This is a genomic window from Paraburkholderia acidipaludis NBRC 101816, from assembly GCF_000684975.1.
Lineage (GTDB): Bacteria > Pseudomonadota > Gammaproteobacteria > Burkholderiales > Burkholderiaceae > Paraburkholderia > Paraburkholderia acidipaludis.
In genome coordinates this window covers 228,360-336,983 of the sequence record NZ_BAXZ01000002.1, presented here as the reverse complement: position 1 = coordinate 336,983, position 108,624 = coordinate 228,360, and the positions used below count along the sequence as shown (strand labels likewise).

Here is a 108,624-nt window from a genome sequence, read left to right as displayed (position 1 = left end):
AGTCACCAAGGTGGCCTTTGCCGTGCGCCGTCGCGCTGGTGGCAGTGACAGATTTATTGCGGTCTACGTCTCTGACTCTCGTCTGTGTGTATGCGCGCTCTCTCCACATCGCTACGTACTGGGCAAGCAGAGCCCGTGAGCGGCATTCATTGCCGGCAACTCGCTGGCTCCTGAGGTCCACGGGGATCACCGGGACTTCGGTGGACTGAATTGTATCAATTCACTGCCGCAGAGCGTGATCGAGATAGGCTCGAACCATTAAAAGGCCAGCGAACCCGTATTCTTTGATTATGTCGACAGGCGTCATGCCGCCGAAGGCACCGTTGCGCATTTTCATCCAGCCATACACTGCGTCGCGGTTGTGCGGAAACAGCAGGCGGAGGCTTTTGTGGATGCCGAGAAAATGCCCAACACGCTCGTACTGCTCTCGTGTGGTCCAGTGGACCAAGGCCACCTGATTTCCAACTGCCAGGCCAAGCAGGAGCGCTTTATCTTCGCTGGACAAATCCCAGCGATCGAACAGAGTCATGACCAACTTGGCCAGACTGCTCAGGTCAGCCCCCGATGTATGCTTGGGAATGTTGACGGCGTCGATCTCTATCCTCCCATCAAGCGGTACGTGCATCATAGCCATTGGCCGAGTTAGGTCGCAAGTACAGGATCAGAGTGTGCCCAAGAGGCCTCCCTCATTCACGTGCGTCACGAGTTCGGCGTACCGCGCGGCCGACTTCACGTATGCCGCAGTGAACGCTTCCGCGAGAAACGTGTGCCGGCCGCGCTCGTAGAACGCCAGCAGGCCGAACGTGTAATCGTGGCGGCATACGTCAGCGAAGGAGAACGGCGCCAGCGCATGTCGGAACAGCGGCATGTTCATCGCGATACGCGACATACGCTTGTTGCCATCCTGAAACGGCTGGATGTACGACAAGAACACCATCGCGAAAAACGCCTGTTCGAAGGGATTTTCGATCGCCGACACCTTTTCGCAGAACAACTCCAACGCCTCACGGAGCACATGCGGATTGTCCGGCGGCAGATACCGGCTGTCGTCGAATTTCACGATGGTCGTGCGCATTGCGCCCGCCGCAATCCCGTGCACTCCCTGCATCAGCAACGTATGGAGATCGAAGAGGTCACGCTGGGTGAACGAGAGCTGGGCGGCATGCTCCTTCAGGAACGAGATAGCTTCCTTGTGATTCATCACGAGCCGGAGCTGCTGCTGCGTGAGTCCCTCTGGCCGCTCACCGAATTCGATCAGTGTCTTCGTGTCGAGCCACGAAATGTCGACGTTTTCGAGATTCGACGACGCGTGCGTCAGGTCGATCATCAGCGACTGAAGCACGCGGTCGTATGATTTTCCTTTGTCGCGCGCCTGCTCAACCCGCTCGACGTGTCCGGCCCGCTCAAGCACCGACCGTTGCTCATCCGAGAGGAGGAAGGTCGTGCCAGGCTGGTATTGCCTGAGCAGATACGGATCATAGCGGACAGCCGGTCGATGGTGCGGCGCGCGTGAGAGATCCCATTGCAGGAACGCGTCCGATGTCTGGTTCAGCCGGTAAGCCTTCCCCGTCGCTTCTAGCAGGCCAGCGTCGACGAGCTTGCGTAGTTCCCGGGACACTGTGGTCCGGCCGACGCCGAGATCGGCGAAGCCGCCCGCAGAACGCTCAAGTCGCGGGTCTTCAACAAAACGCGTGAAAATTTCCTGCTGGCGTAGCGTCAATGGCATGGTGGCCGCTAATGTTGCACAAGATGTTGCAGACCTGCAACCGAAAATGCAACATCCCTTGCGAGGTCAAGGCCGAACTGCTTCCATAGTTCGAACTGGATTTGATTTCTCTGACAATGTCGCCGCCGAGGCGGGGGCGCCGTGAAACTGCGACGCGCTGGGTGATTGCTCCACCAGTGTTAGACAGTGCGCCGCTAATGAAGGTCAAGACGCCCGGGAGCTCCGGGCGTTGTTATTGGCGGTTAATCGGAGCCTTCGATGGCTCATCGGCCAAAGTCGGCCCTCAGAAGATGGTCTGCATGACAGGCCATAAATGGCTCTTCTCTAGGTGAAACCAGTCGTTCCGGTGAAGGCTGCCAGACAGTTCCGGCTCAATAGGCCGCACAATTTGTCTGCCGCAACTGCGGAAGTCCTTGGCGGCCCGAATATTGATGCAACGCTACATGGACTAGATCAATCGTTTATTTTCATCGAAAATGTTCGGCTATTAGCAATCACCTTGGCATAGCATTTAATCTTCCCTAGCCCCGTCCGCAAGGAAAAATAAACTGATTGCAGCGATAATATCAAATCAAAATATACACATCAATGCCAAAAACCATTAATAGCGAAAATCGAAAGGCCGTTATGAGTCTAGTCGAATCCGTGTTGGACGAATACGACGGAAATAATAAAATAATATTTATAAATGAGTCGGAAAAAGCGAAAGTTCGATTTGGAAATATAAACCGCCGGCTGCAAAAATGGAGGAAATCGAAACGTTGCGTGGTACCTGAATGCCAGAATCGTAGTATCGCGCACTCGCACACCGTCCCAAAAGGCATGTCGTTGTCGGTTATAAGCGAGGACGGTCACGCCCGAATTCCGGTTGATGTAGTATGACTTCGGCGCCCTAGATGGGATCATTTTTGGTGTCCGCACGCCCGCAAGAGAAAAGATGACGATCATCAAAATGATCGAGGAGAAATGTAAGGCTACTCGCCGGAAGGATTTCAACTTCTACCAAGCAGTGCTGGCGCATGAATCGGGTAAGGTCGAGTACGTCAAGTTGATTCAAGTCAACAGCGTGATCGCAGAAGCCGTCGAATCAATGCGATCAACAGCATAAGAACGCATGAATATCACTTCACGTAAGGCTCAGAGCGTTCGCAGAATAGCTGTTAAACCACGTATTTCAACAATGTATGCGCGACTTGTTACTCGTACATCGACAGTGCTGTGTTCATGCCCGCCGCGGGGCGGCATGCAAACCCGTTCGTCTGCGTGCCCCGAAAACGAACTGATGCCCTTACGCGCCTTTTTTACTACCGCTTCATTGTCCGGGCGCGGGCTCTCGGCATTGGAGACGCAAGTTGACCCTCCAGTTCGCGTCGTAGGGCGACGAGTTCTGCCTGCTGCTCAAGACAGATGTATAGCACCGCATGGTATTTTGCTTCCGACTCACGCAGGCTATGCTCAAGCTCGCTCACCCGCTGATCTGTGCCTTTAACGCGTCGAGAGCTTCCTGTCTTCGATGCACTTGCCGCCAGGGCAGGCCTTGTGGACTGCGAAATCTCGTCGACAATGTCGCGATGGTGTTGATATAGACTGGCTCGACTCACATTCGCAGCACGGCAAACCGCTGAGACCGTTATGGCTTTGGGCCCATTGTTCTCACGCAGAAACAAAATAGCCGCCTGCACTCGCTCACGTACGTTAAGGGTATCACTTGAGTTTTGAGAGCGCCGCGTATTCATGACGTTATCTAAATCTTCTCGGTACTGGCAGATGCAACGCCCGCACTTGCCTTAACCAAACCAGCAAGCACAGAAACAGATTTTTTCAATTTCTCCTCAACAACTAAACGTGTCTGCGTAGGAAGACGAGGGCGCGCCAAGAACAGCTCCTGATCACGAGCGCGATCGTTCCACCACGAAATATGTTTCTCGGTCACAGCCAAGTTGACGCATCCGGCACAGATATCTGGTGCCCGGTTTACTAGATTCGGGCCGGTGTCACTTCCATCACACGCGGAGTGACTACGCGAGTAAACGCAAAAACCCCAATGACAAGGACCCAGTAAAACGCCTTCGTCAATCAGCTTTTCGATAAATGCACGGAGCGTCTTTTTACCGCGAAATTTCGCAGCCTGCCCTCGAACCGCGCTCAAAGCCGCAGCTCCTTTTCCCCCAACCGCCGTAGACGTCAGTAATACTTCTAGTCCGCTAGCTAATTCTTTTCTATCCTCTTCTGCAAGAAGGGTCGCCAAATCATGATTTATTCCGATGTATCTATTATCGGTAAACGATTGGTAGACGTGTCCCAACTGTGCAGCAACAGGTTCCAGTCTACTTTTGTCTCGTAAAACGGCGAGCTGCGCAAACGTCTTTCGCAACATATGTGGGTGCAAATGACTAACCTTTGCACCTCCCTTTCTCATACCACTACATGCGAATAATTTCACTCGATTGCTCAATGTCAGGGAACCCCACCGAGCAGGCGCTGATCCGATCCAGAATAGCGGTGAGCCTTTCGATCGACTCAGCAACAGCGCTTGACTTTTAATGTGTGGCGACCGGGTATGTTTCGTAAGACGTAGCAGAAAATTAATTACTTCCTGAACTGGCACCCCGGCTACCCAGCGCCTCGCGCGCCCCTGCTTCTTGGCTGCGATCCCTTTGATATATCCAAGGCCTGATTTACCTTCCACCTCTTCGACTATCAAACAATCCTTATTCAAGGATAGCAACTCACTCACTCGAAAACCGACAAGCACCAGCAATAAAAAAGCACAGGCACCCTCCGTGACCGATAGTCCTACGGAGATTGTTTTATAAATAGGTCCAGAAAAATTGAGCGACTCTGCCAATTTTTTATACTCTGGCTTTTCGGATATTTCCTTATAGAATTTATTTGACACAACACTGCGCTTAGTTTTACTGAGACCAATCGTGCGCCTGCTACGGAGCCATGACTCCTCTGCGACGCTCTCAAAAAACGGCGCGAAGTCTTGAATCCACTGAAGCGCATCCCTGATAAGTGCAATCGTTATATTGGCGTCAAGAGATTTCCATGGCCGAGCGGGGCGCCCCCGAACCTTTTCGTATATTTGATCATCTATCGTCCGAATATCCACCGTGAGCGAAAAATCGTACTTCCCTGCCAAATCAAACATTAGCTGAAGTTTCGATATCCAGCTTGCAACTGTGTGCTCTGACAATGCGTCCTTTCTCGGACGGCGACTCGCAATAAACTTAACAATATCCTTCTGAGAGATATCGGAGAAGCGCCATATCGAGTTTCTCACCATCCATCTCACCAGCGCGCGCAACTTACCGAACTTCTGCAGCTTCGTTGTTTCGCCGTAGTTCTTCCCTCTAATGTTTGACGCCCCATACATTAGTTCGAATAGCTGCTTGGTTGATTTCACCAGGACATGTCGCTGATGTCGTGTGCCCTTTCCAGATGGGATCAAGGCATCCCACCGAATAGCAAGGTCCTTGTCTTCCAGTAACGGAACACGTTCGAGGTGCGTTACATTTCGTCCACTTGATCCCATATATCCCTCCAATCTATTCGAGGACAGGGATACTGCTGACATTCATAAGTTTCCTTGCCTTTTCCATGACCGTGGGAGACACGGAAGGCAAGATGGTTGTATTGATAATTGAAAGTGTATCACCATAGACGGCCTCAAATCGACTTGACCATCCATGTACAAGCGCATCTTGCTGTGCCGCTTCCAATGCTACCTTTGCAGCAAGGATTCTCGATATAACACGCGGATCATCAAGAGGAATTACGCTCCCAATACACGTGCTGCACCCGGTAAAATTAATGCAACGCGTTCCTTTTGGTGTAACACCATCAGCTCCAGCAAAGGGATCACGGCAACCGAAACCGAATACAGTTTCAGTAGGCTTTTTGGCAATCCCTTCATAACCATCATTCCGCTTGGACGCGCCTTCAACGCGCCCCTGACTTACCAAAATCCCCTGAAACTCAGTAATTTTTTCATGCCATTGCAACGGAAACTCTTCAATTGACGTATACCTGGACGTCGTTTTCACATTTTTGTGATTTAAACGTTTTTTAGCGATCTCGATGTCATGAGAATTCTTATGAAGAACCCTGGCCACAGTAGTTCTCATGTCTTCAAAATCGAACTCCTGAATCTTATATCTATCAATGAAGACTGCCAGATAGTTATGAAATGATTGCACAGAGGGTACCTCCGGCTCATCCCGCCTTAAACCCCGAGCCAAAAATACCTTGTTTTTCATGCTCGATCGCGCGTCCAGTCGAACGCTTTCATTTAACTTCAGCAGCCGGCGAACAATATTTGGGGCCGACCATTTCTTACCGACCGGATAGTCTTGACGTTGCTCAGATTTCGCGCGCTCTTTATCCCAGCATAAAAATTCGAGATCACTTCTTAGCGGATGCGGCTTTATACAGTTCAACTCTAACAATCGAATTGCCATAGGATTGCCACCCGTTTGCGTAACGACCGCCATATAGAACGGAAAAACATCTCCGGTCGTCAAATACACCAGAGACCGAACATATTGCAATCCTCCGCACGCAGCCACTCTTCGGGAAAGAGAAAGCTTTGAGTTCACAATAATATGCTGATTTGGAATCCGCCCCTTACCAATTCTGAGCAAATCGATCAATGTGCGACACAGCAAATTGTTTTCCTCGCTCTCCGCATAACTCCCCTCAACTAAGCGCCTACCAAACTCGAACCTCGCCTCTATTTTTTCAATCTCGTCGTAGCAGCGAGCAAGTATAAGCTTGACCGTATCTTCATCAACACCATTCCTTTTTTCCGGATCATTCCTCGCAAATCCATGCCCTCCGATATGCGAATGTTCTGAGATAATTTCAGGGGTATTGCGCCGGCACCAGCGTAGAATCGTGAAGATAATATTCTGATGACTCTGAGCGGTGCTACTGACTAAATGAGACGCTTCGAGCCAATCGTGAAACATACTGGCGATCGATGAAGGAAGAGGTAACTGAAAAGCAATTTTTGATTGCTGCAAGCATAGAATAAACTTTCGAATGCAGCGAAATACCTGCTTCTGAGTTTCGATTGCCGTGTGTCCGTATTCTGCGTCGTGGGCTCGCAACAACGCTGCGGCGATCACGGGCGAAACTTCGAGCTTAGATAAATCCAATGTTGCGACGAGATGACCACTTTCATCCACCAGTCGATGGACTAAAGCCGATCGTTCACGCGTCAGTTTCATGGGAAGTCCTGTAAAGGCTCTCTAATGCGGCCATTGCATCGCGCCCTGTGACTTCCGCCGCGCGTAGGTAGATCTCGGTCGTTTCGACGTGTGCGTGCCCGAGAAGGACCTGAAGTACCTTCAGCGAATTCTTTGCAACTCCGATTTCCCCTTTTCTTGCACTATCGAGGTACCTCAATACGTGCACCGCGAACGTATGACGCAGATGATGCAGTGTCGCGGTACTTCCTATCAAATCAGCGCAACGACGGAATTCCTTCGTCAGTGCCTGGCGTGACACAGGAAATCGAAATTGATTTATAAAGACGTAATCGTCGAACTCTTCGAAAGGCGAAATCCGATCAGTCATGATGTACCAATTGGTCTCTTCGACCAAGGATTTTGGCGGATAGATCGCGAGTTCTCTGCCGCCTTTTCGCCTAATTACGACCGACGCGAACTCACCGTCCAACTGCTCCAATTGTTCTGGTGTGGGAAGCAGCGAGCGCGGCAGCATAGCTACCTCAAACCGGCGCATCCCCGTCGTCAGGCCCCACCGAAAGGCCAGCTTATAGGGCATCCGCGCGAACTGAAATAACCCCTTGATTTCATCCGTGTTGAGCAAACGCGGATGTCGGTGAAGGACGCGAGGCATAAGTGGTCTTTGACGCTCATCCTTCTCTCGCTCCAAAAGAAATGCACCCAATGGAGACGGGAAGCCGTGGCTTTGGCACCATAGGTGGAATTTGGAGGCCACAGTAACGCGGAGGTTTGCGGTGGCCGACGACGTCTTATATCGGGGACCAACACGCTCATGGCGAAGCTCTGTGCGGTATCGCTGAAGGAGTTCCTCATTGACGCGCTCCAGCGTACTTCCGGCTGTGGTGATGAACCGAATCCAGTCGATCAGACATTCGGCATAGGTCCGGCAAGTGTCGCCGGTGACTCCACGGCTTCGTGTCGCACTTCGGGCCAGAAACAAGGTTGGAGCCCACAGAGGTAAGCCATCGTCTGAGTTCACAATGACGGCCACCCTGGGTAGCGTTTGATAACGAGGACCCATACCCGCAGCAGGAGTCAGCCCAACGAACTGCGAAATGGAGTCCCATGTCCCGAGTGCTGATGGACTTATGTGTATCGCACGCACATTGTTTGTTTTCATTTAGATACCTTGCGTTGGTAACGAATAAAAGCAAACTTGCCAGAGCCTTCCACACATTAAAACATACAGACAGAAATGGGAACCTAATGCCCGAATTCGACCGTCACGTGCTGGAAACCCTGCGCGAACCGCTCGAAGCCGGCGCCATCACGATCTCGCGCGCCGCGTGGCAAACCGACTTTCCCGCCGCCTGCCAGCTCGTTGCGGCCATGAACCCCTGCCCGTGCGGCTGGCGCGGGGACCCGTCGGGCCGCTGCCGCTGCACGCCCGAGGGCGCCGCGCGTTATTTGCGCAAACTTTCCGGTCCGCTCCTCGATCGCATCGATATCCAGATCGAGATTCCCGCGCTGCCGCCCGCCGAGCTCGCGGCGCGCGCGCACTCGCCCGCCGAGCCCAGCGCCGCCATCGCCGCGCGCGTGCATGCCGCACGCGAGCGCCAGCTGTCACGTCAAGGCAAAACGAACCGGGAATTGAGCGGCCGCGACACCGACGAGGTGTGCCGCCCGGACGCGGCGGGCGAAACGCTGCTGCGCGAAGCCGGCGAGCGCTTCGGCTGGTCGGCGCGCGCGTATTACCGCGTGCTCAAGGTCGCCCGCACCATCGCCGACCTTGCCGACGCCGACATGCCCGCCGCCGCTCATGTCGCGGAAGCCATCCAGTACCGGCGGGTTTTCACTGATCATTAGGCGGGCCCGGAGTCATCACCGCGTCAAAAACAAGTCGTCAAGACTTGACTTATGCACACTGCCTCGGGTTATCCCCAAAATTGTGGACAACACACCCACACCCCCACACATCCTCACAAGCCATTGATTCAATTGAGTTAATGAGATTGCAAGGAAGTCGGGCAAACTAACAAAAAGCCCACAGGGCGGCGCTTTGCGGGCGCTCCTCCCGCTTTTTCCACAAAGTTATCCACAGCATCTGTGGGTAACCCGTAAACCCCTAATCAAATCCGGGTCTTAGCGCGAAAACCTGCAGCGGAACCTTCAGTCCTGCATGCGGTCACGCGCATGCTCAATGGATTTCAGTAGAGCTGGAACGACTGAAAGAACTGGTCGACCTGCTCGACGGGCGGCTCGGCGCGCCCCACGATCGCCACCTGGTAAGCGCGCGCGCCCTTCGCAACGAGGCGCGCGTGGATCGTGCGCGGCTCGGCCTTCTCGCCGGCATGCCCGGAGAGCCGCAGTTCGATGCCGTCGATCGCGCCGCCGCCGGCCACGGGCACCGCCACATCGTGCGCGTCGGGCGTGGCGCTCACGTTGCGGGCGAGGCCGTCGCGCAGGAAGGCAATCGCCGCCTGCTGGGTCGTCGGCTTCGCGTCGGGCAGATCGAGCGTGCCGACGACGAACAACTCGCCGTCCACTTCGGCGGTCTGCATGCGCATGCGCATCGGCGTGCCGTCCACCTCGATTTCGCGCTGGTCGGCCCCCGGCTTCGCGGGCAGATCGACGCTGTAGCCGCTCGTGTTGTTCGCGACGGTGCGCCAGTCGTACTGCGGCGAGCAGCCCGTCAGCACGACTATCCCTACCCCCATCAGTCCGGCCGCGGCGCGCAAGCCTCGAAAACGAGCCACGCGGGCTAACCGGGGGAAAATCTGGCGAAGAGTCGTCGAGGGCATGTGGCGCGAGGCAAACCGGAGAGAGTAACGAGATTGAAAGGAACGCGACATTATCCGTTGCCGGTCCCGGGCATAGCGAACAGCAAACGCTATACCGGCAAATTCGGCGCTAGAATACCTCGACCAGTTTCCTGGTGTCCGAGGTTCCGCCCATGACTACTGCATCCCCCACTCCCCCGAAAGCGTCCGGCATGCGCGCGATTCATCGCGTCGCGGCGGCGCTGATCGTCGCCGCGCTCGCCGTGGCCGGCTACTTCGCGTTCTTCGGCAGCCAGCAGCGCGTGCCCGACGCCACCTTCACGCTGCTCTCCGGCCAGAAAGTGTCGACCGCCGACCTCAAGGGCAAGGTCTACCTGATCAATTTCTGGGCGACGAGCTGCTCCACCTGCATGCAGGAAATGCCGCAGATGGTTCAGACCTATAACCGCTTCAAGGGCGAAGGGCTCGAGTTCGTGGCCGTCGCCATGAACTACGACGCGCCCATGTACGTTGCGAACTACGCGCAAACGCGCAAGCTGCCGTTCAAGGTCGCGATGGACGACGGTTCGGCGGCAAAGCAGTTCGGCAACGTCCAGCTCACGCCGACCACCTTCGTCGTCGACCGCAACGGCAAGATCCTCAAGCGCTATGTTGGCGAGCCGCAGTTCGGCGAGCTCGACCAGTTGCTGCAGAAAGCGCTTTCGACCTGAGCGCGAGGCGCCGGCGCCTCGTCTCCCGCAAACGGCAACGGCCCGCCCGTTGCCGTTTGCGTTTTCAGCCCCGCTTTCAGCCCCGCTTCAGCGCCCTTCAGCGCGTCTCCTGGTCGCCGCGCACCACGAGCCCATAGCGGCGAATCTTCTCGTAGAGCGTCGCCTTCGCCATCTGCAACTGCTCGGCGGCCTGCGCGACCGCGCCGCCCGCCTGGGCCAGCGCATCGGCGATCAGCGCCCGCTCGTACTGCTCCACGCGCTCCTTCAGCGGCTGCGGCGGCGCTGCGCCGCTGTCCGCCGGCGCGGCGGCATCGTCGGGAATCCCCAGCACGTAGCGATCGGCGGCATTGCGCAGCTCGCGCACGTTGCCCGGCCAGTCGCGCTGCGTGAGACGCATGCGGTCGCGTTCGGTGAGAAGCGGCGCGGGACGCTGGTAGCGCACGGCCGCGTCGAGCAGGAAATGCTCGAACAGCGGCACGATGTCCTCGCGGCGCTCGGCAAGCGGCGGCAGCGCGATGGTCACGACGTTCAGGCGGTACAGCAGGTCACGCCGGAAGGTGCCCGCCGCCACGTGCTCGCTCATGTCGCCCTTGGCCGCCGCCACCACGCGCAGATCGACGCGCACCGGCTGGTTCGAGCCCAACCGCTCGAGCACGCCGTCCTGCAGCACGCGCAGGAGCTTCACCTGCAGCGAAAGCGGCATGCTCTCGATCTCGTCGAGAAAGAGCGTGCCGCCCGAGGCGTGCTCGAGCCGGCCGATCCTGCGTTTCGTCGCGCCCGTGAAGGCGCCGGGCTCGAAGCCGAACATCTCCGATTCGAACATCGGCTCCGGCAGCGCCCCGCAGTTCACGGCGACGAACGGTTTGCCGTGGCGCGGCGAGAGCTCGTGCAGGCTGCGCGCGATCAGCTCCTTGCCCGCGCCCGTGTCGCCGTTGATGAGCACGGCGGCGTCCGTGGGCGCGATGTTCGCGATCAGCCGGCGCACCTGCTCGATCACCGGGCTCCTGCCGATGATGCGCGGCGCGAGCGGGTTCTGGCCCGCCAGCTCGCGGCGCAGCGCGAGATTCTCCAGCACCAGCGTGCGGCGCTCCAGAGCGCGGCGCACGGTTTCGGTCAGGCGCTCGGCGGCGAAGGGCTTTTCGATGAAGTCGTAAGCGCCGTCGCGCATCGCCTGCACGGCCATCGAAATATCGCCGTGGCCCGTGACAAGAATCACCGGCACGTCCGGCGCGCGCTCGTGGCACTGTGCGAGCAGGTCGAGGCCACTCGCGCCCGGCAGGCGGATGTCACTCACCACGACGCCCGCGAAGTCGGCGTCGATGATCGGCAGCGCGGCTTCGGCCGAAGCGAAACCGGTGGTGTCGAAGCCGGCCAGCTGCAGGCTCTGCACGCCCGCGCGCCGCACCAGTTCGTCGTCCTCGATATAGAGCACCCGGCCGGCGTGCCGGGTCACGTGCTGCGTCACCATATTCGTTCGCTATCCTGATTCAACGGAGTCAGACATCGGCGGCCGGCACACGTGCCGCGCTCACCTGCGCGCGGCGCAGCGTGAGCACGAAGCATGCGCCGCCGCCCGGTTCGTTTCGCGCGGCAAGCGAGCCGCCGCAGTCGCGCGCGATCGACGAAGAGATCGCGAGGCCCAGCCCCAAGCCCTGCCCCATCTCCTTCGTCGTGAAGAACGGCTCGAAAAGGCGCGGCATCACGTCCTCGGGAATACCGGGGCCGTTGTCGCACACGTCGATCGCAAGCGTCGCGGCATCGGCCTCGATCCCGATCGCAATGCGTGGCGCCGCCATGCCGGCCACCGCGTCGAGCGCGTTGCCGATCAGGTTGATCAGCACCTGCTCGAGCCGCAGGTCGTCGCACTGCGCGACCAGTTCGGGGTAGTCGCCATGCGGATCGAAGATCACCTCGGCCGCATCGGCGCGCTCCGTGCGGTCGGTCAGCGTAAGCGCGACGCTCACGCCGGCGAGGCGCTTGGCCAGCAGCGCCAGCGCATTGCGCAGCGCGGGCGCCACCGGCGAGCGCAGGCTGCGCGGCCGCGCGCGCCCCACGAAGAGCTTCAGCTGGTTGACGATCTTGCCCATGCGCTCGGTCAGCGCTCCGATCGACTCCAGGTTTTCGTGCGCCGCCGCGTACTGGCCGCGCTCCAGAAACACGCGCGTGTTGTCCGAGAAGCTGCGCAGCGCCGCCAGCGGCTGGTTCAGCTCGTGCGTGATGCCGGCCGCCATCTGGCCGAGCGCCGCGAGCTTGCTCGCCTGGATCAGCTCGTCCTGCGCAGCGCGCAACTCGGCTTCGGCGCGCGCGCGCTCGTGCACCTCGCGCTGCAACTGCTCGTTGGCCTGCGAGAGATCGGCGGTACGCTCGGCCACGCGTTCGTTGAGCATCGCGTACGCCTTCTGCAGCATCGCGCGGCTCTTGATCATCTCCTTCACGCGCGCGCGGCGCTGGCGCCAGTAGAAGCCGAGCAGGCACAGCGAGACGTAGCCGAACCCCGTCATCACCGTCACGCTGCGCACGGCGCCGATCACCGGGCTCACCGGCGACATGGTCACGAGGTGCCAGTCCGGCGCGCCCAGCGCGCGGCGCGTCTCCAGATAGCGGGGCGCCCGGAGGCCGCGGCCGATGCGCACGATGTCGGCATCGTCTTCCAGTACGCGTTCGACGTGAGTGGGCAGCGGCGTGAGGGGCTGGCGCGCGTACTGCTGCGTTTCGTCGATCGAAGCCACCACATCGGCCGGCAGCGGACGCACCGTGCGGTACTTCCAGGCCGGCACCGACGAAAGAAAGATTACCCCGTGATCGTCGGTGACGAGGAGCGGTTCGGTCGCGTCGGTGCCCGGAAACCATTCGAGGTTCAGCTTGACCACCACCACGCCGACGATCCTGCCGTCGCGGCGCACGGGCTGCGAGAGGTAATAGCCCGGGTCGTGCGAGATCGTGCCGATGGCGAAAAAGCGGCCCACGCCGCCCTTCGCCGCATCGATGAAATACGGCCGGAAGCGGTACTGCACGCCGACGAAGCTGTCCGCGTCGCGCCAGTTGCTGGCCGCGATGCAGTAGCCGTCGGCACGGATGATATAGGTCGTGGTCGCGCGCGCGTGGCGGTTGACGTCTTCGAGGTAGCGGTTGGCCGCGTCCACCCACTCGGGCCTCGGATCAACAAGCACGTCCTGCACGAGCGGATGCTCGCCGACGATATAGGGCAGCGATTCGTAGCGCTCCAGCGTGCTCTTGAGCGCGGCTGTCGTGCGATCGCCGCGCACCGCGGCGTCGCGGCGCAGCGAGTCGATACCGCTCTTCCAGGCGAGCGTCCACGTGAGCGCGCAGACCGCGACGAGCCCGGCGGCGAGCACGAGGAGGATGAGCAGGCGGCGCGTCACGGCAGCGGCTTCCAATGGATCGAAGGGGATGGGGGGATTGTGGCACACGGCCGGCATCGAGCGGTCGGCGCGGCTGGCCGATGCGGCGCGGCTTCTGGCTTCAGGGAAAAAAGCAGCGCGCCACAGGGGAATGGCGCGCTGCGCGGCGGCGAGAGGGAGCCGCAGCAAAACGTTTCAAGACGTAGTGGTTCGGCATGGAGCGCTTCAGGCGCCCGCGCCCTCCTTCACTTCCACTTCGCCCGCAAGCACGGCGCGCAGCTTCGTGCGGTCGAGCTCCTTCTCCCATGCCGACACGACGACGGTCGCCACGCCATTGCCGACGATGTTGGTGAGCGCACGGCACTCGCTCATGAAGCGGTCGATGCCGAGAATCAGCACCATGCCCGAGAGCGGAATCGTGGGCACCACGGCAAGCGTTGCCGCGAGCGTGATGAAGCCTGCGCCCGTCACGCCGCTCGCGCCCTTCGAGGTGAGCATCGTCACCGCGAGCAGCGTGAGCTGCTGGGTCAGCGTGAGGTCGGTGTTGGTGGCCTGGGCGATGAAGAGCACCGCCATCGTCATGTAGATGTTGGTGCCGTCGAGATTGAACGAATAGCCGGTCGGCACCACGAGGCCCACCACGGAACGCGAGCAGCCAAGGCGCTCGAGCTTCTGCATGAGCTGCGGCAGCGCCGACTCCGACGAGCTCGTGCCCAGCACGATCAGCAGCTCCTCCTTGATGTAGGCCACGAAGCGCACGATCGAGAAGCCCACGTAGCGCGCAATCGCGCCGAGCACGATCAGCACGAAGAGGGCCGAGGTGAGATAGAACGTGCCGATCAGCTTGAGCATGGGGATCAGCGAGCCCACGCCGTACTTGCCGATGGTGAAGGCCATCGCGCCGAACGCCCCGATGGGGGCGAGCTTCGTGACGATCTTGACGATGCCGAACAGCACGCCCGAGACGCTTTCGATGAATTCCGTCACCACGCGGCCGCGCTCGCCGATCTGCGCGAGCACCGAGCCGAACAGCAGCGCGATGAGCAGGATCTGCAGGATCTCGCCTTGCGCGAAAGCCGAGAACAGCGTGTCCGGAATGATGTGCATCAGGAAGTCGGCCGAGCTCTGGCCGTGCGCTTTTTCGGCGAACGAAGCCACCGCCTTCGCGTCGAGCGTATGGACGTCGACGTTGAAGCCCGAGCCCGGCTTGAGCACGTGCGTGGCGATCAGGCCGAAGAGCAGCGCGAAGGACGAGACGATCTCGAAGTAGAGCAGCGCCTTGCCGCCCACGCGGCCCACCTTCTTCATGTCCTCCATGCCGGCAATGCCGGTCACGACGGTGCAGAAGATGATCGGGCCGATCACCATCTTGATGAGCTTGATGAAGCCGTCGCCCAGCGGCTTCATGTCGATGGCGAGCGCCGGCGCGTAGTGGCCGAGGATGACGCCCACGACGATCGCGGTGATCACCTGGACATAGAGCACTTTGTGGAGGGGTTTCTTCACGGTCTCTCCTGAATCTGAAAGTAAGACGATGGCCGCACGCGAGCGAAAGCCTTCGCGCGACGCGGGCCGCAACAGAACGGGGAATCAGCGAAACCGGGAGGGGGTAACGGACATCGGCTGTCTCCTTGTCGGCCAGGGTAAGGGCTGAAGCCCTGACTCCGGACCATATAGTTGTCGGCCTGGGTGGCCGCGGCCTCTGTTTCGCAAGGTTGATGCCAACAGGCTCGAACGCCGAAAGCCTTGATCTACAAGGATTTTTTGTCCTGAAAACACGAAGCGGATATGGATTTCCGGAAAGCCGGACGCGAGGCGTCTGGCTTTCCGGAAAAGCGGAGCGTCACGCGCGAGGCGTGACGTCACAAGCAAGGAAGGGGAACCAGAAAAACCCTGGGCCTCAGCCGCGCCCCTTCCACGGCACAAGGCGCCGTTCGAGCGCGCGCATGCCGAGATCGAAGCTCCACGCAATGAGCCCGATCAGCACGATCCCCATTACGACGACGTCGGTGCGCAGGAAGCTGGACGCGTTGAGCACCATCTGGCCGAGGCCCGCGGTGGCTGCCACCATTTCCGCCGCCACGAGCGTGGTCCAGCCGAAGCCGATGGCAATCCGCAACCCGGTGAGGATCTCCGGCAGCGCGGCGGGCAGCACGACGAAACGCACGATCTGCCAGAAGCTGCCGCCCAGCGAGCTCGCCGCGCGAATCTGTTCGACGGTCGCGCTGCGCGCGCCGGCACGCGCGGCCATCGCGATCGGCGCGAAGCAGGCGAGCCAGATCACGACGATCTTGGCGGTCTCGTCGATGCCGAACCAGATCACGACAAGCGGCAGATAGGCGAGCGGCGGCAGCGGGCGGTAGAACTCCAGCGGCGGATCGAGCAGCCCGCGCGCGACGCGCGAGACCCCCATGAGGATGCCGACCGGAATCGCCGTCACGGCCGCCAGCGCGAACGCGCCGAACACGCGCAACGCGCTCCACGCGAGATGCTCGGAGAGCGGCAGGCCGCCCTGGATGCGGCCGTGCCAGGCGTCGACGAAGGCCCGCCAGACCGCCTCGGGCGTCGGCAGGAAAAGCGGCGGCAGCCAGTGCAGATGGGTGGCAAGCCACCAGAGCAGCGCGAGCCCCGCAACGGAGGCCGCGGAAAGCGCCGCGGTCGGGCCTTCGCCGGGCATGCGCCAGACTTTGGCGGCGGAAGTCCCGGGGGATCCGGGGGATCCACGCGACACGCCGGGTGCTTCGGGCGCGCGCTGCGCCCGGGAAGGACGCGCCTTCAACGCGACGTCACGCAACGACTCCTGCGGCACGCTCATGACATCCTCCTCACGACAACGCCGGTTCGGACGCACGCGCATGCAGCAGCTGAATCAGCCGCTCGCGCCACTCGATGAATTCCGGCGACGACTTCACCGCGCGCGCGTCGCGTGTCTGCAGATAGCGCCGTGCGAACGGCAACGCGTACTCGTGCTCGATGCGGCCCGGCCCCGGCGTCATCACGACAACGCGCGTCGCGAGAAAAAGCGCCTCCTCGACATCGTGCGTGATGAAGAACACCGTCTTCTTCGTGCGCCCCCAGACGTCCAGCACGAGCTCCTGGATCGATTCGCGCGTCATCGCGTCGAGCGCGCCCATCGGCTCGTCCATCAGCAGCATCTGCGGATCGCTCGCGAGCGCGCGGGCCAAACCCACGCGCTGCTGCATGCCGCCCGAAAGCGCGTAGACGCGCGAGCGCGCATGCGGCTCCAGTCCCACCAGCGCGAGTTGCTCGCGCGCGATGCGCTCGCGCTCCGCCTTCGGCGTGCCTTGAAAGCGCAGCCCGAGCGCGACATTGCCGAGCACGTCGAGCCACGGCATCAGCGCGTGTTTCTGGAACACCACGCCGCGGTCGGCGCCCGGTCCCGTCACGCGCGCACCGTTCACACGGACCTCGCCCTGGGCGGGCTGGATAAAGCCCGCGATGCAGTTGAGCAGCGTGGTCTTGCCGCAGCCCGAGGCACCGAGCGCGACGACGAACTCGCCGCTCTCCACGGTCAGATCGACGTTCGCGAGCGCGGCGCTGGCCGGCGCGCCGCGCGTGGCGCCGTCGTAGACGACGCCCAGATTGCGGATTTCAAGCGTGCTCATGATGCGGTCCCTGTGCCTCGTCAATGCGCCTGTCAGTGCACCGAAGCGCGCTGCACGAACTGCGGATCGACCCCCACCGAATAGTCGGGCAGCACGTTCTGGATCGTCCCTTGCGCCTTCAGGAAGGTCGCCGTGGCAAGCAGCGACTGCGCCGCGCCAGACTGCGCGCCGCCGCCCAGCCACGTCTTCGAGGCCTGTTCGGCGGGGGTCGGGAAGGCGTAGAGCGCGAGGCTGGCGGGCACGTCCTGCGGGTTCGCGCCGGACTCCTTCGCCACCGCCTGCACCTGCGGCGACGCGGCGGTCCATGCGCTGCGATGCGCGCTGTAGTCGGCGTCGGCGGCCGCGAGCACCTTCACGAACTTCGCGAGGAAATCGGCGTTGTCCTTCGCGAAGCGGCGGTCGACGACGAAGCCGTCGAAGGTCGCCTTGCCCGTGGCCTTCGCCACCTGTCCCGACGTGATCAGCACGTGCCCGTTCTTCTTCACCTCGGCGAGCACGGGGTCCCAGATGTAGGCAGCGTCGATGTCGCCGCGCTGCCAGGCCGCCGCCACCTCGGGCGGACGCAGGTTGACGATCTTCACGTCGGCGGGATTGACGCCCGCGTTCTCGAGCGCGACGAGCGTATGGAAGTGCGACGTCGACACATACGGCACGCCGATCGTCTTGCCCTTGAGGCCCGCCACGCTCGTCACGCCGGAGCCGTCGCGCGCGACGAGGGCTTCGGCGTCGTTGATGTTGTCGAGAATCCAGAAGAGCGAAATGTCGAGGCCCTGCGAGAGCCCCGCCGCGATCGGGCTGGAGCCGGCCTCGCCGAGCTGCACGGAGCCCGAGGCGAGCGCGCGGATCACGTCGGCGCCGCCCGCGAGCTTGCGGTAGGTGACCTTGTAGCCGGTGGCCTTCTCCACCTCGCCCGTCGCCTGCGCGTAGCGCCACGGCACCACCATGTCCTGGCAGGCGATCACCACCTCGCGGGAGCCGCTGTCGGCGGCCTGCGCGCCGCTCGCGCCGAAAGCGCACGCCAGCGCGGCGACAACAGCCAGCGAGGCCGCGAGAGGTCGGGCAAAGCGCGATGAGGCATGGGCGCGTTTCATCGGGTCAAACTCCGTAACGTAAGCAAGAAAGCTGAAGCGGGATAGAACGAAGAACCTGACTATAGGGAGTCTGACGGCAGCCGGTTCTAATTTATCCGCGATAGCTAATGACGCCGTTCGGGCATTGCTTTTCGCGCCAAACGGGAAAGACGGCGGCAAAAGGCGGGCGCGGAATGCGGATGTTCGTATCGTGCACCGCAAACGCGCCGCGCATAGGCGCAAAAAAGCCCGCGTTTAGCGGGCTTTTCGCGGGATGGGCCGCTTTTCTGGCGCGCGGCTGACCGGGCGCTTCAAGACGGCTTTCGGCCAGCCTTTCGATCAGACAACGCCCGCGCCATGCGCCTGCAGGTCGGCGTGATAGCTCGAACGCACCATCGCGCCCACGGCCGCGTGCGTGAAGCCCATCTTGTACGCCTCTTCCTCGTACATCTTGAAGGTGTCGGGATGCACGTAGGCGCGCACCGGCAGATGGTGCTCCGAAGGCTGGAGATACTGGCCGATGGTCAGCATGTCGACGTCGTGCGCGCGCAGATCGCGCATCACCTGAAGAATCTCTTCCTCGGTTTCGCCGAGACCCACCATCAGGCCCGATTTCGTCGCGACCTCGGGATGCAGGGCCTTGAAGTCCTTGAGCAGCTTGAGCGAGTGCGCGTAGTCCGAACCCGGGCGCGCTTCCTTGTAGAGGCGCGGCACGGTTTCGAGATTGTGGTTCATCACGTCGGGCGGCGCAGCGTTCAGGATGCCGATGGCGCGGTCCAGACGGCCGCGGAAGTCCGGCGTAAGAATCTCGATGCGCGTTTCGGGCGACTGCTCGCGCACCTGGCGGATGCACTCCACGAAGTGGCCGGCGCCGCCGTCGCGCAGGTCGTCGCGGTCCACGCTCGTGATCACGACGTACTTGAGCTTGAGCGCGCCGATCGTGCGCGCGAGGTTTGCGGGCTCGTCCGGGTCGAGCGGATCGGGACGGCCGTGGCCGACGTCGCAGAACGGGCAGCGGCGCGTGCACTTGTCGCCCATGATCATGAACGTCGCGGTGCCCTTGCCGAAGCACTCGCCGATGTTCGGGCAGCTCGCTTCCTCGCACACCGTATGCAGGTTGTGCTCGCGCAGGATGTTCTTGATTTCGTAGAAGCGCGAATTGCCGGTGGCCGCCTTCACGCGGATCCATTCCGGCTTCTTCAGCTTCTCGATGGGGATGACCTTGATGGGAATGCGCGAGGTCTTGGCCTGCGCCTTCTGCTTCGCGGTTGCGTCGTAGGGAACGGCCTCGGTGGCGGGGTTCGTGCCGGCGTTGGTGCTTACGTCACTCATTCTGTCGATCCAGTCAGGCCGCCGGTGTTACGCCGGCCTGCGGTTGCGGCGGTTGCCCGCCTTCAGGCCGTGCTGCGGCCGGGTCCGGCGGAGCCGCTTCGGCTGCCGGGTCTGCGGCGGCCGCTTCGGCCACCGAAAGCGTTGGCGCGGGAAACGCGCCTGTGTCCTTTGCCTGCGCCGCATGATGCGCGGCGAGATTCGCCTCGAGCCGCGCCGCCAGCGTCGCGGCGACGTCGCGCCAGCCTGCGCTCGCGCCCAACGCGGCCATGTCGACCGTTTCGAGACCCGCATAACCGCACGGATTGATCGCGAGAAACGGGTTCAGGTCCATCGAGACGTTCAGGCTCACGCCGTGATAGCTGCAGCCATTGCGGATCTTGAGGCCCAGCGCGGCGACTTTCGCGCCCACGTGCGCGGCGCTCGCGCCGCCGGCCTGTTCCGGCACGTAAATGCCGGGCGCGCCGGCCTTGCGCGCACCCGCGAGATTATACGCCGCCAGCGTTTCGATCACGGCCTCCTCGATGAGCTCGACGAGCTCGCGCACCATGAGCTTGCGGCGCCGGAGGTCGAGCAGCAGATACGCCACCACCTGGCCGGGGCCGTGATAGGTGATCTGGCCGCCGCGGTCGATCTGCACGAGCGGGATGCCGCTGTCGGCAACGAGCAGGTGTTCCGGCTTGCCGGCCTGGCCCAGCGTGAAAACCGGAGGATGCTCGACAAGCCAGATTTCGTCGGTCGTGCCGGCCGTGCGGGCGGCGGTGAACTCGCGCATGGCGTCGAAGCTTGCCTGGTACGGCTCGAGGCCGCGCCAGCGCAGCACGATGGGGACTGCCGATGCAGGATGTCCTAGGAGGGCCGCTTCCGGCTCAACAGGGTCGGAAGGTATTTGAGGGGGCGATACCGGGGTGGCGCACATGATTCCGGGAGTTTACCGAAATCGGGACAACCCCGCCGGACACGAAAAGGGGCGCATCAATGTCCGCCCCTTCGAACTCCAGCCCCATGCAGGCTCGTCAAACGGAGTACCACCCGTTGCCCTTGTGTACCCCGAAGCGCGCCGCATACCGCGCCAGCATGTCGAACACGCGCTCGCCGAGGCGCGCAGGCGCTTCGAACGCCACCCACGCAGCCTTGCCGCCTTCCGCACCGATCCACAGCCGCTCCCCGCGCCGCAACCGCAGGGTGTGGCCCGGTTCGAGCCAGTAATCGGCCGTGTCGTCGCTGCGCGTAATCCAGACCGCGCCGCAGCGCACCGTGATCCGCGTGCTGCACGCGACACGCACCGACGACACCTGATCCGCCAGCACTTCAAACGTGACATCCGAAGAAATTTCTCTCATTTCCGCCTCCGCCGAACCGGCTCCGATGGCTACAATCGTAGGCGTATCAAGGGCTTGAGCAAAACGATCAATTTTCACGGCTATGTGAGAAAAACTACGACATGGATCTCCGCCAGCTCCCCGCGCTGAACGCGCTCAAGGCTTTCGAGGCCGCCGCCCGTCACGAGAGTTTCTCGCGCGCCGCCGACGAGCTCTTCGTCACGCACGGCGCCGTCAGCCACCAGATCCGCGCGCTCGAAGCCGAACTGGGCGTTTCGCTGTTCGTGCGCGACGGCAAGCGCGTGCGCATCACCGACACCGGCCGCCGCTACGCGGGCCAGGTGCGCGAAGCGCTCGGCCAGCTCGCGCACGCCACCCAGGAAATCCGCGCCGGCGACCGCGACCGGCGGCTCGTGGTGTCGATGCTGTCGTCGTTCGCGGCGCGCTGGGTGACGCCGCGCATCGGCCGCTTCATCGAGGCGCACCCGCAGTGGGACGTGGAACTGCAGTCGACGAATCAGCTCACCGACTTCACCCGCGACGACGTGGACGTGGCGATCCGCTTCGGCTACGGGCACTACCCGGGCCTGCACGCCGAGCTGCTGCTCGACGAGATCTTCTTTCCCGCCTGCTCGCCGAACTTCCGCGGCGGCAAGCTGCCGGCCGAACCGCAGGAGATCGCCAAGCTGCCGCTATTGCGCTCGGACGACGAATTGTGGCGCCCGTGGTTCGACGCGGCGGGCCTGACCGATCTGCCCGAGCCGAAGCGCGGCGTGCTGTATCAGGACTCGTCGAACCTGCTGCAGGCGGCCATGGACGGCCAGGGCATCGCGCTCGTGCGGCGCTCGCTCGCCATGCACGAGATCACGCAAGGACGGCTCGTGCGGCTCTTCAAGGACATCGACGGCCCGAGCCCCTGGCGCTACTACTTCATCTGCACGCCGCAGCGGCTCGAGACCGAACGCGTGCAGGCATTTCGCGCGTGGGTATTCGACGAAGTCGCGCGCTTCCGGCGGCTTTATGAGGACGCGTGCGAGGCGGGACCGCTCATGACGGCAGCGGCGGCCGCGCTGCGCGAGCGGGTGGGAGAGGGGCGCTGAGCGGGTTGCAGCATAGGTAGTCACGTACCTACAAATTTGCAGCCGGGAGTGCCATCATGACAATCACGACCCTGTCGAGCCGGGAGCTCAATCAAGACGTCAACAAGGCAAAGAAAGCCACAAAGGACGGCCCCGTGTTTATCACGGACCGCGGCAAGCCAGCCCACGTGCTGTTGAGTTTCGAGGAGTACCAAAGGCTTACGCAGCAGCGCCGCAACATTGCAGACGCTCTCGCGATGCCTGGGATCGAGGACATTGAGTTTGATCTGCCGCGCGCCCATATCGTCACCCGGCCGGCCGAATTCTGATGATGTTCGTTCTGGATACCAACATCGTTTCCGAACTGCGCAAGGTACGAACGGGTAAAGCCGATGCCAACGTTGCGGCGTGGACCACAACCGTTGATGCCGCCGCCCTGTTTGTTTCCGCCATCACGATCATGGAGCTGGAAACCGGTGTTTTGCGAATCGAGCAGCGGGACGCGGTGCAGGGCGCGCTGCTAAGGGCATGGTTCGATCAGCATGTACTGCCTGAGTTCGCGGGGCGCGTGTTACCGGTCGACACGGCAGTGGCTCAACGCTGCGCCCGGCTACACGTACCGGATCCACGCTCGGAACGGAACGCGCTTATTGCGGCAACCGCGCTGGTGCATGGCATGACCGTCGTTACACGCAATGTCGCGGATTTCGCCGCAACCGGCGTCGCGATCCTGAACCCGTGGAACGCTTTGACATGAGCGACAAGCCCCCTGTCGCTGCGACGCGCCCGCGTTCACAGCACGATCTTCACCATCGGATGCCCGGTGAGCGCGCGATAGATATCGTCGAGATGCACCTGGCTCGTCGCGCGCACGGTCACGGTGAGGCCCGTGTAGTTGCCGCCGCTCGACGGACGCGTTTCGATGGCGCGCTCGTCGAAGCCCGCATCGAACGTGCGGATCACGCCGGTAATGGTCGATGCGAATTCCGGGTGCGTCTTGCCCATCACCTTGATCGGAAAGTCGCACGGAAATTCGATCAGCGTTTCTTTCGAGGTGGCGTCAGGTTGAGTATTCGGGGCCTTGTTCATTTTCCTGCTCCTTGCAGCGATGCGGCCGCGATAGTCTGAAAGCGTTGCGCGTGCGCCCCGGCGGCCGAGCGCGCCTTCGCGCGCTGATACGCCGCGTAGAGCGCCGCATAGACCGGTCCCGGCTGGCCGCTGCCAACCGTCTTGCCGTCGAGCGACGTCACCGGCAGCACTTCCTTCGTCGCCGACGTGACGAGGATCTCGTCGGCCGAGCGCAGCGCGGCCTCGTCGATCTGGCGCGCCTCGAAGCGAATGCCGCATTCGCGCGCCAGTTCCTCGACGAACCCGTAACGGATGCCTTCGAGCAACAGGTGGCTCTTCGGCGGCGCCAGGAGCGCGCCGTCCTTCACCACCCACACGTTCGACGACGCCCCTTCGGTGAGCCACCCGTCGCGCAACAGGATGGTCTCGCACACGCCGTGCTCGGCCGCGTGCTGCGCCATCAGCACGTTGCCGAGCAGGGAGGTCGATTTGATGTCGCAGTTCAGCCAGCGGCGGTCTTGGGCTGTCACGCAGGCCACGCCGCCGGCGCGCTGGGCGTCGGTGGGCAGGCTCATCGGGTTCGCCATCAAGAACACCGTGGGCCGCACGTCCGACGGAAACGCGTGCGCGCGCTTCGCGACGCCGCGCGTCACCTGCACATAGATGCTCGCGTGCTCGTCGCGCGCGATCGCACCCGCGGCTTCGTTTGCCTCGATCACACGCGCGATCAGCGCGCACCAGCCCGCCTCGTCGAACGGATTCGCGATCGAAACCTTCGCGAGCGAGCGTGCGAGGCGCGCGAGATGCTGCGCGACGCGAAACGGCACGCGCACTTTGCGGGGCTCGCCCTCGACGGCCAGCGCATACACCGGCACCACTTCGTAGATGCCGTCGCCGAAAATGAAGCCGCGGTCCAGCACCGGCACGCGCGCCTCGGAAAGCGGCGTGAGCCCGCCGTTGAGCCAGACGAGCGGCTCGGGCGCCGGATCACGGTGCGCGCCGGGCGCGGGCGTCGGACCGTTCATTACTTCTTCTTGTTGAACATGAGCATCAGCGAATCCCACACGCGGCCCACGATGCCGGCCTGCGGCACCGCCTGGAGAGCGACGATCGGGAACTGCGCGAGCACCTTGCCGTCGGCGCCGACGAACTTCGCCGTGCCCACCTGCTGCCCGTCCGCGAGCGGCGCGATCAGCGGGTTCGTCAGGTCGACCTGCGGCCTGGCCTTGTCGGCGGCGCCCTTGGGCAGCGTCACGTACTGATCCTTCTTCACGCCGACCTTCACCGCATCCTCGGCGCCCTTGTAGACGCGCGGCGTCGCGATCACCTGGTTCGCCTGATAGATGCGCGTGGTGTCGTAGGCGCTATAGCCGTAGTTGAGCATCTTCAGGCTGTCCTGCACCCGGTCGTGCTCCTTCTGCTCGCCCATGATCACCGAGACGAGACGACGCTCGCCGCCCCCGGCGATCGGGCGCCGCGCCGACGCGATCAGGCAGTAGCCCGCCGCCTGGGTATGGCCGGTCTTCAGGCCGTCGACGGTCGGGTCGATCCACAGCAGGCGGTTGCGGTTCGGCTGCTTGATGTTGTTGTACTTGAATTCCTTCACCGAGAAGATGCTGTAGTACTCGGGGAAGTCGCGGATCAGGTGCGTCGAGAGCGTCGCGAGGTCGCCGGCCGTCGTGTAGTGATTCGGGTCGGGCATGCCGTTGACGTCGGCGAAGTGCGTGTGCGTCATGCCGAGCTTCTGCGCCTCGGCGTTCATCATGTTGACGAAGTTCGCCTCGCTGCCGCCCACGAGTTCGGCCAGCGCGATAGCCGCGTCGTTGCCCGACTGGATGATCATGCCGTAGACGAGGTCGTGCACGGACACCGGCTTGTTCGCCTCGATGAACATGCGCGACTCGTCGTTCTTCACGCGGCGCACGGCGTCGCTCGGCGTGACGATCTGCTCCATCGAGATCTTCTTCGTCTGCAGCGCCTCGAACACGAGGTAGGCCGTCATCAGCTTCGTGAGCGAAGCCGGTTCGACACGCTCGTCGGCGTTACCCGCAGCGAGCACCTGGTTGGCCGTCGCGTCGACGAGCACCCACGAACGCGCGGTCACCGCGGGCGGCGGCACCTGCGCGAAGGCGCTGGCCGACGCGAAGAGCGCGGCGGGCAGCACGGCGCCGAGCGTGACGGTGCGAACGATGGAAGAGGGAACGAAAGCGGAAGACAGTTGGCCGGAGGAAAGAAAACGCATAGGTTCAGGGTCGGGCTGAATATGGGCTGAATGAACTTGCGCGCCATGCGGCGCACGGTCGAGGAGATCCGGTGAGTGGACGGCGCGGCCGCTCGGGCCGGCGCAAACAGCGCCCGTTGGACCGGCTGCGCGGCGAGTGGTTCGCGCGCGGCACGATGGGCACGGCAGGCATGCAACGCATGCGCCGGCAGGTCGAACGGAGCCTTCGCGCCGCGAACCGCGGGCTGCGGCATCCACAAAAAAGAACGGCCATTATACGCGCCACGTTGTGGCGTTTTTTCTCCAAAGCCGCTTTTATGCGTACCTGTCGTGCATTTTCCGCACGAACACGACGCGCTGCCCGCCCGCTGTCCGTCCCGCCGCCTGTCCCTTACACGCCGATAAAAACGGGGACGATTGAGCGGCTCAACGCCACGCTTCGACGATGATGCGCTTGAGGATATGCAGCTTGCGATGCAGGAAGTGTTCCGCCCCCGGAATCACGACGATCGGGAGTTCCTGCGGCCGCGCCCATTCGTAGACAGAAAGGATGGGCACCGTGTCGTCAAGCTCGCCGTGCACGACGAGCGTGTTTTCGGGCACCGTCGTGACCTCCCAGCGGCTCGCGGCCGTGCCGACGAACACCATGCGCTCGATCACGCCGCCCGCCTCGGCGTAGCGCTTCGCCACATGCGAGAGCACGAACGTGCCGAACGAGAAACCCGCGAGCACGAGCGGCACGTCGGCCTGGCCCGGCTGCGCGCGCATGTGGGCGATCAGCGCAAGCAGATCGTCCTGTTCGCCGATGCCGTTGTCGTGCGTGCCTTCGGTCGCGCCCACGCCGCGGAAATTCGAGCGGTACGTGGTGTAGCCCAGTTGCACGAGCGTGCGCGCAAGGGTCTGCGCGACCTTGTTGTCCATGGTTCCGCCGAAGAGCGGATGCGGGTGCGCGACGAGCGCCATGCCCCGCGCGGGCGTGCCGGCATCCGGCAGGTCGAGCGCGCATTCGATCTTGCCGACGAGACCATCGATCTGGAATTTCTGCGTCTGGGCGTTCATCGTGCGGCAGTCCTCAGCGGTCGATCTTGAGGCGCTCGACCACCTGGCCGTTCTGCAGATGCGAAACCACGATCTCGTCGATGTCGGTTTCGTCGACATACGTGTACCAGGTGCCCTCCGGATACACGACGACGGTCGGCCCTTCCTCGCAGCGGTCGAGGCAGCCCGCCTTGTTGATGCGCACCTGGCCCGGCCCCGCGAGGCCCAGCTGCTTGACGCGCTTTTTCGCGTATTCCTGCATGGCCTGGGCGTTGCAGTTGGCGCAGCTCGGGCGCTCGGCGCCGGGTTCCCGCTGGTTCAGGCAGAAGAAGACGTGGTACTTGTAGAACGAATCGGTCATGGCATGAAGCACCGGTGAAAGTCGCGGTGAAGGCCGCGCGGCAAACCGCGCGACGCGGTGTCGGGATCGGCTGATTAATGCGTCGATTCATGCGTCGATTAATGCGCGTCGATGAACGGGTCGATTATAGCGAGCGCGGCGCGAACGCTCCGGCGCCGCCCGGACCGCGGCGCAGTCTTGCGCTTCGTTCAGGGCGCAGCGGCAAGCTGCTGCGTGGCAAGCCACGCGCTGACCTGATTCACGAAGTCGTCGCTGGCCGCCGCGAGCGCGCGGACACCGCCCGCCGCATCGGGGGAGCCGGCCGGCGCATGCGCAACGAACACATGCTGCGCGATGACTTTCGCGCCCTGCATCAGGGTCGCGCGCCCGGACACCACGCCCGAACTTGCGGTCTGACTGTCGAACACCTGCTCGAACTGGTCGAGCTCGATCTTGAGCATCGGCGCCTGCACGGCGTCGATGCCCGAGAGCACCGTCGCGTGTGCGCCAAGCGCCGCGCGCAGGCGCAGCGTGAGCATGCGCGCCGGCGACATCGTCCAGCGGCTGTTCGCATACTGCCCCGTGCGCTGCTCGTTGCCGCTCAGGCGGTAGAGGATGCTGTCGTTATCGAGCGGCGGCGGCGCATTCACTTCGAGCACCTTGAGCGGCGGCAACGGCCCCGCCATACTCGCCGCGCTTGCCGGGGCCGGCGGTCCGAGGTCGTAGCGGACGTCGCCAAGCGCAGCGCCCTGGCCCGCGCACGCCGCGAGCAGCGTGGCGGCAAAAAGCGCCGCGCACACCATCGGTGCCTTGCCTGGCCTGCGGCCGGGATAAGAGGTCGAGCGTGACATTGCAGTTCCTTCTGGGTCGTGCGGCGCCAGCGCGCCGCGCTTCATGCATCGAACGTAGTGCGCGTGTGGCTGCACAGGGCCTTACTTGCCGCCGGCGGCCGCGGGCCAGACGAAGCCGGGCTCGCCCGGCCCCGGCGCGGGCCGCGGCGCGCCGCCGAACAGCAGGCTGTTCGGGCTCGTACTGAAGGTGCCCGCCGCGCGGTCCACCGAACGCATGGCCGAGCGCACATCCTCGGTCAGCGAGTCGACGCGAGGCAGCGTGTCGTAGCCGATGCGCGTGGAAAGGACCTGGATCGACGCATCCATCGAGGCGAGCGCCGCGCCCGCCTGCGCCGCCGCCGTGCCGGCCTTGTTCAGGTTGACCTGGAACGGGCCGTCCGGACGGTTCACGTTCTCGATCAACTGGTTCGTGGACTTGAGCGTGCGCTGCAGGTCGCTTACCGCGCCAGGCAGCGCCTTCGTGGTCGGCTCGAGCTGCTTCGCGAGCGTGTTCGCACTGTCCGCGGCCTGTTGCAGGCTCGAGACGGCGCCCATCAGCTGCTTGCGGTTGTCCGGGGAGAGCAGATCGTCCACGTCGCCGGCAATGCGGTCGAGCTTGCGCAGCAGCGCGTCGCCGCGCCGCTGCAGCTGATCGAGCAGACCCGGCCGCAGCGGCAGCTCCGCGACGTGCGCGTCGGACGAAGGCAGCGCGGAGAGGTCCTGGCCGTTGTCGTCGAGCTGCACGAACGCGATGCCCGTCACGCCCTGCAGGGCGAGCGTGCCGTAGGTGGAGCGCGTCATGGGCGCCTTCTGGTCGACGAGGATGCGAATGCGGATCTGCCCCGGCCGATTCGGGTCGAACCTGATCGACTCCACCTTGCCGACGTCGAGGCCTCGATAGCGCACGGCCGCGTCCGGATAGAGGCCCGTCACGTTCGAGCGCGAAATCAGGTCGTATGGCACGCGCACGGTGTGGTCGGCGCTGAAGAAGAGCACGACCAGCGCGATCACGACGAGGAGGCCGATCGTAAAAAGACCGGCCCAGAACGCATGCGGTTTGTTTTCCATCGTCAGATTCCCTCGTTGGCGACCGCGGCGCAGGGCAAATGCAGAAGCGAACACCCAAACCAGCACGAAAGCGCGCACATGTCCGGCCCCCTATATGCCGAAGGCCGGCGCGAGCGCCGCCGGCGGCAGCTTCGCGCGCCGCTCGGGCGGCAGCGCCTGCAGCGCGCGCCGGCCGCGCATACCCAGAAAATATTCGCTGATGAAGGGATCGTCCACGCCCGCCACCTCTTCCACGGGCGCCGCCACCAGCACGCGGCGCTGGGCCAGCACGGCCACGCGCGTGGAAAGGGCGACCATCGCGTCGAGATCGTGCGTCACCAGCACGACGGTAAGGCCGAGCGCCCGGTGCAGCGTGCTGATCAGATCCACCACTTCGTCCGACGAATGCGGGTCGAGCCCCGCCGTCGGTTCGTCGAGAAACAGCAGCTCGGGCTCGAGCACGATGGCGCGCGCAAGGCCCGCGCGCTTGACCATCCCGCCCGAGAGCGCCGCCGGCATCTTCGAGGCGTGCTTGCACGGCAGCCCGACCATCTCCAGCTTGAGCATCACGATGTCGCGCAGAAGGTCGGCGGGCACCTTGCCCAGTTCGCGCACGGGCTGCGCGATGTTGTCGAACACCGACAGCGAGGAAAAGAGCGCGCCGTGCTGGAACAGCATGCCGGTGCGCGTGCGCATGAGGCGCGCGGCTTCGTCGTCGATCTGCGTAAGATCCTCGCCGAACAGCTTGATGCTGCCGGAAGTCGGCCTTTCGAGCCCGAGAATCTGCCGCACGAGCGTCGTCTTGCCCGAGCCGGAACCGCCCACGATCGTCACGATCTCGCCGCGCCGGATATCGAGGTTCAGATGCTGATGCACGACATTGCGGCCGTAGCGCTTGCTGAGATTGCGCACCTCGACCACCGGCTCGCCGATGTCGGGCAGCGGCAGGTCGCGCACCACCTCCTTCAGCGGCGTGCTCCTCGTGCCGACGGTGCCGGCAATGCCGAGCGTACTCATGACAGCCCCACGTTCTGGAACAGGATCGCGAACACGGCGTCGGCGAGGATGACGATCGTGATCGAGCTGACGACCGAGGTGGTCGTGCCCTCGCCGAGACTCTGCGAATTGGCCTTGATGCGAAAGCCGAAATGGCAGCCGACGATGGCGACGAGCATGCCGAACGCCACGCCCTTGCCAAGGCCGATCCACACGTTCGCAATGGGCACGACACTCGGCAGCGAGCGGATGAAGTACGAAGCGTCGATGCCGAGCACGAGCTTCGCCGCAAGCGCACCGCCGGCGAGCGCGATCATGTCGGTCCAGGTCACGAGCAGCGGCATGGCGATGCCGAGCGCGACCACGCGCGGCATGACGAGGCGCAGGCCGTGCGGGATGCCCATGACGCGCATGGCGTCGAGTTCCTCGGTCACGCGCATCACGCCGATCTGCGCGGTGATGGCCGAGCCCGAGCGGCCGGCCACGAGAATCGCCGAGAGCACGGGGCCGAGCTCGCGGATCACCGCGAGGCCGAGGATGTTCACGATGTACTGGTTCGCGCCGAAGAGCCGCAGCTGCTGCGCGGAGAGATACGACAGCACGATGCCGATCAGGAAGGCGACGAGCGCCGTGATCGGCAACGCGCGCGCGCCCGCGTTGTAGATATTCGCCGAGATCTCGATCCAGGGCGTGAGCTTCGGCTTGCGCAGCACCAGCAGCAGGTCGAGGATCACGCGGCCGAGCATCGCGATGCCGCCGTACAGGTGTTCGAAAAACGAGAAGATCGCGAGCCCGAACTGAGTCACCGGATCGATGCGGACCACCTTCTCCACCGGCTCGCGCACGGAATCGAGCAGGGCGATGCGGTTGAAGATGTCGCGCTGGGTATCGGTGAGCGCCACGAGGTCGGGGGGCAGCTTGTGGCCCCAGACGCGCCAGAGCGCCTGGCCGCCCACGTGGTCCATGTGCTGAACGCCCGAGAGATCCCACTGGCCGACCGGCTCGCGCGCCAGCGCGAGCGCGCGCAGGCGCAGCGCCGCCCCGCCGCGCTCGCGGTCTCGTGCGAGGGCCAGCGCGGTCCACTGACCGGAAAGGCGGACGATCTTTCCGTGGGGGCCGGCCGCGATGTCGAGGCCGGGCGGCATCTCTTGGATCAAGGCGGAACGCTCGGGCGGGAGAGTGAGCAGTCATTGTAGCGAACGCGCCCCGTTTAGGCGGTACGGGCGCGCACGGATGCGCATGTCCGGCGCGCCAGCCGGCCAGGGCCCCGCAAACCCCGCGCGGCTGCCGCGTCGCCAGCCACTACAATACGCCTCATGAACGCGACCTCTTCTTCCGCAACGCGGCCCGCCGGCGACTGGCGCATCGACCGCGATCGCGCAATCACCCTGTTCGGCCCGGCCGCCCACGACTGGCCCATCGAGATCGTCGAGGAAACCGGCTCGACCAACGCCGACCTGATGGCGCGCATGAAGACCCTGCCCCAGCGCGCCGACGCCCTCGCGCGGCCGATCGTGCGCGTGGCCTATCTGCAAACGGCGGGCCGCGGAAGGCGCGGCCGCAGCTGGGTCGCGCAGCCCGGCGACGCGCTGCTGTTCTCGCTCGCCTGCGTGCTGCCGCGCCCGCTCGACGGCCTCGCGGGCCTCTCCCTCGCGCTCGGGTCGGCGCTCGTGGACGGCCTGCGCACGCTGCCCGTGGCCGCGCCCGGCCAGATCGCGCTCAAGTGGCCGAACGACGTGCTGCTCGAAGGCGACAAGCTGGTGGGCATTCTCGTGGAAACGGCCTGGAGCACGCCCGACGCGACGGCCGTCGTGATCGGCATCGGCACGAACGTGCGCGGCGCCGACGCGCTGGCCGCGAAGCTCGATGCGCTGAACGCGGGCGCCGACGCCGCCGCGGTGCCGGGCACGACGCCCACGGCGCTCTCGCGCGCCTGGCCCGAAGCGAATCTCACCGACACGCTCGCCGCCGAACTCAACGCGCTCGAAAACGCGCTGCAACGTTTCGCGCAAGGCGGTTTCGCGCCGTTCCAGGCGCGCTGGAACGCCTGCCACGCCTACGCGGGCCGCGAGGTGACGCTCTACGAACAGGGCAAGGCATTGATGCGCGGGGTGGCGGTGGGAGTGGACGAGCGCGGCCAGTTGCTCGTCGACACGGCGCACGGCCGGGAGACCGTCGCGACGGGCGACATTTCGCTGCGCATCGCGGGCAGCGGCGCATGAACGCGGCAACCGATCTATCCCGAGCGTCGCCCTTCCTGCTGATCGACGCGGGCAACAGCCGGATCAAATGGGCCATTGCCGACGCGGCGGGCCCACGCACGCACGCGGGCGCGGCGAATCACGACAGCCTGTTCGACGGCAAGCCGGAACTGCCGGGCTGGTCGGCCCTGCCGGCGCCCGCGAGCGCATGGATCTCGAATGTCGCGGGAGACCGGGTCGGGCAGCGTATCGACGCGCTGATCGAGGCACGCTGGCCGGGACTTCCGCGCACGGTAATCCGCTCGAGCGCGCAGCAATGCGGCGTGACCAACGGCTATGCCACGCCCGGGTCGCTCGGCAGCGACCGCTGGGCGGGCCTGATCGGCGCGCGCGCGGCGTTTCCCGGCGAGCCGCTCCTGATCGCAACCTTCGGCACCGCCACGACGCTCGAGGCGCTACGCGCAGACGGCCGCTTCGTCGGCGGCCTGATCGCGCCGGGCTGGACGTTGATGATGCGCTCGCTCGGGGAGCACACCGCGCAATTGCCGGTGCTCGATGCGTCCTCGGCGCGCGGCCTGATCGGCGGCGTTGCGGACGATGCAAAGAGCGGCGCGGACGCCGCGCCAGCCGGCCCGTTCTTCGCCGCCGACACCCGGCGCTCCATCTCGGCAGGCTGCGCGCTCGCCCAGGCGGCGCTGATCGAGCGCGCGTGGGCGGATCTGCAACGCGAATGGAAAGAGCCGGTGCGGCTCGTGGTGAGCGGCGGCGCGGCCGCCGAAGTGACAGCGGCCCTCAAGGTGCCGCATACTCGCCACGACGCGCTGGTGCTCGCGGGCCTCGCGCTGATCGCGGCGCAGTCCTGACCGCGCGGTCCTGGCGGGCCGTACCGCATAGGCCGCCCCTAACGATATCGACGGAGCTTCACACGATGCTGCGCTGGCTGCTCGCCATTCTGATCATCGCCAACCTTCTCGCCTTCGGGGCGCTGCGCGGCGTCTTTGGCCCGACGCCCGCCTCGGGCTTGCGCGATACCCAGCCGCTGACCCGGCAGATCCACCCGGAGCGGCTCGGCGTGCGGCCGATTACGGCGTCCGAATCCGTCGACGTGCCGGTGGTGGGCGGCCCGGTGGCCGACCCCGCGGTGCAGGCCTCGACGCTCGCGCAATAACGGCGCGGCCGGCCGGCGCTCAGCCCGCCTGGGTGCGCACCTTCTTGAGCAGCTTCGTGGTCGAGCGGTCGTGCTCGAACGGAATCGCGAGCGCGCGCCCGCCCCAGCCGCGCACGAGCGCCGACTCGGGCAGCGCGTCCATGTCGTAGTCGCCTCCCTTCACGAGCACGTCCGGGCGCAGCGCCTCGATCAGTTCGATCGGCGTGCGCTCGCCGAAACACACCACCCAGTCCACGCTTTCCAGCGCCGCGAGCAGGGCCATGCGGTCGGCTTCCGTGTTGATCGGGCGGTCGTCGCCCTTGCCGAGCATGCGCACCGAAGCGTCGCTGTTCACGCCCACGATCAGCGTCGCGCCGAGCGCTTTCGCGTCGGCGAGATAGGTCACGTGCCCGCGGTGCAGGATGTCGAAGACCCCGTTGGTGAACACCACCGGACCGGCCAGCGCGGGCCGCAGTTGCGCGAGCGCCTCGCGCGTCGTGATCTTGCGTTCGAAGGAAGCGGGCATCGAATGGGACTCGGTTGAAGCAAACAGGGCCTCGGACAGGAGGCCAAAACAAACGGCCCGGCACGCGCGAGCGCCCGGGCCGTCCCGATCATGCCGATCGCACTGTGCGCCCGCCGGCTTGCTTCATGCCGGCCCGGCGCACGCGGCGCTCAGGCGGGCTGCTGCTGCGCGCCCTGGTCGGACTGCAGGCGCGAGACCACTTCCTTGCGGTAGCGGTTCAACTCCTGCGCCGTGTTGAACGTGCGTTCGAACAGGATCGACAGGTTGTGCAGGATGCGCTCGACGACCTTCTTCTCCCAGCCGTCGTCGAAGCGGATCTGCTCGTCGAGCCAGCGCTCGAGCCATTCCGGATCGGGCAGGCGCGACTGCACCGTGTCGCGCGGGAACAGCGCCTGGTTCACGTGCAGGTTCGTGGGGTGCAGCGGCTTTTCGGTGCGGCGCGCCGAGGCCATCAGCACGCCGATCTTCGCGAACGCCGCGCGCGCGCCGTCGCCGAAGTTCGTGAGCGCCTTCTTCATGTAGCGCAGGTAGGCGCCGCCATGGCGCGCCTCGTCGCGCGAGATGGTTTCGTAGATCGCCTTGATGACGGGTTCCGTATGCCATTCGGCCGCGCGGCGATACCAGTGGTTCAGGCGGATCTCGCCGCAGAAGTGCAGCATCAGCGTTTCGAGCGGCGGCGCCGGGTCGAAGGTGAAGCGCACCGCGTGCAGTTCTTCCTCGGTCGGCACGAGTTCCGGCTTGAAGCGGCGCAGGTACTCCATCAGCACCAGCGAATGCTTCTGCTCCTCGAAGAACCACACGCTCATGAACGCGGAGAAGTCGCTGTCGTGGTGGTTGTCGCGCAGGAACATCTCGGTGGCCGGCAGCGCGGACCATTCCGTGATGGCGTTCATCTTGATGGTCTTCGCCTGCTCGTCGGTGAGGAGCGATGCGTCGAACTTGTCCCAGGGAATGTCCTTCTCCATATCCCAACGGACCGATTCGAGCGATTTGTAAAGTTCCGGATAAAGCATCGTGTTCATAGTCCCGCCCCTGATCTGCGCATCACGCGCGCATGACGATTTCGTAGCGTGCCGCGTGCCCGCGGAAATCCGCGGCGCGCAGGCGAAAACATTTAATTTTACGCGGTAATCGGCCACCCAGACGCATCCGGCAGCCGTGTTGCGCCCGTCGGACAGTAATCCGTGTACTCGAATGAGAAGCGGCCTGGCGAGTCCTGGGTAGCTGCTCCGTGCCTGGAACCCGAATGCCGGTGTGTCCGCGCAGGCGTCACCCGCGCCGCCAGGCCCGCCTCCCAACCAGCGAGCCGTGGCCAGCAACGGCATGCGGCGTATTGCCGCGGCCCTGCCGTCCTGCGCCATCCGCCCTCGCTCGCTGCCGCCGGGCCCTCGCCGCAGAAGCCGGCAAGCGCGTGAAACCAGGTCGAACAACGCCGAAACGGCCGGGAAAACCACCTTACACGATGATAGCACGCCGATCTGTCAGATCCGCCGCCCCTCCGGATGGTCGCTCGCGCCGCCCGTCGGCGATTTGAGCCAGGTCAAAAGCACGTCGCGTCGGGCCAGCGTATCGCGGTAACCCAGCTCGATCAGCTCGCGCGTGAACGCCTGCTCGAACAGCAGATAGCTGGCAAACGCCGCTCCCGACGCGCGATTGCCGCCTACCGCCCCCAGCAGCATGCGCACCGAACGCGGCAGCGCCAGCAGATGGCGCGCGGCGATGAGCTCGATGCGCTCGCTGGGGGCGATGGCGAGCACGTCCACGTGCCGCCAGCCGCTTTCGGGCTCCACGGTCTCGGGCAAGTGCCGAAGCACGCGATTGATGTGCTCCACGCGTTCGATGTCGGCGCCGAGCGCGTCGAGGAACACGCTCGCCAGCACCTGCTGGCCGACCTGCGCGAGCGTGGGGTAGGCGTCGGGGCTCGCGAGGGGCACCTCGGGCGCCGGCGCGGCGGCGCCGATCACGACGATGCGCCCCGCGCCGAAGTGGATCGCCGGGCTGAGCGGCGCCATCTGGCGAATCGAGCCGTCGCCGAAATACTCGTGGCGGCCGTCGATCTGGAGACGCACCGCGGGAAACACGTAAGGGATGGCGGACGAAGCGAGCAGATGCGCGGGCGTGAGCTCGACCATGCGCGCCGTGCGCTGCGCGCGGCGCCAGGCGCTGATGGGCTCGCTCGCCTGGTAGAAGGTGAGATGCCGCCCCGACGAATAGCTGAGCGCCGTGACGGCGACGGCATGCAGGCGGCGCTCGTCGAGCATCTGCTCGATGCGGTGAAAGCTCAAGGTGCGCGCGAGGAAATGCGCGAGCGGCGCATTGTCGAACAGCGTCTTGGGCGTGCGCTGCGTCGCGAGTCCGAAGGTGGCCCAGCCGAACGCCAGCGCGCCGAGCCAGCGGGCGCCCGCGGCGGCGATGCCGGGCCAGTCCGTGCGATAGACGTGGTCGGCGCTCAGGTTCGCCCAGAAGTCGGCGAGACGCGTCGCGCCTTGCACGAAGTGGTCCGCGTGGCTCGCGATCGAGGTGGCGTTGATCGCCCCCGCCGAGGTGCCGCAGATCACCGTGAACGGCATCTCGCGGCGTCCGGGTTCGGCGGCTTCCGCGATTTCCGCCAATGCGCGCAGCGCGCCGGCCTGGTAGGCCGCGCGCGCCCCGCCACCCATCATCACGAGCGCAAGCCGCATGATGCCGACGCTCCCCGTAAGCGCCCCCTGCGGGCGCGATTCTTCAAACGTGCGCCGCGCGCCTCACTCGGGCTGCGCCGGCGCCTTCTTCGTCGTGCGCGACGCGGACGGCTTGCCCGCGGCGCGCTTGCCGGCAGATCTCGCCGCCTCGTCCGGCGCCGGTGCCGGCTCCGGCGCGGAAGCCTCCGGGGCGGCGCCCATCGGCTGCGTCATCGCGAACTGCGCGAGCTGGTTGAACTGGGCCTGCAGCAAGTTCCACCAGGCCGAGGCGTCGAAGCCGGGCGGCGGCGGAGGCGCGTTGTCGCTTGCCTCGGCAGACCCGGCCGAGGCGGAAGGTTCCGCCGTCGCGGCCGTCGCGGCCGTCGCGGCCTTCGCGGCCTTCGCAGCCGGGCGCGTGGACTCGGCGGCAGGCGGCGGCGACATCTGCGACTGCGCGAACGCGCCGAACGCGCGCAGCGTCGAAAGCGTCGCGCGCTGCACTTCCATCGCCTGGATGGCCGACTGCAGCATGCTCAGATTGAGCTTGAGCCATTGCTCGACGGCGCGCAGGTCGGTGATGCGCTTGTCGAGCTCCTCGATGCTGGTAAGCGGCGTCATGATGTCGGACATCATCGAGAGCGACGGTCCGAGGCCTTGCGCAATGCCCGGCTCGCTGCCCGGGAAAGCGCTGCCGAACGGCGTGAGACGCATCATCCCCCACATGCGGTCGAGCATCTCGGCGGGCGGGAAGCCGGGAAACCCGGGAAACGGCGGCACGGTGCCAGCTGTGTCAGTCATGCGGATCTCCTCGCAGAGACGGTGTTGGAGGGAGGTGGCCTTGCGATATCTGTCCGATCATACCGCGCAAGGCGGCCTGCGCGCGATGCCGGGGCGGACGAGGCATCGCGGCACGGGGGCATCAGAACTTGAACGGATCGCCGCCCGGGAAATCCGGCATGCGCCGCTCGCGCAGCGACTGCACGCCCTCGCGCACGTCGGGCCCCGCGAAGCCCATGAATTCGAGCGCGAGCGAGGTGTCGAAGTTCGGGCCGGCCATGCGCAGCCAGTTGTTGAGCGCGTACTTGGTCCAGCGCACCGCGGTCTGCGAGCCGTTCGCGAGGCGCCTCGCCACCTCGAATGCTTTGGGCAGCAGATCGTTCTCGTCGACGGCGAGCGAAACGAGGCCGATGCGCTCCGCTTCCTCGCCGCTCACGGGCTCGCACAGCAGCAGGTAGTACTTCGCCTTGGCCATGCCGCACAAGAGCGGCCACACGATCGCCGCATGGTCGCCGGCGGCCACGCCGAGGCGCGTGTGGCCGTCGATGATGCGCGCCGTCTTCGTCGCGATCGAGATGTCGGCGAGCAGACCCGCGACGAGCCCCGCCCCTACCGCCGGCCCGTGCATCGCCGAAACGATGGGCTTGCCGCAGTTGATCACGTTGTAGACGAGGTCGCGCGCCTCGCGCCAGACGCGCGCGCGCACGTCGAAATGCGTGGCCATGTCCTCGACGAGCGCGAGGTCCCCGCCCGCCGAAAAGCCCTTGCCTTCGCCGCGAATCACCGCGACGCGCGCGTCGGGATCGCGGTCCACGTCGCGCCAGATTTCGGCAAGCTCGCGGTGCATGTTGGCGTCGGCCGTGGCAAGGCCGCTCTTGTTCGCGCCTTCGCCGCTCATCACGATCTCGACGATGCCGTGCTCGTGACGCCGCACGTGCAGCGCGTGATAGCGGGCGTAAAAAGGATCGTTCATGGGCGCTTCCTCCCTGCTTCCGATAGATGATGAATGGCGGGCGACATCAGTCAGTGCGGCTGGTAGATCCGCTGGCGGGCTCGCGGCTAGACCCGCTTTAGACCCATTTGCCGCCGCGGTCTCGACCATCACGCCGGCACGCGCGTCGAGACCGCATGCAGCTTCTAGCCTTACCCTTTCCGGGCGGCGTCTCACGATGCGTTCGTTGCAGGCGCCACCGCCTGGTCGATCGCGCCGAAGATCGACTTGCCCGTTTCGTCGAGCATCTCGATCTTGACGCTGTCGCCGAACTTCATGAACTCCGTGCGCGCCTCACCGTGCTCGATCGTTTCGAGGCAGCGCTTCTCGGCAATGCAGCAGTAGCCGCGCTTCGCATCCTTGTTCGACACCGTGCCCGAGCCGACGATCGCGCCCGCGCGCAGGTTGCGCGTCTTCGCCGCGTGCGCGATCAGTTGACCGAAGTGAAACACCATGTCCGTGCCCGCGTCGGGCTGGCCCACTTTCCTGCCGTTCCAGTGCACGACGAGCGGCAGGTGCACGCGGCCCTCGCGCCAGTGGGCGCCGAGTTCGTCGGGCGTCACGGCGACCGGCGCGAACGACGTGGCCGGCTTGCTCTGGAAGAAGCCGAAGCCCTTCGCGAGCTCGGCGGGAATCAGGTTGCGCAACGAAACGTCGTTCGCGAGCGCGACGAGGCGGATGGACCGAAGCGCCTCGTCGGGCGTCGTGCCCATCGGCACGTCGCCGGTGATCACGGCCACCTCGGCCTCGAAGTCGATGCCCCACGCCTCGGAAGCGCAGACGATGTCGTCGGCCGGGCCGATGAAGTCGTCGCTGCCGCCCTGGTACATCAGCGGGTCGGTCCAGAACTCGGGCGGCATCTCGGCGCCGCGCGCGCGGCGCACGAGCTCCACGTGGTTCACGTAGGACGAGCCGTCCGCCCACTGGTACGCGCGCGGCAACGGCGCCATGCACTCGCGGGCGTCGAAATTGAACGCGTTGCGCGCGCGGCCCTGGTTGAGCGCGTCGTAGAGATCGAGCAGTTGCGGCGCGTAGAAGCGCCAGTCGTCGAGCACGCGCTGCAGCGTTGGCGCGATCGTGTCGGCAATGGCCGCCGTGCGCAGGTCGCGGGAAACGACGATCAGCTGACCGTCGCGGGTGCCGTCCTTCAGCGTGGCAAGTTTCATGGGACTGGTGCGTTGTGCGGATGACGATAGAGGAAATGTATTCTACGATGGTGAATCGGCACGACCCAAGGGGCACGCACGGGACGGCACGCACGCGCCCGATCCGCCCTCCGCTTGCCGCGGTTCGTTGTCGCCCGTTGCTGCCCGTTGCCGCCCGTTGCCCCGTTGCCCACGCCTCGACCAGAACGCTATCCATGTCGCCGCCTTCCCGATCCTCCTCGCTGCCCGCCCGCCGCTCATCCCCCGCCGATCCCGCCGAAGCCGAAGTCGACGATCTCGGCGACGCCCACGAGCCCGCCGAAGCTGAAAGCGAGGAGAAGCTGCGCTCGGGGATCCAGTCGATCGAAGTCGGTTTTCGGCTGCTGGAAGTGCTGACCGGAGAGCCGCGCGCCATGATGCTGCGCGATCTCGCACAGCGCGCGGGCATGAGCCCGGCGAAGGCGCACCGCTATCTCGTGAGCTTCCTGCGGCTCGGCGTAGTCGCCCAGGATCCGCTCTCGGGACGCTACGAACTGGGCGGCTTCGCATTGCAGCTGGGACTCGCGCGGCTCGCACGCGTGGACGGCGTCAAGCTCGCGCGCATCGCGCTCGCCGAGCTGCGCGACGCGCTCGACATCACGGTGGGCATCGCCGTATGGGGCAACCAGGGACCGACAGTCGTGCACTGGATGGAGTCGAGCCATCCGGCCAAGGCGTCGCTCAAGCTCGGCGACGTCATGCCGATGCTGAGTTCCGCCACGGGCCTGCTGTTCGCCGCCTACCTGCCGCGCAGCAAGACCGGCCCGATGATCGAGCGCGAACTCGCGGGCGCGCAGCACTACACGTCGGGATCGACGCCGCGCACCGCCGAAGAACTCGAGCACGCGCTGGCCGAAGTGCGCGAACACGGCGCGGCGCGCGTGGAAGGCATGCTGCTGCCGACGATCCACGCGTTCTGCACGCCGGTCTTCGACGCCACGGGCGATCTCGCGCTCGGCCTGATCGCGCTCGGGCACGAAGGGGCGTTCGATATCCACTGGAACGGCGCTGTCGACACGGCGCTGCGCGAGTGCGCGCAGAAGCTCTCATGGGAATTGGGGTACAGTCCGGTTCCGCGCTGATTTCACGCTGGCCGGAACGCTGCCGACGCCAGCCGGGTCGAACCGAGTTCGCGGCGCGTCGCGCCCTTCTGCAGGCACCGCGCGCGACGTGTCACATTAACGTTCACATTCACCGCAAATCGAGCCCGATGCCAGGCGCCCTCGCCCGTTCAGACACGCCAGCCCCCCCTTCGCCGCCGCGCTCGCGCGCCTGGCGCTGGCTGGCCGTGTTCGTCGCGGTGACGCTGCTGCATTGGCTCGCGGCCGAGTGGATCGAGCGGCATCGCGGCGTGCCGCCCCCCGTGCGCGATGTGCACGTGCCCGTGCAGGTCGCACTGCTCAAGCCCGAACGCATCGAACGCGAAGCGCAACCCGCCGCGGCAGGCGCCGCGCACAAGGCCGCACCGCAGCCGGCCCGCCGTCCGGCGAACAAACCGCGCGAGCCGCATGAACTACGCGCCGTGACGCCGCCGAAACCCCGGCCCAAGGTCGAGGCGGCGCAGCCCGCCTCCAGCCCGGCCGAAACGGAGAACACGGCGGCCGCGAACCCGGCAGCCTCCGACGCGGCTGCCAGCAGCGCGGCGGCTAACGCAGGCAACGGCGGCACGGCGCACGCCGGCGCGGGCAACGGCATCACGCCTTCGGCGCAGGCAAGCCAGGCCTCGCACGGCGTGAAGTTCTCGATCCCGCCTTCGGGCGAACTGCAGTACGACACGTTCTATAACGGCGTGCGCAACCAGCCCGGCACGATCCACTGGGCAAGCGACGGACAGCACTACGAAATGGTGGTATCGGTGCCGCTGCCGTTCATCGGCAGTTTCAGCTGGACGAGCCGCGGCCACGTGGACGCGTTCGGACTCGCCCCCGATCAGTACATCGAAAAACGCGGCCACCGCCCCGAAGACGTGACGGTCTTCAACCGCAACGAGAAGCAGATCGTGTTCACGCGCACGCCGAACTCGCTCGCGCTGCAGGACGGCGCGCAGGATCGCTTCAGCATGGTGATGCAGCTCGCGAGCCTCGTGCGCGGCGACCCCGAAGCGTACAAACCCGGCGTCACGCGCGAGTTCTATGTGGCCGACAACGATAGCGGCGAAGTCTGGCCCGTGACGACCATCGGCGACGAGAGCGTGAGCACCGATCACGGCTTCGTCACAGCGCGCCACTTCATGCGGCTGCCGCGCCGCGAAGGCGACAAGCGGCGCATCGACGTGTGGCTTGCGCCCTCGCTCGGCTGGCTGCCCGTGCGGCTCGTGCAGACCGAGCCGAACGGCACGCAGTTCGAGCTGGTCTGGCGCGGCCCCATTGCCTTGCCCGCGGCAAACGGAGCGAGCACAACAGACGCAAACCCGGACGCAAACCCATCGAACGCCGCAGCACCGAGCGCTGCGCCGCAATCTTCCGCATCGGCCCCGACGTTGCAGCAGCCTCCGTCGACGGTTCCCGATGCAACGCCCGCCGGCAGTGCACCCGCAAGCGACACGCCCGCACAGCCCTGAGTGCCTCGCGCGCGCCATGCCGCATTGGCTCGCTTCATCCCTTACAGACGCTCACAAATTGCGCGCAACACCTCGGCCCACTTCACAGCAGAACGCCACGAAATAGCGCATACTGGAATCGCTGGCTGTACACGGCACCACACGGCACAGCAGGCGGCGCGCCATACGAATCAACGAAAAAAACTGACGAAAGCATCACGGCGGCATCACGGCGCGTCACACATACCAACCCGGCAGCGCGCACAGTTCGCGCCACCATCGCGCATCAACCGAGGACCGCAGCACACATCGTCCCGCGCACCGGCAGGCATCAACGGGCGCGCGGGTTGCTTCACCGGCATCGCGTCCACGCAGCACCTCGCAGACGGCCTGACTCCCGACCCGCAACGTGAAGGAGGAAACCATGCAAGTGACTGTCAACGGCATCGATACGCACTACGTCCTCGACGACCGCAGTGGCGGTCCCATGCTCACGTTCGTGCATCAACTGGGCGGCGACCTCACCGTATGGGATCCGCTTGCGGGCCATTTCCGGCATCGCTACGGCGTGCTGCGCTACGACGTGCGCGGTCATGGTGCGAGTGCCATTTCACGCGAACCGTACGGCTTCGCACACCTCGCCGCCGATCTGCGCGCCATGCTCGACGCCATGGGCGTGACGACCACGCATCTCGTCGGCATGTCGATGGGCGGCATGATCGCGCAGCAGTTCGCGATCGACTATCCGGCGCGCGTGCTCTCGCTCACGCTTTGCGACACGTCGAGCCGCACGCCGCCCGAAGCGCGCGACATGTGGAACCAACGCGCCGCGCTCGTGCGCCGCGAAGGCACAGCCGCACTCGCAACCGCAACGATGGAGCGCTGGTTCACGGCCGACTTTCGTCGTATGCATCGCGACACGGTCGAGAAAATTTGTGACGTTTTATTACGGACAGCTTCGGAAGGTTATGCCATGGCCTGTGAGGCGCTGCGCGATTTCGACGTCCATGTGAAGCTCGCAGCATTGCGCATGCCGACGCTCGCCATTGCCGGCCGTTATGACGGCGGCACGCCCGTCGCCGTCACCGAAGCGCTTGCGCAGGCCATCGAGGGCGCCCGTTTCGAGATACTTGATGCGGCCCATCTGGCCCCGGTAGAGGAGTCCCACAGGTTTGCGGCTTTGCTTGAAACGTTTCTGCGTCGGGCAGTCTAACGAGTGCAACCGGAACGATGACAGCGAGGCTGGCAAGAAGCGGAAGTCAAAGGGCGGGCACGCCGGATGAGCTGCAACGCAAGCCCCTTGAATTCCAGCACGAACGCTCCATGTATGGTCACAAGCAAAGAGGCTGCAAAGCCAGGGAGCACAGGAAAAGGAGTGTCGCCATGCAGATGATCTACAACAGTCCCAATTATTGCGTTGTCGAATTCCCCCCGCAGGACGGCCACGTCGCGATGAACGCCGGGGGCTATGAAATCGTCGACAAGAATGCGCGCCGCGAGATATTTATCGACGGCGTGATGGCGGCAAGCTTTCGCGAGCATGTGCAAAAGCTGATGCAGGAGGAACAGACGCCCGACGAAGTCGACGAATTCCTCGGTCAATTCGACAGTCTCATGCAGCAGCCCGTAGTGCTTCACTGAGGTGCTTCACTGAGGTACTTCCTTGAGGCGCTTCTGAAGTGCCTCGCCGAAACCGCACCGGGCCTGCGTAGACCGCGGCACACGTGCTCAGGGAAACCCCGTCCGCTTCGGCGGCCGGGGTTTTCTTTTGAACGTTCTCCTCGGGTTGTCTTCGAGCGGCCCGGCCCCACGGCAGCGCCGGGCGGGGCGCCCCGGCTGCGGCTACAATAGTGGGTTTCCTCGTTCAACCGGCGCCAAGCCCGTCCGCCCTCCATGAACCAGCCTGCAGATACCGTCTCCAGCGCCGCCTCCGGCCATCCGGCCGCAAGCGGGCGCTACACGCGCGGCGCCGCCCTGCCCGCGCTGCTCGCTTCGCGCATCGTGATCCTCGACGGCGCGATGGGCACGATGATCCAGCGCTACAAGCTCGACGAAGCCGCATACCGTGGCGAACGCTTCAAGGACTACCCGCGCGACATCAAGGGCAACAACGAGCTGCTCTCGCTCACGCAGCCGCAGATCATCAGCGAGATTCACGAGCAGTACCTCGCCGCGGGCGCGGACATCATCGAGACCAACACGTTCGGCGCCACCACGGTCGCTCAGGACGACTACGGTATGGGCGAGCTCGCCGTCGAGATGAACGTCGAGTCGGCAAAGCTCGCGCGCGCGGCGTGCGACAAGTATTCGACGCCGGACAAGCCGCGCTTCGTCGCCGGCGCGATCGGACCGACGCCGAAGACCGCAAGCATTTCGCCCGACGTGAACGACCCGGGCGCGCGCAACGTCACGTTCGAAGAGCTGCGCGTGGCGTACTACGAACAGGCGAAGGCGCTCATGGAAGGCGGCTGCGACCTGTTCCTCGTCGAGACGATCTTCGACACGCTCAATGCCAAGGCCGCGCTCTTCGCGCTCGACCAGTTGTTCGAAGACACCGGCGAGATCCTGCCCATCATGATCTCGGGCACCGTAACCGACGCATCGGGCCGCATTCTCTCGGGGCAAACCGTCGAGGCATTCTGGAATTCGCTGCGCCACGCGAAGCCGCTCACGTTCGGGCTGAACTGCGCACTCGGCGCGGCGCTCATGCGCCCGTACATCGCCGAACTCGCGAAGCTCTGCGACACCTACGTCTCGTGCTATCCGAACGCGGGCCTGCCGAATCCGATGAGCGAAACGGGCTTCGACGAAACGCCGGCCGATACGTCCGGGCTCCTGAAGGAATTCGCCACGGCCGGTCTCGTGAACGTCGCGGGCGGCTGCTGCGGCACCACACCCGAGCACATCGCCGCGATCGCGAAGGCGCTCGCCGAGATCAAGCCGCGCCGCTGGCCCGGCCAGTATCGCGACGCGGCCTGAGCCGCGCTCGCCGCTGCTTTATCGCCACTCTATCGCCGACTCCACGCCCCGCCCTTCCGAGACACCACACGATCCGGTCCCACGCCATGACTGACCACACCCTGCGCCTTTCCGGCCTCGAACCCTTCAACGTCAACGAAGGCACGCTGTTCATCAACGTCGGCGAGCGCACGAACGTGACCGGCTCGAAGGCGTTTGCGCGGATGATCCTGAACGGCCAGTTCGACGAAGCGCTCGCGGTCGCGCGCCAGCAGGTCGAGAACGGCGCGCAGGTCATCGACGTCAACATGGACGAAGCCATGCTCGACTCGAAGGCGGCGATGGTGCGCTTCATGAACCTGATCGCCTCGGAGCCCGACATCGCGCGCGTGCCGATCATGATCGACTCGTCGAAGTGGGACGTGATCGAGGCGGGCCTGCAATGCGTGCAGGGCAAGGCGATCGTGAATTCGATCTCGCTGAAGGAAGGCAAGGAACCCTTCATCCATCACGCGAAGCTGATTCGCCGCTATGGCGCGGCGGCCGTCGTGATGGCCTTCGACGAACAAGGTCAGGCCGACACCTACGCGCGCAAGACCGAAATCTGCAAGCGCTCGTACGACGTGCTCGTGAACGAGGTAGGGTTTCTGCCGGAAGACATCATCTTCGACCCGAACATCTTCGCTGTCGCGACGGGCATCGAGGAGCACAACAACTATGCGGTCGACTTCATCGAGGCGACGCGCTGGATCAAGCAGAATCTGCCGCACGCGAAGATCAGTGGCGGCGTTTCGAACGTGTCGTTCTCGTTTCGCGGCAACGACCCGGTGCGCGAGGCGATCCACACCGTGTTCCTCTACTACGCCATTCAGGCGGGCATGGACATGGGCATCGTCAACGCGGGCCAGCTCGGCGTGTATGCCGACCTCGATCCCGAGCTGCGCGATCGCGTGGAAGACGTGGTGCTCAACCGCCGCGAAGACGCGACCGACCGCCTGCTCGAAATCGCCGACAAGTTCAAGACCGGCGCCGCGAAGAAAGAAGAGAACCTCGAATGGCGCAACCAGCCCGTCGAGAAGCGTCTCGCGCATGCGCTCGTGCATGGCATCACGAACTTCATCGTAGAGGACACCGAAGAAGCGCGCGCGAAGATCATGGACGGCGGCGGCCGCCCGATCAACGTGATCGAAGGCCCGCTCATGGACGGCATGAACGTGGTCGGCGACCTGTTCGGCCAGGGCAAGATGTTCCTGCCGCAGGTGGTGAAGTCGGCGCGCGTGATGAAGCAGGCCGTGGCGCACCTGATCCCGTTCATCGAGGAAGAAAAACGCCTGCTCGCCGAAGCGGGCGGCGACGTGCGTGCGAAGGGCAAGATCGTTATCGCGACCGTGAAGGGCGACGTGCACGACATCGGCAAGAACATCGTTTCGGTCGTGCTCCAGTGCAACAACTTCGAAGTGGTCAACATGGGCGTGATGGTCCCGTGCAACGAGATTCTCGCCAGGGCGAAGGTCGAGGGCGCGGATATCGTCGGGCTCTCCGGCCTGATCACGCCGTCGCTCGAAGAGATGGCCTATGTCGCGAGCGAAATGCAGCGCGACGACTACTTCCGCATCAAGAAGATTCCGCTGCTGATCGGCGGCGCAACCACCTCGCGCGTGCACACGGCCGTGAAGATCGCGCCGCATTACGAAGGGCCGGTCGTGTACGTGCCCGACGCGTCGCGCTCGGTTTCGGTGGCGTCGAGCCTGCTTTCCGACGAAGGCGCGGCGAAGTACATCGACGAGCTCAAGAACGATTACGACCGCATCCGCGACCAGCACGCCAATCGCAAGGCCACGCCGCTCGTGACGCTCGAAGAGGCGCGCGCGAACAAGACGAAGATCGACTGGGCGGGCTACCAGCCCGTCAAGCCGAAGTTCATCGGTCGCCGCGTGTTCAAGAACTTCGACCTGAACGAGCTCGCGAACTACATCGACTGGGGTCCGTTCTTCCAGACCTGGGATCTGGCCGGCCCGTATCCGGCGATACTCAACGACGAGATCGTGGGCGAATCGGCGCGCAAGGTGTTCTCCGACGCGAAGTCGATGCTCGCGCGCCTGATCCAGGGCCGCTGGCTGCAGGCCAATGGCGTGATCGCGCTGCTGCCCGCGAACACCGTCAATGACGACGACATCGAGATCTACACCGACGAATCGCGCCGCGAAGTCGCGCTCACGTGGCGCAACTTGCGCCAGCAGTCCGTGCGCCCCGTGGTGGACGGCGTGATGCGGCCGAACCGCTCGCTCGCCGATTTCATCGCGCCAAAAGACTCGGGCGTGGCCGACTACATCGGCATGTTCGCGGTAACAGCCGGCATAGGCGTGGACGTGAAGGAAGCGCAGTTCGAAAAGGATCACGACGACTACAGCGCGATCATGCTCAAGGCGCTCGCGGACCGCTTCGCGGAAGCCTACGCCGAGGCCATGCACGCGCGCGTGCGCCGCGACCTGTGGGGCTACGCGTCCGGCGAAACACTCGACAACAACGCGCTGATCGACGAGAAGTACGTGGGCATCCGGCCGGCGCCGGGCTATCCGGCGTGCCCCGACCACCTCGTGAAGCGCGACATGTTCGAGTTCCTGCAGGCAGGCGAGATCGGCATGAGCGTGACGGAATCGCTCGCCATGCTGCCGGCCGCGAGCGTTTCGGGCTTCTATCTGGCGCATCCGGACAGCACGTACTTCTCGGTCGGCAAGATCGGCGCCGACCAGCTCGCCGACTTCGGACGCCGCATGGCGCTCTCCGACGAGGACGCTCGCCGCGCGCTCGCACCACTGCTCTGAGACACGGCGTAGCGCTTCCCGGCCTCCCTTGGCCCGACGATTCGGCGGCAGCTTGCCGTTGCCGCTTTTCCTGCGATCCGCGGCGCCGCAACCCTTGCGTTGCCGCGCCGCGATATATGCCGGCCGATAGGCTGAATATTTGACACGCGCGACTTTTCGTCTTTGTAAGATGAGCTGGCACCACCCCAGGCCAGACGGGCCAAACGAGCCAGGCGGACGGGCGCGAAATGCGCCGCCGCCCGCCATCTTCCCGGCTCGCTCATCAGCAAATCCTTAAAAGCAACACTCGACGGAGAAATCGTATGAAGAAGCTGATGTTGATATTGACCGCATTCGGCGTTGCTGCGCTCGCCCAGCCGTCGTTCGCCCAGCCGGCCTCTCATCCGGAAGCGAGCGCGGTTTCGTCGTATTCCGCCCCCACCGAAAAGCACGTGAAGAAGCCGAAGAAGAAAAAGGCGAAGAAGGGTGCCGCTTCGGCCACTTCGACCGCAGCGCCGGCAGCCGCCAGCCAGTAAGCACGATGCCGCGCAGGGCGGCGCACCAAAGACAAGAGCCCGCGGTTTGCGGGCTCTTGTCTTTGGCACTCAGGAACGCGGGAAACGCCAATCGCGTCCCCACCATCTGCACACACCCCGCTCAAATCCCCCAAACAATATCGTTCTGCCCCTTGCGGGCCTCGCGCAGCATGTCGAGGAACGGGAAGGCGCGCTGGGCAAGGCCGACCGGCAGCTCATGGTGTTCGTGACCCTCTTCGCCCTCGTGGAAATGGCCTTCGTGTTCGGCGCGCTCCCTTTTGTCGGTGGCAATCGCCGCCTCGAGCTTCGTGATCGCGGCGTCGAGTTCGTCGTGCATGATCACACCGCGCGGCCCGAGCCGCTTGCCGATAATGCCGAGCAGGTATTGAGCGAGATTTTCCAGCATCGTGACGTCGGGCGACGCACGGCATTTGAATGTAACCAGCATGACTGTTCCCTTTTGATTTTTTGAGGTCCGCGCGCTCGACGGACAGGCCGGGAGACTGAAACGGCAAAGCCGGCCAGGTGCTGCCGGCGAGACGCAGCCGGAGAAAGGGTCCCGGCAGGCAACCGGTGCGGCAGCCGCATCCGGATGGCATTCGCCCTTGCCGAGGTTCTCATTTCACATATTAGCACCTGCTAAAATCCGTCTGAACGGAATTACCCGCAGGGCGCGGCCGCTAGAAATGCGAGGCCGCGCCCCGCGGCGGGCCGCGCTTCTCATGGCCGCGAGAAGCACGCCCGGGGCACGATGCCCGCCCCCACCTTGTATTCGACGGCCAGGCGCCCGCACGAACGGCCGGATGGCCAGTTCGACCCGGATCGGCCAAATTCGGCCCGAAGCGCGGCCAGGCGCTCCCAAACTACCCGCACAGGACCTGCAACAAGCATGCTGCCCGCACAGAAACACACCCTGGAGACCTTGCTCGCCGACGCCGTGGGCCAGGTGGCCAAGGCCCTCGACGGCGCCACCGAAGCCACATTCGTCGCCCCCGCGATCACGCTCGAGCGTCCGAAGGTCGCCGCGCACGGCGACGTCGCCTGCAACGTGGCGATGCAGCTCGCCAAGCCGCTGCGCGCCAATCCGCGCCAGCTCGCCCAGCAGATCGTGGACGCCGCGCTTGCGCTGCCCGCTGCCCAAGGCCTCGTCGAGGCCGCCGAAGTGGCAGGTCCCGGCTTCATCAACCTGCGCCTTGCCGCCACCGCGAAGCGCGCCGTGATCGGCGCCGTGTTCGCCGAAGGCGAAGCGTTCGGCCGCTCGCAGCGCGAAGCGGGCAGGCACGTGCTGGTCGAGTTCGTTTCGGCGAATCCCACGGGCCCGCTGCACGTCGGCCACGGCCGCCAGGCCGCGCTCGGCGACGCGATCTCGAACGTACTGGCCTCGCAGGGCTACGACGTGCATCGCGAGTTCTACTACAACGACGCGGGCGTGCAGATCGGCAACCTCGCCATCTCCACCCAGGCGCGCGCGCGCGGCTTCAAGCCCGGCGACGCCGAGTGGCCGGAAGCCGCCTACAACGGCGAGTACATCGCCGACATCGCGCGCGACTACCTCGCGGGCGAGACCGTCGCCGCGAAGGACGGCGAACCCGTGAAGGGCGCGCAGAACCCCGACGACCTCGACGCGATCCGCCGCTTCGCCGTGGCCTACCTGCGCCACGAGCAGGATCTCGACCTGCAGGCGTTCGGCGTGAAATTCAACCAGTACTACCTCGAATCGTCGCTCTACACGGAAGGCCGCGTGGAGAAGACCGTCGAGGCGCTCGTCGCCTCGGGCGAAACCTACGAGCAGGACGGCGCGCTGTGGCTCAAGACCACCGAATACGGCGACGACAAGGACCGCGTGATGCGCAAGTCCGACGGCACGTATACCTACTTCCTGCCCGACGTCGCCTACCACGTCACCAAGTGGGAGCGCGGCTTCACGAAGGTCATCAACATCCAGGGCTCGGACCACCACGGCACCATCGCACGCGTGCGCGCGGGCCTGCAGGCGCTCGGCGTCGGCATTCCGAAGGGCTATCCCGACTACGTCCTGCACAAGATGGTCACGGTGATGCGCGACGGCCAGGAAGTGAAGATCTCCAAGCGCGCGGGCAGCTACGTGACCGTGCGCGACCTGATCGAATGGTCGGGCGGCGCCAACCCAGGCAGCGAAGTTTCTCCCGACCTGCTCGACGAAGCGACCATTCGCCGCGGCCGCGACGCCGTGCGCTTCTTCCTGATCTCGCGTAAGGCGGACACCGAGTTCGTGTTCGACATCGACCTCGCGCTCAAGCAGAACGACGAGAACCCCGTCTACTACGTGCAGTACGCGCACGCGCGCATCTCGACGATCCTCGCCGACTGGCAGGCGAAGCACGGCGGCAATCTCGCCGCGCTGCCGCGGGTCGACCTCGCGCCGCTTTCCAGCGAGCGCGCGCTGGCCCTGATCGGCAAGCTCGCCGAGTTCCCCGACATGCTCACGCACGCCGCCGCCGAACTCGCGCCGCACGCCGTCGCGTTCTACCTGCGCGAACTCGCCGCCGAGTTTCACTCGTTCTACAATGCCGAACGCGTTCTGGTCGACAATGCCGACGAGCGCGACGCCCGCGTCGCGCTGCTCGCGGCGACGCGCCAGGTTCTCGCGAACGGCCTCGCGGTGATCGGCGTTTCGGCGCCCGAGCGCATGTAACGAACTTACCGCACGACAGCACACACGAAGCAACATGCATGGGGCCGCCTGCTTCCCGAGCGGGCGGCCATTCCAGGATTCCCTTGTTTGCAGGTGATTCAGACGATGGCAAAACCGCGCCGCAGCAATACGAAGCAGCAGTCGAAACAGTCCGGGGGCACGTTCCTCGGCATCGTGCTGGGCCTGATTGTCGGCCTTGCGATCGCGGTGGTGGTGGCGCTCTACATCACGCGCGCGCCCACGCCGTTCGTCGCGAAGGTCGCGCCGCCCGCCTCCGATGCGAGCGACGCCGGCGGCCAGTACGATCCGAACCGCGCCCTGCAGGGCAAGTCGCCGGGCCAGCCGGTGCCGCAGGCCGCGCAGAGCGCGCCGCCCAACACCGCGCCGGGCCAGAGCACGAACCCGTCGCAGTCGTCGGGCATGCTCGCGGAGCCGCAGATCGTGGAAGTGCCGCCTTCGGGCTCGGCGCAGGATAACGGCAACGCGAACGGCGTGGCCGTCGCGCCCGCGCCTTCCGCCGGCAACAACGCGGCCCCCGCGGCGAAGCCGCAGTCGTCGCCCAACCCGGCCCAGATCCTCGCGAACAACGAACCGCAGAAGCCGGCCACGGCCATCCCCGCGCCGGGCGCGAAACCCGCGCAGGGCAGTTCGGCCGCACCGTCCGCCAATGACGCCAACACCGGCTACTTCCTGCAGGTGGGCGCCTACAAGACCTCGGGCGACGCCGAACAGCAGCGCGCGCGCCTCGCGTTCCAGGGCTTCGAGTCGAAGGTCACGCAGCGCGACGCGGGCGGGGTCACGTATTATCGAGTCCGCATCGGCCCGTTCGCGAAGTTCGACGACATGAACTCCACGCGTCAGCGCCTGTCCGACGCCGGTATCGATACGGCCGTCATCCGCTTCACGAAGCAGTAAAAAACGAGACGACCGGCCCCGCCGGTCGCGTCAACACGAGTCAGAAGAACATGAAACGACTTCTTGGTACGCTTTTGCTTTCCCTTTCGATGCTCGCCGGCGCCGCGCATGCTTCGCCCGCGGCGCCCGTGGCCGGCAAGGACTACACGGTCCTCGCCGCGCAGCAGCCGCTCGACGTGCCCGCTGGCAAGATCGAGGTCATCGAGTTCATGTGGTATGGCTGCCCGCACTGCAACGAATTCGACCCGTACCTGGAGGCGTGGATCAAGAAGCAGGAGCCGGATGTCGTGTTCAAGCGCGTGCCGGTGGCATTCCGCGACGACTTCATCCCGCACTCGAAAATGTACTATGCGCTCGACGCGCTCGGCCTCGCGAACAAGCTCACGCCCGCCGTGTTCAACGAGATCCACGTGAACAAGGACTACCTGCTCACGCCGGAAGACCAGGCCAAGTTCCTCGCCACGCAGGGCGTCGATCCGAAGAAGTACATGGAAGCGTACAACTCGTTCTCGACGCAGAGCGAGCTCCAGCGCGACAAGGCGCTCCTCGACGCGTACAAGATCGACGGCGTGCCCACGCTCGCCGTGCAGGGCAAGTACGAAACGGGCCCCGCCGCGACCAACAGCCTGCCGGGCACGATCCAGGTGCTCGATTTCCTCGTCTCGCAAATCCGCGCGAAGAAGATGTAAGCCCCGGCGCGCCGGTATGAGTCAACCGCTGAAGGTCTTCATCACCGGCGCGTCGAGCGGCATTGGCGCCGCGCTGGCCGCCGAATACGCGCGGCGCGGCGCCATCCTCGGGCTCGTCGCGCGCCGCGCCGAGGCCCTCGCCGGCTTCCGGCAAGCTCACCCGCAGCACGCCATCTCGATCTACCCCGCCGACGTGCGCGACGCCGACGCGCTCGCTCACGCCGCGCGCGCCTTCATCGCCGAACACGGCTTGCCCGACATCGTGATCGCCAACGCCGGCGTGAGCGGCGGCGTCATCACCGGCCAGGGCGACCTCGCGGCCTTTCGCGACGTGATGGACATCAACTACTTCGGCATGGTCGCCACCTTCGAGCCGTTCGCCGCCGCGATGAGCGAAGCGCGGCGCGGCACGCTCGTCGGCATTGCGAGCGTGGCCGGCGTGCGCGGGCTGCCGGGCTCGGGGGCGTACAGCGCCTCGAAGGCCGCGGCGTTCGCTTATCTCGAATCGCTGCGCGTCGAGATGCGGCCGTTCGGCGTGCAGGTCGTCACGATCGCGCCCGGCTACATCCGCACGCCGATGACGGCGAAGAATCCCTACCCCATGCCGTTCCTCATGGACGCCGACCGTTTCGCCGCGAAGACCGCGAATGCGATCGCGCGCGGCACGTCGTTCGCCGTGTTTCCCTGGCCGATGCGCGTGGTGGCCGCGCTGCTGCGCGTCCTGCCGCGCTGGCTCTACGACCGTCTGTTCGAGAAAGCGCCGCGCAAACCGCGCACCGCCGCGAGCGACTGAATCCAGGCTTGCCCCGACAACCGGAGATCCCATGCGCTTCACCTCGCCTGTCCCCGTGCTCGCCCGTCTGCGCAACGTCGCCGCCTGCACCCTCGGCGCCGCGCTCGCGCTCGCCGTTGCGCCCGCACTCGCGAAGCCGCTGACGGTCTGCACGGAATCAAGCCCGGACGGCTTCGACGTCGTGCAGTTCAATTCGCTCGTGACGACGAACGCCTCGGCCGACGTGATCTTCAACTCGCTCGTCTCGTACGACGAGGCCGCGAAAAAGGTCGTGCCGGCCCTCGCCGACCGCTGGGACGTGAGCGCCGACGGCCTGACCTACACGTTCCATCTCCGCCCGAACGTGCAGTTCCAGACCACCGCATGGTTCAAGCCCACGCGCGCCCTCGACGCCGACGACGTCGTCTTCACCTTCGGCCGCATGCTCGACGCGAACAACCCCTGGCACAGCGTGACGGGACCGAGCGGCTTCCCGCATGCGCAGTCGATGGGTCTCGCGAAGCTCGTCAAGTCGGTTTCGAAGGTGGACGACGGCACGGTGAAGTTCGTACTGACCGAGCCGAATTCGACCTTTCTCTCGATCCTGACGATGGGCTTCGCGTCGATCTACTCCGCCGAGTACGCGAACCAGTTGCTGAAGGCCGGCAAGCAGGTCGACCTCAACGCGCAGCCCGTGGGCACGGGCCCGTTCCAGCTGAAGAGCTACACGAAGGACGCGGTGATCCGCTATGAAGTGAATCCCGCCTACTGGGGGCCGAAGCCGAAGGTGGACCGCCTGATCTACGCGATCACGCCCGACGCCGCCGTGCGCGCGCAGAAGGTGAAGACGGGCGAATGCCTGATCGCGCTTTCGCCGAAGCCCGACGACATCGCCATCGCAAAGGGCGACAAGACGCTCAGGGTGGTGCAAACGCCCGCGTTCATGACCGCCTTCGTCGCGCTGAACACGCAGAAGAAGCCGCTCGACAACCAGAAGGTCCGCCAGGCGCTGAACATGGCGTTCGACCGCACGACTTATCTCAAGACCGTGTTCGACAACACGGCCACGCCCGCGACGAACCCGTGGCCGCCCACGGCCTGGGGCTACGACCGCTCGATCCAGCCCTACCCCTACGACCCGGCGAAGGCGAAGCAGCTGCTCGCCGCCGCGGGCTTCCCGAACGGCTTTGCGACGACGATCTGGGTGCGCCCGAACGGCAGCGTGCTGAACCCGAATCCGCGCGCGAGCGCCGAGCTGCTGCAGGCCGACTTCGCGAAGATCGGCGTGAAGGCGGACATCAAGGTGATCGAGTGGGGCGAGCTGATCAAGGAAGCGAAGCAAGGCCAGCACGATACGCTGTTCATGGGCTGGGCCGGCGACAACGGCGACCCCGACAACTACCTCTCGCCGCTCTTCAGTTGCAACGCCGTGAAGTCGGGCATCAACTTCTCGCGCTTTTGCGACCCGCAGCTCGACAAGCTGATCGCCGACGGCAAAGCCACCGCCGACCAGGCCAAGCGCGTGAAGCTCTATGAAGCCGCGCAGAAGATCATCCACGATCAGGCGCTGTGGATTCCGCTCGGCTACCCCACCGCCGCGGCCATCACGCGCGCCAGCGTGAGCGGCTATCAGGTGAGCCCGTTCGGCCGCCAGAACTTCGGCAACGTCATCATTCAGTAAGGCCGGCGCGCCTCGATGCGCGCGCCAGCTTCATTCCGGGCCCGTTACAAGGATTACAGAGCGGCCTGCATTATTACGCGGCTTTACCGTCCGCGCGGCGTGCGCCCGCAGCAAGGCGCACAGCGCGGCACGGCGGATGCTGCGGGCCTTCGCGCCCTGGAACATTTGGCCCAACATTGTTGCAGTTTGGTAACGCAAGGCGAAGCGCGCCCCGCTACATTGAAGCCATGCAATCTTTCTTCCACCGAAGGGGGCCTCAATGAAAGCGAAACTGTTTGCCGCCCTGGGCGCCGGGGCACTGATTCTCGCCGCATCGCAATCCGCGATGGCGGGTGTGGCCATCGGCCTGAACCTCGGCGTGCCCGCGCCGGTCTACGTCGCTCCGGCTCCGGTCTATGCCGCGCCGCCTCCGGCGTACTACGCACCGCCGCCGCCCCCGGTCGTGGCCTATCAGCCGGTTGCCGTTGCCGCACCGTCGGTCTATATCGGCTGGCATGGCGACCGCTACTGGGACGGCCGTGCCTGGTGGGGCCGCCGCGACTGGTACGCACATCACCGCTACTACTGACCGCATCCTGCAGCCGGTCGGTTGACGTAGGGCCAGACGCCTCGCAGTGCATTCTGCGAGGCGTCTGGTTTTTTGTTGCCGGCGCAACGTAATGCGAGTTTGAATCCGCGCGAAGCCGGCACCGCCATCACGCCATGACGTGCGCGCCGCCGTCGACATACACCGTGTTGCCGCTCATGCGGCGCGCGTAGCGCGTGGCGAGATACGCGGTGGCATAGCCGACGTCCATGATGTCCACGAGCTCGCCCAGCGGCGCGCGATCGACCGCCTCGGAGAGCATGCGGTCGAAGTCGGGCAACCCGGAGGCCGCACGCGTCTTCAGCGGCCCCGGCGAGATGGCGTGCACGCGAATGCCGAGCGGCCCCAGCTCGTAGGCCAGATACCGGCACGACGCTTCGAGCGCCGCCTTCACCGGCCCCATGAGACTGTAGTTCGGCACCACGCGATTGGCGCCGTCGTAGCTCATCGCGAAGAGCGTGCCGCCGCGCGGCATCAGCGGCGTCGCGCGCTTCGCCATGCGGATGAACGAGTGGCACGACACGTCCATCGCATAGCCGAAGCCCTGCGCCGACGAGTCCAGCAGGCCGCCCTGCAGGTCGTCCTTCGGCGCGTAGGCGATGGAGTGCAGCACGATGTCGAGCGCGCCCCAGGTCTCGCGGATGGCGTCGAACACGGCCTCCATCTGCGCGTCTTCCTCGACGTTGAGCGGCAGCAGGAGCTTGGCGTCGAGCTCGTTCGCGAGCGGCTCGACGTAAGGCTTCGCCTTGTCGTTCAGGTAAGTGATCGCGAGCTCCGCGCCGAGTTCGGCGAATGCGCGCGCGCAACCCCAGGCGATCGATTCGGCGTTCGCGATGCCCGTGACCAGCGCGCGCATGCCGGCCAGCGGCCGGTCGGGAAGAGTCTGCATGGCTTACCTCGCTGCGGGAGTCATTCGCCGGCGGAACGCGTGGCGCGGCGGCGCGAGGCCGGCGTACCTGCCCCGTGCGCGGGTGCCGCCGCAGCAGCCGGGCGTGCCCGCCGCGGCGTTTTGGCTGCGGCCGGTGTCTTGGCGGCCGCGGCCGTCTTGGCCTTCGCCGGAGCCGGCGCGCGCTTCGCCGCTTTTGCGGGCGCTGCCGGCGGGGCCTCCGCCTCATCGGCGGCGACAGCCGCGGCACGCTTCGACGCCTTCGCGGCGGCGCGCTTCGGCGCGGCTTGCGCCTCCGGCTCGTCGGCGCCGGCCGCCGTCACATCGGCCGCACCCGCCGCCGCACCCGCATTACCCGCAACACCCGATATCGCACCGCCTTCGCCGGAGCCGGACGCCGCCCCGCTGCCCGAGGCCGGCCCTTCCGGCGGCGGCAAGCCGCTCTTCTCGCTGCCGGGCTCGAGGCCAAGCGCCTTCTGCACTTCCCGGAAGCGGTCGCGCCGCTCGCCTTCGAGCGGACCGGACACCGTCGCGATGCGGTAGACGGCCGCGAGCAGCGCACGGCGCGTAGGCATATCGGGCATGATTTCGGTCAGCGCCTCGATAGCGGCTTGCGGGTCGAGCGCCACGATCGCGCCCTGGCGCCGCGCGGCTTCCTTCAGTTCGGCGATGGTGGGCTGACGATCGCCCAGATACTCGCGCGCCATCTCGCGCATGCGCTGAAACGGCCGATATTGCACGGTATGCATTTCGTCGACGAGGTACGCCATGATGCGCATGAACGCATCCACGAGCGTGCCTTTGCGCAGGTTCGCGCGCGCCGCGCGCAGCCGCAGCGCCGCGAGCTCCTTGCGCAGCGCCATGAGCGGCGGCCCGATCGGCTCGAGCGGCTGGCCGGGCGCCACGCCCACGAGCGCCTGCACCCACGGCGCCGTATAGACGCTGTAGAACGTGTTCTCGACCCACGCGTCGCGTGCGTCGCGATAGAGGTCCCAGGCGGCCTCGATGCTCGCCGACATCTGCCGTTCGAGCTGCGTGAAGGGGTTGTCGGGCGCGACAGGCTTGCGATGCTTGCGCACCGACTCGGCGAGCACCGGCAGCGCAGCCAGCGCCGGGTTCGCGTCGCTCAGCACGCTGCGCTCCACGCGCGACGGATGCGACTCGCGCAACAGATGCGCCGTGAGCGCGTTGCTCGACGCGCGCACGAACGGGGAAACCGTCAGGTCGTAGAGCCGCTGGTTGTTCTCGGCGAAGCGGCGCACCACCTCGAACGGCTGCTCGTCCGCGCGGCCGTCGTCCAGCGCGAGGATGTCGTCGATCGTGCGCCGCTCGAAGCCGATCTCATAGCGTCCTTCGAGCGATTCGAGGCGGCCCGCCTCCGGCGTCGTGTCGGTGATCTTCGCTTCGTAGAGGCCCGGCGGCAGCACGTCGATCAGGTCGAGCGCCGAAAACAGTTCGGTGTGCTCCTTATTGGCCACGCTCGCCGAAACGAAGATGCCCAGATGCCCCACCTTGTCGTGGAGGCAATAGACGATCACCTGCTCGTTGGCGATGATTTCGTCCACGCTCGCGTAGAGGTCGGGGATCCAGTTCAGGGCCTGCTGCGGCGGCGTGATGTTGTCGCCCCACGAGGCGAGCACGATGATCGGCGTGCGGATGTTGCGCAGGTCCACCGGGGAGCGCGCGTTCTTCGCGTACACCTCGTTGCGCGTGAGGTGATTGCCGACGAAGAGGTTCTGCACGATCCAGTCGATCTCGGCGCGGTTGAGCTGGAAGTGGCCGCCCCACCAGCGCTCGAATTCGAGGAAGCGCTCGCGCTCCGTATCGACTCGCGAATAGAGATTGTAGAGCTTGCCCCAGAACGTGTTCGCGGGATTGAGATTCTCGAAGTTCTGCACGAGATGGGCGCCGTCGAAGTGGCCGTCGCCCAGATCGGCGGCGAGCGACGACATCCACGAACCGCCGAGCATGCCGCCCGAATAGCGCATGGGGTTCTTGCCCTTCACGCCGGCCCAGTACGACAGCGGCGAGCCCGCGAGCATGAGCGGGCCGACCAGCGCCGGCGCGCTCGCCGCGAGCAGCGCCGCGGCCCAGCCACCCTGGCAGTTGCCGATGATGAACGGCAGGCCGTCCGACTCGGGATGCAGTTCGCGCACCTTGCGGATGAACACGGCTTCCGCCTGCCCGACCGACTGGATCGTCTGCGTGGGGCACGGCACCGGGAAGAAGGTGACGAAGTAGCACGGATGGCCCTTGCGCAGCGCGATGCCCACCTCGCTGTCCATCTTGAAGCCCGCGATGCCGGGACCGTGGCCCGCGCGCGGATCGATGACGACGAAGGGCCGCATGCGCGCATCGGTCGGTGCGCCTTCTTCGGGCAGGATGCGCAGCAGTGCGTAATTGCAGGGGTCGTCCAGCTCGCGCCCGTCCGCGACCACTTCGTAGTCGAAACGCAGCACGGGCGGCATGCCCTCCTTCTCGTGCACGTAGGTCTGGTTGCCGCGCTCGCGCAACGTGTCGAAAAACAGCACGCTGCGCTGCCACGCGTCGAACAGGTAGTCGTAGAACGGCTGAACGGCGGCCGGCGCAGGCAGAGCGAAAGGGGGCGCAGCGGAGGCAGCAGCGAGAGGCGTGGGGGCGAGAACAGCCACGAGGCGAATCTCCTTGAACGGGGAGCGCGCGGCCGCCCTGCGCACACGATGCCCGCAGGGCGCGACCGGTCCGGCGCGGCGTGCCCGTGCACGGCGCGCGGAGCCCAGATGATGGTGTGATGCAGCGCCATGCTGCACTGCAGTATCTCAATGTAGGCAGCGCCTTGTTGAAAGTCAAGGCAAGCAAACAGGGCCGCAGCGAGGCCTGCCCGTACATGATCGACTCGCGGCGTGAACCCGGCGTGACAAGGCCTGCACCGCACCGGCGCGGCCTGATGCGATGTGTCACGATGCCGCGGGACACTTTCCCTCCGCCAATTTGTCCGCTGCACTACACTGTCTAGCGCGTTGCGCGGCGCAGCATGCGGGCGCCGGCAAGCGCCCAGTGCACAGTGCCTGCCGTGGTCGACGCGCCGGCCGACACGCTGGCGGCGACGGAAAAGAGGAGATCGTCATGGCTTCATCGCAAGACAAGTACTCTGCCCTGCTGGAGCGCTGCAGCGGCCTCGCGCCGGTGCCCACGGCCGTGGCGCATCCCTGCGACGTGTCATCGCTCACGGGCGCGCTCGACGCCGCGAGCCTCGGCTTGATCGTGCCGCTCCTCATCGGGCCGGAGGCGAAGATCCGCGCCGTGGCCGATGAAGCGGATCTGTCGCTCGGCAACACCACCGTCATCGACGCGCCGCACAGCCACGCCGCCGCCGCGCGCGCCGTGCTCGCGGTGCGCGAGGGCGAGGCGGAACTGCTCATGAAGGGCAGCCTGCACACCGACGAACTGCTGCACGAAGTGGCCTCCGGCACGACGGGCCTGCGCACCGAGCGGCGCCTCTCGCACGTCTTCGCGATGGACGTGCCCTCGTATCACAAACCGATCTTCATTACCGACGCGGCCGTCAACATCTTCCCGAAGCTCGCCGACAAGGCCGACATCGTGCGCAACGCGATCGAGCTCGTGCAGGCGCTGGGCATCGAGCGGCCCAAGGTGGCGATCCTCGCGGCGGTCGAGACCGTCTCCGACAAGATGCCCTCGACCATCGACGCCGCCGCGCTCTGCAAGATGGCCGACCGCGGCCAGATCACCGGCGCCCTGCTGGACGGCCCGCTCGCGTTCGACAACGCCATCAGCAAGGAGGCGGCGCGCATCAAGGGCATCGTCTCGCCGGTGGCGGGCGACCCCGACATCCTGCTCGTGCCCGACCTCGAAGCCGGCAACATGCTTGCCAAGCAGCTCACCTTCCTCGCCGGCGCGGGAGCGGCCGGCATCGTCCTCGGCGCGCGCGTGCCGATCATCCTCACGAGCCGCGCCGACACCGTGCGATCGCGCATCGGCAGCTGCGCGATCGCGGTGCTCGTCGCGCACGCGCGGCGCGCGCGCAAAACCTCGGAGCTCATGTGAGCACTTCGGTGAACACTTCGCCCGGCGCCCGGGAGGCGCATTCCCACGCCGAAGGTCACGTCGTGCTCGTCGTCAACGCGGGCTCGTCGAGCATCAAGTGCTCGGTGTACCGCGTCATCGACGATCCGCACGTGGAAGGCGGCGCGCGCGCGATCCTTGGCGCGGGCGGGCAGATCGAGGGCATTGGCGTTGCGCCGCGCGTGGTCGCGCACATGGCCGACGGGCGGCTCATCGTGGACGAAAAGTTTCCGGTCGCGCAGGTTGCCGATCACGACGCCGCCTTCCGCCTGCTGCGCCTCGTGCTCGCCGTGGGCCTGCGCGACACGCCGCCTTCCGCGATCGGCCATCGCGTGGTGCACGGCGGCGCGCACCATGCCGATGCCGTGCCGATCGACGACCAGGTGATCGCGGAGCTCGACGCGCTCACGCCGCTTGCGCCGCTGCATCAACCGCACAATCTGGCGGCGATCCGCGCCGTGCGCCAGGCCGCGCCCGAGCTGGCGCAGGTGGCCTGCTTCGACACCGCGTTCCACGCCACCAACGGCGTCATGGCGCAGCTCTTCGCGCTGCCCTACGGCTACTTCAAGGACGGCATCCGCCGCTACGGCTTTCACGGCCTCTCATACGAATACATTGCCCGGCACCTGCACGTGGTGGCGCCCGACATCGCGCGCGCTCGCGTGGTCGTCGCGCATCTGGGCAACGGTGCGAGCCTGTGCGCGATGAAAGACGGAAAAAGCGTGGAGACGACCATGGGGCTCACCGCGCTCGACGGGCTGCCCATGGGCACGCGCTGCGGCGCGCTCGACGCGGGCGTGGTGCTATGGATGATGGCGCGCGGCATGGATCACGACGCCATCGAAAAGCTGCTTTATCACGAATCGGGCCTCAAGGGCCTCTCGGGCGTGAGCAGCGACATGCGCGAACTGCTCGCGAGCGGCAGCGATCAGGCGAAGCTTGCCATCGACTTCTATACGCATCGCATCGCTCAGGAAGTGGGCAAGCTTGCCGTGGGGCTGGGTGGACTGGACGGACTCGTGTTCACGGGCGGCATCGGCGAGCATGCCGCGCCGATCCGTGCTCAGGTGTGCGAACGGCTCAAGCCGCTCTTCGGCACCGATCTCGACGCCGAAGCGAATGCGGCCAACAACGAACGCATTGGCACGCGCGAGAGCCGCGTGCCCATCTTCGCGATGCGCACCGACGAGGAAGGCATGATCGCGCTGCACACGGCACGGCTCTTGCGTGAGGCAAAGCGGATCTAGAAGCGCCCCCGCAAGGCGCTACCAGGCAAACGCCAGCGCGCCGGCTTCCACCGTTTCGTCGCGCAGGTGCCGCGGCGCCTCGCAATGCACGAGCGTGTCGATGAAGTGCTTCGCCCGCGGCCACGGCCCGAATCCCGCCGCCGTGTTGATATGCCCCGCGTCGCCGAGATTGACGAAGGCGCTGCCCAGATGCTGCGCGAGTTCGCGCGCCCCGGCGAGCGTCATCCACGGGTCGGTTTCGCTGCCGATCAGGATCGACGGCACCATCAGCCGCTTCGCCTCGAACGGTCCCGCGAAACGGAACTTCGCGGGACTGGCGGGCGCGACCAGCAGCACGCCCACGACATCGGCACCGGCAATGCCCTGCTGCAGCGCATGAGCCGCGGCGAGGCAGCCGAAGCTGTGCGCCGCGAGCACGAACGGGCCGCGCTCGCGCGCCAGCAAGGCGCCGAGCGACGCGCTCCAGACCGCGAGGTCGGGCGCTTCCCAGTCGGCCTGCTCCGCGCGCAATGAACGCGGGAACTGCCGCTCGAGCCAGGTCTGCCAATGCGCGCCGTCGCTGCCATGCAGCCCCGGCACGGTGACGAGTCCAGGCGGCCAACGGGGATGGGCGCTCGAAAGCATGTTTTTTTCCTCGCAACGACCAAGCGTGAATGGATTGTGATCTGCGCCGCCCGTGCGCCGAACCAGTTTTTTTTGCTTAGCTTTGCAGCGCGCCCGGCGCAAAGCCGCGCGCCCGGGGCCGCTGCGTGAATGCCCGGCGGCCCCGGGCACGAAAAAGTAGAATGTCACCACACCCCCACCCACGAGACCCGCCGCACGATGAAGATCCTGTTCTGGCTGCCGCAAGCCGACGCGTCCACCTGGCTGCACGGCCTCGCCCGCGCGCTGCCCGGCGCCGAGCTGCGCGAATGGCAACCCGGCGATACCGCCGCCGCCGACTACGCGGTCGTCTGGCACCCGCCGCGCGAGCTGCTCGCGGCGCGCCGCGGGCTGCGCGCGATCTTCAACCTGGGGGCGGGCGTCGATGCAATTCTCGCGCTCGAGCATGAACATCCGGGCACGCTGCCGCCCGACGCACAGCTCGTGCGCCTCGAAGACTCGGGCATGGCGTGGCAGATGAGCGAGTACGTGCAGCATGCCGTGCTGCGCTATCTGCGGCGCTTCGACGAATATGCGCTCGCCCAGACCCGCCGCGAGTGGCACGTGCTCGCGCCGCATCCGCGCGAGACCTTCACCGTGGGCGTGCTCGGGCTGGGCGTGCTGGGCGCCCAGGTCGCGCGCGCGGTTGCCTCGCTCGGCGTGCCGGTGCGCGGCTTCTCGCGCAGTGCGAAACATCTCGACGGCATCGAGACGTATTCGGGCCCGCTGCGCGGCGAGCAGTTCGACGCCTTTCTCGAAGGCGTCAAGCTGCTCGTGAACCTGCTGCCCGCCACCCCGGACACGGAGAGCATTCTCGACGCCGGCGTGTTCGCGAAACTCGAACGCGGCGCGTATGTGGTGAACGTGGCGCGCGGCTCGCATCTCGTCGAACAGGATCTGCTCGACGCGCTCGCCAACGGCACGCTCGCGGCCGCCACGCTCGACGTGTTTCGCAACGAACCTCTCGCGCCCGACCATCTGTTCTGGCGCGAGCCCCGCATCACGATCACGCCGCACGGCTCGGCGCTCACGCTGCGCGACGAAGCCATCTCGCAGGTCGCCGACAAGATCGAAGCGCTCGCGCGCGGCGAGACCGTGAGCGGCGTCGTGCATATCGAGCGCGGCTATTGAGCCCCACGCGCCGGCGGATCAACGAGACTCAGGAGACACCCATGACCCTACCCGCAGCAGTGAAGATCGTCGAAGTCGGACCGCGTGACGGTCTGCAGAACGAAAAAGAGTTCGTTCCCACCGCCGCCAAGATCGAATTGATCAACCGCCTTTCGGCCGCCGGCTTCGCGAACATCGAAGCGGCCTCGTTCGTCTCGCCCAAGTGGGTGCCGCAGATGGCCGACGGCGCCGAAGTGATGGCCGGCATCGCGCGCCGCCCCGGCGCGATCTACTCGGTGCTCACGCCAAACCTGCGCGGCTTCGAAGGCGCGCTCGCCGCGCGCGCGGACGAGATCGTGATTTTCGGCGCCGCGAGCGAGGCGTTTTCGCAGAAGAACATCAACTGCTCGATCGCGGAAAGCATCGAGCGTTTCGTGCCGGTGGCCGAAGCGGCGAAGCAGCACGGCATCCGCATTCGCGGCAGCGTGTCGTGCTCGCTTGGCTGCCCGTATCAGGGCGAGGTGCCCGTGGCGTCCGTCGTGGACGTGGTCGAGCGCTTCGCCGCGCTCGGCTGCGACGAGATCGATATTGCGGACACGATCGGCGTCGGCACGCCGCAGCGTACGCGCGAGGTTTTCGAAGCCGTGACGAAGGTGTTCCCGCGCGAGCGTCTTTCCGGCCACTTCCACGACACCTACGGCCAGGCGCTCGCGAACATCTACGCTGCGCTGCAGGAAGGCATTGCGATCTTCCATGCCTCGGTGGCGGGGCTCGGCGGCTGCCCCTACGCGAAAGGCGCGACCGGCAACGTCGCGACCGAAGACGTGCTGTATCTGATGAACGGTCTCGGCATCCGCACCGGCGTCGACCTGAACCAGGTCGTTGCCGCCGGCGACTTCATCTCGACCGCGATCGGACGCAACAATGTCTCGCGCGCGGGCAAGGCGCTGCTCGCGAAGCAGCGCAGCGAAGCCGCTTGCGCCTGACGGTCCGACAACAGACCGCCCCTATGTCTATGCATGGCAGTACGAAGGAAAGAATCCCATGACGACGGAAACGCTACCCTCTTCCCATGACCCGCTGGACACGCTGCCGGACTCGGCACGGCGCGTCGCGCTGCTGCTGCTCGAACGCGGCCATACGAAGCCCGTGGTGATGCTGCCCGAGACCGGCAAGACCTCCGCCGAGGCCGCGGCGGGACTCGGCTGCGAAGTCGCGCAGATCGCCAAGTCGATCCTGTTTCGCCGCCGCGAAGACGGCGCGCCCGTGCTCGTGATCGCAAGCGGTGCGAACCGTGTGGACGAGAAGAAGGTGGCGGCGCACGTGGGCAATGTCGGCCGTGCCGATGCGAAGTTCGTGCGCGAGATGACCGGTTACGCGATTGGCGGCGTCTGCCCGATCGGCCATGCCACGACGCCCGTCACGCTCATCGACGCCGACCTGTTCGAACTCGAAAGCCTGTGGGCCGCGGCGGGCCATCCGCATGCGGTATTCAACCTGTCGCCGCAGGAACTGGCCACGCTGACCGGCGCCCCGGTGGTGGACGTCGCGCTGCGCGACGCCTGAGCATGACGGCGCCCGCCTCCCCGTTGGCCACGCCTGCCACCGCCTCGCCGTGCATCGGCATCTGCCGCATGAGCGAAGCGACGGGCCTGTGCGACGGGTGCCTGCGCACGATCGACGAGATCGCGGCATGGTCGACCCTGGACGACGAAGCGAAACGCGCGGTGTGGCGCGCCATCGAAGCGCGCCACGCGCAGTGGATGGCGGCGCGCAACGACGAAGCGCCATCTGCCGCCGGACGCGAGGACGCGCCATGAACACGCCGCCGCGCGTCGTGAAGATCGGCGAAATTTGCCGCTCCACGCTCGCGCTCTCGCCCGAATCGGTGAAGTCGTTCGCAACGCTCGCGAACGACCTGAACCCGCTGCATCACGACGAAGCGTATGCGGCGCAAAGCCGCTTCGGCGGCCTGATCGCCTCCGGCACGCAGCCCACTGCGCACTTCATGGCGCTGCTCGCCACGCATTTCTCCACTTACGCGCAGCCGCTCGGGCTCGAATTCGACATCAAGCTCAAGCGCGCCACCTATGCGCACGATGTGCTCACGTTCGAATGGCGCGTGGAGGACGCGTGGTGGAAGCCGAGTCTCGACGGCGACCTCGTGAAACTCTCCGGCACCGCCATCAATCAGGATGGCGAACTAGTTGTCCTCGGGCGCGCAACGATACTCGTCATGCCGAAATCATGAGCATCCCGATTCAACTGCCGCAGTCGATCCGCGTATTCGAACGCGGCTGGCTTTCGTCGAACAACGTGCTGCTGGTGGACGAGGCACGCGCGGCGCTCGTCGATACCGGCTATACCACGCATGCCGCGCAGACGGTTGCCCTCGTGCGGCACGCGCTGGGCGCGCGCCCGCTCGATCAGATCGTGAACACGCATCTGCATTCCGACCACTGCGGCGGCAACGCGCAACTGCAGGCTGCGTGGCCGTGCGAAACGCTGATTCCGGCGTGCAGCGCGGCGACCGTGCGCGACTGGAACGAAGCGCGCCTCACGTTTCGCGCGACCGGGCAAACCTGCGAGCGCTTCAGCTTCACCGGCACGCTTTCGCCCGGCGAGCGGCTCGTGCTGGGCGGCTTCGAGTGGGAGGTGATCGGCGCGCCGGGCCACGATCCCGATTCGGTGATGCTCTATGCCGCCGCCCCGCGCCTCTTGATCAGCGCAGACGCGCTTTGGGAGCATGGCTTCGGCGTGATTTTTCCCGAACTGGACGGCGAAAGCGGCTTCGCCGAGCAGCAGGCGGTGCTGGAGGCGATCGCGAAGCTCGATGTCGCGACGGTGATTCCCGGGCACGGCGCGCCGTTTGCAAACGTTGAAGCTGCGCTCGAACGCGCCTTCTCGCGGCTCGCATGGCTGCGCGCCGATCCCGCGCGCAATGCCCGCAACGCGCTCAAGGTCCTGATCGTATTCAAGCTGCTGGAAGTGCGTGCGATGACGTTTGCCACGCTCGAAGCGATGCTCGGGAGCGCCGCGGCCATGCGGGCGGCGGCGCGACAGCTCGCGCCGCAAAGTGCGTGGCCTGCGCTGCTGCGCGAACTGGCGGGCGAGCTGGCGAAGAACGGTGCGCTCGCCATCAACGGCGAGCAACTCCTCGCGCCCGCCGCGGCGGTCTGAAACCGACGAAAAAAAACGCTCGTCCAGTTCTGGACGAGCGTGAGTATCGCGCTCTGACGTGATCAAATCCGTCGAGGCATCATACTCGCGCCTTTCTGCGCGAAGCATCGGTGATTTCCCTAAAAATTCCGGCACAAAACGCTATATTCCCCTCGCGATTTAATTCGCTATCCCAATCAATTCCCCGTCAAGCCGATCGAACGCCGCGGCGTTGCGGCACGATCCGCCAACCCAGGTTAACCCCTGCCGCGGCCAACAGGATCAGCGCCGCACCCGCCACCTGAATCCAGGCAAGACGCTGCCCGAAAGCGAGCCAGTCCACGAGTATCGCAACCACCGGGTAGATGAACGAGAGCGCACCGGTCATGGCCGTGGGCAGCTTCTGGATGGCGCCGTAGAGCAGCACGTACATGATGCCGGTGTGCACGACGCCCAGCGTGACGATCTGCGCCCAATGCAGCGGCGTGGCCGGCAACGTGGCGTAGTGGATGAACGGCGCGAGCGCGAGCGCGCCGAATGCGACCTGCACGAGCGCGATCAGATGCGGCGGCGTGCCTTTGAGGTAGCGCGTGATGATCGACGAGACGGCATAGAGAAAGGCTGCGCCGGCCGCGCACGCCACGCCGCGCAAATATTCGCCCGGCACCGCGAGCACGGCGGGCTGCACCTCGACCACGCACACAAGCCCGACGAAAGCGATGGCGAGCCATGCCACGGTGGACGCCGTCACGCGCTCGCGCAGCAGCAGCGCGCCGAGTCCGACCAACATGAACGGCTGCGTGTTGTAGACGGCAGTGGCCATCGAAATCGAGGCACGCGAGTAGGCGGCGAAGAGCAGCACCCAGTTCGCGACGATGGCCGCGCCGCCCAGCACGGCGAGCAGCAGCATGCGCGGCGTGAAGAACGAGCGGCGCAGCAGGCCGAGCGCAGCGCAGACTAGCGCGAGCGTTGCGCCGCCCAGCACGCAGCGCAGGAATGCGACGTTGATCGGGGCCTGCCGCGAGCTGACGACGAGCCAGCCGATGGTGCCGGACATGAGCATCGCGACGGCCATCTCGGCGGCGCCGCGGCGGATTTCGGGGTTAGCCATGGAAAAGCGTCCTGTTCGGGGCGGCGCGCAGCCCGCGACAACCGCGAACTGCCCGTCATGCCGACCAGTTTACTGGGTGCAAAGCGCGGATGACATGGCTAAACTAAGGTGAACATATCGATTTACCTTCCAATCGAAGGATCATCTCGCGCGAGGCCTTTGAATCATGACCCAACGCCCGCACACGCCGGTCCAGCCGGCAAACCTCGACGACATCGACCGCGCCCTGCTCGCGGCGCTGGCCGAAGACGGCCGTGCGGCCGTGAGCGAGCTCGCGCGCACGGTGGGCCTCTCGGCGCCGAGCACGTCGGAGCGGCTGCGGCGCCTGGAAGCGCAAGGGGTGATCGGCGGCTATACGGTACGGATCGATCCGCGCGCGCTCGGCTACACGCTGCAGGCCATCGTGCGCGTCAAGCCGCTGCCGGGCCAGCTGCATCTCGTCGAAGAGGTGATCCGGCGCATTCCCGAGTTCGTCGAATGCGACAAGGTCACGGGCGACGACTGCTTCATCGCGCGCCTCTATCTTCATACGATCGAGCAGCTCGACGAAATTCTCGCCAAGGTCACCGAGCGGGCGGAGACGAGCACGGCCATCATCAAGTCGACGCCGGTGGCGCGGCGCCTGCCGCCGCTTGATTAGCGCGGGTACGTGCCGGGCATGGCGCGTCACCGGCTCAGGTGCGCACGCAACAACTCGAAACAGTAAGAGCACAAATACAGGCCGAAACCGATCGCGCCGCCCAGCACCGTGCCGTTGATGCGGATCCGCTGAAGGTCCTTGCCGATCTTCTGCTCGATCAGCGCCGACATGCTCCGAGCGTCCCAGTCCTTCACCGTGTCGCTGATGTGGCGTGTGAGGAACGCGGCAAAGTCCGGCGCCATCGCGTGCGCGGACTCCTCGAGATGCTCGTTGAGCGCGGCGCGCAGCTTCGCGTCGCCCGCCAGCGCGCTGCCGATCCAGCCGCCCGCCGCCGCCACCCGCGCGTGCAGCAGCGAATCGGGCTGCTCCAGATCGTGCCGCAGCCACGCACGCAGGTCGTCCCACAGGGTGCGCGCGTAGTCGTCGAACGCCGTGTCGTCGCGCAGGCTGGCCTTCAGCTCCTCGCCTTTCGCGAGAAACGCGGGATCGGTCTTCAGCCGGTCGATCAGCTTCTGCACGATCTCGTCGAACTTCTGCCGCAACTGATGCTCGCCGTCTTCGCTGATCTGCAGCAGCAGCCGCTCGACGGCGCTCGTCAGCACGCGCGCGCCGCTCTCGCCTATCCACGCGGTGGGCAGCATTTTCTCCGTGATCGGATACTCGCCCTTCAAGCCGTCGACAATGCGCGCGGCGACGAAGCCGCGCGTCTCCTCCACGCGCAGCAGCACGACGAACTGGTCGATCAGCTTGTCGAGGAGTTCCTGGTGACGGCCGTCCCTCGTCAGCGTGTCGAGCGCCGCGCCCATCGACTTCGAAAGGTCGATGTTGTCGAGCGCCGCGTGCAGCCCGTTGCGAATCAGCGCCTGGATGCGCGGATCGTCGACCAGCTCGAGCAACCCCGCCGCGAGCCGCACCACGTAATCGCCCAGGCGCTGGGCGTTGCGTTCGTCGGTCAGCCAGCCGGCCACCCGCTGCGCCGGATCGTGCCGGCGGATCAACGCCACGAGCGAGTCGACGTCGAGAAAGCGGTCCTTCACGAAGTGCGCGAGTTCGTCGGCAATGCGGTCCTTGTTGTGCGGAATGACGCCCGTGTGGGTCGAGACGAACGGCACCGGCAGCGGCCGGAATAGCGCGGCAACCGCGAACCAGTCGGCCAGTGCGCCGACCATCGCGGCCTCGCTACAGGCCTTGAACGCGCCGACGGCAAAGGCGCTTCCGAAGCCCGGGGGCCAGCACGCCGTCACGACGAAGACGCAGGCGGCCGCCGCCAGCAGCAGCAGCGGGCGGCGCTTGGCGCGCCGGAGTTCGATATCGTCGGCGGAGGTCTGGGACGGAGGGGACGGCATGGGGAAAGGCAGCGGCGAAGACCGCGTCATTATGCGGTCAACGCGTGCGTGGCGCGCCCGGCGGGCGCACGCGGCGCCCCCGCCCGACGCTCAGGGCCCGCTGGCCTCGAAGAAGGCCAGCATCTCCTTCACGAGCTCCGTGCTCGCTTCCTCGGGAATGTAGTGGCCGCTCGCAAGCGAGCGCCCACTCACATCGCGCGCGACCTTGCGCCATTCCGCCAGCGGGTCGAAGCAGCGGCCGACCACGCCCTGTTCGCCCCACAGCACGCGCAGCGGAGAGCCCACCTTGTGGCCGCGCTCGATGTCCGCGCGGTCGTGTTCGAGGTCGATCGTCGCGGAAGCCCGGTAGTCCTCGCACATCGCATGCACCGCGCCGGGCTGGCGCAGCGCGGAACGATACGCATCGAGCGCCTCCGGCGCGAACGGCGCGAGGCCCGCATGGCGGTTGCCCATCGCGCGCTCGACGTAGAGGTCGGTGTTCGCGCCCACCAGCGTCTCGGGCAGCGGCGCCGGCTGGATCAGGAAGAACCAGTGGAAATAGGCCGTCGCGAAGGCCCGGTCGGTCTGCTCGTACATCGCGAGCGTCGGCGCGATGTCGAGCAGCATCAGGCGTTCGACCGCCCCCTGATGATCGAGCGCCATGCGGTGCGCCACGCGCGCGCCGCGGTCATGCGCGCAGACCAGAAAGCGTTCGTAGCCGAAGTGGCGCATCACCGCCACCTGGTCGGCGGCCATGGCGCGTTTCGAGTAGGTGGCGTGCGCCGGATCTCCCGGCGGTTTCGACGAGGCGCCGTAGCCGCGCAGGTCGGTCGCGATCACGGTGAAGTGCTGTGCCAGCTCGTCCACGCAGCGATGCCAGATCATGTGCGTCTGCGGATGGCCGTGCAGCAGCAGCAGCGGCGGCCCCTTGCCGCCCTTCACCCCATAGATGTCGATTCCGCTCGCCGTGCGAACGGTGAATGGCGTGAATCCGTCGAAGGGCATGTCGAGTCTCTTGTCGTTGTTGGTCTGACCTCATTGTAGGAGCGCACGACCGGCGCTCGTCACGATTTGCGCGAGTAAAGGTAGAGACCGAACACTTGCTCGAAAGTCGCACGCCCTGCTCATGCGGGATCTCGTGCCTATAATCGAACGATCGTTTTAAAACTTGCGCCGTAGTGTGCTGTGGCGCGCTGTTGTAATTTCACCGCCCGTGCACCCCCGCAGCAGTACGATCTGATTCACCCGATCCGGGTCGCGAACACACACCAGCACACGCCAGCACGCACCAACCCACACCAGCCGGACCAGAGAAAGGAGACCCTCGTCATGGCATTGCCCGCCGTCCTGCAAAATCTCTCGCTGCCCGTCGTCGGCTCGCCGATGTTCATCGTCAGCTATCCCGAGCTCGTGCTCGCGCAGTGCAAGGCCGGTATCGTCGGTTCGTTCCCCGCGCTCAATGCCCGCCCCGCCGAGCAGCTCGACGCCTGGCTCACGCAGATCCAGACCGAGCTTGCGGCTTACCAGGCGGCCAACCCGGACGCCACGATCGGCCCGATCGCCGTGAACCAGATCGTGCATCAGTCGAATGCGCGGCTCGAGCACGACGTGCGCGTGTGCGTCGAGCACAAGGTGCCCATCTTCATCACGAGCCTGCGGGCGCCGGCGCGCGAGATCATCGACGCCGTGCACAGCTACGGCGGCATCGTGCTGCACGACGTCATCAATCTGCGTCATGCGGCAAAGGCCCTCGAAGCGGGCGTGGACGGGCTGATCCTCGTGGCCGCGGGCGCGGGCGGCCACGCGGGCACGACCTCGCCGTTCGCGCTGGTGGGCGAGGTGCGCAAGATGTTCGACGGCCCCATCGTGCTCTCGGGCGCGATCGCGAACGGCGGCTCGATCCTCGCCGCCCAGGCCATGGGCGCGGACCTCGCCTACATGGGCACGCGCTTCATCGCCACGCGGGAGGCGCATGCCGTGGACGCCTACAAGCAGGCGATCCTCGATGCCCGATCCTCCGACATCATCTACACCAACCTCTTTACGGGCGTGCACGGCAACTACATCCGCGAAAGCATCGTCAACGCGGGGCTCGACCCGGACGCGCTGCCCGAGTCGGACAAGTCGGCCATGAACTTCGGCGGCGACAAGGCGAAGGCCTGGAAGGACATCTGGGGCGCGGGCCAGGGCGTGGGGCTGATGGACGACGTGCCTGCCGTGGCGGAGCTCGTCGCGCGGCTCAAAGAGGAGTACGACGCAACGAAAGCGCGGCTCGGCATGGGGCGCTGAAGCGGTCCGCGCCGTAGCACACGCAGCAGTGTTGCCGCGCCGCCTACGAGGCGGCCGCTGCGCGGATCGCCTCGACGCCGGGCCACAGCGCGCGGTCCGCGAAGCGCTGCGCAAGAAAGTCGACGAACGAACGCACCTTCGCGGACAGATGCCGCCGGCTGGCATACACGGCGTAGATCGGCAGCTCGCGCAAGGGCAGCGCGTCGACGAGCAGCGGCACGAGACGGCCCTCGGCGATATCGTCGCCGATCACTTCGGTGCCGAGCATCGACAGCCCGCCACCCTGCAGCACGACCACGCGCAGGGCTTCCAGATGATTGACGATCAGGTTGCCGGCCGGCTTCGGCCGCACGCCGCCTTCGGCGAACGGCGCAAGCTCCTGCGCCGAGGCCCCCGCGTAATGCACGAAGTGATGGCGCGCAAGGTCGGCGACCGTCTTCGGCACGCCGTGGCGGCGCAGATAATCGGGCGACGCGCACAGCACGATATGCGCGGTGGCGAGCGGCCGCGCGATCAGCGACGACGACTTGAGCCCCGAGGGCGAGGCGCGGATCGCCACATCGAAGCCCTCGTCGATCAGCTCGACCACCCGGTCGGAAAGCGTGATATCGACGGTGACTTGCGGATAACCGGCCGCATAGTCGGCCACCGCGCCCATCACGTGCCGCAGCCCGAACGCGGTGAGCGACGACACGCGCAGCCGCCCCTGCGGGACCACGCTCGCGGCGCCCACGGCCTGGCCGGCTTCGTCGAGTTCGGTGAGCGCCTGCGCGAGACGCTCGTAGTATTCGCGGCCCGCTTCGGTGGGCGCGACGCGGCGCGTGGTGCGGTTCAGGAGCCGCGCGCCGAGCTGTTGTTCCAGATGCGCGACGTGCTTGCTCGCCATCGCCGCCGACATGTTCATGCGTTCGGCAGCCGCGACGAAGCTGCCCGCCTCCACCACCTGGCGGAACACGTTCATGCTGACGAGGGTATCCATCGCGTGCGCCGTTGGGGGTCAATGAGGATCAGCATCGGAAAACAGGAGGAATCAATCGCCGCCATTGTGCGCGCTTTATCAATTCCCGGTATGCAAACCCGCCCGCGTTTTGCTCCCCTAAAAAAACAAAACCCCGCGCTGCGAACAGCGCGGGGCGCATGCCAGAGACCCGGAGACGCGGCTTAGAACTTCGCGCGAATGCCGGCGCCGTAGGTCATGCCCGACGACATGTTGTCGAAGTGGTCGTACATATAGGCCGCATAGAGGTCGGTGCGCTTCGAGAGCGGGTAGTCGTAGCCGATGGCCGCCGTCTGGCGCGTCTGGTCGAGGCCGCCCGTGTCGCGCGAGTACGCATACGACGCCATGATCGTGCCCGGTCCTGCCGGTACCGTGACGCCGCCCTGCGCCGTGTTTACGTGCCAGCTTCCCAGTTGCTCCCAGTTCGACGTGTACATGTACTGACCGTAGAACTTCACATACTTCAGGTCATACGTGAGGCCGAGCTGCCCGACGCCCTGGCTCTTCAGGCCCGTGGTCAAGAGCGTGCCGCTCGCGTCGATGGGAATGCTGCTGATGTCGCCCGGGCTGTCGTTGAAGTTCACGTACTGGTAGACGGCCGTTGCCGCGAACGGGCCGTGGAAGTACAGAGCCTGCACGCTCCACTTCTTCGCGCCGTTCTCGCCGGCCTGATCGCCGAGCGCGTACATCACCGAACCCGTGAAGCCGTTGATGTCGGGCGTGGAGTACTGGACCGCGTTGTTCCAGCCCGAATCGCCAATCGCGCCCTGGTCGGTCGTGTAGGTCGGGAACGTCGAAAGGCCGAGGTACGTGTGGTACACCATCGGCGAGAAGGTGTACGAATCGATGAAGGGGTTGAACAGAATCGTCGAAACGAAGAGCTGCGTCGTGAGGCGGCCTGCCGTGAACGTGCCGTATGGCGACTCGAGGCCGACGTATGCGTTGCGGGCGAAGAACGTGTCGCCCGCGAAGCGGCCGTCCTGGCCGTTCTGCGCGCGGAAGAAGCTTTCCAGCGCGAAGACCGCCTTGTAGCCGCCGCCCAGATCCTCATCGCCCTTGAAGCCGAAGTACGACGTCGACATACCGCCGCCGCCGACGTTCACCGCCGCGTTGTCCCCCGGGAATTTCGTCACACCGGCCCATTCGTCGATCTGACCGTAGAACTGGACGCTCGACTGCGCAAACGCCGACGACGATGCAGCGGCAAGAACGGCGGCGAGCGCGCTCGCCTTCAAGGTGGTGCGCAGCGCGCGGCTAACGGCTGTATTCATGGGTTCTCCTGTCTTTGTCAAAAAAAGGGGTGACTGGCGGCTGTGGCGCTCGCGCAAACCGTTTGTTTTTCGTCGTTCGCAGGCGGTGCCGTTCTTGGGCGGACCCATCTTCGCGGACCAATACCGCGGTCAAAAATATCCGGCGTTATTGCCGGTATATCGGTCCGATTAGTTTGCGGGTTTCAAAAGCTGATCCGGGGTCGCCGGAGTGCGCTTGCGCCGCGCCGCACCATGTTCCGATCCGGCTTGGGAGCCGCATCGGCAGGACATCTGGCGAATTTTTGCGTCCCGAATGATGCGCCGCCATATCGAAGGCGGGATTTGATGACAGAGGCGTTATGTCTGACGAGAGATTTTTAAAAAAGTGTGGTATCCACGCGTCAGACAGGCGTCCTAACCGGGGGTCGGAGGAGCGGCAATCGTGTGAAGAACATCAGAAGCCCGAAATAGTCCGGGCAGAGGGAGGGAGAAGGCGGAACGTTATGGCAACTAGTTACGATAGGGCGACGGCATCGGCGGATGCGGCACCTCGCCCGCGTTGCGCGGGAATGGCCGGAAAGCGCCGCGCTCTTCGTTGTAGCGCGCAACGTCTTCGCGGATCGAGCCGGTGCGCACCGGCGAATCGGCCGGCGGATGCGGAACCTCGCGTGCCTGCGCGCTGACCGGCGTGATCGGACCGCCGCGATAGCCGCCGCTGCCATACCCGCCGCCGGCGTTCTCGCCCGGCTCACGGCCAGCGCCGCCGCCACCGCCGCCGTGCCAGCCGCCCTGGTCGGCCACGCGCGTGGGGGTTGCGCCATAACCGCCCCGGCCGCCGCCCGAGCCTCCGTAAGCCGGCCCGCCGGCCTCGCGGCGCGCGGGTGCCGCCGGCGCCGCATTGCGCGGGCCCCAGCCGCCGCGCGCGGCCCCGGACATCGGGCGCATCATGGGCGCGCGCTGAAAACCGCCGCCGCCATGCGGCGCATACCCGGGTTGAGCATGGGCGAGCGCGACGAGCACCGATAGACCGGCGCCCAGAACCCACTGTCCCATTCGTGACAACCCTACGTACATTAGTCGATCTTCCGCCCGACGTTCGCGCCATGACCCGCCATTCGGGCCATGGCGGGCCAATCCCGGCGCCCGCGCCTGCGCAGGGCGTAACGATTGCCACCACGGCGGACCCGAGCGTCCTTTGACGGTAATTTATGGGTGCCTCGAATGGGTGTCGAGCCAAAAAGTGTTAGGCCGCCTGAAGGGTTGTAACACCGTGTTACTGCTGGGTTTTTCGGCTTCCGAGGGCCGTCCGGCGGGCATCCGGAACCAGGTTTGCTCCGGGTTCACTTCGGGCGCGTTAGGTGCTTGTACAACGAATGCGGGTACGGTCCGAACCATCGGTTTCGGTTCCAGATCGCCCGCGCAATACCCGTATCGAGCAGGGCACTCTCATGCGCATTGCTCATCAATCGATTCTTCAAATGAATTTGCTTTTTCAATCGGCTTGCGAGGACAATAGGCACTCCGATCAAACGGCGCGCCCCGGTCAGAACCGCGCGCCGCACTGCGCGAAAGCGCTCCCGAGATTGTCAGATGGCCCGTCCGAAATTCCTGCCCGATAACTTCACGCTGTGCCTCGTCGGCACCGTGATCCTCGCGAGCCTGCTGCCGGTGCACGGCCAGGCCGCCACCGCCTTCAACTGGCTCACCAATTTCGCCGTCGGCCTGCTGTTCTTCCTGCACGGCGCGAAGCTCTCGCGCGAAGCGATCGTCGCCGGCGCGACCCACTGGCGCCTGCACCTGCTCGTGCTGGCCAGCACCTTCATCCTCTTTCCCGTGCTGGGCGTCGCGCTCAAGCCCGTGCTTTCGCCGCTCGTCACGCCGGCCCTCTACGCAGGCGTGCTGTTCCTCTGCACGCTGCCCTCCACCGTGCAGTCGTCCATCGCCTTCACGTCGATCGCGCGCGGCAACGTGCCCGCCGCCGTGTGCAGCGCGTCGGCGTCGAGCCTGCTCGGCATCTTCATCACGCCCGCGCTCGTGAGCCTCGTGATCTCGAACCAGAACGCGGGGGGCGGCTCGGCCTGGCACACGGTCTGGAACATCGTGCTGCAACTGCTCGTGCCGTTCATCGCGGGCCAGTTGCTGCGCCCCGTGATCGGCGGCTGGATCGAGCGCAATCGCGGCGTGCTCAAGTTCGTCGATCAGGGGTCGATCCTGCTCGTCGTCTACGGCGCGTTCAGCGAGGCCGTCAACGAAGGGCTCTGGCATCACGTTCCGCTTGCCGCGCTGGGCGGGCTTGTCGTCGTGAATGCCGTGCTGCTTGCGCTCGCGCTCGGCATCACGATGTTCACGAGCAAGAAGCTCGGCTTCTCGCGCGCCGACCAGATCACGATCATCTTCTGCGGTTCGAAGAAGAGCCTCGCCGCCGGCGTGCCGATGGCCAAGGTGATCTTCGCCTCGAACGCCGTGGGCGCGGTCGTGCTGCCGCTCATGCTGTTCCACCAGATCCAGCTGATGGTGTGCGCGGCGCTTGCCCAACGCTGGGGCGCGCGCGACATGAGCCGCGAACGCGATGCGCACGCCGGCGACGAGTCGCGGCCCGACCCGCGCCCGGACCAGCGCAGCGCGGCACCGGCCCCGCGCCAGGCGGGCGCGCGGCAGTAGCGCCTGCCCGCAGACCGGCCGCCCCGGCCTGTCACTAAAAATTCACTTAATTCTTTCCGCGCGCTGCCGATAAGGGTGACGTCCCCGCCTGAATACGGCTTTCCCATGTCTGCCAGCGCGTCCTCCCCCACCGCCCTACCCGGCATTGCAGGTCTGATCGGCCGGCGCCAGCTGCGCGCCGTCTTTCAACCGATCGTCGATTTCGAGGATGGCGCGATCCTCGGCTACGAAGGCCTGATCCGCGGTCCCGCCGGCTCGCCGCTCGAAACGCCGGCGGCCCTCTTTGCCCAGGCGCTGGAGGAAGGCAGCACGACTTCGCTGGAACACGCCGCCGCGCGCACCTGCATCGAGGCGTTCGCGCGGCTCGGCTGCCACGGCAAGCTGTTCCTGAACTTCAGCGCCGCCGCGCTGCGCCAGATCACCGACGCCGGCCGCGAAACGCCCGCGCTCTTCGACGGCACGGTCGACGCCCGCCGCGTGGTGATCGAGCTCACCGAGCAAAGCGCCATCGAGGATCTCGGCGAATTCACGCGGATCGTCGACGTGCTGCGCGCCGCCGGCGCCCAGTTCGCGCTCGACGACTACGGCACCGCGAACGCGAGCATGAATCTGTGGGTGCGCCTGCAGCCCGACGTCGTGAAGATCGACCGCTTCTTCATTCACGACATCGCCAACAGCGCGCTCAAATTCGAAGCCGTGCGCGCGATGCAGCACTTCGCGCAGGCAAGCGGCGCGCGGCTCGTGGCCGAAGGCATCGAAAACGAAGCAGACCTGATCGTTTTGCGCGACATGGGCATCGGCAGCGGCCAGGGCTTCTTCTTCGGCCGGCCCGACATGGCGCCGGCCCGCACGCTCGCGCAGGAAACGCGCGAGGCGCTGCGCGCGGACCACATCGCCGTGTTCCCCGAGCACGCGCGCCGCCCGGCCGGCGCCCACGCAAGCGGCGCGCCCGCGGCGAAGATGATGGTGCACGCGCCCGCGCTGCCGCGCCGCGCCACCAACAACGACGTGCTCGAACTCTTCAACCGCCTGCCCGACCTGCATGCGGTGGCGGTGGTCGAAGGCGAGCAGCCGGTCGCGCTGATCAACCGGCGCGCGTTCATGGACCGCTACGCGCTGCCCTACCATCGCGAGCTGTTCGGCAAGAAGGCGTGTATGCAGTTCGCGAACCACTCGCCCGTGCTCATCGAGCAGTCGATGACCGTCGAGCAGATGGCGACGCTGCTCGCGAGCGACGACCAGCGCTATCTCGCCGACGGCTTCGTGATCACCGACAACGGCCGTTACGCGGGCCTCGGCACCGGCGAGAGCCTCGTGCGCGCCGTGACCGAGGTGCGCATCCAGGCCGCGCGCTACGCGAATCCGCTCACCTTCCTGCCCGGCAACATTCCGATCAGCTCGCACATCGAGCGCCTGCTCTCGCACGACGCGGGCTTCCACGCGTGCTATGTGGATCTGAACCAGTTCAAGCCGTTCAACGATCAGTACGGCTACTGGCAGGGCGACGAGGTGCTGAAGTTCGCGGCCACGGTGCTCGCCGACGCCTGCGACCCGACGCGCGACTTCCTCGGCCACGTGGGCGGCGACGACTTCCTGATCCTGTTCCAGAGCGAGACCTGGCGCGAGCGCGCCGTGCGCGCCATCGAAGCGTTCAACGAAGGCGCGCTGCGCTATTACGCCCCGGCGGACCGTCAGGCGGGCGGCATTCGCGGCGAGGACCGCCACGGCAACCCGGCCTTTTTCGGCTTCGTGACGATGGCGATCGGCTGCGTGCAGGTCGCGCCGGGCCACGGCGCGCAGCACAACAGCGAACGGATCGCGTCGCTGGCGGCGCTGGCCAAGCGGCGCGCGAAACAGGAAGCCTCGGGCCTCGTGGTGATCGACGTCGACAAAACCGCGACCCTCCTGCCCGAGCACGGCGAGCGCGCCGCGGCGGCCGGCTGAACGTCCGGTCCCGCACGCGCGGCCCATGCGCCGCGAGCGACCTCATATCGTCCCCATCAGCAACAGGACGATCAGGACAATCAGAACTACGCCGAGCGTGCCAGTCGGCGCGTAGCCCCACGTGCGGCTATACGGCCAGGCCGGGAAGGCCCCGATCAACAGCAGAATCACGACGATGAGCAGGATGGTGCTGAGCATGGCGTGTCTCCCTAAGGTCGAACCGTGTGGCGGCTCTTTCGCAACCGCCATGCCCACCTGTTTAGCTTGTTTTACTAAACATGTAAATTTACGTCCATTCGCCTGCATACGGGTATCTACCGTATGTTTCGAGCGCTTCGCGCGGTTGTTTCCCGGCATTTTTACTATACAATCGCCCCACATCTGACCATACCGGGACAGCCTCCCACGAGCCGCCGCCAACAGGAGTCATGGGGACAACCATCCGCGACGTCGCGCAGGCCGCCAATGTTTCGATCGGCACCGTTTCGCGCGCCCTGAAGAACCAGCCCGGCCTCTCGGAGGCCACGCGCGCGCGCATCGTCGAAATCGCGCGCACGCTGGGCTACGACTGCGGCCAGTTGCGCCCGCGCATTCGCCGCCTCACGTTCCTGCTGCATCGCCAGCACAACAACTTCGCCGCCAGCCCGTTCTTCTCGCACGTCCTGCACGGCGTCGAAGACGCCTGCCGCGAACACGGCATCGTGCCCGCGCTGCTCACCGCCGGCCCCGCCGACGACACCGTCCAGCAACTGCGCCTGCACGCGCCGGATGCGATCGCCGTGGCGGGCTTCGTCGAGCCCGAGATGCTGGCCGCGCTCGTCGCGCTCAAGCGGCCGCTCGTGCTGATCGACCTGTGGGCGCCGGGCCTGCGCTCGGTCAACATCGACAACCTCGCGGGCGCCGCGCTCGCGATGAATCATCTCTTCGAGCTGGGACGCCGGCGCATCGCCTTCATCGGCGGATCGCTCGCGCACTACAGCATCGCGCAGCGCGCGCTCGGCTACCGGCGCGCGTTCTTCGAGGCGGGCCTGCTTTTCGATCCCTCGCTCGAAGTGACGATCGACGCCGGGCTCGATCCCGACTCCGGCGCCGCGCGCGCGATGGAGCGTCTTCTCGACGCCACCCGCAACGCACCGCCCGACGCCGTGTTCGCCTACAACGACGCCGCCGCGCTCGCGGCCATGCGCATCTGCCAGCAGCGCGGCCTGCGCGTGCCCGAGGACATCGCGATCGTCGGCTTCGACGACATCGCGGGCGCGGCGCACGCGGCGCCGCCGCTCTCCACGATCGCGGTGGACAAGGAAGCGCTCGGGCGCCGCGGCGTCGAACTGCTGCTTGAAGAGATGCCCGACGCGAGCGAACTCAGCCTGCCCGTGCGACTGATCGTGCGCGGCAGCACGACAGGCGCAGCCGGTCCCGGCGCCGCGACGGAACGCGACCGTTCGCACACCACATCAACCCATTCGCGCACCGCCGCTTCCGCGGCTCCCGCGGCCCCTACGGCTACCGCAGCGGCGGCGGCCGGGCCCGACGCCGCTGCCTACCCGACTTCGCGCGCGGCCACCCCGCGCCGAGGCGTCGCCACGCTCAAGCCATGATGAGAAAGCCATGACGAAGCTCACCGAACCCGTATCCGACCAGGCCAGCGACCAGGCCGACAACCAGGCCAACGCCCAGACCAACGAGCCGCACAGCGCCGCGCCGAGCGTCGCGAACTTCCGCGACCGCGCGTTCCTGCTCTCGCACGTCGAGGACACGCTGCGCTTCTACGCGCCCAACGTGTACGACCCGAGCGGCGGTTTCCACCACTTCTTCCGCGACGACGGCTCGGTCTACAACGCGCACACGCGGCACCTCGTGAGCAGCTGCCGTTACGTCTTCAACTACGCGATGGCGTATCGCGAGTTCGGCGATCCGCAGTACCTGGAGTACGCGCGCCACGGCCTGAAGTTCCTGCACGACGCGCACTGGGATCCGCATCACGAGGGCTATGACTGGGAGATCGACTGGCGCGACGGCCAGAGGCGCACGCTCGACGCCACGCGCCACTGCTACGGCCTCGCTTTCGTGCTGCTCGCGTATTCCCATGCGGCGATGGCGGGCATCGAAGAAGCGCGCCCGATGATCGGCGCGACCTTCGAGCTCATGGAGCGCCGCTTCTGGGACGCGGCTGCGGGCCTCTATGCCGACGAAGCGAGCGCCGACTGGGTCGTGTCGAGCTACCGCGGCCAGAACGCGAACATGCACGGCACCGAGGCGCTGCTCGCCGCTTACGAGGCGACCGGCCACGTCGTCTATCTCGACCGCGCGGAGCGCATCGCCTCGAACCTCACGCTGCGCCAGGCGAAGCTCTCGCAAGGGCTCGTGTGGGAGCACTATCACGCCGACTGGTCGGTGGACTGGCACTACAACGAAGAGGACAGCTCGAACATCTTCCGTCCGTGGGGCTTCCAGCCGGGCCACCAGACCGAGTGGGCGAAGCTCCTGCTGATCCTCGAACGCCATCGTCCGTTGCCGTGGCTCCTGCCGCGCGCCATCGAACTCTTCGACGCGGCCATGGCGCACGCGTGGGACAACGACCACGGCGGCCTCTATTACGGCTTCGGCCCGGACTACACGGTCTGCGATCACGACAAATACTTCTGGGTGCAGGCCGAAACGTTCGCCACGGCCGCGCTGCTCGGCAAGCGCACCGGCAACGAACGCTTCTGGGACTGGTACGACGAACTGTGGCGCTATAGCTGGGCGCACTTCGTCGATCACCGCTACGGCGCGTGGTATCGCATCCTCACCTGCGACAACCGCAAGTACAGCGACGAAAAGAGCCCCGCCGGCAAGACCGACTATCACACCATGGGCGCGTGCTACGAAACGCTCAACGCGTTGCCCGGCCGCGGCATGGCCCCCGCCGTCGGCCGCAGCGCGGCATTCGCGCAGGCGGGAGACGCCCAGCAGGAAGGAGAAGGAGCTACGCGATGAGTACCTGCAACACGGGTCCCGACTTCTCGTCGGGCTTTCCGGCCTTCGTTTCGGCCGGCGACATCCTCACCGATCTCGTGCGCGTTCCGGCACCGGACGGCACGCCTGCGCACGGCGATTCGCACTGGCGCGCGCATCCGGGCGGCGCGGGCTGGAACGTCGCGCGCGCGGTCGCGCGGCTCGGCCTGCCCACGGCCTGCGTGGGCGCGCTCGGCACCGACAATTTTTCCGATGAACTCTGGAACGCCAGCGTCGCCGCGGGCCTCGACATGCGCTTCATGCAGCGTGTGGCGCATCCGCCGCTGCTTGCCATCGTTCATCAGACGCATCCGCCCGCCTACTACTTCATCGGCGAGCAAAGCGCCGACCTCGCGTTCGATCCCGCGAAGCTGCCCGAAGGCTGGCGCGCGCACGCGAAGTGGGCGCACTTCGGCTGCATCAGCCTCGTGCGCCAGCCGCTCGGCGAAACGCTCGCGACGCTCGCCGCCGAACTGCGCGCGGCCGGCGTGAAGATCAGCTTCGACCCGAACTACCGCAACCTGATGGCGCACGGCTACGAGCCGATCCTGCGCCGCATGGCCGCGCTCGCCGACCTCATCAAGGTCTCCGACGAGGACCTGCGCATGCTGTTCCCGAACCACAGCGAAACGGAGGCCATTGCCGCCATGCGCGCGCTCAATCCGGCCGCGACGCTGCTCGTGACGCGCGGCGCGCAGGCCGCCTCGCTCCATACCGTCGACGGCGAGGTGATCGAAGCGGCGCCGCCGCGCGTCGAAGTGGCCGATACGGTGGGCGCCGGCGACGCGTCGATCGGCGGTCTGCTCTTCAGCCTCATGAGCACGCCGCAGCGCACGTGGCGCCAGCATCTGGCGTTCGCGCTCGCCGCGGGCGCCGCGGCTTGCCGGCGGGCGGGCGCGCATTCGCCCACGCTCGACGAAGTGGTCGCGCTGCTCGCGGACTAAAGCGCACATCCCAAGCCCGCATCAGGCAGGGTCCGCTCGCGCCGATAACGGGGTCCGCACTGTCATATGCGTGCCCCGCAGCCGCGCGGGCAACGTGCTAGCATGGAATTTCCTCCCCGGCATTGCGCAGCCGCGCGGGCAGCGCGCCGGGAAGGCGTTTCCGTCCACGAGGAGCATGCTATGGAAGACGTCACCTATACCAAGGGGATCTACACGGCAACTGCAGTGGTGCGGCCCGTGGACGGCGGGCAGTATCAGGGCCTCGTCTCGCTCTCGCGCGACGACGGCGAGGAGCTCGAGAATTCGGTCTACGAAGTGGATGGCGCATCGGGCACGCCGGAAGAGGCGCTGGAAGAAGCCAAGGCGCTCGCGCACCGCATTCTTGGCGAGCTCGAACTGTAAGGCGCCTGCCGCGCCCGGGCGTCGGGCAGTTTCACCGGTCATCCGGCTGGAGGCGATCATGGCCGATCAGCTCTTTCTCTACGGCGTCTATGCCATCCGCGTGCATCCGCTCGAACTGCAGGGCGCGCGCTGGGACGCCGAATATCAGATCACGCACCGCGACAAGCCCGTGCAGCCGTGGATCACGATCGGCGGCAATGCGGGCTTCGGCGCACCGGCCGACGCCGTCGATGCCGCGCGCCGCCAGGCGATCGCCGATATCGAGCATGGCGCGGGCATACCGAAGCCGCATACGTTTCCCTGAAGCTCCCCCGACTGAAGCCCCCCGGCTGCGCGCGGAACGGCACGCAGCCTCTTCCCGCGCTTGTCCAGTTTCTTCGGCATTGCTACGCTTCTTCCCATTTCAGCCCGAAGAGACAGAGACCGACATGACGCCCGAGCAGTCGCAGCCCAGTATGCACGAGCAAGTTGCCGAAGAACGTGTCGGCCCGGCCGGCGGGTTCCGCGGCACGCCGCGCAAACTGCTCATCGGCGCGCGCCAGTTCATGGTGTACGGCATGCCTTCCACGGGCTGGCGCGATCTCTACCACACCGCGCTCACGATGCGCTGGCCCACCTTCTTCGCCTCGCTCGGCACGCTGTTCCTGATCCTCAACGCGGTCTTCGCCTGCCTCTACCAGCTCGGCCGCGCGCCTATCGCCAACCAGTTTCCGCACGGCTTCGGCGGCGCGTTCTTCTTCAGCGTCGAAACGCTGGCCACGGTCGGCTATGGCGACATGCATCCGCAGACGATCTACGCCCACATCGTCGCGACCTTCGAGATCTTCGTGGGCATGTCGGGCATCGCGCTGGCCACCGGGCTCGTGTTCGCCCGCTTCTCGCGGCCGCGCGCGAAGATCATGTTCGCGCGCGAGGTGGTCGTGCATCCCATCGACGGCCACACGACGCTGATGGTGCGCGCCGCCAACGCGCGCCAGAACGTGATTGCGGAAGCGGGGGCGAAGCTGCGGCTCATGCGCGTCGAAACCTCCTCGGACGGCTACACGGCGCGACGCATCTACGACCTCAAGCTCGTGCGCGACCACCACCCCATCTTCATGCTCGGCTGGAACCTGATGCACATCATCGACGAATCGAGCCCGCTCTACGGCGAAACACCCGAATCGCTCGCGCGCCAGCATGCTTCCCTGCTGGCGATGATCGAGGGTTCCGACGAATCGACGGCGCAGACCATGCAGGCCCGGCACACGTGGTCGGACAGCCAGATCCACTGGCAGCACCGTTATGTCGATCTGCTCTACGAGGTGGACGGCGTGAGCCACATGGACTACTCGTACTTTCACGACATCGAGCCTTACGACGGGCCGCCCGCCCACGGCGTGAATCTGGTTTGAGCGCGCTTTCCCGCGGTCGCGGAACGGCTGCGGAAAATTCATCTCAAAAAATGCGGGCGACGCGTGGCTTCTCGCGCAACCCGCTTGCCCACCGGGATAGTTAGCAAAAAATTTCCGTCATTGGCGCGAAAAAATAGAGTCTCTTTCGACACGCAACGGACGTGTCGAGGCAATAACGGAGACTCCCCCCATGACCGCCCGCCCCGCGTTCGGCGATTCGCCCGCTTCCGGCCCCGCCTGCCCGCCGCTCGCCGACTACCGCCTGAGCGACAACCTCGCCGCCACGCGCGGCCGCATCTTCCTCACCGGCACCCAGGCGCTGATCCGCCTCGCGCTCATGCAGCACGCCGCCGACGCCGCGCGCGGCCTGAACACCGCGGGCTTCATCAGCGGTTATCGCGGCTCGCCGCTCGGCATGGTCGACCAGCAGGCGTGGAAGGCGAAGAAGCTGCTCGACGCCGCCGGCGTGCGCTTTTTGCCCGCCATCAACGAGGAACTGGGCGGTACGGCGGTGCTCGGCACGCAGCGCGTCGAGGCCGATCCCGAGCGCACCGTCGAAGGCGTCTTTGCGATGTGGTACGGCAAGGGCCCCGGCGTGGACCGCGCCGGCGACGCGCTCAAGCACGGCAACGCCTACGGCTCGTCGCCGCACGGCGGCGTGCTCGTGGTAGCGGGCGACGATCACGGCTGCGTCTCGTCGTCCATGCCGCACCAGAGCGACTTCGCGATGATGGCGTGGCACATGCCCGTCGTGAACCCGTCGAACGTGGCCGACATGCTCGAATTCGGTCTGTACGGCTGGGCGCTCTCGCGCTACTCCGGCGCCTGGGTGGGCTTCAAGGCGATTTCGGAGACCGTGGAATCGGGCTCGACCGTCGATCTCGATGCGATCAAGACCGACTGGCACGCGCCTGATATGGCTACCGCGGGTTTTACCCCGCCGCCGGGCGGCCTGCACAACCGCTGGCCCGACCTGCCGAGCCTCGCGATCGAGCAGCGTCTTGCCGCGAAGCTCGACGCCGTGCGCCACTTCGCGCGCGCGAACAGCATCGACAAGTGGATCGCGCCGAGCCCGCATGCGAACGTGGGCATCATCACCTGCGGCAAGGCCCACCTGGACCTGATGGAGACGCTGCGCCGCCTCGACATCACGGTGGAAGACCTGGAGCGCGCCGGCGTGCGTATCTACAAGGTGGGCCTCTCGTTCCCGCTGGAGATGTCGCGCATCGACGCCTTCGTCTCGGGCCTGACCGACGTGCTGGTGATCGAGGAAAAGGGCCCGGTGATCGAGCAGCAGGTGAAGGACTACCTCTACAACCGCAAGGAAGGCGCACGCCCCGTCATCACGGGCAAGCACGACGAGAACGGCGCGCTGCTGCTCTCCGAACTCGGCGAACTGCGCCCGTCGCGCATCCTGCCCGTGTTCGCGGCATGGCTCGCGAAGCACAAGCCCGTGCTGGACCGCCGCGAGCGCGTGGTCGATCTCGTGGCGCCGCAGATCCTCTCGAACGTGGCCGACGCCGTGCGCCGCACGCCCTACTTCTGCTCGGGCTGCCCGCACAACACTTCAACCAAGGTGCCCGAAGGCTCCATCGCGCAAGCCGGCATTGGCTGCCACTTCATGGCTTCGTGGATGGAGCGCGACACCACGGGCCTCATCCAGATGGGCGGCGAAGGCGTGGACTGGGCCGCGCATTCCATGTTCACGAACATGAAGCACGTGTTCCAGAACCTGGGCGACGGCACCTACTTTCATTCAGGCATCCTTGCGATCCGCCAGGCCGTGGCCGCGAAGGCCAACATCACCTACAAGATTCTCTACAACGACGCCGTCGCGATGACGGGCGGCCAGCCCGTGGACGGCAGCATCTCGGTGCCGCAGATCGCGCGCCAGGTGGAAGCCGAAGGCGTCTCGCGCTTCGTGGTGGTGAGCGACGAACCCGAGAAATACGACGGCCATCACGGCTTGTTCCCGAAGGGCACGACGTTTCACCCTCGCCGCGAACTCGACACGGTGCAGCGCGAATTGCGCGACACCCCGGGCGTGACCGTGCTGATCTACGACCAGACCTGCGCCGCCGAAAAGCGCCGCCGCCGCAAGAAGGGCGAATTTCCCGACCCGGACAAGCGCCTCTTCATCAATGAAGCCGTCTGCGAAGGCTGCGGCGACTGCGGCGTGCAGTCGAATTGCCTCTCAGTGGAGCCCGTCGAGACCGAACTCGGCCGCAAGCGCCGCATCGACCAGTCGTCGTGCAACAAAGACTACTCGTGCGTGAACGGCTTCTGCCCGAGCTTCGTGACGATCGAAGGCGGCAAGCTCAAGAAGGCCGCGGGCGCCGCGTTCGATCCGCAGACGCTCGCCACGCGCGTCGCCGCGCTGCCCGTCCCGCATACGCATCTGGACAACGCGCCCTACGACATTCTCGTGACCGGTGTGGGCGGCACGGGTGTCGTGACGGTAGGCGCGCTCATCAGCATGGCCGCGCATCTGGAAGGCAAGAGCGCCTCCGTGCTCGATTTCATGGGCTTCGCGCAGAAGGGCGGCTCGGTGCTCTCGTTCGTGCGCTTCGCCGCCACCGACGCGCTGCTCAACCAGGTGCGCATCGACACGCAACAGGCCGACCTGCTGCTCGCCTGCGACATGGTGGTGGGCGCGGGCGCCGACGCGCTGCAGACCGTGCGCCACGACCGCACGCGCATCGTCGTGAACACGCACGAGATTCCGAACGCGTCGTTCGTGCAGAACCCCGAAGCGAACCTGCATGCAGACGCCCTGCTCGCGAAGATGCGTCACGCGGCCACGAACGGCGCCGCGACGACGCAAGATCCGCTGTCGACATGCGACGCCCAGGCGCTCGCCCAGCGCTTCCTCGGCGACACGATCGGCGCGAACATCGTGATGCTCGGCTTCGCGTGGCAGCTTGGCCTCGTGCCCGTTTCGCTCGCGGCGCTCACGCGCGCGATCGAACTCAACAACATAGCCGTGCAGGCAAACCTGATGGCGTTCTCGATCGGCCGCCTCGCCGCCGCCGACCCCGCCGCGCTCGAATCGCTCGACGCCGCGCGCAAGCCGCCTGGCACGCCGAAGTTTACGCAGACGCTCGACGAGCTGATCGCCGACCGTGAAGCGCGTCTCGTCACTTATGGCGGCGCGGGTTACGCGAAGCGTTACCGCGCGCTCGTCGATGCGGCCCGTGCCGCGGACAAGCGCGAAGGCGAAGCGCCCGCGCGCGCCGTGGCGACGACGTTCTATCGCCTGCTCGCGGTGAAGGACGAATACGAGGTGGCGCGGCTGCATACCGATCCCGCGTTCCGCGCCGCGCTCGAAGCGCAGTTCGAAGGCACGGCGGCCCGCGATTTCACGGTGAAGTTCAACATGGCGCCGCCGCTCGTTGCGCACGCAAAGGAGGGTGGAGTGCCTCGCAAAATGCAGTTCGGCCAGTGGATGTGGAAGGCACTGGGGCTGCTTTCGAAGGGCCGCAGCGTGCGCGGCACGTGGCTCGATCCGTTCGGCAAGACGCTCGAACGCCGCATGGAACGCGCACTCGCCGACGACTACGAAGCCACGATGCGCGGTGCGCTCGCACACCTCGATGCGCAGAACGCCGACGATATTGCGAAGCTTGCGAGCCTCTACCAGCGCGTGCGCGGCTACGGCCATGTGAAGCTCGCCAACCTCGCGGCCGTGAAGCGCAGCGAGCGCGAACTGGCGGCGCGCTTGAAGCTGGAGGCAAAGACGAGCGCCGTGGTGCAGGAGGCCGTCGAGTCGTTCAAGGGCGCAGGGGCGCTGCGCGGGATTCCGGTGGTTGTGGCGAAGTGACGCGCGCGACGTAAGCGCATGGAAGCGCAACGGGCGGCCAGAGAGCCGCCCGTTTCATTTGCAGCTCAGCCAGCGTGCGCCCAGGCGTTCACCGCGGCTCATCCGAAAGCCAGTCCACGTCCCCGCACAGCACGCAAAGCCGGTCGCCCACGTGCACGGCCATCGAAAGCGTCACGCATGGCAACGCCTCGTTGATCGACAGATAAGGCGCGGTGACGTGCACGCGCCCCGGCCCGGTCAGCGCCGCCCGAAAGTAAGGACGCCTGAGCCAGTTCGCCCCCTGCGCATCGTCCAGCGGCAGAAAGCGTGCATCGTGCTGCGCACGGTCGACGCGCAGCACGACGTTGCGCCCCGCCTGCCGTCCGTTCGCGTCGAGCAGATAGCAGCGCGCCGCGTAATCGAGCCCGAGGAAATTCCAGCACACCTCCTCCATGGACTCGCCGGCGCCGAGCCGCTCCGCCGCGCGCTCGAAGGCGCGCACATAGGGCGCGAGCCGGTTTGCCGTGCCGCGCTCGCGCTGCTCGGTCTGCGTGCGAAAGCGCTCGGTCGCCTCGGCGATCACGGACTGCGCGTGCGCCGCGTCGGTGAGCCCCGGCGCGGGCCGCGCGAAGAAAAAACCCTGCGCGAAATCCGCGTTGCACGACAGCGCGAGCTGCGCCTCCTGCTCCGTCTCCACACCTTCGATCAGCACGAGCTTGCCCGCCTCGTGCAGCAGCGCGACGAGCGCGGGCAGCGTCGCCGCCATGTCCGCGCGATGCGCCGCATGCAGCAGCATGATGCGGTCGAGCTTGACGATGTCGGGATTGAGCTGCCATACGCGGCCGATATCGACGTGGCCCGCGCCGAAGTCGTCGAGCGCCACGAGAAAGCCGCGCTCGCGAAACGAGGCCACGGCTTGCGAGAGCTGGTCGAGATCGGCGGCCTCTTCTTCCAGCACCTCGAGCACGATGCGCCGCGGCGGCAAGTCGAGCCGCCGCAGGTTCGCGAGCAGCGCCGCCGTGTGATACGGCTCGATCAGGGTGCCCGGATGCACGTTGAGAAAGAGCCATTCGCGCTCCGCGCCAAGCAGCTTGAAGTTCTCGATATGCAGCCCTTGCGCCAGGCGATCGAGCTGCAGCGTCTCGCCCACGCGCGCCGCTTCGCCGAATACGTCGATGGGCGAAATGGGGCGGTCGAGCGCGTCGTGTGCGCGCAGCAGTCCTTCGTAGCCGATCGCCCGCATGTGCGAAAGGCTGAAAACCGGCTGGAACACGCTCGTCAGCGTGAGATCGCCATGTCGCGCGCTATAGCGCTCCAGCCCCGAAGCGACGCTCATGCTGAAGCCGGGCGGTGCGGCGGCCGTTCTGTCCTGTTGCTCTGTGGTCATGCCTTCCTCTCGCGCGAGACCGGCGCCGGCGTTAGCGCGAGGCACTCGCGCGGAGATGGCCGCCGGGGCCGGTTCATTGCGTCACACGCAGCGGGTAAGCAAGGTCCGTGCTCGCTCGCACTCCAATGTGACGCGCATCGGAATGCGGGTCGGGAACACACCGCATGCGTCGCGAACGGGCATCGACCAGGCACCGCGCGCACCAGCATTGTGCACGCGATCGGCCGCCCCGCCGCGACCGCTTCACGGCATCCGTTCGCGCCCTCGGGCTAAACTGTTCCCCAACCTGAGCGACCCGCCGGCCGCTTCTGCCAACCTTTCTGCATCAAGGGGACGCCTCTCCCCCTTCTTCGCCCAATCGATGGAAATCCTCTTCACCGTTCTCATTTTGCTCCTGGCGGTGGCGCTTTCGGGCGTCGTCGTGCGTCTTTTGCCCGTTAAATTGCCGCTGCCGCTCGTGCAGATCGGCATTGGCGCGCTGCTCACGTTTCCGCGCGTGAACCCGCACGTCACGTTCGACCCCGACATTTTCATGGCGCTGTTCATCCCGCCGCTGCTGTTCGCGGACGGCTGGCGCATTCCCAAGCGCGAGTTCTTCCTGCAGCGCCGCGCGATCCTCACGCTCGCGCTGGGCCTCGTGCTCTTCACGGTGGTCGCCGTGGGCTATTTCGTGCACTGGCTCGTGCCGCAGGTCTCGCTGCCCGTCGCGTTCGCGCTCGCGGCCGTGCTCTCGCCCACCGACGCCGTCGCGCTCTCCGCCATCGCCGGCAAGGATCGCCTGCCCGCGCAGCTCATGCACATCCTCGAAGGCGAAGCGCTGATGAACGACGCGTCGGGCCTCGTCGCGCTCAAATTTGCCGTGGCCGCCGCGCTCACCGGTTATTTCTCGCTGCATGCGGCCGCGCTGAGCTTCGTCGTGATCGCGGCGGGCGGGCTCGCCGTGGGCGCCGCGATCGGCTGGATTTTCAGCTTCGTGTCGGCGCGCTTTCTCAATGTCACCGACGACGGCGACCCCGCGCCCGGCGTCGTGATGACGCTGCTGATCCCGTTCGCGGCCTATCTCTTCGCCGAGCATATGGAATGCTCGGGCGTGCTCGCGGCCGTCGCGGCGGGGATGATGATGAACTACACGAGCGTCGCCCATATGGGGCCCGTCTCGGCGCGCGTGCGCGCGGCGAGCACCTGGACGATGATCGAGTTCGTCTTCAACGGCATGGTGTTCACGCTGCTCGGCCTGCAGTTTCCGGGCATTCTCGGCAAGGCGCTGCTCGACGCGCATCATACGAGCAACGCGCAGATGTTGCTGCTGATCGGCTATGTCGCCGCCGTGCTCGCCGCGCTCTACGCCATGCGTTTCATATGGGTCTGGCTGCTGCGCTGGGTGGCGAGCCGCAACGCGGCGCGTCGCGGCATGGCGAGCGCCGTGCCGGGGCTGCGCACGGTCGCGATCACGACCGTGGCGGGTGTGCGCGGCGCCGTCACGCTCGCGGGCGTGCTCTCGCTGCCCGTGGCGCTTGCCGACGGCAGCGCGCTGCCCGGACGCGACACCGCGATCTTCATCGCGACGGGCGTGATTCTCGCCTCGCTGCTCGTGGCGATCGTGGGGCTGCCGCTGCTGTTGCGCAGCGTGGGCCGTTCCGGCGTGCCGCCGCACGCGGCCGAGGAGCGCGCCGCGCGCGTGCAGGCCGCGCAGGCGGCCATCCGCGCCATCGACGCCCTGCACGACGAAGTCAGCGAGCAGCTCGACGAATCGGACGCCGCCTACGCCGCCGATACGACGGCGCGCGTGATGGACATCTACCGGCGGCGCATCGCGACGCTCGACTCCGACCGCGACCGCAGCCAGCACGCCCGCCGCGGCGAAGCGCTGGAGGTGCGCATGCGCCTTGCCGCCATGCGCGCCGAACGCGCGACGCTGCTCGCGCTGCGCAACCAGCAGAAGATCAACGACGAAACGATGAACAAGCTCGTGCGCGAGGTGGATCTATCCGAAACGGCAGTGACCACGCGCAGGCGGGGGCGCGGCTGAGCCGCGCCTGGGTGCCTGGGTATGCGAAGCGAAGCGGTGTGACCCGCGACGCGCCGCAGCGCGGCCTCAAACGGCAGCTTCCTGCGCCGGCTTACGGCGCAGGAGCGCGTAGAGAATGATCGCGCCGAAGGTAGCCGTGCCGATGCCGCCGAGGCCAAAGCCGCCGAGCTTGAGCGAGAAGTCGCCCGCGCCGAGCACGAGCGTGACGGCCGCGACGATCAGGTTGCGGTTGTCGGAGAAGTCCACCTTGTTGACGACCCAGATGCGCGCGCCGGTCACGGCAATGAGGCCGAACACGACGATCGACACGCCGCCCAGCACCGGGCCCGGAATCGTCTGGATCACGGCGCCGAATTTCGGCGAGAAGCCCAGCACGATCGCGATCAGCGCGGCCACGGCAAACACGAGCGTCGAGTAGATGCGCGTGACCGCCATCACGCCGATGTTCTCCGCGTAGGTCGTGACGCCCGTGCCGCCGACGAAGCCCGAAACGACGGTGGCAATGCCGTCGCCAATGAACGCGCGGCCGATGTAGCGGTCGAGGTTCGTGCCCGTCATCGCGGAAACGGCCTTGATGTGGCCGAGATTTTCGGCGACGAGGATCACCGCGATCGGCACGAGCAGCGCCATGGCGTGAACGTCGAAGACCGGCGCGCCGAACTTCGGCAGACCGAACCACGCCGCGTTGGCGACGATCGAGAAGTCGATCGGCTTGCCGAGGCCCATGCCGTTGGTGACGATCGCGTAGATCACGTAGGCGATCAGGAGGCCCACGAGAATCAGCAGGCGCTGCAGCATGCCGCGCGTGAAGACCGCCACCGCGCCCACGCAGAGCACGGTGACGAGCGCCATCCACGCATCGAACTGCGAGCCGCTCACGCCCTTCACGGCGATGGGCGCGAGATTCAGGCCGATCACGCAGACGATCGCGCCCGTGACGACGGGCGGCATGAGCGTTTCGATCCACTTCGTACCCACCGCCGAAACGATCAGGCCGATCACCGCATAGACCGCGCCGCACACGATGATGCCGCCGAGCGCGACCGGAATGTTCGGATTCGGGCCGTGGCCGCTGTAGCCCGTCACCGCGATCACGAGTCCGATGAAGGCGAAGCTCGAACCGAGATAGCTCGGCACGCGCCCGCCCACCACGGCGAAGAACAGCAGCGTGCCGATGCCGGACATGAAAATGCACAGGTTCGGATCGAAGCCCATGAGCAGCGGCGCGAGCACGGTCGAGCCGAACATCGCCACGACGTGCTGCACGCCCATCGCGACCATCTGCGGCCAGGCGAGGCGCTCGTCGGTGGCGACGACGCCGCCGGCACGTTTGGCGCCGCTCGACTGCGGGCGCCAGCGGGGGAAATAGGAATCGGACATGGGGAGGGCTCCTCTTGGCGGCGTGTTCTGTTTCCGGTTGTCTGGGGGGTGTCGCCAAAGCGCCCGCGCGGCCGCCGGACACCCCGAATGGAAATCAGGCGCGAGTGTACGGAGCCGCAAACTGCCTGGCAAGCTGCGGCGAACGCGCACATCACCTGGATTCGGGTCAAGAATTCGTCTTAGTCTGATATCTGCCGGCCGGTGCAGCCGATAGACTGCTTATCGCTGCGTGACCCCATGACAGTTCATGCAGAAGCTGTAAACTCTCCGACTTTCCGCTCATGCCTACCGGCTTGAGCGGTTTTTTTTTGGCCGCTGTCCGCGACGGTGACGGTGAGTCAACGCGGCGCCCGATCACGCAGCCCCACGATGGCGCCGGACTCGATCCAGACACGCCACTGGCCCGCGAAATCGAAACCGCTATCCACGGCGAAGGCCGCGTCCAGCGCCTCATCGAGCGTTGCGCCGCGCTGCATCGCGACAAATGCCAGATGTGCCGCTTCGGTGTGCGTCAGCAATATCGGGCGCCATTGCGGCCGCGCGACTAGCGACCACGACGGCGTATCGACTCGCTCGGGCCACGCGCCGCCGCCATTCGGCTGATGCGCGCGCCAGATCGCATCGACGGCATACGGCGAGGCCAACACCGAGCACGCCGGGTGCACGTCAAGACGCACCGACGCCAGTTGGTCCGCGCCAAGCGCGTGCCATTGCTGCACGGTGAGCGATGTCGTGTTCGCCGCGAACGTTGCGGCGTGCAATGCCCATTCCAGGCGCGCGATGTCGCCGAAGTAGGTGTAGCGCGGATCGGTCTCGTAGTGTTCGAGGAACGCCGGCAGTGCTGCGCCGAAACGGTTGAGATCGGCATCATGCGCGGGATGCGCCCGCGCATAGGCTAATGCAAGCGCCTCGAACCAGGCGTCGCCGCCCAGCGCCGCCAGCACGGGATAGGCATTCGCCAGCGCGCGATGCCGCGCCGCACGCATGTTGCCGCGATACAGACCGATGCGTGCGCACAGAGGCTGTTCCCCTGCATCGCCCGAATTTGAGGAGAACTGGAGATGCGGGGCAAGCGCCGCGTCGGCGGCCGGATCGTCGAGCGCGGCGGCGAAGGCCTTCTGCAGCGATTCCAGCCATTCCAGCCATTCCGGCGTTTGCGGCTGCGGCATCACCTGGCCTCCGCGTGCTCGCCGCCGCCTGCCAGCGTCGCGACGCGCTCGCGCGCTTGATGCGCTTCGTCGAACAGCACGCCGAGCGACGGGATCTCCGTGTCCCATTCGATCAACGTGGGGACCGCGCCGAAACGCTGCAGCGCGGCCTCGTACAGCGACCATACGGCAGGCGCGACGCGCGAGCCATGATCGTCGACGACGGCGGCCGAAGTCACGCGATGCCCGGCGAGGTGGATCTCGCCCACGACCGCCGGCGGCAACGCGCGCATGGCAGCGAGCGCGTCCTCGCCGTGATTGCACTGGTTGACGTAGAGATTGTTCACGTCGAGCAGCACACCGCAGCCCGTGCGTCGCGCAAGCCCGGCGAGAAATTCGGTCTCACCGAGCGAGTCCTCCCGGAACCTTACGTATGCCGAAACATTTTCGACCAGTACCGGACGACGCAATACGTCCTGCATCTGCGCGACCCGCGCACAGAGATGGTCGAGCGACGCCTCGCTCAACGGCATAGGCAGCAGATCGTGCAATGCACCATCGCGCGTCGCGCCCCAGCACAGATGCTCGGAGACGACGGCCGGCTCGATGCTCTCGCAAAGACGCTTGAACCGCGCGAGATGCGCCGTATCGAGCGGCGCGGCCGAACCGAGCCCGAGGCCCACACCGTGCAGACTCACCGGCAGATCGCGGCGCACCGTCTCCAGCACGTACAGATCGTAGCCGCCCTCGCCGAAGTAGTTCTCGCTGTGTACCTCGACCCAGTCCACTGCGGGCGTGGCGGCGAGGAACTCACCGTAGTGCGCATGACGCAGCCCGATGCCGACGCCTGCAGGTGCACGCGCGGCGCCACTCGCGACGCACTGCGCGCCGCCGCTGCCGGCGTTCATTTCTCCGGCGTACCGCCGAGCTTCTCGCAGGTGCCCTTCGGCATAGCCTTGAAATCGCCCTTGTCGTTATCGACCTTCGCCTGGCCCGCGCAGTCGTGCACGCCCGTCTTGCTCGCGCAGTCGTTCTGGCCGGCCTTCGCCACGCCGTAGCAGTTCACCTTGTCGTCCGCGTGCGCGACGCCCGCAGTCGCAAGCCCCGCCAGCGCGGCGGCGATCAGCGCCTGACGGCTGAGACTGTTCTTCATGGGAAAGCTCCTCGAATGATCGTGTTTCAAGCAGGCCGCGAGCGTTACGCGCAGCCCATGCGCACTATTTTGCCCTACGGCGCGGCGGGCGAGCCGGCAGCGTGGATTCCGAGAACATCGGCATTGCCTGGACGCCCGATCCGCCTGAAATTATGTCCGATTGCGTAACGATGTTTGCTGCGTTGCGCTATTTTTCTTGGGTCTGCGGCGCAATAAAGTTTTCGCGGCGTTTCGGGTTGCGCAGCAAAACGCGGCGTATGGCGCCTCGACGCACGGCTCGCCGCGAACTGGCAAGCATTGACGTTTGACGCCGATGCATTGTGCGTCGGCAATGGCTACTCGCGCGAAGATTGTCGGAACGGGTCCGCTCTCCAGTTCGATATCGAGAGCGGACCCGTTGTCATTTGTGCGGGGACTATATGCCCGGCACGCACAGGGACACCTCCGCCGCCGGATTCCCGGCGGCTTGCCCGGACGGATCGCCTCGATTCGTCCGGGCCTTTTTCCTTTTCCTTCTACTGCACGGTAAGCCGGCGCTGTCGGCCTGCTCAGAAGCCGTGCGTCACCAGCGAGAGCACCGAGAGATCGGGATGCGTGCCGTCCACGATGCTGTGGCCAACGTGGACGGCTTCCTCCACCGCGTCCTGCTCACTGCGAAACGCGTCGCCGAAATCTGCGTGGAACGACACCGCGTGGCCCGGCACGGCCGTGTCTGCGCCGGGGTGACAAACGTAGGCCGTGTATGTGTAGCGGTTGCTGCCATCGTCCGCCGGGGCCGGCGCAACGTGGATCTCGAAGCCTTCGTAGTCGAACTTTTGGGTTGGCGCTTGCGGACCGGTCATGACGGCCTCCGTTTGCCGCGGGATGGGCGGCGGCGGTATGGGCCCGGCGGCGGGTTTTGGGCCGGGCCTTTTCATCTGGGAAGTTTAGGCGATGGCGGCGTGGGCGGCAGGTTGCCGTCGGGGTGGGCGTCCGTCGCCTAACATGTCTGTCTAGATCGCCGGAGTTTGGGCACTTTCTGAGGGGATGGGCATGGCTGGGAATGGCGTTCGGTTACATCGCGTGCTTCGGGCTGCGCCGGAGCGGGTTTATCGCGCGTTTCTCGATCCTGAGGCGCTGGTTAAGTGGCTGCCGCCTAATGGGTTTGTGGGGCTGTGCAGCAACTCGACGCGCGGGTTGGAGGCGGGTATCGGATGTCGTTTCGGAATTTCACTACCGGGGCAGTGCATTCGTTTGGTGGCGAATATCTCGAGTTGGTGCCGAATGAGCGGATTCGGTATAGCGGGAGGTTTGATGATCCGAATCTGGCGGAGCAGATGGAAACGACGGTTGGGTTGCGTGAGGTTTTTTGCGGGACTGAGATGAGTGTCCTGCAGGAAGGGATTCCGGGGGTTATTCCGGTTGAGGGGTGTTATTTGGGGTGGCAGGAATCGATTGGGTTGCTGGCGCTATTGGTCGAAGCGGATGTGCAGAGGAACTCAAGAAGGTCGCCGTCGCCGCTATGAGCATTCCCACGAAAGCAGAACGCCAGTGATGATGGATCGACGTGGATCCGAGCGGACCAAATTCGATTACACAGCGGTTACACGGACCGCGGAAACAGAAAAGGGTTACAGGAAAATAACCTGTAACCCTTTGATTTTATTGGTGGAGCGGAGGAGGATCGAACTCCCGACCTTCGCATTGCGAACGCGACGCTCTCCCAGCTGAGCTACCGCCCCAACGAAGCAACGATTCTAGCACAGCCAAAATCGTCGTTGGCAAGCACAAAACTTGCCCGCCCTCAATATCAATTGGAAGAAGGCGCCCCAGCCAGCACCCAGCCCACGACAGTACGAATATCGGCAGCACTCATCCCCGGATGAGAAGGCATAGGAATCGCCCCCCAAACGCCGGAGCCACCGTCCCGCACCTTCTTCTCCAGCTTGCCCTGAGCCGCAGGATCGCCCTTATAGCGCGCAGCGATCTGCTGAAACGACGGCCCAACCAGCTTGCGATCCACGGCATGGCAACCCATACAGGCGTTGTTGCGAGCCACAGCCAGCCCATCCGGAGTCGCCGACGCCTGCACCGGCGCCACCGCAATCACGCCAGCAAGCGCCAACCCCGCAACCCACAACCCCGGCCGACCACCCCAAAACCTCATCACAAGGCCTTCCCGTTGCCCGGCTCAGCAGGCGACGAGCTGGTAACCGGAGCCGGCGCTTGCTGATCGATAGGCCGCGAGCTCACCGAAGCATCGGGCACGGCCCCCACCATCGGGGCCTCCGCGGGATTCGCAGCCGGCGGCGGGGCACTCACCGCCGCCACGGCCGAAGCCCCCGAACCCTGCTGCCCCGGCTGGATGTACTGATAAACCTTCACCACCTGCTGCACACCCATGACCTTGCTGGTCGCATCGGCGGCAGTACTTCCTTCCTGCCGCGTCACGAGCCCCATCAGATAAACGGTGCCGCGCTCGCTCACCACCTTGAAGTCATTCGCGGAAATGTCCTTGTACGAGATCAGTTCGGCCTTCACGCGCCCTTCCAGATACGAGTCGTTAGCCCGCGAGGAGAACGAGCTCGCCGGCTGCACCGCCAGTTCGTTCACCACGGAATCGACATTCGTAATCCCCCGCGCGATATCCCCGGCCCGCTGCTTCGAAGCGTCGTCCGGCACTTCGCCCGTCAGCAGCACGCGCTGGTTGAACACGGCCACGTTGATATGCGAGGACTGCGGCAGCTTGTTCGAGATATCCGAGAGCGCCTTCACCTGGATCTCGCGGTCCTCGGTCTGCGAGCCCACCGTGCGGCGGTCGGTCGCCACGAGCGCCGTGCCGCCCGCCGCACCCGCAATCGCGAGGAAGCAGCCTTGCAGGCTCGCCGAGAGTGCAGCCGCCAATCCGATCGTCATGGTCGTTCGGGCCAGGGCGCTACTGATGCCGTATCTGCTCTTCAACGTCACTCTCCTTCGTCCTTCGGTGTCAGTCATCGCCCAGCAGCATCGCGTCGATGCCGTCGCACAGGCAGTGAATCGTAAGCAGGTGCACTTCCTGGATGCGCGCGGTCCGCTCGGACGGCACGCACAAATGGATATCGGTATCGGCCAGCGTTTCGTTCACCTTGCCGCCGCCGTTGCCCGTCAGCGCGATCACGATCATTTCGCGTTCGTGCGCTTCTTCGATCGCCGCGAGCACGTTCGCCGAGTTGCCCGAGGTCGTGATCGCGAGCAGCACGTCGCCGGGCTGGCCCAGCGCGCGCACCTGCTTCGCGAAGACCTGGTCGTACGCGTAGTCGTTGGCGACGGCGGTGAGCACCGAGGCGTCGGTGGTCAGCGCGAGGGCCGGCAGGCCTGGGCGTTCACGTTCGAAGCGGCCGATCAGTTCGGCCGCGAAGTGCTGGGCGTCGGCGGCGGATCCGCCGTTGCCGCACGCCAGTATCTTGTTGCCGTTCGCCAGCGCGGCGAACATCGTGTCGACGGTGGCCGCAATCGGCACCGCGAGGGCTTCCATGGCCGCGAGCTTGAGCGCTGCGCTGTCGCGGAAGTGTTGTTGAATACGTTCGACGGACATCGACTCTCTAATCTGTACTGCGGGTATCGCGAGAAAACGCTGTTCTGTCAGCGGATGCACGCAAGTTTAGCGCACTCGCGCGCGTTCTCCGCGTATTCAACTGTCATCGGCGCGGAAGGCGTCGCGTATCCACGTCAGTCGCCCACGCTCGAATGCAATCACGTCGAAGCGGCACGGCGGCGTGGCGCACGCAGGCTTTTGCGCATTCGCGCGGGCCACGCGCGTCGCGAGAAAGTAACGCGCGGCGCGCAGTACGCGCTGCTGTTTGTGCCATCCCACGCTCGCCGCCGCGCCGCCATAGTCGCTGCGCGTGCGTGCGCGCACTTCGACAAAGACGAGCGTGCCGTCACGATCGCGCATCACGAGGTCCAGTTCGCCGCCGCGGCAATGCACGTTGCGCGCGACGGGCGCGAGCCGCTGGCTGCGCAGGAAGTCGAGCGCACGCGCTTCGAAACGTGCGCCCGCCGCACGCGATTCGGCGTTGGACTCGCGACGTGCGGAAAAGTTGTCGATGTCCTGAACATTCGCGGCACTGGCGGCACGAGGACGAGACGAAGAAGAAGAAGGAGAACCCCTCTGCCCTTCCCCCGCCAACGCCCGTTCCCCCGCGTGGCACAATGTCGGCCTCCTCTCTTTCGCTCGCGCGTTCCGCGTCATGACGTCTCCTTCGTCCCTTTCCGAACTCGCACAGACCCAGCACTATCCGGCCGCCACGCTGTACGTCGTGGCGACGCCCATCGGCAATCTCGCCGACATCACCTTGCGCGCGCTGCACGTGCTCGGCCTCGCAGATCGCATCGCGGCCGAGGACACGCGCAACACGGGCCAACTGCTCACGCGCTACGGCATGTCGAAGCCGCTCATCGCCGTGCACGAGCACAACGAGCGCGAGGCGGCCGAGCGCGTGATCGACTTTCTGCGCGCGGGCGAACGCGTGGCCTGCGTTTCGGATGCGGGCACGCCCGGCATTTCCGACCCCGGCGCGAAGCTCGTCGACGCCGTGCGCGAGGCCGGTTTCCAGGTCGTGCCGCTGCCCGGTGCGAGCGCGCTCGCGACCGCGTTGAGCGCGGCCGGCGACTGGGTTTCGACGTTCACGTTCCTCGGCTTCCTGCCGCCGAAGGCGAAGCAGCGCGCTTCCGCGCTGCAGCCGCTCGTCACGCATGCGCACGCAATGGTGTTCTACGAGGCGCCGCATCGCATCGTGGAAACCGTGCAGGCGCTTGCCGATGCGTTCGGCCCCGCGCGGCGCGTGCTGATCGCCCGCGAATTGACGAAGCTACACGAGTCGCTCTATCGCGGCACCCTGGCCGAAGCGCCAGCGTGGCTCGCCGAGGATGCGAACCGTCAGCGCGGCGAGTTCGTGCTCGTCGTGGAAGGCGCTGGTGCGAGCGAGTCTTCCGGCGAGGACCACGACGCCCTGCTGCGCGTGCTGCTGCAGGAGGTGCCCGTGAAGAGCGCGGCGAAGGTCGCGGCCACGCTCACCGGCGCGTCGCGCAATGCGCTCTATGCGCGGGCGCTCGAGCTGAAGGAAGAAGAAGAAGAGGGCGACTGAAATGCAGAAGGGCCGCATCAAGCGGCCCTTCAGGTTTCGGCGGCGACGCAACGCCAGGATCAGCGGTCGCCGTTCGAAATCGCGGCAAGCTGTTCGGCCTGCTCGGCCTTCGCTTCCTCGCGCGGGAGTCCTTCGATGGTCACGCGCGCCGTGCCGGCGTGCTGCACGCCAAGCATCTTCGCAGCCGCATACGAGAGGTCGATCACGCGGCCACGTGCGTACGGTCCGCGGTCGTTGATCTTCACGATGACCGACTTGTGCGTCTCGGGCACGCTCACGCGCACGTAGGAGCCGAGCGGCAGCGTGCGGTGCGCAGCGGTCAGCGATTGCATGTCGAAGCGCTCGCCGCTCGCGGTGCGGCGGCCGTGGAAGGCGCGGCCGTACCACGAGGCGCGGCCGATCTGGTGGAACCAGGAAACGTCCGGGCCGTCGCCGATCGGATCGGCGTCGGCGAGCGTCTTGTCGTTGGCGGCGCTCGACGCGGGCAGCGCGGCCAGGGCCGAACCGTAGCCCTGAGGCGCGGCGAAGGCCATGTGCGCGTCCTTGGTGCTGAGCGCGGACCCGTCTGCCTGGTTCTGCGCGCCGGGCGGCATGGCGCAACCGGCCAGCACGGATACGGCTGCAAGACTCCCGAGTCTTCGTCGAGTCAGTCTGAGTTTCATAAGCTAGTCGTCACATGTCGAAGCTCCAGCGTCGTCATTGCGCGCAACTGTAAGCTTCGGCGGCTGCGGGTACGAGCAAGCCCCTCTCGCGAAAAAACGAGCTCGAGCCGGTACCCGGATGCGACCCCTCATGGGTCACTAACCGCTAGTTATCTTTCACGTCTGGCGCAACCTGTCCCCGGCAGCCTGACCAGACCCCACATGCCGCCATCGAACATGGACTACACGTTCAGGTGAGCCGGTCACACACGGCGCACAGGAACGGCGGCGTAGGCCCCACCCAGCGTCACGGCAGCAAGGCCGTTGCAGGCGCGTGGCGCCTGGCTGGGCAAGACGTGCGGCACCGAACGGGTCGGCACCTGATTTGCCGTCGCTTCAGTCCGCAAAAGGGGCGGTCGTCAGACGACGGCACTGCTTGACGGCGCTGCATCGAGACCCTTTTTTCAAGCGGGCCGCAGCGCCTGGTGAAAGCACGTAAAACGTGCGCGTTGGGCCGCATTATACCCAAAAGTAATTCCTGGCACGCACGTAACCCCCGAATTTTTATGAACTTTATACGCCGGTGTAACAAATCCGGCGCTCAAAGCCTTGTCAGACAAGGCCTGCCGCCGGATCGCAAACCGCGTTCCGGCAGCCGTCGGCGGCCCTCGCCGCGCGCCGGTACAATCGGGTCTCCGATCGCGGCCTGCCTGCCAGGCCATCCGTTCTCCGTCATCCGTCCAGGCGCATGAAGATCACGCTGATACCCGTCACCCCGTTCCAGCAAAACTGTTCGCTTCTTGTCGACGAGGCGACGCAGCGCGCCGCCGTCGTCGATCCGGGCGGCGATCTCGAGCGCATCGAGGCCGAGATCGGCCGCCTGGGCGTGCAGCTCGAAAAGGTGCTGCTCACGCACGGTCACGTGGATCACTGCGCGGGCGCGAAGGCGCTGGCCGCGAAGTTCGGCGTGCCGATCGAGGGGCCGCACGAGGACGAGCGCTTCTGGATCGACATGCTCCCGCAGCAGAGCGTGCGCTTCGGCTTCGGTCACGCGGAGGCCTTCGAGCCCGACCGCTGGCTCAATAACGGCGAGACGGTGCGCTTCGGCAACGAGGAGCTGGAGGTCTATCACTGCCCCGGCCATACGCCGGGGCACGTGGTGTTCTTCAGCCGGCCGCATCGCGTGGCGATTGTCGGCGACGTGCTGTTCGCAGGTTCGATCGGCCGTACCGATTTTCCGCGCGGCAATCACGCGGACCTCATCCGCTCGATCCGCGAAAAGCTCTGGCCGCTCGGCGACGATGTCACGTTCGTGCCGGGTCACGGCCCCGCGTCGACGTTCGGCGAAGAGCGCCGCTCCAATCCCTATGTAGCAGACAGCATTCCCGGATGATGAATACCCCTGCCATTGAGGAAATCTACGTCAGCACGGACGTCGAGGCCGACGGGCCGATTCCGGGCCCGCATTCGATGCTCAGTTTTGCATCGGCGGCCTATACCGCCGACAAGCGCCTCGTCGCCACTTTCTCGGCGAATCTGATGACGCTCGAAGGCGCCGCGCCGCATCCCGTGCAGGCCGCCTGGTGGGAAACGCAGCCCGAAGCGTGGGCCGCCTGCCGCAAGGATCTGCAGGATCCGGCCGAGGCGCTCGCCGCCTACGTCGACTGGGTCGAGGCGCTGCCCGGCAAGCCGGTGTTCGTCGCGATGCCCGCCGGCTTCGATTTCACCTTCATGTTCTGGTACATGATGCGGTTCGCGGGACGCTGCCCGTTCTCGTGGTCGGCGCTCGACATCAAGACGCTGGCGTTTGCGATGACGGGCCTGCCGTACCGCAAGTGCATCAAGCCGCGCTTCCCGAAGCACTGGTTCGACGACTATCCGCACACGCACGTCGCGCTCGACGACGCCATCGAGCAAGGCGCCCTCTTCTGCAACATGCTTGCCGACTTGCGCGCGCAGCAGGCCGCGAGCGCGCTTGATGGGGACGTGTCAGGGCAAAATGCCGCCAGTTAGAGAACAAATCAGACGATCTTCCTCACCAGGCGTACTTCGCATTGCGTTTCGTTTTCCTGCCCTCTAACATTCAGGAATAGCAAGACGCAAAAAACGGAGGCGCAGTTGACACTCGATACGTTCTCTCAGAAGATCCTGCGCCTGCTACAGCTGGACGCGCGCCGGTCGGTGCAGGAAATCTCGGACCAGGTGGGCCTGTCCAGCACGCCTTGCTGGCGCCGCATCAAGGACATGGAGCAATCGGGCGTGATCCAGCGCTATACGGCGCTGCTCGATCGGGAAAAGCTCGGTTTGCATGTTTGCGCGCTCGCGCATATCCATCTCACGCGTCACACCGAAGGCGGCGTCGAGCAGTTCGAACGCGAAATCGCCACCTGTCCCGAAGTCACCGAGTGCTACAGCACGACCGGCGAGTCGGACTACATCCTCAAGATCGTGGCGCCGGACATCAAGGCCTACGATAACTTCCTGCACGAGCGCATCTTCCGCATTCCGGCGGTGGCGCAGGTGCGCACGAGCGTCGTGCTTCGCGAAATCAAGTTCGATACGCAGTTGCCGCTCTGATGCCGCGCGGCGGCCGCTGCGCCGCCTTCATTCCGCGGTCCGCGGCGTGGCGACGGGCTCGCCGCGTGCTGCGGCAATGGCGTCCGCGCTCACCACATGCACCACGTCGAGCCGGCTCGCGCCGATGCGCCGCTTGATCGCCTCCAGATCCATTTCCGCGAGCCGCGCGATGTCGTCGTCGACCGCGAGCGCGACCTGCACCGCCAGCCCCGTGCTGAGGTAGTGCAGCGTCACGGCCTCCACATGCTCGCCGTGCCCGGCGAACGCCTCGCGCAGCGTGTCCGCCAGGGCTTCGCGCGGCGGCAGGCTCGCCACCGACCGCACGTGCATGTCGTCTTCGGGATCGACGTGGATCAGCGCGTCGAGCACGCGGGCATCGGTGAGAACGCGCGCACGCGCCGACTCCGCGATGTAGTGCCCCTCGGAGACCGAAATGAAGGGCTCGACGAGGATGTGCGCATCCACCAGCGCGAGGTCGCCGGTCTTGCGGGTGCGCATTTCGTGCACGTCGCGCACGCCCGGCGTGGAGAGCAGGAGCGCACGCAGGTCGGCGGTCGCGGCTTCGTCGAGCGCGCGGTCGGAGAGGTCCTGCAGCGCATCCCAGCCGAACACCCAGCCCATGCGCGCCACCATGAAGCCCACGATGGCCGCGGCGATCGGATCGAGCAGCCGCCAGCCGGCCATGCTGCCGATGATGCCGATCGCCACCACGAGCGACGATGCCGCGTCCGAGCGTGCGTGCCACGCGTTGGCGATAAGCATCTGCGAGCGCACGCGCTGCGCCTCGCGCAGCATGTAGCGGAAGAGCCCTTCCTTGGAGACGAGCACGAGCAGCGCCACGCCAAGCGCGCTCACGTGAATGGCGGGGATCGCACTGAGATCGGCGATGCGCGTTCCCGCGCGCCACAGCATGCCGATGCCGACCGCGATCAGCAGCGCGCCGAGAAAGAGCGACGCGACCGTCTCGTAGCGGCTGTGGCCGTAGTTGTGATCGGCGTCCGGCTTGGCGCCGCTATGCCGGTTGGCCAGCAGGACGACGAAATCGGAGACGAGATCGGCCAGCGAATGAACGCCGTCGGCAACGAGGGCTTGCGAATGCGCAATCACGCCAATCGCGATCTGCAGAACCACGAGCACCGAGTTGACGGCGACGCTCACGAGCGTGGTTTTGCGCGCGACCTCGTGTTTTTCCGATGAGAGCGTACCGGTGGTGGAAGACATGGTTTGATGTAATGGGTGAATCAGGATTGGCCGCATCTGCGATTGTAATCGCGCCCAGCCGTCTTTTTCGTGACAACCCCAAAAACCTCTTTTAAATCATATGCCTACAAGAACACGACGTATTCGCATTCAAGCATGCCCTGCACGCGGAATCGGGATAGCAAAAAGCCGCGTGTCGGAACGACAGCGCGGCTCTCTTTTTTGAGAAATGGCGGATCGGGGAAACCGCAACGTGCCGCTGCTTCAGCGGAATACCCAACGGGGCAGCGGTTCGCCCGTTCTTGCACGGCCCCAATATGTCTGCCAATAGAGCAATAGACCAATAGGGCAATGTGACCGGGCGACTATGCGACCGGCAAGCAGGCTATGGAGCTATGGAGCGGGTTATGAAGCCAACCCGGAATCCGGTTGTAAAGCGCAACGTTAAAGCCGATTGTCAAGCCCGGGGGTTAACTGGTGCCAAGCGTGGCAACCAGGCGGCAACCAAGCGTAGCGGCTAAAACGATTGCCCAGCACGCTGTATAAGTCGCTATACAGCGTGCCGGTAAGCAGTGTTTTACTTCTGGATCAGAAATTTTTCGCGATCCTTGCCGGCAATCCAGCGCGGCGGCTTGCCGCGACCCGACCACGTGCTGCCGCTATCCGGATCCCGATATTTAGGCGCGACGCTTGCACGCGAACGCGCTGCCTTGGCGCTCTTGCCGCTCGCACGGCCGCCGCCGAGTTCGGCCAGGGTAATTCCGTAATCGGCCATTTTTTGCTTGATTTCTTCGAGGACCTCGGCATATTCACGTGCCTTCGCCTCTTCAATCTGCTTCTCCAGCTTTTCGCGCTGGGCGAGTAGTTCCTTGTAGGAAGACATGGGTATCCTTGTGGTTTAGACAAATAATGGCTACCAGTCTCGCGCCGGTATGCCGATTGACAGATGTTTGCCCCGGAAAGTGGAGGCGAGATTAACACAGAATCCAATCCCGGCAAAAGCGCGCGGCAATAAAAATAATAAAAAGCTGTTTCAGTATCTTTCCATCGTCGCTACCCCCTGGAAGGCTTTCATCTGGTGCAAATCAGTATTTTTACTAAATAACCCATTCGCCAGATTAATTCCGCCCCGCAACGATCAACTGGTGAGAATTAAATGGTATGAAAACATTCGAACATTTCATCGGATGAGAGTTCCGGGCTTATATCGCGCGCTCTCATGCGATATAACTGGACGGCGTCGAAGCGTTGCCCCGCATCCATAAAGGCAGTTTTCCGTTATCTTAAAAAAATCAGACGGAATGCCGCTCGGCACAGTCGGCTAGCACCGCATGCAAGGTTTGCAAATCAGGTTGAGGTTCGTCAAAGACGAAGCGCGTGCGCACGCCATCCACGCCAAGATCGGCGCCATAGCGATCCACGCCCGCCAGCTCGAGCCCCGCGCGCCGCGCCGGATGCCGTTCGAACGCTTCGATCAGCGCTGCCTCGTCCGCGGGCGAGAGGGAGTCGAGTTCGTCGAGATCCGCGCCGTCGAGCCAGCCCATCGCGCCAAAGCCGCCGATATAGCGCAACCGCTCGATGTGCAGCACCCAGAAGGTGAAGTCGCCGAGCGCGAGGTAACGCTCCGCGTCCGGGTGGTAGCGCAGATAGCGGCGCGCGACCGCTTCTTCCTGATCCGGGTCCACCGGGGCGTACTGGCCCAGCAGCGTGGCGCGCGGCCCGTTCAGCACGTCGCCGTCCGGTGCGTGCGCAACGAGGAAGCCCGCGCGCGCATCGCCCAGCAGGTTGCGCGTGTGCTCGGCCAGCCGGCTGACCAGGATCACCGGCCGATGGAACGCGTCGGGCGCGAACGGCACGATGCTCGGATACGGAAAGCCATGCGGCTCGCGAGCGTGGGTAGCGAGCGTGCCGGTGGACACCTGGTGCAGCAGATGAAGCGGGGCGTGGGCGGGGATCTTCAAGGGGTGTCCTCGGGCAAGGCGGCTTCGTTCGCGTGATCGCTGCGCGCCCGCGGCATCTTGTCGAGAACGAGAAGACACGAAAAAAAAGCGCGGAAATGCGGGACGCGTACAGATATTAGAGCAGTGCGCAGATCAGGGTTCGGCAAGACGCCCTTGTGTTCGCTAGAATCATTGTTTGCTTTCAGGCAGCTTCCGTTTAGCGTCTTCTTTACGGCGCTTTTACCGCGCCTCTTTTCCTTCCGGAACCGCCGTGTCCGACCGCACTACCGATCCCGCCCTCGGCGCGCCCATGCCGGCGCACTCGCCCGCCGCCACGCATCGCGCCCTGCCCGTAGCGACGCGCCAGCGCGCACGCATCGCCACCATGGCGCTTTTCTTCGTCGCGGGCATGATGTACGCCTCGTGGGGCGTGCATGTTCCCACGGTGCGCGACCGCTTTCACCTGAGCCCGGCCCTGCTCTCCTGCGCGCTCTTTGCCGTCGCAGGCGGTTCGATCGCCGCGATGACGACGATCGGCGGCTGGATCGCGCGCGTCGGCACCCGCCGCGCCTGCCTCGCCGGCGGCCTCACCATGTCGGTCTGCGGCGCCCTGATCCTCGTCGTGCCGTGGTTCTGGACGCTGCTCGCGGTGCTGGCCCTGTTCGGCGTGGGCATGGCCACGCTCGACGTCGCCATGAACGCGGAGGCCAGCGCCGTCGAGGAGTCGCTCGGCCGGCCGATCATGTCGTCGCTGCACGGCATGTTCAGCCTCGGCGGCATGTCGGGCGCGGCGATCGGCGGGGCGCTGCTCGCGCGCGGCATGGCGCCGGCGCTGCATCTCGTCCTCGCCTCCGCCCTCGCGGCGCTCGTGCTGCTCGTCTCGTGCCCGGCCGTGCTGCCGCACGTGCCGCACCCCACCCACGGCGAACACGCCAAAACCGGCAACCGCTGGCGCACGCCCGCGCTGTGGGCGCTGGGCGGCATCGCCCTGATCGCGCTGATCGCCGAAGGCGCGATGTACGACTGGGCCACCGTGTACATGCGCGACGTCGTGGTCGCCACGCCCGCGCTCGCGAGCGCGGCCTATGCGGCATTCTCGGGCGGCATGGCCGCGGCGCGCTTCGCCGGCGACGCCGTGCGCGCGCGCTTCGGCGCGCCGCAGCTCGTGATGGCGAGCGCGTCGCTCGCCTGCGCCGGGATGATCGGCGCGCTCGTGCTGCCGTTCACGGTCACGGCCCTGATCGGCTTCACGCTGATGGGCCTCGGCCTCGCGAACATGATGCCCGTGCTGTTCGCCGCCGCCGCGCGCGTGAAGGGCATTCATGCGGCCGAAGGACTCGCGCACGTCGCGGGCATCGCCTACTTCGGGCTGCTGTTCGGGCCGGTGGTGATCGGCGGCATTACGCAGGTGACGAATCTCACCGTGGGTCTTGCCGTTGTCGCGCTGTGCGCGGCGCTGGTCGCCTTCGCGGCGCCGCGCGTGCTCGAACGGCTCGGGATCTGATTACCTTTCCTGCTGTCGCCTCGCCCGCAAAACAAAAGGCACGTGGCCCCGAAGGTCCACGTGCCTTTTTGATTACGCCTGCGCCGCGGCGCAGCGCGAGGATTACATCTTGACGACGTCGAGCAGCGTCTTCTTGCCGCCCTTGTAATCGTACAGCGAGATCACACCGTGCTGGAGGTCGCCCTTCGAATCGAAGGTCGTCTCGCCAATCACGCCCTTGTAGTCGGTGGTCGGCATGGCAGCGAGGATCTTCGCCGGATCGGTCGAGTTCGCGCGCTTCATGGCGTCGACGATGATGTACACGGCGTCATACGTGAAC

General features: G+C 65.9%; 103 protein-coding genes, 1 tRNA gene and 2 pseudogenes (1 of these 106 cut by a window edge). 49 read left to right on the top strand and 57 right to left on the bottom strand.

Translation table 11 applies throughout. The annotated features are described in order from the left end of the window. Positions 1-220: 220 nt before the first annotated feature. Together BAC01S_RS02630 and BAC01S_RS33595 are read right to left on the bottom strand one after the other, a co-directional pair. Entirely contained in the window at positions 221-628 is a 408-nt protein-coding gene (locus BAC01S_RS02630) for an MbcA/ParS/Xre antitoxin family protein (protein WP_218001607.1), read from the bottom strand. Positions 629-661: 33 nt separating this feature from the next. Then, entirely contained in the window at positions 662-1,726 is a 1,065-nt protein-coding gene (locus tag BAC01S_RS33595; RefSeq protein WP_084168151.1) for a Fic family protein, read from the bottom strand. Between the two features lie 937 nt (positions 1,727-2,663). On the opposite strand from BAC01S_RS33595, the gene BAC01S_RS34340 reads away from it, so the two are divergent. Then, on the top strand, positions 2,664-2,834 hold the full coding sequence (locus tag BAC01S_RS34340; protein ID WP_156954279.1) for a hypothetical protein: 171 nt from the start codon (positions 2,664-2,666) through the stop codon (positions 2,832-2,834). Positions 2,835-3,470: 636 nt separating this feature from the next. On the opposite strand, the gene BAC01S_RS33590 is transcribed toward BAC01S_RS34340, so the two are convergent. Genes BAC01S_RS33590 through BAC01S_RS34980 form a run of 3 tightly spaced genes read right to left on the bottom strand, consistent with a single transcriptional unit; the run spans position 3,471 to position 7,564 of the window. Continuing rightward, positions 3,471-5,306, bottom strand: coding sequence for a site-specific integrase (locus BAC01S_RS33590; protein WP_084168149.1), 1,836 nt, complete (start codon positions 5,304-5,306; stop codon positions 3,471-3,473). After that, on the bottom strand, positions 5,278-6,960 hold the full coding sequence (locus BAC01S_RS34335; protein WP_156954278.1) for a site-specific integrase: 1,683 nt from the start codon (positions 6,958-6,960) through the stop codon (positions 5,278-5,280). The genes BAC01S_RS33590 and BAC01S_RS34335 overlap by 29 nt, the downstream gene beginning before the upstream one ends. Beyond that, positions 6,944-7,564, bottom strand: coding sequence for a tyrosine-type recombinase/integrase (locus BAC01S_RS34980; RefSeq protein ID WP_169740088.1), 621 nt, complete (start codon positions 7,562-7,564; stop codon positions 6,944-6,946). The genes BAC01S_RS34335 and BAC01S_RS34980 overlap by 17 nt, the downstream gene beginning before the upstream one ends. Before the next feature lie 623 nt (positions 7,565-8,187). Between BAC01S_RS34980 and BAC01S_RS30120 the strand changes: the two are divergent. Beyond that, positions 8,188-8,787 (top strand): annotated as a pseudogene (locus BAC01S_RS30120) (ATP-binding protein); the annotation flags it as partial. Positions 8,788-9,128: 341 nt separating this feature from the next. Here BAC01S_RS30120 and BAC01S_RS02605 read toward each other — a convergent pair. Continuing rightward, positions 9,129-9,677: a hypothetical protein gene (locus BAC01S_RS02605; RefSeq protein WP_245616485.1), complete on the bottom strand. Its 549-nt coding sequence runs from the start codon at positions 9,675-9,677 to the stop codon at positions 9,129-9,131. A gap of 197 nt (positions 9,678-9,874) precedes the next feature. Between BAC01S_RS02605 and BAC01S_RS02600 the strand changes: the two genes are divergently transcribed. Further along, on the top strand, positions 9,875-10,411 hold the full coding sequence (locus BAC01S_RS02600) for a TlpA disulfide reductase family protein (protein WP_027793359.1): 537 nt from the start codon (positions 9,875-9,877) through the stop codon (positions 10,409-10,411). A gap of 97 nt (positions 10,412-10,508) precedes the next feature. Here BAC01S_RS02600 and BAC01S_RS02595 read toward each other — a convergent pair whose 3' ends face one another. The 9 genes from BAC01S_RS02595 to BAC01S_RS02550 form a co-directional block, all read right to left on the bottom strand. Further along, positions 10,509-11,879, bottom strand: a complete 1,371-nt coding sequence (locus tag BAC01S_RS02595; protein ID WP_027793358.1) for a sigma-54-dependent transcriptional regulator — start codon at positions 11,877-11,879, stop codon at positions 10,509-10,511. 28 nt (positions 11,880-11,907) lie between these two features. Beyond that, a complete protein-coding gene (locus BAC01S_RS30115; protein WP_043200982.1) occupies positions 11,908-13,851 on the bottom strand; it encodes a sensor histidine kinase in 1,944 nt (647 codons plus the stop codon). Positions 13,852-13,998: 147 nt separating this feature from the next. Continuing rightward, complete coding sequence (locus BAC01S_RS02585) at positions 13,999-15,279, bottom strand: dicarboxylate/amino acid:cation symporter (protein ID WP_027793357.1); 1,281 nt, start codon at positions 15,277-15,279, stop codon at positions 13,999-14,001. Between the two features lie 394 nt (positions 15,280-15,673). Continuing rightward, complete coding sequence (locus tag BAC01S_RS02580) at positions 15,674-16,588, bottom strand: ABC transporter permease subunit (RefSeq protein WP_156954277.1); 915 nt, start codon at positions 16,586-16,588, stop codon at positions 15,674-15,676. A 10-nt stretch (positions 16,589-16,598) separates the two neighbouring features. Beyond that, a complete protein-coding gene (locus BAC01S_RS02575; RefSeq protein WP_027793355.1) occupies positions 16,599-17,399 on the bottom strand; it encodes a taurine ABC transporter ATP-binding protein in 801 nt (266 codons plus the stop codon). A 32-nt stretch (positions 17,400-17,431) separates the two neighbouring features. Next, positions 17,432-18,490: a taurine ABC transporter substrate-binding protein gene (gene tauA, locus BAC01S_RS02570; protein WP_027793354.1), complete on the bottom strand. Its 1,059-nt coding sequence runs from the start codon at positions 18,488-18,490 to the stop codon at positions 17,432-17,434. A gap of 318 nt (positions 18,491-18,808) precedes the next feature. Then, complete coding sequence (lipA, locus tag BAC01S_RS02560) at positions 18,809-19,801, bottom strand: lipoyl synthase (RefSeq protein WP_027793353.1); 993 nt, start codon at positions 19,799-19,801, stop codon at positions 18,809-18,811. 13 nt (positions 19,802-19,814) lie between these two features. Further along, a complete protein-coding gene (gene lipB / locus BAC01S_RS30110) occupies positions 19,815-20,717 on the bottom strand; it encodes a lipoyl(octanoyl) transferase LipB (RefSeq protein ID WP_084168145.1) in 903 nt (300 codons plus the stop codon). A gap of 97 nt (positions 20,718-20,814) precedes the next feature. Continuing rightward, positions 20,815-21,141 carry a DUF2917 domain-containing protein gene (locus tag BAC01S_RS02550; RefSeq protein ID WP_027793352.1) on the bottom strand — a complete coding sequence of 109 codons (327 nt, stop codon included), beginning with the start codon at positions 21,139-21,141 and terminating at the stop codon, positions 20,815-20,817. A gap of 101 nt (positions 21,142-21,242) precedes the next feature. Here BAC01S_RS02550 and BAC01S_RS02545 point away from each other — a divergent pair, with 101 nt between their 5' ends. Genes BAC01S_RS02545 through BAC01S_RS02535 form a run of 3 tightly spaced genes read left to right on the top strand, consistent with a single transcriptional unit; the run spans position 21,243 to position 22,956 of the window. After that, entirely contained in the window at positions 21,243-22,220 is a 978-nt protein-coding gene (locus BAC01S_RS02545) for a transcriptional regulator GcvA (protein WP_027793351.1), read from the top strand. Between the two features lie 56 nt (positions 22,221-22,276). Continuing rightward, positions 22,277-22,528 (top strand): type II toxin-antitoxin system Phd/YefM family antitoxin, encoded by a 252-nt coding sequence (locus BAC01S_RS02540; protein WP_027793350.1) that lies wholly within the window; start codon positions 22,277-22,279, stop codon positions 22,526-22,528. Then, on the top strand, positions 22,528-22,956 hold the full coding sequence (locus BAC01S_RS02535; RefSeq protein WP_027793349.1) for a type II toxin-antitoxin system VapC family toxin: 429 nt from the start codon (positions 22,528-22,530) through the stop codon (positions 22,954-22,956). The genes BAC01S_RS02540 and BAC01S_RS02535 overlap by 1 nt, the downstream gene beginning before the upstream one ends. A 35-nt stretch (positions 22,957-22,991) precedes the next feature. Here BAC01S_RS02535 and BAC01S_RS02530 read toward each other — a convergent pair whose 3' ends face one another. From BAC01S_RS02530 to BAC01S_RS02490, 9 genes are all read right to left on the bottom strand, one after another. Further along, the gene (locus tag BAC01S_RS02530; RefSeq protein WP_043200887.1) at positions 22,992-23,288 is read right to left on the bottom strand and encodes a DUF493 family protein; all 297 of its coding nucleotides are present in this window, start codon (positions 23,286-23,288) and stop codon (positions 22,992-22,994) included. Continuing rightward, a complete protein-coding gene (locus BAC01S_RS30105; protein WP_043200885.1) occupies positions 23,285-24,292 on the bottom strand; it encodes a D-amino acid aminotransferase in 1,008 nt (335 codons plus the stop codon). The genes BAC01S_RS02530 and BAC01S_RS30105 overlap by 4 nt, the downstream gene beginning before the upstream one ends. Next, positions 24,292-25,509 carry a D-alanyl-D-alanine carboxypeptidase family protein gene (locus BAC01S_RS02520; protein ID WP_027793347.1) on the bottom strand — a complete coding sequence of 406 codons (1,218 nt, stop codon included), beginning with the start codon at positions 25,507-25,509 and terminating at the stop codon, positions 24,292-24,294. Before BAC01S_RS02520 ends, BAC01S_RS30105 begins: the two co-directional genes overlap by 1 nt. Before the next feature lie 405 nt (positions 25,510-25,914). Continuing rightward, positions 25,915-26,547, bottom strand: coding sequence for an alpha/beta hydrolase (locus tag BAC01S_RS02515; protein WP_027793346.1), 633 nt, complete (start codon positions 26,545-26,547; stop codon positions 25,915-25,917). Positions 26,548-26,560: 13 nt separating this feature from the next. Continuing rightward, entirely contained in the window at positions 26,561-26,887 is a 327-nt protein-coding gene (locus tag BAC01S_RS02510; protein ID WP_027793345.1) for a (2Fe-2S) ferredoxin domain-containing protein, read from the bottom strand. 188 nt (positions 26,888-27,075) lie between these two features. Next, positions 27,076-27,717: an ABC-type transport auxiliary lipoprotein family protein gene (locus tag BAC01S_RS02505; protein WP_027793344.1), complete on the bottom strand. Its 642-nt coding sequence runs from the start codon at positions 27,715-27,717 to the stop codon at positions 27,076-27,078. A gap of 81 nt (positions 27,718-27,798) precedes the next feature. Continuing rightward, positions 27,799-28,764 (bottom strand): MlaD family protein, encoded by a 966-nt coding sequence (locus BAC01S_RS02500; protein ID WP_027793343.1) that lies wholly within the window; start codon positions 28,762-28,764, stop codon positions 27,799-27,801. Positions 28,765-28,854: 90 nt separating this feature from the next. Next, positions 28,855-29,760, bottom strand: coding sequence for an ABC transporter ATP-binding protein (locus BAC01S_RS02495; RefSeq protein WP_043200883.1), 906 nt, complete (start codon positions 29,758-29,760; stop codon positions 28,855-28,857). Beyond that, positions 29,757-30,884, bottom strand: a complete 1,128-nt coding sequence (locus BAC01S_RS02490; protein WP_043200881.1) for an MlaE family ABC transporter permease — start codon at positions 30,882-30,884, stop codon at positions 29,757-29,759. Before BAC01S_RS02490 ends, BAC01S_RS02495 begins: the two co-directional genes overlap by 4 nt. Before the next feature lie 171 nt (positions 30,885-31,055). Here BAC01S_RS02490 and BAC01S_RS02485 point away from each other — a divergent pair, with 171 nt between their 5' ends. The 3 genes from BAC01S_RS02485 (at position 31,056) to BAC01S_RS02475 (ending at position 33,108) form a co-directional block, all read left to right on the top strand. Beyond that, positions 31,056-31,961: a biotin--[acetyl-CoA-carboxylase] ligase gene (locus BAC01S_RS02485; protein WP_027793340.1), complete on the top strand. Its 906-nt coding sequence runs from the start codon at positions 31,056-31,058 to the stop codon at positions 31,959-31,961. Then, positions 31,958-32,803 carry a type III pantothenate kinase gene (locus tag BAC01S_RS02480; protein WP_027793339.1) on the top strand — a complete coding sequence of 282 codons (846 nt, stop codon included), beginning with the start codon at positions 31,958-31,960 and terminating at the stop codon, positions 32,801-32,803. Before BAC01S_RS02485 ends, BAC01S_RS02480 begins: the two co-directional genes overlap by 4 nt. Positions 32,804-32,868: 65 nt before the next feature. Continuing rightward, on the top strand, positions 32,869-33,108 hold the full coding sequence (locus tag BAC01S_RS02475; protein ID WP_027793338.1) for a hypothetical protein: 240 nt from the start codon (positions 32,869-32,871) through the stop codon (positions 33,106-33,108). A 19-nt stretch (positions 33,109-33,127) separates the two neighbouring features. Here BAC01S_RS02475 and rfaE2 read toward each other — a convergent pair whose 3' ends face one another. The 6 genes from rfaE2 to BAC01S_RS02445 all read right to left on the bottom strand — a co-directional run bounded on the left by rfaE2 (position 33,128) and on the right by BAC01S_RS02445 (position 39,207). Continuing rightward, complete coding sequence (gene rfaE2 / locus BAC01S_RS02470; RefSeq protein WP_027793337.1) at positions 33,128-33,613, bottom strand: D-glycero-beta-D-manno-heptose 1-phosphate adenylyltransferase; 486 nt, start codon at positions 33,611-33,613, stop codon at positions 33,128-33,130. A gap of 149 nt (positions 33,614-33,762) precedes the next feature. After that, a complete protein-coding gene (locus tag BAC01S_RS02465) occupies positions 33,763-34,635 on the bottom strand; it encodes a ferritin family protein (RefSeq protein ID WP_027793336.1) in 873 nt (290 codons plus the stop codon). Positions 34,636-35,094: 459 nt separating this feature from the next. Further along, complete coding sequence (locus tag BAC01S_RS02460) at positions 35,095-36,294, bottom strand: patatin-like phospholipase family protein (protein ID WP_027793335.1); 1,200 nt, start codon at positions 36,292-36,294, stop codon at positions 35,095-35,097. A gap of 63 nt (positions 36,295-36,357) precedes the next feature. Next, complete coding sequence (locus BAC01S_RS02455) at positions 36,358-37,071, bottom strand: PhaM family polyhydroxyalkanoate granule multifunctional regulatory protein (RefSeq protein WP_027793334.1); 714 nt, start codon at positions 37,069-37,071, stop codon at positions 36,358-36,360. Positions 37,072-37,192: 121 nt separating this feature from the next. Continuing rightward, positions 37,193-38,023: an enoyl-CoA hydratase/isomerase family protein gene (locus BAC01S_RS02450; RefSeq protein ID WP_027793333.1), complete on the bottom strand. Its 831-nt coding sequence runs from the start codon at positions 38,021-38,023 to the stop codon at positions 37,193-37,195. A 191-nt stretch (positions 38,024-38,214) separates the two neighbouring features. Further along, on the bottom strand, positions 38,215-39,207 hold the full coding sequence (locus tag BAC01S_RS02445) for a fumarylacetoacetate hydrolase family protein (protein ID WP_027793332.1): 993 nt from the start codon (positions 39,205-39,207) through the stop codon (positions 38,215-38,217). 194 nt (positions 39,208-39,401) lie between these two features. Here BAC01S_RS02445 and BAC01S_RS02440 point away from each other — a divergent pair, with 194 nt between their 5' ends. The 7 genes from BAC01S_RS02440 (at position 39,402) to BAC01S_RS02410 (ending at position 48,062) form a co-directional block, all read left to right on the top strand. After that, entirely contained in the window at positions 39,402-40,307 is a 906-nt protein-coding gene (locus BAC01S_RS02440) for an IclR family transcriptional regulator (RefSeq protein ID WP_027793331.1), read from the top strand. A 128-nt stretch (positions 40,308-40,435) separates the two neighbouring features. Next, the gene (locus BAC01S_RS02435) at positions 40,436-41,785 is read left to right on the top strand and encodes a DUF3108 domain-containing protein (RefSeq protein ID WP_043200878.1); all 1,350 of its coding nucleotides are present in this window, start codon (positions 40,436-40,438) and stop codon (positions 41,783-41,785) included. A 403-nt stretch (positions 41,786-42,188) separates the two neighbouring features. Beyond that, a complete protein-coding gene (locus BAC01S_RS02430; RefSeq protein ID WP_027793329.1) occupies positions 42,189-42,977 on the top strand; it encodes an alpha/beta fold hydrolase in 789 nt (262 codons plus the stop codon). Positions 42,978-43,147: 170 nt separating this feature from the next. Beyond that, a complete protein-coding gene (locus BAC01S_RS02425; RefSeq protein ID WP_027793328.1) occupies positions 43,148-43,405 on the top strand; it encodes a BTH_I0359 family protein in 258 nt (85 codons plus the stop codon). A 252-nt stretch (positions 43,406-43,657) separates the two neighbouring features. After that, on the top strand, positions 43,658-44,743 hold the full coding sequence (locus BAC01S_RS02420) for a homocysteine S-methyltransferase family protein (RefSeq protein ID WP_027793327.1): 1,086 nt from the start codon (positions 43,658-43,660) through the stop codon (positions 44,741-44,743). A 71-nt stretch (positions 44,744-44,814) separates the two neighbouring features. Then, positions 44,815-47,547, top strand: a complete 2,733-nt coding sequence (metH, locus tag BAC01S_RS02415) for a methionine synthase (protein WP_281175871.1) — start codon at positions 44,815-44,817, stop codon at positions 47,545-47,547. Positions 47,548-47,849: 302 nt separating this feature from the next. Continuing rightward, on the top strand, positions 47,850-48,062 hold the full coding sequence (locus tag BAC01S_RS02410; RefSeq protein ID WP_027793325.1) for a hypothetical protein: 213 nt from the start codon (positions 47,850-47,852) through the stop codon (positions 48,060-48,062). Positions 48,063-48,183: 121 nt separating this feature from the next. On the opposite strand, the gene BAC01S_RS02405 is transcribed toward BAC01S_RS02410, so the two are convergent. Further along, positions 48,184-48,510 carry a DUF1840 domain-containing protein gene (locus BAC01S_RS02405; protein WP_043200876.1) on the bottom strand — a complete coding sequence of 109 codons (327 nt, stop codon included), beginning with the start codon at positions 48,508-48,510 and terminating at the stop codon, positions 48,184-48,186. Between the two features lie 441 nt (positions 48,511-48,951). On the opposite strand from BAC01S_RS02405, the gene argS reads away from it, so the two are divergent. The 6 genes from argS to BAC01S_RS02375 all read left to right on the top strand — a co-directional run bounded on the left by argS (position 48,952) and on the right by BAC01S_RS02375 (position 55,361). Further along, positions 48,952-50,736 carry an arginine--tRNA ligase gene (gene argS, locus BAC01S_RS02400; protein ID WP_027793323.1) on the top strand — a complete coding sequence of 595 codons (1,785 nt, stop codon included), beginning with the start codon at positions 48,952-48,954 and terminating at the stop codon, positions 50,734-50,736. Between the two features lie 105 nt (positions 50,737-50,841). After that, positions 50,842-51,651 (top strand): SPOR domain-containing protein, encoded by an 810-nt coding sequence (locus BAC01S_RS02395; RefSeq protein ID WP_245616483.1) that lies wholly within the window; start codon positions 50,842-50,844, stop codon positions 51,649-51,651. A gap of 50 nt (positions 51,652-51,701) precedes the next feature. Further along, positions 51,702-52,340: a thiol:disulfide interchange protein DsbA/DsbL gene (locus tag BAC01S_RS02390; protein ID WP_027793321.1), complete on the top strand. Its 639-nt coding sequence runs from the start codon at positions 51,702-51,704 to the stop codon at positions 52,338-52,340. A gap of 16 nt (positions 52,341-52,356) precedes the next feature. Next, a complete protein-coding gene (locus BAC01S_RS02385) occupies positions 52,357-53,133 on the top strand; it encodes an SDR family oxidoreductase (protein ID WP_027793320.1) in 777 nt (258 codons plus the stop codon). A gap of 31 nt (positions 53,134-53,164) precedes the next feature. Further along, positions 53,165-54,793 carry an ABC transporter substrate-binding protein gene (locus tag BAC01S_RS02380; RefSeq protein ID WP_043200875.1) on the top strand — a complete coding sequence of 543 codons (1,629 nt, stop codon included), beginning with the start codon at positions 53,165-53,167 and terminating at the stop codon, positions 54,791-54,793. Positions 54,794-55,052: 259 nt separating this feature from the next. Next, complete coding sequence (locus BAC01S_RS02375) at positions 55,053-55,361, top strand: hypothetical protein (RefSeq protein ID WP_027793318.1); 309 nt, start codon at positions 55,053-55,055, stop codon at positions 55,359-55,361. A 127-nt stretch (positions 55,362-55,488) separates the two neighbouring features. Here BAC01S_RS02375 and fabI read toward each other — a convergent pair whose 3' ends face one another. Both fabI and BAC01S_RS30100 read right to left on the bottom strand, forming a co-directional pair. Beyond that, positions 55,489-56,268 carry an enoyl-ACP reductase FabI gene (gene fabI, locus BAC01S_RS02370; protein ID WP_027793317.1) on the bottom strand — a complete coding sequence of 260 codons (780 nt, stop codon included), beginning with the start codon at positions 56,266-56,268 and terminating at the stop codon, positions 55,489-55,491. Positions 56,269-56,288: 20 nt separating this feature from the next. Then, positions 56,289-58,916: a DUF3141 domain-containing protein gene (locus BAC01S_RS30100; protein WP_322786881.1), complete on the bottom strand. Its 2,628-nt coding sequence runs from the start codon at positions 58,914-58,916 to the stop codon at positions 56,289-56,291. A 454-nt stretch (positions 58,917-59,370) separates the two neighbouring features. On the opposite strand from BAC01S_RS30100, the gene BAC01S_RS02360 reads away from it, so the two are divergent. Next, positions 59,371-60,312 (top strand): phosphate acetyltransferase, encoded by a 942-nt coding sequence (locus BAC01S_RS02360; protein ID WP_027793316.1) that lies wholly within the window; start codon positions 59,371-59,373, stop codon positions 60,310-60,312. Positions 60,313-60,320: 8 nt separating this feature from the next. Then, positions 60,321-61,577, top strand: coding sequence for an acetate/propionate family kinase (locus BAC01S_RS02355; protein ID WP_043200972.1), 1,257 nt, complete (start codon positions 60,321-60,323; stop codon positions 61,575-61,577). An 18-nt stretch (positions 61,578-61,595) separates the two neighbouring features. On the opposite strand, the gene BAC01S_RS02350 is transcribed toward BAC01S_RS02355, so the two are convergent. Then, complete coding sequence (locus tag BAC01S_RS02350; protein WP_027793314.1) at positions 61,596-62,201, bottom strand: RBBP9/YdeN family alpha/beta hydrolase; 606 nt, start codon at positions 62,199-62,201, stop codon at positions 61,596-61,598. A 198-nt stretch (positions 62,202-62,399) separates the two neighbouring features. Here BAC01S_RS02350 and BAC01S_RS02345 point away from each other — a divergent pair, with 198 nt between their 5' ends. Genes BAC01S_RS02345 through BAC01S_RS02320 form a run of 6 tightly spaced genes read left to right on the top strand, consistent with a single transcriptional unit; the run spans position 62,400 to position 66,509 of the window. Beyond that, positions 62,400-63,350 (top strand): 2-hydroxyacid dehydrogenase, encoded by a 951-nt coding sequence (locus tag BAC01S_RS02345; protein ID WP_027793313.1) that lies wholly within the window; start codon positions 62,400-62,402, stop codon positions 63,348-63,350. A gap of 41 nt (positions 63,351-63,391) precedes the next feature. Beyond that, the gene (locus BAC01S_RS02340) at positions 63,392-64,315 is read left to right on the top strand and encodes a hydroxymethylglutaryl-CoA lyase (RefSeq protein ID WP_027793312.1); all 924 of its coding nucleotides are present in this window, start codon (positions 63,392-63,394) and stop codon (positions 64,313-64,315) included. A 58-nt stretch (positions 64,316-64,373) separates the two neighbouring features. Then, entirely contained in the window at positions 64,374-64,895 is a 522-nt protein-coding gene (locus BAC01S_RS02335; protein ID WP_027793311.1) for a YbaK/EbsC family protein, read from the top strand. 2 nt (positions 64,896-64,897) lie between these two features. Further along, entirely contained in the window at positions 64,898-65,149 is a 252-nt protein-coding gene (locus BAC01S_RS30095; RefSeq protein ID WP_043200874.1) for a DUF1289 domain-containing protein, read from the top strand. Further along, positions 65,146-65,580, top strand: a complete 435-nt coding sequence (locus BAC01S_RS02325; protein ID WP_027793310.1) for a MaoC family dehydratase — start codon at positions 65,146-65,148, stop codon at positions 65,578-65,580. The genes BAC01S_RS30095 and BAC01S_RS02325 overlap by 4 nt, the downstream gene beginning before the upstream one ends. Beyond that, positions 65,577-66,509 carry an MBL fold metallo-hydrolase gene (locus BAC01S_RS02320; protein ID WP_043200873.1) on the top strand — a complete coding sequence of 311 codons (933 nt, stop codon included), beginning with the start codon at positions 65,577-65,579 and terminating at the stop codon, positions 66,507-66,509. The genes BAC01S_RS02325 and BAC01S_RS02320 overlap by 4 nt, the downstream gene beginning before the upstream one ends. A gap of 187 nt (positions 66,510-66,696) precedes the next feature. Here the strand turns inward: BAC01S_RS02320 and BAC01S_RS02315 are convergent, their stop codons facing one another. Further along, a complete protein-coding gene (locus BAC01S_RS02315; RefSeq protein ID WP_027793308.1) occupies positions 66,697-67,599 on the bottom strand; it encodes a DMT family transporter in 903 nt (300 codons plus the stop codon). Positions 67,600-67,765: 166 nt separating this feature from the next. Between BAC01S_RS02315 and BAC01S_RS02310 the strand changes: the two genes are divergently transcribed. Next, positions 67,766-68,239, top strand: a complete 474-nt coding sequence (locus BAC01S_RS02310) for an Lrp/AsnC family transcriptional regulator (RefSeq protein ID WP_027793307.1) — start codon at positions 67,766-67,768, stop codon at positions 68,237-68,239. A gap of 26 nt (positions 68,240-68,265) precedes the next feature. Here the strand turns inward: BAC01S_RS02310 and BAC01S_RS30090 are convergent, their stop codons facing one another. Together BAC01S_RS30090 and BAC01S_RS02300 are read right to left on the bottom strand one after the other, a co-directional pair. Further along, complete coding sequence (locus BAC01S_RS30090) at positions 68,266-69,585, bottom strand: DUF445 domain-containing protein (protein WP_043200872.1); 1,320 nt, start codon at positions 69,583-69,585, stop codon at positions 68,266-68,268. 90 nt (positions 69,586-69,675) lie between these two features. After that, positions 69,676-70,569, bottom strand: coding sequence for an alpha/beta fold hydrolase (locus tag BAC01S_RS02300; protein WP_027793306.1), 894 nt, complete (start codon positions 70,567-70,569; stop codon positions 69,676-69,678). A gap of 324 nt (positions 70,570-70,893) precedes the next feature. Between BAC01S_RS02300 and BAC01S_RS02295 the strand changes: the two genes are divergently transcribed. Next, the gene (locus BAC01S_RS02295; RefSeq protein WP_027793305.1) at positions 70,894-71,853 is read left to right on the top strand and encodes an NAD(P)H-dependent flavin oxidoreductase; all 960 of its coding nucleotides are present in this window, start codon (positions 70,894-70,896) and stop codon (positions 71,851-71,853) included. A 43-nt stretch (positions 71,854-71,896) separates the two neighbouring features. Here BAC01S_RS02295 and BAC01S_RS02290 read toward each other — a convergent pair whose 3' ends face one another. The 3 genes from BAC01S_RS02290 to BAC01S_RS02280 form a co-directional block, all read right to left on the bottom strand. After that, positions 71,897-72,832, bottom strand: a complete 936-nt coding sequence (locus tag BAC01S_RS02290; protein WP_027793304.1) for a LysR family transcriptional regulator — start codon at positions 72,830-72,832, stop codon at positions 71,897-71,899. 182 nt (positions 72,833-73,014) lie between these two features. Then, positions 73,015-74,121: a porin gene (locus tag BAC01S_RS02285; protein ID WP_027793303.1), complete on the bottom strand. Its 1,107-nt coding sequence runs from the start codon at positions 74,119-74,121 to the stop codon at positions 73,015-73,017. A gap of 489 nt (positions 74,122-74,610) precedes the next feature. Next, positions 74,611-75,153 carry a hypothetical protein gene (locus BAC01S_RS02280; RefSeq protein ID WP_052408676.1) on the bottom strand — a complete coding sequence of 181 codons (543 nt, stop codon included), beginning with the start codon at positions 75,151-75,153 and terminating at the stop codon, positions 74,611-74,613. 537 nt (positions 75,154-75,690) lie between these two features. On the opposite strand from BAC01S_RS02280, the gene BAC01S_RS02275 reads away from it, so the two are divergent. After that, positions 75,691-76,761 carry a bile acid:sodium symporter family protein gene (locus tag BAC01S_RS02275; RefSeq protein ID WP_027793301.1) on the top strand — a complete coding sequence of 357 codons (1,071 nt, stop codon included), beginning with the start codon at positions 75,691-75,693 and terminating at the stop codon, positions 76,759-76,761. A gap of 105 nt (positions 76,762-76,866) precedes the next feature. Continuing rightward, positions 76,867-78,705, top strand: coding sequence for an EAL domain-containing protein (locus BAC01S_RS02270; RefSeq protein ID WP_027793300.1), 1,839 nt, complete (start codon positions 76,867-76,869; stop codon positions 78,703-78,705). Between the two features lie 42 nt (positions 78,706-78,747). Here the strand turns inward: BAC01S_RS02270 and BAC01S_RS33580 are convergent, their stop codons facing one another. Further along, on the bottom strand, positions 78,748-78,903 hold the full coding sequence (locus tag BAC01S_RS33580) for a DUF3309 family protein (protein WP_043200869.1): 156 nt from the start codon (positions 78,901-78,903) through the stop codon (positions 78,748-78,750). Between the two features lie 230 nt (positions 78,904-79,133). Between BAC01S_RS33580 and BAC01S_RS30080 the strand changes: the two genes are divergently transcribed. From BAC01S_RS30080 to BAC01S_RS02230, 7 genes are all read left to right on the top strand, one after another. Continuing rightward, entirely contained in the window at positions 79,134-80,303 is a 1,170-nt protein-coding gene (locus BAC01S_RS30080) for a LacI family DNA-binding transcriptional regulator (protein WP_245616481.1), read from the top strand. 10 nt (positions 80,304-80,313) lie between these two features. Next, positions 80,314-81,684, top strand: coding sequence for an AGE family epimerase/isomerase (locus tag BAC01S_RS30075; RefSeq protein WP_245616479.1), 1,371 nt, complete (start codon positions 80,314-80,316; stop codon positions 81,682-81,684). Further along, on the top strand, positions 81,681-82,646 hold the full coding sequence (locus BAC01S_RS02250) for a carbohydrate kinase family protein (protein ID WP_027793299.1): 966 nt from the start codon (positions 81,681-81,683) through the stop codon (positions 82,644-82,646). Before BAC01S_RS30075 ends, BAC01S_RS02250 begins: the two co-directional genes overlap by 4 nt. Before the next feature lie 180 nt (positions 82,647-82,826). Next, positions 82,827-83,048, top strand: coding sequence for a hypothetical protein (locus tag BAC01S_RS02245; RefSeq protein WP_027793298.1), 222 nt, complete (start codon positions 82,827-82,829; stop codon positions 83,046-83,048). 58 nt (positions 83,049-83,106) lie between these two features. Further along, on the top strand, positions 83,107-83,352 hold the full coding sequence (locus tag BAC01S_RS02240) for a hypothetical protein (RefSeq protein WP_027793297.1): 246 nt from the start codon (positions 83,107-83,109) through the stop codon (positions 83,350-83,352). Positions 83,353-83,503: 151 nt separating this feature from the next. After that, positions 83,504-84,442 (top strand): ion channel, encoded by a 939-nt coding sequence (locus BAC01S_RS30070; protein WP_043200964.1) that lies wholly within the window; start codon positions 83,504-83,506, stop codon positions 84,440-84,442. A gap of 190 nt (positions 84,443-84,632) precedes the next feature. Beyond that, a complete protein-coding gene (locus BAC01S_RS02230) occupies positions 84,633-88,262 on the top strand; it encodes an indolepyruvate ferredoxin oxidoreductase family protein (RefSeq protein WP_027793296.1) in 3,630 nt (1,209 codons plus the stop codon). A gap of 88 nt (positions 88,263-88,350) precedes the next feature. On the opposite strand, the gene BAC01S_RS02225 is transcribed toward BAC01S_RS02230, so the two are convergent. Beyond that, complete coding sequence (locus tag BAC01S_RS02225; protein WP_027793295.1) at positions 88,351-89,628, bottom strand: sensor domain-containing phosphodiesterase; 1,278 nt, start codon at positions 89,626-89,628, stop codon at positions 88,351-88,353. Positions 89,629-89,989: 361 nt separating this feature from the next. Between BAC01S_RS02225 and BAC01S_RS02220 the strand changes: the two genes are divergently transcribed. Continuing rightward, a complete protein-coding gene (locus tag BAC01S_RS02220) occupies positions 89,990-91,657 on the top strand; it encodes a Na+/H+ antiporter (protein ID WP_027793294.1) in 1,668 nt (555 codons plus the stop codon). 66 nt (positions 91,658-91,723) lie between these two features. On the opposite strand, the gene BAC01S_RS02215 is transcribed toward BAC01S_RS02220, so the two are convergent. The 4 genes from BAC01S_RS02215 to BAC01S_RS02200 form a co-directional block, all read right to left on the bottom strand. Beyond that, positions 91,724-93,037, bottom strand: coding sequence for a solute carrier family 23 protein (locus tag BAC01S_RS02215; protein WP_027793293.1), 1,314 nt, complete (start codon positions 93,035-93,037; stop codon positions 91,724-91,726). Between the two features lie 338 nt (positions 93,038-93,375). Beyond that, entirely contained in the window at positions 93,376-94,206 is an 831-nt protein-coding gene (locus tag BAC01S_RS30065; protein WP_052408675.1) for an HvfC/BufC N-terminal domain-containing protein, read from the bottom strand. After that, the gene (bufB, locus tag BAC01S_RS30060; RefSeq protein ID WP_043200843.1) at positions 94,206-95,093 is read right to left on the bottom strand and encodes an MNIO family bufferin maturase; all 888 of its coding nucleotides are present in this window, start codon (positions 95,091-95,093) and stop codon (positions 94,206-94,208) included. The genes BAC01S_RS30065 and bufB overlap by 1 nt, the downstream gene beginning before the upstream one ends. Continuing rightward, a complete protein-coding gene (locus BAC01S_RS02200) occupies positions 95,090-95,338 on the bottom strand; it encodes a BufA1 family periplasmic bufferin-type metallophore (RefSeq protein WP_027793292.1) in 249 nt (82 codons plus the stop codon). Before BAC01S_RS02200 ends, bufB begins: the two co-directional genes overlap by 4 nt. 101 nt (positions 95,339-95,439) lie before the next feature. On the opposite strand from BAC01S_RS02200, the gene BAC01S_RS34330 reads away from it, so the two are divergent. Continuing rightward, on the top strand, positions 95,440-95,646 hold the full coding sequence (locus tag BAC01S_RS34330) for a hypothetical protein (protein ID WP_156954276.1): 207 nt from the start codon (positions 95,440-95,442) through the stop codon (positions 95,644-95,646). 240 nt (positions 95,647-95,886) lie between these two features. Here the strand turns inward: BAC01S_RS34330 and BAC01S_RS02195 are convergent, their stop codons facing one another. Next, the gene (locus BAC01S_RS02195; protein WP_027793291.1) at positions 95,887-96,180 is read right to left on the bottom strand and encodes a hypothetical protein; all 294 of its coding nucleotides are present in this window, start codon (positions 96,178-96,180) and stop codon (positions 95,887-95,889) included. A gap of 190 nt (positions 96,181-96,370) precedes the next feature. On the opposite strand from BAC01S_RS02195, the pseudogene BAC01S_RS30055 reads away from it, so the two are divergent. After that, a pseudogene (locus BAC01S_RS30055) lies at positions 96,371-96,843 on the top strand (SRPBCC family protein). 140 nt (positions 96,844-96,983) lie between these two features. Here BAC01S_RS30055 and BAC01S_RS02185 read toward each other — a convergent pair. From BAC01S_RS02185 to BAC01S_RS02165, 5 genes are all read right to left on the bottom strand, one after another. Next, a tRNA-Ala gene (locus BAC01S_RS02185) sits at positions 96,984-97,059 on the bottom strand. Between the two features lie 68 nt (positions 97,060-97,127). Then, a complete protein-coding gene (locus tag BAC01S_RS02180; protein ID WP_043200839.1) occupies positions 97,128-97,484 on the bottom strand; it encodes a c-type cytochrome in 357 nt (118 codons plus the stop codon). After that, positions 97,484-98,233 (bottom strand): BON domain-containing protein, encoded by a 750-nt coding sequence (locus BAC01S_RS02175; protein WP_043200836.1) that lies wholly within the window; start codon positions 98,231-98,233, stop codon positions 97,484-97,486. The genes BAC01S_RS02180 and BAC01S_RS02175 overlap by 1 nt, the downstream gene beginning before the upstream one ends. Before the next feature lie 70 nt (positions 98,234-98,303). Continuing rightward, positions 98,304-98,891, bottom strand: a complete 588-nt coding sequence (locus tag BAC01S_RS02170) for a phosphoheptose isomerase (RefSeq protein ID WP_027793288.1) — start codon at positions 98,889-98,891, stop codon at positions 98,304-98,306. 96 nt (positions 98,892-98,987) lie between these two features. Further along, positions 98,988-99,548, bottom strand: coding sequence for a YraN family protein (locus tag BAC01S_RS02165; RefSeq protein WP_084168140.1), 561 nt, complete (start codon positions 99,546-99,548; stop codon positions 98,988-98,990). Here BAC01S_RS02165 and rsmI point away from each other — a divergent pair. Beyond that, positions 99,547-100,443 carry a 16S rRNA (cytidine(1402)-2'-O)-methyltransferase gene (gene rsmI / locus BAC01S_RS02160; RefSeq protein ID WP_027793286.1) on the top strand — a complete coding sequence of 299 codons (897 nt, stop codon included), beginning with the start codon at positions 99,547-99,549 and terminating at the stop codon, positions 100,441-100,443. The genes BAC01S_RS02165 and rsmI overlap by 2 nt on opposite strands. Before the next feature lie 59 nt (positions 100,444-100,502). Here rsmI and BAC01S_RS02155 read toward each other — a convergent pair whose 3' ends face one another. Next, positions 100,503-101,105, bottom strand: a complete 603-nt coding sequence (locus BAC01S_RS02155) for a septal ring lytic transglycosylase RlpA family protein (RefSeq protein WP_027793285.1) — start codon at positions 101,103-101,105, stop codon at positions 100,503-100,505. A gap of 727 nt (positions 101,106-101,832) precedes the next feature. Here BAC01S_RS02155 and BAC01S_RS02150 point away from each other — a divergent pair. The 3 genes from BAC01S_RS02150 to BAC01S_RS02140 all read left to right on the top strand — a co-directional run bounded on the left by BAC01S_RS02150 (position 101,833) and on the right by BAC01S_RS02140 (position 103,661). Beyond that, complete coding sequence (locus BAC01S_RS02150; RefSeq protein WP_027793284.1) at positions 101,833-102,477, top strand: MBL fold metallo-hydrolase; 645 nt, start codon at positions 101,833-101,835, stop codon at positions 102,475-102,477. Beyond that, on the top strand, positions 102,477-103,097 hold the full coding sequence (locus tag BAC01S_RS02145; RefSeq protein WP_027793283.1) for a 3'-5' exonuclease family protein: 621 nt from the start codon (positions 102,477-102,479) through the stop codon (positions 103,095-103,097). Before BAC01S_RS02150 ends, BAC01S_RS02145 begins: the two co-directional genes overlap by 1 nt. Before the next feature lie 105 nt (positions 103,098-103,202). Beyond that, positions 103,203-103,661: an Lrp/AsnC family transcriptional regulator gene (locus tag BAC01S_RS02140; RefSeq protein WP_027793282.1), complete on the top strand. Its 459-nt coding sequence runs from the start codon at positions 103,203-103,205 to the stop codon at positions 103,659-103,661. 27 nt (positions 103,662-103,688) lie between these two features. Here BAC01S_RS02140 and BAC01S_RS02135 read toward each other — a convergent pair whose 3' ends face one another. The 3 genes from BAC01S_RS02135 to BAC01S_RS02125 form a co-directional block, all read right to left on the bottom strand. Next, positions 103,689-104,882 carry a cation diffusion facilitator family transporter gene (locus BAC01S_RS02135; protein ID WP_027793281.1) on the bottom strand — a complete coding sequence of 398 codons (1,194 nt, stop codon included), beginning with the start codon at positions 104,880-104,882 and terminating at the stop codon, positions 103,689-103,691. A 556-nt stretch (positions 104,883-105,438) separates the two neighbouring features. After that, complete coding sequence (locus BAC01S_RS02130; RefSeq protein ID WP_027793280.1) at positions 105,439-105,744, bottom strand: H-NS histone family protein; 306 nt, start codon at positions 105,742-105,744, stop codon at positions 105,439-105,441. Between the two features lie 409 nt (positions 105,745-106,153). Beyond that, complete coding sequence (locus tag BAC01S_RS02125) at positions 106,154-106,822, bottom strand: HugZ family pyridoxamine 5'-phosphate oxidase (protein ID WP_027793279.1); 669 nt, start codon at positions 106,820-106,822, stop codon at positions 106,154-106,156. A 289-nt stretch (positions 106,823-107,111) separates the two neighbouring features. Here BAC01S_RS02125 and BAC01S_RS02120 point away from each other — a divergent pair, with 289 nt between their 5' ends. Next, positions 107,112-108,305 (top strand): MFS transporter, encoded by a 1,194-nt coding sequence (locus tag BAC01S_RS02120; protein WP_043200960.1) that lies wholly within the window; start codon positions 107,112-107,114, stop codon positions 108,303-108,305. Between the two features lie 102 nt (positions 108,306-108,407). Here BAC01S_RS02120 and BAC01S_RS02115 read toward each other — a convergent pair whose 3' ends face one another. Next, positions 108,408-108,624 carry the final stretch of a branched-chain amino acid ABC transporter substrate-binding protein gene (locus BAC01S_RS02115; RefSeq protein WP_027793277.1) on the bottom strand. Its footprint extends 929 nt past the window's final position, so the window shows 217 of its 1,146 coding nt (coding positions 930-1,146); the start codon falls outside the window, past its right edge; the stop codon is at positions 108,408-108,410.

Excerpts from the sequence above, each read along its gene's own strand:
- BAC01S_RS02630 (WP_218001607.1), bottom strand. The coding sequence starts at position 628 with ATGATGCACGTACCGCTTGATGGGAGGATAGAGATCGACGCCGTCAAC.
- BAC01S_RS33595 (WP_084168151.1), bottom strand. The coding sequence starts at position 1,726 with ATGCCATTGACGCTACGCCAGCAGGAAATTTTCACGCGTTTTGTTGAA.
- BAC01S_RS34340 (WP_156954279.1), top strand. The coding sequence starts at position 2,664 with ATGACGATCATCAAAATGATCGAGGAGAAATGTAAGGCTACTCGCCGG.
- BAC01S_RS33590 (WP_084168149.1), bottom strand. The coding sequence starts at position 5,306 with ATGTCAGCAGTATCCCTGTCCTCGAATAGATTGGAGGGATATATGGGA.
- BAC01S_RS34335 (WP_156954278.1), bottom strand. The coding sequence starts at position 6,960 with ATGAAACTGACGCGTGAACGATCGGCTTTAGTCCATCGACTGGTGGAT.
- BAC01S_RS02600 (WP_027793359.1), top strand. The coding sequence starts at position 9,875 with ATGACTACTGCATCCCCCACTCCCCCGAAAGCGTCCGGCATGCGCGCG.
- BAC01S_RS02595 (WP_027793358.1), bottom strand. The coding sequence starts at position 11,879 with ATGGTGACGCAGCACGTGACCCGGCACGCCGGCCGGGTGCTCTATATC.
- BAC01S_RS30115 (WP_043200982.1), bottom strand. The coding sequence starts at position 13,851 with ATGCCGGCCGTGTGCCACAATCCCCCCATCCCCTTCGATCCATTGGAA.
- BAC01S_RS02580 (WP_156954277.1), bottom strand. The coding sequence starts at position 16,588 with ATGAGCGTGCCGCAGGAGTCGTTGCGTGACGTCGCGTTGAAGGCGCGT.
- BAC01S_RS02575 (WP_027793355.1), bottom strand. The coding sequence starts at position 17,399 with ATGAGCACGCTTGAAATCCGCAATCTGGGCGTCGTCTACGACGGCGCC.
- tauA (WP_027793354.1), bottom strand. The coding sequence starts at position 18,490 with ATGAAACGCGCCCATGCCTCATCGCGCTTTGCCCGACCTCTCGCGGCC.
- lipA (WP_027793353.1), bottom strand. The coding sequence starts at position 19,801 with ATGAGTGACGTAAGCACCAACGCCGGCACGAACCCCGCCACCGAGGCC.
- lipB (WP_084168145.1), bottom strand. The coding sequence starts at position 20,717 with ATGTGCGCCACCCCGGTATCGCCCCCTCAAATACCTTCCGACCCTGTT.
- BAC01S_RS02550 (WP_027793352.1), bottom strand. The coding sequence starts at position 21,141 with ATGAGAGAAATTTCTTCGGATGTCACGTTTGAAGTGCTGGCGGATCAG.
- BAC01S_RS02545 (WP_027793351.1), top strand. The coding sequence starts at position 21,243 with ATGGATCTCCGCCAGCTCCCCGCGCTGAACGCGCTCAAGGCTTTCGAG.
- BAC01S_RS02540 (WP_027793350.1), top strand. The coding sequence starts at position 22,277 with ATGACAATCACGACCCTGTCGAGCCGGGAGCTCAATCAAGACGTCAAC.
- BAC01S_RS02535 (WP_027793349.1), top strand. The coding sequence starts at position 22,528 with ATGATGTTCGTTCTGGATACCAACATCGTTTCCGAACTGCGCAAGGTA.
- BAC01S_RS02530 (WP_043200887.1), bottom strand. The coding sequence starts at position 23,288 with ATGAACAAGGCCCCGAATACTCAACCTGACGCCACCTCGAAAGAAACG.
- BAC01S_RS30105 (WP_043200885.1), bottom strand. The coding sequence starts at position 24,292 with ATGAACGGTCCGACGCCCGCGCCCGGCGCGCACCGTGATCCGGCGCCC.
- BAC01S_RS02520 (WP_027793347.1), bottom strand. The coding sequence starts at position 25,509 with ATGCGTTTTCTTTCCTCCGGCCAACTGTCTTCCGCTTTCGTTCCCTCT.
- BAC01S_RS02515 (WP_027793346.1), bottom strand. The coding sequence starts at position 26,547 with ATGAACGCCCAGACGCAGAAATTCCAGATCGATGGTCTCGTCGGCAAG.
- BAC01S_RS02510 (WP_027793345.1), bottom strand. The coding sequence starts at position 26,887 with ATGACCGATTCGTTCTACAAGTACCACGTCTTCTTCTGCCTGAACCAG.
- BAC01S_RS02505 (WP_027793344.1), bottom strand. The coding sequence starts at position 27,717 with ATGTCACGCTCGACCTCTTATCCCGGCCGCAGGCCAGGCAAGGCACCG.
- BAC01S_RS02500 (WP_027793343.1), bottom strand. The coding sequence starts at position 28,764 with ATGGAAAACAAACCGCATGCGTTCTGGGCCGGTCTTTTTACGATCGGC.
- BAC01S_RS02495 (WP_043200883.1), bottom strand. The coding sequence starts at position 29,760 with ATGAGTACGCTCGGCATTGCCGGCACCGTCGGCACGAGGAGCACGCCG.
- BAC01S_RS02490 (WP_043200881.1), bottom strand. The coding sequence starts at position 30,884 with ATGCCGCCCGGCCTCGACATCGCGGCCGGCCCCCACGGAAAGATCGTC.
- BAC01S_RS02485 (WP_027793340.1), top strand. The coding sequence starts at position 31,056 with ATGAACGCGACCTCTTCTTCCGCAACGCGGCCCGCCGGCGACTGGCGC.
- BAC01S_RS02480 (WP_027793339.1), top strand. The coding sequence starts at position 31,958 with ATGAACGCGGCAACCGATCTATCCCGAGCGTCGCCCTTCCTGCTGATC.
- BAC01S_RS02475 (WP_027793338.1), top strand. The coding sequence starts at position 32,869 with ATGCTGCGCTGGCTGCTCGCCATTCTGATCATCGCCAACCTTCTCGCC.
- rfaE2 (WP_027793337.1), bottom strand. The coding sequence starts at position 33,613 with ATGCCCGCTTCCTTCGAACGCAAGATCACGACGCGCGAGGCGCTCGCG.
- BAC01S_RS02465 (WP_027793336.1), bottom strand. The coding sequence starts at position 34,635 with ATGAACACGATGCTTTATCCGGAACTTTACAAATCGCTCGAATCGGTC.
- BAC01S_RS02460 (WP_027793335.1), bottom strand. The coding sequence starts at position 36,294 with ATGCGGCTTGCGCTCGTGATGATGGGTGGCGGGGCGCGCGCGGCCTAC.
- BAC01S_RS02455 (WP_027793334.1), bottom strand. The coding sequence starts at position 37,071 with ATGACTGACACAGCTGGCACCGTGCCGCCGTTTCCCGGGTTTCCCGGC.
- BAC01S_RS02450 (WP_027793333.1), bottom strand. The coding sequence starts at position 38,023 with ATGAACGATCCTTTTTACGCCCGCTATCACGCGCTGCACGTGCGGCGT.
- BAC01S_RS02445 (WP_027793332.1), bottom strand. The coding sequence starts at position 39,207 with ATGAAACTTGCCACGCTGAAGGACGGCACCCGCGACGGTCAGCTGATC.
- BAC01S_RS02440 (WP_027793331.1), top strand. The coding sequence starts at position 39,402 with ATGTCGCCGCCTTCCCGATCCTCCTCGCTGCCCGCCCGCCGCTCATCC.
- BAC01S_RS02435 (WP_043200878.1), top strand. The coding sequence starts at position 40,436 with ATGCCAGGCGCCCTCGCCCGTTCAGACACGCCAGCCCCCCCTTCGCCG.
- BAC01S_RS02430 (WP_027793329.1), top strand. The coding sequence starts at position 42,189 with ATGCAAGTGACTGTCAACGGCATCGATACGCACTACGTCCTCGACGAC.
- BAC01S_RS02425 (WP_027793328.1), top strand. The coding sequence starts at position 43,148 with ATGCAGATGATCTACAACAGTCCCAATTATTGCGTTGTCGAATTCCCC.
- BAC01S_RS02420 (WP_027793327.1), top strand. The coding sequence starts at position 43,658 with ATGAACCAGCCTGCAGATACCGTCTCCAGCGCCGCCTCCGGCCATCCG.
- BAC01S_RS02410 (WP_027793325.1), top strand. The coding sequence starts at position 47,850 with ATGAAGAAGCTGATGTTGATATTGACCGCATTCGGCGTTGCTGCGCTC.
- BAC01S_RS02405 (WP_043200876.1), bottom strand. The coding sequence starts at position 48,510 with ATGCTGGTTACATTCAAATGCCGTGCGTCGCCCGACGTCACGATGCTG.
- argS (WP_027793323.1), top strand. The coding sequence starts at position 48,952 with ATGCTGCCCGCACAGAAACACACCCTGGAGACCTTGCTCGCCGACGCC.
- BAC01S_RS02395 (WP_245616483.1), top strand. The coding sequence starts at position 50,842 with ATGGCAAAACCGCGCCGCAGCAATACGAAGCAGCAGTCGAAACAGTCC.
- BAC01S_RS02390 (WP_027793321.1), top strand. The coding sequence starts at position 51,702 with ATGAAACGACTTCTTGGTACGCTTTTGCTTTCCCTTTCGATGCTCGCC.
- BAC01S_RS02385 (WP_027793320.1), top strand. The coding sequence starts at position 52,357 with ATGAGTCAACCGCTGAAGGTCTTCATCACCGGCGCGTCGAGCGGCATT.
- BAC01S_RS02380 (WP_043200875.1), top strand. The coding sequence starts at position 53,165 with ATGCGCTTCACCTCGCCTGTCCCCGTGCTCGCCCGTCTGCGCAACGTC.
- BAC01S_RS02375 (WP_027793318.1), top strand. The coding sequence starts at position 55,053 with ATGAAAGCGAAACTGTTTGCCGCCCTGGGCGCCGGGGCACTGATTCTC.
- fabI (WP_027793317.1), bottom strand. The coding sequence starts at position 56,268 with ATGCAGACTCTTCCCGACCGGCCGCTGGCCGGCATGCGCGCGCTGGTC.
- BAC01S_RS02360 (WP_027793316.1), top strand. The coding sequence starts at position 59,371 with ATGGCTTCATCGCAAGACAAGTACTCTGCCCTGCTGGAGCGCTGCAGC.
- BAC01S_RS02350 (WP_027793314.1), bottom strand. The coding sequence starts at position 62,201 with ATGCTTTCGAGCGCCCATCCCCGTTGGCCGCCTGGACTCGTCACCGTG.
- BAC01S_RS02345 (WP_027793313.1), top strand. The coding sequence starts at position 62,400 with ATGAAGATCCTGTTCTGGCTGCCGCAAGCCGACGCGTCCACCTGGCTG.
- BAC01S_RS02340 (WP_027793312.1), top strand. The coding sequence starts at position 63,392 with ATGACCCTACCCGCAGCAGTGAAGATCGTCGAAGTCGGACCGCGTGAC.
- BAC01S_RS02335 (WP_027793311.1), top strand. The coding sequence starts at position 64,374 with ATGACGACGGAAACGCTACCCTCTTCCCATGACCCGCTGGACACGCTG.
- BAC01S_RS30095 (WP_043200874.1), top strand. The coding sequence starts at position 64,898 with ATGACGGCGCCCGCCTCCCCGTTGGCCACGCCTGCCACCGCCTCGCCG.
- BAC01S_RS02325 (WP_027793310.1), top strand. The coding sequence starts at position 65,146 with ATGAACACGCCGCCGCGCGTCGTGAAGATCGGCGAAATTTGCCGCTCC.
- BAC01S_RS02320 (WP_043200873.1), top strand. The coding sequence starts at position 65,577 with ATGAGCATCCCGATTCAACTGCCGCAGTCGATCCGCGTATTCGAACGC.
- BAC01S_RS02315 (WP_027793308.1), bottom strand. The coding sequence starts at position 67,599 with ATGGCTAACCCCGAAATCCGCCGCGGCGCCGCCGAGATGGCCGTCGCG.
- BAC01S_RS02310 (WP_027793307.1), top strand. The coding sequence starts at position 67,766 with ATGACCCAACGCCCGCACACGCCGGTCCAGCCGGCAAACCTCGACGAC.
- BAC01S_RS30090 (WP_043200872.1), bottom strand. The coding sequence starts at position 69,585 with ATGCCGTCCCCTCCGTCCCAGACCTCCGCCGACGATATCGAACTCCGG.
- BAC01S_RS02300 (WP_027793306.1), bottom strand. The coding sequence starts at position 70,569 with ATGCCCTTCGACGGATTCACGCCATTCACCGTTCGCACGGCGAGCGGA.
- BAC01S_RS02295 (WP_027793305.1), top strand. The coding sequence starts at position 70,894 with ATGGCATTGCCCGCCGTCCTGCAAAATCTCTCGCTGCCCGTCGTCGGC.
- BAC01S_RS02290 (WP_027793304.1), bottom strand. The coding sequence starts at position 72,832 with ATGGATACCCTCGTCAGCATGAACGTGTTCCGCCAGGTGGTGGAGGCG.
- BAC01S_RS02285 (WP_027793303.1), bottom strand. The coding sequence starts at position 74,121 with ATGAATACAGCCGTTAGCCGCGCGCTGCGCACCACCTTGAAGGCGAGC.
- BAC01S_RS02280 (WP_052408676.1), bottom strand. The coding sequence starts at position 75,153 with ATGGGACAGTGGGTTCTGGGCGCCGGTCTATCGGTGCTCGTCGCGCTC.
- BAC01S_RS02275 (WP_027793301.1), top strand. The coding sequence starts at position 75,691 with ATGGCCCGTCCGAAATTCCTGCCCGATAACTTCACGCTGTGCCTCGTC.
- BAC01S_RS02270 (WP_027793300.1), top strand. The coding sequence starts at position 76,867 with ATGTCTGCCAGCGCGTCCTCCCCCACCGCCCTACCCGGCATTGCAGGT.
- BAC01S_RS33580 (WP_043200869.1), bottom strand. The coding sequence starts at position 78,903 with ATGCTCAGCACCATCCTGCTCATCGTCGTGATTCTGCTGTTGATCGGG.
- BAC01S_RS30080 (WP_245616481.1), top strand. The coding sequence starts at position 79,134 with ATGGGGACAACCATCCGCGACGTCGCGCAGGCCGCCAATGTTTCGATC.
- BAC01S_RS30075 (WP_245616479.1), top strand. The coding sequence starts at position 80,314 with ATGACGAAGCTCACCGAACCCGTATCCGACCAGGCCAGCGACCAGGCC.
- BAC01S_RS02250 (WP_027793299.1), top strand. The coding sequence starts at position 81,681 with ATGAGTACCTGCAACACGGGTCCCGACTTCTCGTCGGGCTTTCCGGCC.
- BAC01S_RS02245 (WP_027793298.1), top strand. The coding sequence starts at position 82,827 with ATGGAAGACGTCACCTATACCAAGGGGATCTACACGGCAACTGCAGTG.
- BAC01S_RS02240 (WP_027793297.1), top strand. The coding sequence starts at position 83,107 with ATGGCCGATCAGCTCTTTCTCTACGGCGTCTATGCCATCCGCGTGCAT.
- BAC01S_RS30070 (WP_043200964.1), top strand. The coding sequence starts at position 83,504 with ATGCACGAGCAAGTTGCCGAAGAACGTGTCGGCCCGGCCGGCGGGTTC.
- BAC01S_RS02230 (WP_027793296.1), top strand. The coding sequence starts at position 84,633 with ATGACCGCCCGCCCCGCGTTCGGCGATTCGCCCGCTTCCGGCCCCGCC.
- BAC01S_RS02225 (WP_027793295.1), bottom strand. The coding sequence starts at position 89,628 with ATGACCACAGAGCAACAGGACAGAACGGCCGCCGCACCGCCCGGCTTC.
- BAC01S_RS02220 (WP_027793294.1), top strand. The coding sequence starts at position 89,990 with ATGGAAATCCTCTTCACCGTTCTCATTTTGCTCCTGGCGGTGGCGCTT.
- BAC01S_RS02215 (WP_027793293.1), bottom strand. The coding sequence starts at position 93,037 with ATGTCCGATTCCTATTTCCCCCGCTGGCGCCCGCAGTCGAGCGGCGCC.
- BAC01S_RS30065 (WP_052408675.1), bottom strand. The coding sequence starts at position 94,206 with ATGCCGCAGCCGCAAACGCCGGAATGGCTGGAATGGCTGGAATCGCTG.
- bufB (WP_043200843.1), bottom strand. The coding sequence starts at position 95,093 with ATGAACGCCGGCAGCGGCGGCGCGCAGTGCGTCGCGAGTGGCGCCGCG.
- BAC01S_RS02200 (WP_027793292.1), bottom strand. The coding sequence starts at position 95,338 with ATGAAGAACAGTCTCAGCCGTCAGGCGCTGATCGCCGCCGCGCTGGCG.
- BAC01S_RS02195 (WP_027793291.1), bottom strand. The coding sequence starts at position 96,180 with ATGACCGGTCCGCAAGCGCCAACCCAAAAGTTCGACTACGAAGGCTTC.
- BAC01S_RS02180 (WP_043200839.1), bottom strand. The coding sequence starts at position 97,484 with ATGAGGTTTTGGGGTGGTCGGCCGGGGTTGTGGGTTGCGGGGTTGGCG.
- BAC01S_RS02175 (WP_043200836.1), bottom strand. The coding sequence starts at position 98,233 with ATGACGATCGGATTGGCGGCTGCACTCTCGGCGAGCCTGCAAGGCTGC.
- BAC01S_RS02170 (WP_027793288.1), bottom strand. The coding sequence starts at position 98,891 with ATGTCCGTCGAACGTATTCAACAACACTTCCGCGACAGCGCAGCGCTC.
- rsmI (WP_027793286.1), top strand. The coding sequence starts at position 99,547 with ATGACGTCTCCTTCGTCCCTTTCCGAACTCGCACAGACCCAGCACTAT.
- BAC01S_RS02165 (WP_084168140.1), bottom strand. The coding sequence starts at position 99,548 with ATGACGCGGAACGCGCGAGCGAAAGAGAGGAGGCCGACATTGTGCCAC.
- BAC01S_RS02155 (WP_027793285.1), bottom strand. The coding sequence starts at position 101,105 with ATGAAACTCAGACTGACTCGACGAAGACTCGGGAGTCTTGCAGCCGTA.
- BAC01S_RS02150 (WP_027793284.1), top strand. The coding sequence starts at position 101,833 with ATGAAGATCACGCTGATACCCGTCACCCCGTTCCAGCAAAACTGTTCG.
- BAC01S_RS02145 (WP_027793283.1), top strand. The coding sequence starts at position 102,477 with ATGAATACCCCTGCCATTGAGGAAATCTACGTCAGCACGGACGTCGAG.
- BAC01S_RS02135 (WP_027793281.1), bottom strand. The coding sequence starts at position 104,882 with ATGTCTTCCACCACCGGTACGCTCTCATCGGAAAAACACGAGGTCGCG.
- BAC01S_RS02130 (WP_027793280.1), bottom strand. The coding sequence starts at position 105,744 with ATGTCTTCCTACAAGGAACTACTCGCCCAGCGCGAAAAGCTGGAGAAG.
- BAC01S_RS02120 (WP_043200960.1), top strand. The coding sequence starts at position 107,112 with ATGCCGGCGCACTCGCCCGCCGCCACGCATCGCGCCCTGCCCGTAGCG.